Annotated in this window: 83 protein-coding genes and 2 tRNA genes; 72 read left to right on the top strand and 13 right to left on the bottom strand. The window is 62.3% G+C overall.

The window, feature by feature from the left end:
- The first annotated feature begins 143 nt into the window (after positions 1-143).
- Together FS777_RS11120 and mgtE are read left to right on the top strand one after the other, a co-directional pair.
- Positions 144-220: transfer RNA gene (locus FS777_RS11120), tRNA-Arg, on the top strand.
- A gap of 395 nt (positions 221-615) precedes the next feature.
- Positions 616-2,058 (top strand): magnesium transporter, encoded by a 1,443-nt coding sequence (gene mgtE / locus FS777_RS11115; protein WP_058605568.1) that lies wholly within the window; start codon positions 616-618, stop codon positions 2,056-2,058.
- Between the two features lie 130 nt (positions 2,059-2,188).
- Here the strand turns inward: mgtE and FS777_RS11110 are convergent, their stop codons facing one another.
- Positions 2,189-2,515, bottom strand: coding sequence for an Arc family DNA-binding protein (locus FS777_RS11110; protein ID WP_027915923.1), 327 nt, complete (start codon positions 2,513-2,515; stop codon positions 2,189-2,191).
- A 343-nt stretch (positions 2,516-2,858) separates the two neighbouring features.
- Here FS777_RS11110 and phnN point away from each other — a divergent pair, with 343 nt between their 5' ends.
- The 3 genes from phnN (at position 2,859) to FS777_RS11090 (ending at position 4,840) form a co-directional block, all read left to right on the top strand.
- Positions 2,859-3,452, top strand: a complete 594-nt coding sequence (phnN, locus tag FS777_RS11100; protein ID WP_145255456.1) for a phosphonate metabolism protein/1,5-bisphosphokinase (PRPP-forming) PhnN — start codon at positions 2,859-2,861, stop codon at positions 3,450-3,452.
- A 110-nt stretch (positions 3,453-3,562) separates the two neighbouring features.
- Positions 3,563-3,639: transfer RNA gene (locus FS777_RS11095), tRNA-Arg, on the top strand.
- A 202-nt stretch (positions 3,640-3,841) separates the two neighbouring features.
- Entirely contained in the window at positions 3,842-4,840 is a 999-nt protein-coding gene (locus tag FS777_RS11090) for a diguanylate cyclase (RefSeq protein ID WP_058637621.1), read from the top strand.
- 26 nt (positions 4,841-4,866) lie between these two features.
- Here FS777_RS11090 and lpdA read toward each other — a convergent pair whose 3' ends face one another.
- The 4 genes from lpdA to FS777_RS11070 are packed head-to-tail and all read right to left on the bottom strand — an operon-like array spanning position 4,867 to position 9,813.
- Positions 4,867-6,246: a dihydrolipoyl dehydrogenase gene (lpdA, locus tag FS777_RS11085; RefSeq protein ID WP_078478899.1), complete on the bottom strand. Its 1,380-nt coding sequence runs from the start codon at positions 6,244-6,246 to the stop codon at positions 4,867-4,869.
- Positions 6,247-6,248: 2 nt separating this feature from the next.
- Positions 6,249-7,520: a dihydrolipoamide acetyltransferase family protein gene (locus FS777_RS11080; protein ID WP_145255453.1), complete on the bottom strand. Its 1,272-nt coding sequence runs from the start codon at positions 7,518-7,520 to the stop codon at positions 6,249-6,251.
- The gene (locus tag FS777_RS11075) at positions 7,521-8,579 is read right to left on the bottom strand and encodes an alpha-ketoacid dehydrogenase subunit beta (protein WP_058637624.1); all 1,059 of its coding nucleotides are present in this window, start codon (positions 8,577-8,579) and stop codon (positions 7,521-7,523) included.
- 1 nt (position 8,580) lies between these two features.
- Positions 8,581-9,813, bottom strand: a complete 1,233-nt coding sequence (locus tag FS777_RS11070; RefSeq protein WP_058605562.1) for a 3-methyl-2-oxobutanoate dehydrogenase (2-methylpropanoyl-transferring) subunit alpha — start codon at positions 9,811-9,813, stop codon at positions 8,581-8,583.
- Positions 9,814-10,011: 198 nt separating this feature from the next.
- Between FS777_RS11070 and bkdR the strand changes: the two genes are divergently transcribed.
- Both bkdR and FS777_RS11060 read left to right on the top strand, forming a co-directional pair.
- Positions 10,012-10,497, top strand: a complete 486-nt coding sequence (bkdR, locus tag FS777_RS11065) for a Bkd operon transcriptional regulator BkdR (RefSeq protein WP_023533792.1) — start codon at positions 10,012-10,014, stop codon at positions 10,495-10,497.
- Positions 10,498-10,662: 165 nt separating this feature from the next.
- Positions 10,663-12,000: an MFS transporter gene (locus FS777_RS11060; RefSeq protein WP_058637626.1), complete on the top strand. Its 1,338-nt coding sequence runs from the start codon at positions 10,663-10,665 to the stop codon at positions 11,998-12,000.
- A 737-nt stretch (positions 12,001-12,737) separates the two neighbouring features.
- Here FS777_RS11060 and FS777_RS11050 read toward each other — a convergent pair.
- The 4 genes from FS777_RS11050 to flgA form a co-directional block, all read right to left on the bottom strand.
- The gene (locus FS777_RS11050; RefSeq protein ID WP_078478897.1) at positions 12,738-13,481 is read right to left on the bottom strand and encodes a flagellar brake protein; all 744 of its coding nucleotides are present in this window, start codon (positions 13,479-13,481) and stop codon (positions 12,738-12,740) included.
- A gap of 79 nt (positions 13,482-13,560) precedes the next feature.
- The gene (locus FS777_RS11045) at positions 13,561-14,028 is read right to left on the bottom strand and encodes a flagella synthesis protein FlgN (protein WP_145255450.1); all 468 of its coding nucleotides are present in this window, start codon (positions 14,026-14,028) and stop codon (positions 13,561-13,563) included.
- Positions 14,029-14,077: 49 nt separating this feature from the next.
- Positions 14,078-14,392: a flagellar biosynthesis anti-sigma factor FlgM gene (gene flgM / locus FS777_RS11040; protein WP_100852008.1), complete on the bottom strand. Its 315-nt coding sequence runs from the start codon at positions 14,390-14,392 to the stop codon at positions 14,078-14,080.
- A 165-nt stretch (positions 14,393-14,557) separates the two neighbouring features.
- Positions 14,558-15,307 (bottom strand): flagellar basal body P-ring formation chaperone FlgA, encoded by a 750-nt coding sequence (gene flgA, locus FS777_RS11035; protein WP_078478895.1) that lies wholly within the window; start codon positions 15,305-15,307, stop codon positions 14,558-14,560.
- Positions 15,308-15,383: 76 nt separating this feature from the next.
- Here flgA and FS777_RS11030 point away from each other — a divergent pair, with 76 nt between their 5' ends.
- A complete protein-coding gene (locus FS777_RS11030; RefSeq protein WP_058606139.1) occupies positions 15,384-16,313 on the top strand; it encodes a chemotaxis protein CheV in 930 nt (309 codons plus the stop codon).
- Positions 16,314-16,363: 50 nt separating this feature from the next.
- Positions 16,364-17,191, top strand: coding sequence for a protein-glutamate O-methyltransferase CheR (gene cheR, locus FS777_RS11025; RefSeq protein WP_023533991.1), 828 nt, complete (start codon positions 16,364-16,366; stop codon positions 17,189-17,191).
- A 48-nt stretch (positions 17,192-17,239) separates the two neighbouring features.
- Here cheR and FS777_RS11020 read toward each other — a convergent pair whose 3' ends face one another.
- Complete coding sequence (locus tag FS777_RS11020; RefSeq protein WP_145255447.1) at positions 17,240-17,488, bottom strand: hypothetical protein; 249 nt, start codon at positions 17,486-17,488, stop codon at positions 17,240-17,242.
- On the opposite strand from FS777_RS11020, the gene flgB reads away from it, so the two are divergent.
- The 53 genes from flgB to FS777_RS10755 all read left to right on the top strand — a co-directional run bounded on the left by flgB (position 17,469) and on the right by FS777_RS10755 (position 69,485).
- Entirely contained in the window at positions 17,469-17,879 is a 411-nt protein-coding gene (gene flgB, locus FS777_RS11015) for a flagellar basal body rod protein FlgB (RefSeq protein ID WP_058606138.1), read from the top strand. The genes FS777_RS11020 and flgB overlap by 20 nt on opposite strands.
- Positions 17,880-17,881: 2 nt before the next feature.
- Positions 17,882-18,325: a flagellar basal body rod protein FlgC gene (flgC, locus tag FS777_RS11010; RefSeq protein WP_023533977.1), complete on the top strand. Its 444-nt coding sequence runs from the start codon at positions 17,882-17,884 to the stop codon at positions 18,323-18,325.
- Between the two features lie 12 nt (positions 18,326-18,337).
- Positions 18,338-19,039 carry a flagellar hook assembly protein FlgD gene (gene flgD, locus FS777_RS11005; RefSeq protein ID WP_058639144.1) on the top strand — a complete coding sequence of 234 codons (702 nt, stop codon included), beginning with the start codon at positions 18,338-18,340 and terminating at the stop codon, positions 19,037-19,039.
- A gap of 30 nt (positions 19,040-19,069) precedes the next feature.
- Positions 19,070-20,392 carry a flagellar hook protein FlgE gene (gene flgE, locus FS777_RS11000; RefSeq protein WP_058639143.1) on the top strand — a complete coding sequence of 441 codons (1,323 nt, stop codon included), beginning with the start codon at positions 19,070-19,072 and terminating at the stop codon, positions 20,390-20,392.
- A gap of 43 nt (positions 20,393-20,435) precedes the next feature.
- Positions 20,436-20,633: a hypothetical protein gene (locus FS777_RS10995; RefSeq protein ID WP_145255444.1), complete on the top strand. Its 198-nt coding sequence runs from the start codon at positions 20,436-20,438 to the stop codon at positions 20,631-20,633.
- Between the two features lie 149 nt (positions 20,634-20,782).
- Positions 20,783-21,523 (top strand): flagellar basal body rod protein FlgF, encoded by a 741-nt coding sequence (locus FS777_RS10990; RefSeq protein WP_023533964.1) that lies wholly within the window; start codon positions 20,783-20,785, stop codon positions 21,521-21,523.
- 47 nt (positions 21,524-21,570) lie between these two features.
- Positions 21,571-22,356 carry a flagellar basal-body rod protein FlgG gene (gene flgG / locus FS777_RS10985; RefSeq protein WP_023533986.1) on the top strand — a complete coding sequence of 262 codons (786 nt, stop codon included), beginning with the start codon at positions 21,571-21,573 and terminating at the stop codon, positions 22,354-22,356.
- Between the two features lie 37 nt (positions 22,357-22,393).
- Entirely contained in the window at positions 22,394-23,089 is a 696-nt protein-coding gene (gene flgH / locus FS777_RS10980) for a flagellar basal body L-ring protein FlgH (protein ID WP_058639141.1), read from the top strand.
- Between the two features lie 11 nt (positions 23,090-23,100).
- Positions 23,101-24,210, top strand: a complete 1,110-nt coding sequence (locus FS777_RS10975; protein ID WP_058639150.1) for a flagellar basal body P-ring protein FlgI — start codon at positions 23,101-23,103, stop codon at positions 24,208-24,210.
- Between the two features lie 11 nt (positions 24,211-24,221).
- A complete protein-coding gene (gene flgJ, locus FS777_RS10970) occupies positions 24,222-25,382 on the top strand; it encodes a flagellar assembly peptidoglycan hydrolase FlgJ (protein ID WP_058639140.1) in 1,161 nt (386 codons plus the stop codon).
- Between the two features lie 12 nt (positions 25,383-25,394).
- The gene (gene flgK / locus FS777_RS10965; protein ID WP_145255441.1) at positions 25,395-27,437 is read left to right on the top strand and encodes a flagellar hook-associated protein FlgK; all 2,043 of its coding nucleotides are present in this window, start codon (positions 25,395-25,397) and stop codon (positions 27,435-27,437) included.
- Between the two features lie 11 nt (positions 27,438-27,448).
- The gene (locus FS777_RS10960) at positions 27,449-29,014 is read left to right on the top strand and encodes a flagellar hook-associated protein 3 (protein WP_145255438.1); all 1,566 of its coding nucleotides are present in this window, start codon (positions 27,449-27,451) and stop codon (positions 29,012-29,014) included.
- A gap of 424 nt (positions 29,015-29,438) precedes the next feature.
- The gene (locus tag FS777_RS10955; protein ID WP_058606129.1) at positions 29,439-30,368 is read left to right on the top strand and encodes a ketoacyl-ACP synthase III; all 930 of its coding nucleotides are present in this window, start codon (positions 29,439-29,441) and stop codon (positions 30,366-30,368) included.
- A gap of 519 nt (positions 30,369-30,887) precedes the next feature.
- On the top strand, positions 30,888-32,597 hold the full coding sequence (locus FS777_RS10950; protein ID WP_145255435.1) for a flagellin: 1,710 nt from the start codon (positions 30,888-30,890) through the stop codon (positions 32,595-32,597).
- 77 nt (positions 32,598-32,674) lie between these two features.
- A complete protein-coding gene (locus tag FS777_RS10945) occupies positions 32,675-33,025 on the top strand; it encodes a flagellar protein FlaG (protein ID WP_058606127.1) in 351 nt (116 codons plus the stop codon).
- Between the two features lie 78 nt (positions 33,026-33,103).
- A complete protein-coding gene (gene fliD, locus FS777_RS10940) occupies positions 33,104-34,459 on the top strand; it encodes a flagellar filament capping protein FliD (protein WP_145255431.1) in 1,356 nt (451 codons plus the stop codon).
- 79 nt (positions 34,460-34,538) lie between these two features.
- The gene (gene fliS, locus FS777_RS10935) at positions 34,539-34,931 is read left to right on the top strand and encodes a flagellar export chaperone FliS (RefSeq protein ID WP_144964635.1); all 393 of its coding nucleotides are present in this window, start codon (positions 34,539-34,541) and stop codon (positions 34,929-34,931) included.
- A 24-nt stretch (positions 34,932-34,955) separates the two neighbouring features.
- Entirely contained in the window at positions 34,956-35,249 is a 294-nt protein-coding gene (locus FS777_RS10930) for a flagellar protein FliT (RefSeq protein ID WP_145255428.1), read from the top strand.
- A gap of 179 nt (positions 35,250-35,428) precedes the next feature.
- Complete coding sequence (fleQ, locus tag FS777_RS10925; protein ID WP_100851999.1) at positions 35,429-36,904, top strand: transcriptional regulator FleQ; 1,476 nt, start codon at positions 35,429-35,431, stop codon at positions 36,902-36,904.
- 141 nt (positions 36,905-37,045) lie between these two features.
- Positions 37,046-38,263: a PAS domain-containing sensor histidine kinase gene (locus FS777_RS10920; protein WP_145255425.1), complete on the top strand. Its 1,218-nt coding sequence runs from the start codon at positions 37,046-37,048 to the stop codon at positions 38,261-38,263.
- Entirely contained in the window at positions 38,263-39,621 is a 1,359-nt protein-coding gene (locus FS777_RS10915) for a sigma-54 dependent transcriptional regulator (RefSeq protein ID WP_058639130.1), read from the top strand. The genes FS777_RS10920 and FS777_RS10915 overlap by 1 nt, the downstream gene beginning before the upstream one ends.
- A 227-nt stretch (positions 39,622-39,848) precedes the next feature.
- Positions 39,849-40,181 (top strand): flagellar hook-basal body complex protein FliE, encoded by a 333-nt coding sequence (gene fliE / locus FS777_RS10910; RefSeq protein WP_023533916.1) that lies wholly within the window; start codon positions 39,849-39,851, stop codon positions 40,179-40,181.
- Positions 40,182-40,196: 15 nt separating this feature from the next.
- On the top strand, positions 40,197-41,975 hold the full coding sequence (fliF, locus tag FS777_RS10905) for a flagellar basal-body MS-ring/collar protein FliF (protein ID WP_100851995.1): 1,779 nt from the start codon (positions 40,197-40,199) through the stop codon (positions 41,973-41,975).
- Entirely contained in the window at positions 41,968-42,987 is a 1,020-nt protein-coding gene (fliG, locus tag FS777_RS10900; RefSeq protein ID WP_023533955.1) for a flagellar motor switch protein FliG, read from the top strand. Before fliF ends, fliG begins: the two co-directional genes overlap by 8 nt.
- Before the next feature lie 116 nt (positions 42,988-43,103).
- Positions 43,104-43,880, top strand: coding sequence for a flagellar assembly protein FliH (gene fliH / locus FS777_RS10895; protein WP_078478885.1), 777 nt, complete (start codon positions 43,104-43,106; stop codon positions 43,878-43,880).
- Entirely contained in the window at positions 43,870-45,225 is a 1,356-nt protein-coding gene (fliI, locus tag FS777_RS10890; RefSeq protein WP_058606068.1) for a flagellar protein export ATPase FliI, read from the top strand. The genes fliH and fliI overlap by 11 nt, the downstream gene beginning before the upstream one ends.
- Before the next feature lie 6 nt (positions 45,226-45,231).
- Complete coding sequence (gene fliJ / locus FS777_RS10885; protein WP_058639126.1) at positions 45,232-45,684, top strand: flagellar export protein FliJ; 453 nt, start codon at positions 45,232-45,234, stop codon at positions 45,682-45,684.
- A gap of 196 nt (positions 45,685-45,880) precedes the next feature.
- The gene (locus FS777_RS10880) at positions 45,881-46,186 is read left to right on the top strand and encodes an STAS domain-containing protein (RefSeq protein WP_058606070.1); all 306 of its coding nucleotides are present in this window, start codon (positions 45,881-45,883) and stop codon (positions 46,184-46,186) included.
- Positions 46,187-46,194: 8 nt separating this feature from the next.
- Positions 46,195-47,886: a fused response regulator/phosphatase gene (locus tag FS777_RS10875; protein ID WP_145255421.1), complete on the top strand. Its 1,692-nt coding sequence runs from the start codon at positions 46,195-46,197 to the stop codon at positions 47,884-47,886.
- A gap of 48 nt (positions 47,887-47,934) precedes the next feature.
- On the top strand, positions 47,935-48,282 hold the full coding sequence (locus FS777_RS10870; RefSeq protein WP_058639124.1) for an Hpt domain-containing protein: 348 nt from the start codon (positions 47,935-47,937) through the stop codon (positions 48,280-48,282).
- A gap of 89 nt (positions 48,283-48,371) precedes the next feature.
- A complete protein-coding gene (locus FS777_RS10865; protein ID WP_145255417.1) occupies positions 48,372-49,613 on the top strand; it encodes a flagellar hook-length control protein FliK in 1,242 nt (413 codons plus the stop codon).
- 159 nt (positions 49,614-49,772) lie between these two features.
- On the top strand, positions 49,773-50,270 hold the full coding sequence (gene fliL, locus FS777_RS10860) for a flagellar basal body-associated protein FliL (RefSeq protein WP_058606074.1): 498 nt from the start codon (positions 49,773-49,775) through the stop codon (positions 50,268-50,270).
- A 9-nt stretch (positions 50,271-50,279) separates the two neighbouring features.
- Entirely contained in the window at positions 50,280-51,248 is a 969-nt protein-coding gene (gene fliM, locus FS777_RS10855) for a flagellar motor switch protein FliM (RefSeq protein ID WP_058639122.1), read from the top strand.
- A gap of 42 nt (positions 51,249-51,290) precedes the next feature.
- A complete protein-coding gene (gene fliN, locus FS777_RS10850) occupies positions 51,291-51,755 on the top strand; it encodes a flagellar motor switch protein FliN (protein ID WP_023533974.1) in 465 nt (154 codons plus the stop codon).
- Positions 51,755-52,204 (top strand): flagellar biosynthetic protein FliO, encoded by a 450-nt coding sequence (gene fliO / locus FS777_RS10845; protein WP_058639121.1) that lies wholly within the window; start codon positions 51,755-51,757, stop codon positions 52,202-52,204. Before fliN ends, fliO begins: the two co-directional genes overlap by 1 nt.
- Positions 52,201-52,956 carry a flagellar type III secretion system pore protein FliP gene (fliP, locus tag FS777_RS10840; RefSeq protein ID WP_023533994.1) on the top strand — a complete coding sequence of 252 codons (756 nt, stop codon included), beginning with the start codon at positions 52,201-52,203 and terminating at the stop codon, positions 52,954-52,956. The genes fliO and fliP overlap by 4 nt, the downstream gene beginning before the upstream one ends.
- A 21-nt stretch (positions 52,957-52,977) precedes the next feature.
- Positions 52,978-53,247 (top strand): flagellar biosynthesis protein FliQ, encoded by a 270-nt coding sequence (gene fliQ, locus FS777_RS10835; protein ID WP_023533926.1) that lies wholly within the window; start codon positions 52,978-52,980, stop codon positions 53,245-53,247.
- Between the two features lie 7 nt (positions 53,248-53,254).
- Positions 53,255-54,031, top strand: coding sequence for a flagellar biosynthetic protein FliR (gene fliR, locus FS777_RS10830; RefSeq protein ID WP_058606076.1), 777 nt, complete (start codon positions 53,255-53,257; stop codon positions 54,029-54,031).
- Positions 54,032-55,174: a flagellar biosynthesis protein FlhB gene (gene flhB, locus FS777_RS10825; RefSeq protein WP_145255414.1), complete on the top strand. Its 1,143-nt coding sequence runs from the start codon at positions 54,032-54,034 to the stop codon at positions 55,172-55,174. It abuts the gene before it with no gap.
- Between the two features lie 155 nt (positions 55,175-55,329).
- Complete coding sequence (gene flhA, locus FS777_RS10820) at positions 55,330-57,459, top strand: flagellar biosynthesis protein FlhA (RefSeq protein WP_058606080.1); 2,130 nt, start codon at positions 55,330-55,332, stop codon at positions 57,457-57,459.
- An 11-nt stretch (positions 57,460-57,470) separates the two neighbouring features.
- Complete coding sequence (gene flhF, locus FS777_RS10815; protein ID WP_058606081.1) at positions 57,471-58,781, top strand: flagellar biosynthesis protein FlhF; 1,311 nt, start codon at positions 57,471-57,473, stop codon at positions 58,779-58,781.
- Positions 58,782-58,874: 93 nt separating this feature from the next.
- Positions 58,875-59,708 carry a flagellar synthesis regulator FleN gene (fleN, locus tag FS777_RS10810; RefSeq protein ID WP_023533996.1) on the top strand — a complete coding sequence of 278 codons (834 nt, stop codon included), beginning with the start codon at positions 58,875-58,877 and terminating at the stop codon, positions 59,706-59,708.
- A complete protein-coding gene (gene fliA, locus FS777_RS10805; protein ID WP_023533945.1) occupies positions 59,705-60,445 on the top strand; it encodes an RNA polymerase sigma factor FliA in 741 nt (246 codons plus the stop codon). Before fleN ends, fliA begins: the two co-directional genes overlap by 4 nt.
- A 105-nt stretch (positions 60,446-60,550) precedes the next feature.
- Entirely contained in the window at positions 60,551-60,925 is a 375-nt protein-coding gene (locus tag FS777_RS10800; protein WP_167339335.1) for a chemotaxis response regulator CheY, read from the top strand.
- Positions 60,926-60,945: 20 nt separating this feature from the next.
- Positions 60,946-61,734: a protein phosphatase CheZ gene (locus tag FS777_RS10795; protein WP_023533920.1), complete on the top strand. Its 789-nt coding sequence runs from the start codon at positions 60,946-60,948 to the stop codon at positions 61,732-61,734.
- A gap of 12 nt (positions 61,735-61,746) precedes the next feature.
- Positions 61,747-63,981 (top strand): chemotaxis protein CheA, encoded by a 2,235-nt coding sequence (locus FS777_RS10790; protein ID WP_058639118.1) that lies wholly within the window; start codon positions 61,747-61,749, stop codon positions 63,979-63,981.
- Between the two features lie 47 nt (positions 63,982-64,028).
- Positions 64,029-65,147: a chemotaxis response regulator protein-glutamate methylesterase gene (locus tag FS777_RS10785; protein WP_058639117.1), complete on the top strand. Its 1,119-nt coding sequence runs from the start codon at positions 64,029-64,031 to the stop codon at positions 65,145-65,147.
- A complete protein-coding gene (locus FS777_RS10780) occupies positions 65,147-65,887 on the top strand; it encodes a flagellar motor protein (RefSeq protein WP_027915963.1) in 741 nt (246 codons plus the stop codon). The genes FS777_RS10785 and FS777_RS10780 overlap by 1 nt, the downstream gene beginning before the upstream one ends.
- 2 nt (positions 65,888-65,889) lie before the next feature.
- The gene (gene motD, locus FS777_RS10775) at positions 65,890-66,747 is read left to right on the top strand and encodes a flagellar motor protein MotD (RefSeq protein WP_145255411.1); all 858 of its coding nucleotides are present in this window, start codon (positions 65,890-65,892) and stop codon (positions 66,745-66,747) included.
- Between the two features lie 136 nt (positions 66,748-66,883).
- Positions 66,884-67,672: a ParA family protein gene (locus FS777_RS10770; protein WP_058639115.1), complete on the top strand. Its 789-nt coding sequence runs from the start codon at positions 66,884-66,886 to the stop codon at positions 67,670-67,672.
- A complete protein-coding gene (locus tag FS777_RS10765) occupies positions 67,672-68,604 on the top strand; it encodes a CheW domain-containing protein (RefSeq protein WP_145255408.1) in 933 nt (310 codons plus the stop codon). The genes FS777_RS10770 and FS777_RS10765 overlap by 1 nt, the downstream gene beginning before the upstream one ends.
- A 4-nt stretch (positions 68,605-68,608) precedes the next feature.
- On the top strand, positions 68,609-69,088 hold the full coding sequence (locus FS777_RS10760; RefSeq protein WP_003254393.1) for a chemotaxis protein CheW: 480 nt from the start codon (positions 68,609-68,611) through the stop codon (positions 69,086-69,088).
- A gap of 1 nt (position 69,089) precedes the next feature.
- On the top strand, positions 69,090-69,485 hold the full coding sequence (locus tag FS777_RS10755; protein ID WP_058639114.1) for a DUF2802 domain-containing protein: 396 nt from the start codon (positions 69,090-69,092) through the stop codon (positions 69,483-69,485).
- Between the two features lie 32 nt (positions 69,486-69,517).
- Here the strand turns inward: FS777_RS10755 and FS777_RS10750 are convergent, their stop codons facing one another.
- The 3 genes from FS777_RS10750 to FS777_RS10740 all read right to left on the bottom strand — a co-directional run bounded on the left by FS777_RS10750 (position 69,518) and on the right by FS777_RS10740 (position 74,179).
- Positions 69,518-72,226 (bottom strand): dermonecrotic toxin domain-containing protein, encoded by a 2,709-nt coding sequence (locus FS777_RS10750; protein ID WP_145255405.1) that lies wholly within the window; start codon positions 72,224-72,226, stop codon positions 69,518-69,520.
- 73 nt (positions 72,227-72,299) lie between these two features.
- Positions 72,300-72,632, bottom strand: a complete 333-nt coding sequence (locus FS777_RS10745; protein WP_078478879.1) for an EscU/YscU/HrcU family type III secretion system export apparatus switch protein — start codon at positions 72,630-72,632, stop codon at positions 72,300-72,302.
- Positions 72,629-74,179, bottom strand: a complete 1,551-nt coding sequence (locus FS777_RS10740) for a flagellar hook-length control protein FliK (protein ID WP_145255402.1) — start codon at positions 74,177-74,179, stop codon at positions 72,629-72,631. The genes FS777_RS10745 and FS777_RS10740 overlap by 4 nt, the downstream gene beginning before the upstream one ends.
- Before the next feature lie 161 nt (positions 74,180-74,340).
- Here FS777_RS10740 and ccmA point away from each other — a divergent pair, with 161 nt between their 5' ends.
- From ccmA to FS777_RS10690, 10 genes are read left to right on the top strand one after another with little or no spacing between them, the layout of a single operon-like run.
- On the top strand, positions 74,341-74,973 hold the full coding sequence (gene ccmA / locus FS777_RS10735; RefSeq protein ID WP_058639111.1) for a cytochrome c biogenesis heme-transporting ATPase CcmA: 633 nt from the start codon (positions 74,341-74,343) through the stop codon (positions 74,971-74,973).
- On the top strand, positions 74,970-75,638 hold the full coding sequence (gene ccmB, locus FS777_RS10730; protein ID WP_058639110.1) for a heme exporter protein CcmB: 669 nt from the start codon (positions 74,970-74,972) through the stop codon (positions 75,636-75,638). Before ccmA ends, ccmB begins: the two co-directional genes overlap by 4 nt.
- Positions 75,639-75,683: 45 nt before the next feature.
- Complete coding sequence (locus tag FS777_RS10725) at positions 75,684-76,451, top strand: heme ABC transporter permease (RefSeq protein WP_058639109.1); 768 nt, start codon at positions 75,684-75,686, stop codon at positions 76,449-76,451.
- The gene (ccmD, locus tag FS777_RS10720) at positions 76,448-76,624 is read left to right on the top strand and encodes a heme exporter protein CcmD (protein ID WP_023533952.1); all 177 of its coding nucleotides are present in this window, start codon (positions 76,448-76,450) and stop codon (positions 76,622-76,624) included. The genes FS777_RS10725 and ccmD overlap by 4 nt, the downstream gene beginning before the upstream one ends.
- Positions 76,621-77,076, top strand: a complete 456-nt coding sequence (gene ccmE, locus FS777_RS10715; protein ID WP_058606094.1) for a cytochrome c maturation protein CcmE — start codon at positions 76,621-76,623, stop codon at positions 77,074-77,076. The genes ccmD and ccmE overlap by 4 nt, the downstream gene beginning before the upstream one ends.
- An 11-nt stretch (positions 77,077-77,087) precedes the next feature.
- Positions 77,088-79,061 (top strand): heme lyase CcmF/NrfE family subunit, encoded by a 1,974-nt coding sequence (locus tag FS777_RS10710; protein WP_178091263.1) that lies wholly within the window; start codon positions 77,088-77,090, stop codon positions 79,059-79,061.
- Positions 79,058-79,594, top strand: coding sequence for a DsbE family thiol:disulfide interchange protein (locus FS777_RS10705; protein ID WP_023533963.1), 537 nt, complete (start codon positions 79,058-79,060; stop codon positions 79,592-79,594). Before FS777_RS10710 ends, FS777_RS10705 begins: the two co-directional genes overlap by 4 nt.
- A complete protein-coding gene (locus tag FS777_RS10700; protein ID WP_058606096.1) occupies positions 79,591-80,067 on the top strand; it encodes a cytochrome c-type biogenesis protein in 477 nt (158 codons plus the stop codon). The genes FS777_RS10705 and FS777_RS10700 overlap by 4 nt, the downstream gene beginning before the upstream one ends.
- Positions 80,060-81,250, top strand: coding sequence for a c-type cytochrome biogenesis protein CcmI (gene ccmI / locus FS777_RS10695; RefSeq protein ID WP_145255399.1), 1,191 nt, complete (start codon positions 80,060-80,062; stop codon positions 81,248-81,250). The genes FS777_RS10700 and ccmI overlap by 8 nt, the downstream gene beginning before the upstream one ends.
- A gap of 11 nt (positions 81,251-81,261) precedes the next feature.
- Complete coding sequence (locus FS777_RS10690) at positions 81,262-81,684, top strand: hypothetical protein (RefSeq protein WP_078478874.1); 423 nt, start codon at positions 81,262-81,264, stop codon at positions 81,682-81,684.
- Positions 81,685-82,007: the final 323 nt, after the last annotated feature.

Below are 82,007 nucleotides of genomic sequence, written 5' to 3'. Positions count from 1 at the left end.
CTCATAGCTCAGCTGGATAGAGTACTCGGCTACGAACCGAGCGGTCGCAGGTTCGAATCCTGCTGAGTCCGCCACTTTCGAAGTGGTTTTGTTATCAAGGCTGCTTCAAAAACCAGTGGTAATCTGGTCTAAAACTACCAAACGGACTCATAGCTCAGCTGGATAGAGTACTCGGCTACGAACCGAGCGGTCGCAGGTTCGAATCCTGCTGAGTCCGCCATACCCAAACAGAAAGCCCGCTCAATGAGCGGGCTTTTTGTTTTTCCAGCTTTGCGCATTCAATCGCTTACACAGCCACGCCCTAACGCGCAGGCTTTGGTGCTCTGTACCTGCATGCCAGGTGCTTGGCAGGGTGCTCGCACAACCTCGCCCAATGCCATTGCACCGATGGTTTCATGCGTTGTCAGAGCAATGACGCGCAAACGATTGTTATAGCCAAAAATTTAAGCGATCTGTCAGCTTGAGCAGTGTATGATTGCGCCCGTCAGCCCCGCCGGGGCTTGTGGATCACCACCATGGACTTACCCAGTAGTTACTCCCCAAACCGTTTCGTACAGATAGATCTAATCGATTGATTCCCCCGGCGTGCTCCGCGGCTGGGAGTGGAGTTCGCCTATGACGGAAGTAGAAGTAAAGAAAGCGCAAGAAAGCCTCCAGGATCGTCTGTCCCAGGTCGTCGACCTGCTTCAGCGCCAGCGCCTGGTTGAAGATGTCACGCACCGCCAGGAAGGTGCACACAACGACTTGGTAGAAAACCTCGTCCACCGGCAGAATCTTGTCGAGTTGCAACGCAAGCTCGATGATCTGCACCCCGCCGATATCGCCTATATCCTCGAAGCCTTGCCCCTCGAAGACCGCTTGACGGTCTGGCAGCTGGTGCGCTCGGATCGTGACGGCGACATTCTGCTTGAAGTGTCAGACGCCGTGCGCCAGTCCCTGATCGCCGATATGGACGATCACGAGCTGCTTGCCGCTGCCAAGGAAATGGACGCCGACGAACTGGCCGACCTGGCGCCTGAATTGCCACGGGACGTGGTCCATGAGCTCATGGAAACCCTCGATGCCCAGCAACGCGAGCGCGTACGCTCCGCGCTGAGCTATGACGAGGAACAAGTCGGCGCACTGATGGACTTCGAGATGGTGACCATCCGTGAAGACGTCAGCCTGGAAGTGGTATTGCGTTACCTGCGCCGCCTCAAGGAATTGCCCAACCACACCGACAAGCTGTTCGTGGTCGATCACGATGGCATTCTCAAGGGTGTGTTGCCGATCAAGCGCCTGCTGGTCAACGACCCGGACAAGCAAGTGGCCGACGTCATGGCCACCGATCCCGTGTCCTTCCATCCCGACGAAGACGCCTACGACGCGGCTCAGGCCTTCGAGCGGTACGACCTGGTATCGGCACCAGTCGTGGACAAGAGCGATCGGCTCATCGGGCGTCTGACCATCGACGAAATGGTCGACCTGATTCGCGAAGAGAGTGAGACCGAAGTGCTGAACATGGCGGGTCTGCGCGAAGAAGAAGACATCTTTGCGTCAGTTTGGCGGTCGCTGCGCAACCGTTGGGCGTGGCTGGCCGTGAACTTGATTACCGCTTTCGTCGCATCCCGGGTCATCGGCTTGTTCGAAGGGTCCATCGAGAAGCTGGTTGCTTTGGCTGCGCTGATGCCGATCGTGGCGGGCATCGGTGGCAACTCCGGCAACCAGACCATCACCATGATCGTGCGCGCCATGGCCCTTGACCAGGTATCGCCAGGCAATACCTCGCGCCTGATGCGCAAGGAGCTGGCGGTGTCCTTGATCAACGGGTTGATCTGGGGTGGCGTCATCGGCGCGGTGGCCTTCTGGCTTTATGGCAGCTGGTCGCTGGGCCTGGTGATGACGGCCGCGATGACCTTGAACCTGCTGCTCGCGGCCCTGATGGGCGTGCTGATACCGATGACCCTGACCCGCCTGGGGCGCGACCCGGCAATGGGGTCGAGCGTGATGATCACCGCAGTTACCGACAGCGGCGGCTTCTTCATCTTCCTGGGGCTCGCCACCGTGTTCTTGCTCTAACGGCTCGGGGCATTACGCCGTGCGTGACGTCCGGTTGTCTGGATGATAAAGGCAACGAAGATGCCGCCATTTCAAAACCAAAAAAGCCAGCATCAGCTGGCTTTTTTGTGGATGGCAGCAAAGGTTTGCGTCAGGAAGCGTCAGCAGCCATTTCCACGTCATGGGCAATCAGGGCAACCAGCGCATTCTGCTGACGATGGGACAGCTGGCGGAAGCGCTGCAGCAGCTCGCGTTCGTGCAATGACAGTTCAGGGCTGTCCAGGCGCATGCTCAATTCCTCACCCAGGGCACCTTCCTGGATAAGGCTCTGTTCCAGGCGTGCAATGATCTCCGAGTTCATGCTGCGGTGGTGGTTGCGTGCTACCTCGGCGATGCGCTCACGCATCCCGTCTGGCAGGCGAACGACGAACTTGTCAGCAGTGCGGCTCGAATAAATAGCCTGTTTCATTGGGCGCATATAAATTGACCAGATTTTGGTTCAGGGGAAGCGGTTCTCAAATTGGCCGCGCGGGGTGGAAATACGACCGCCTTATCGCCAAAATGTTCAACCGGTTGTGCAGATGGACGCTCATCTTGCCTCAATGCTGTCGTTTCCTTGGCGTCAATTCTGTGACAAATAGTGATCTGCATAAAGGCTTTATGCCAGTACCAATTGTCTGAAATGAGCACTGGTTAAAATTTTCACACGTCCAGTCATGGCCTCACGTCAGACGTATCCCCGCTAATCCTGCAAAAAACCTGAAACCTGCGCCGAAAGTAGCGTCAAACGCACAGGTTCTTAATCAGAGAGCATAGTGGCAATGCACCATGATGCAAGCTGCGCTTCGCCGCTAAAAGGCAGGCTGATTCTGTTGATCGGACCCTCTGGCGCGGGCAAAGATTCATTGATCGACGCGGCCCGCCCGCAGCTGGCAGCCGCGCATGTCGAAATAGCCCGTCGGGTCATCACGCGCTCGCCTGAAGCCACGGGGGAGGCAGCGGTAGGTGTCAGTGTCGAGCAGTTCGAACGTATGAAGCTGCAAGGCGCATTCGCCATGCATTGGCAGGCCAATGGGTTGCAATACGGTATCCCCCGGCAGGTAGATGAGTGGCTGGAGCAGGGCAGGTCGGTGCTGGTAAACGGCTCGCGCGGCCACCTGGCGCAGGCTCGTACTCGCTACCCTGGTTTGCTGGCCATCCGTGTGGACGTCAGTCTCGATATCCTGCGTCAGCGCCTGCAGGCCCGTGGGCGGGAGACCCAAAACGAGATTGACCAGCGTCTGGCTCGGCATGTCAGTCTGAGCGATACGGCCGACGATGGCGTAAGAACGGTGGACAACTCGACTACGCTGTCTTCGGCAGTCGAGGCCTTGCTGGCAGTGTTGCGAGAAGAGTGTGTTATCCAGGCGTACTAGGGCTTCGGAAAAGGTTTACGCTCAAATGGCACTGCAACACATGACAAACGGCCGCACGCTGGTTAACATGCACGCCGTCCCGCTGAGCAGCGCCTGCTGCCAGTTGCAGTGTCTCAGTAGCTCAATTGGATAGAGCATCCCCCTCCTAAGGGGAAGGTTGCAGGTTCAATTCCTGCCTGGGACGCCATTTCTCCCCAGTGCCTCCAGCACTCCCTTCTCCTTCGCTCATCGCCCGTTACAAATCTACGCCTTAAGACGTATTTCAGCCCTACGTCCGTACTTCTATGCTTAGTCCCGTTAACGGTTCACCTCACAAGGCGAGCGCCGTCTTTCTTCACCTCAGCAGCCCTTGGACTTGGGGCGTAGTTGCTGGTTATTCAGGAGATTGCATGAACCAGCACGTCATCCCCGTGCCCACGGGTTTTACCCAAGAGCAGCTTCAGACGCTGTTCGACCTGATCAGCGACGGTATCTGGGATTGGGATGCCAACACGGGTTATGTCTATCGCAACCCCGGCTGGTACCTAATGCTCGGCTATACGCCTCACTCCCAGGAAAACTCGGTACTGACCTGGGAGAGGTTGATCCACCCCGACGATTTCCAGCGTGTCATGGCCCACTTCGATGCCTATATCCACCAGCGCAACGAGCGTTACCTGGTCGAGTACCGGTGCCGCTGTGCCGACGGCACTTACCTGTGGGTCGAGGACAGTGGGTACGTGATCGCACGCAACCCCGATGGCTCGGTGGCACGCATGCTGGGTGCCCATCGCAACATCGACAGCGGCAAGCGGCAACTGGCGCAGCTTGAGCGGCGTAACCAATCGCTGGAATGCCTGGTCGCCGAGCGCACGCGCGAATTGTCCTGGGTAAACGAGCAGCTCCAGCGCCAGCTGGACGAGAACCGCGAGCTTGCCGAGCGGGATTCCCTGACGCGTATCGCCAACCGCTATCGGCTGGAGAGTGTGCTGAGGCAGGAGTGCGAGCGGGCCAAGCGCTTTCGGCAGCCACTGTCGGTCATCGCTATGGACATGGATGATTTCAAGCCGATCAACGACCAATACGGGCATGCGCAGGGCGACGCCGCTTTGATTCGTGTGGCCGAGGCATTGCGATTGCGCCAGCGCACAAGTGACTTGCTGGCCCGTTGGGGAGGTGATGAATTTGTCCTGGTCCTGCCCCAGACGAGCCTGGAGCAAGCCTGCGCCTGCGCCGAACAACTGCGCCAGGTAGTGGCGCAGTTGGAGCCGATTGGCGAGTGTCGATTGACCTTGAGCTACGGCGTAGTGCAGTGGCGCGAAGGCGATGACACCCACAGCCTGCTGGCGCGCGCCGACCAGGCGCTTTACCGGGCCAAGGGCGCAGGCAAGAACGCCGTCGCCCAGTGACCAACGACCCCAGGCCGCGCCAGGGGTCAAATGTGCAGTGCGTGGCCCAGCGCGCGCAGGGCGGCCTCCTGCACCGCCTCGCCCAGGGTCGGATGGGCATGAATCGTGCCCGCCACATCTTCCAGCCGCGCGCCCATTTCCAGCGATTGGGCGAATGCGGTGGACAGTTCAGAGACGGCCACGCCCACCGCTTGCCAACCCAGCACGAGGTGGTTGTCGCGGCGTGCCACCACCCGCACAAACCCCGTCCTGGACTCCAGGCTCATGGCCCGCCCGTTGGCGGCAAAGGGAAATTGCGCCACGATGCAGTCCAGCCCTTGCGCCACCGCCTGATCAGGGGTCAGGCCAGCGACGACCACTTCCGGGTCGGTGAAGCACACCGCGGCGATGGCGGCCGGTTCGAAGCGACGTGTCTTGCCAGCGATGCGTTCGGCGACCATCTCGCCCTGGGCCATCGCCCGGTGCGCCAGCATGGGCTCGCCCGCCACGTCACCAATGGCCCACACGTTGCGCATGCTGGTCTGGCACTGCGCGTCGATGGCAATCGCCGCCCCATTCATGCGCAGGTCCAGGCATTCGAGGTTCAAGCCTTGGGTGCGCGGGCGCCTGCCAGCCGCTACCAGCACCCTATCGGCGTCAAGGCGCAGTGGCGAGCCTTCGCTGTTCCGGGCCATCAGGGTGCCTTGTTCATAGCCTTCCACCTTGTGATCAAGGTAAACGGCGATGCCCAGCTTTTTCAGCGACTCGACCACGGGGGCGGTGAGCTCGGCGTCGTAGGTGGGCAACACCCGCTCGCGGGCCTCCACCACACTCACCTGCGCACCTAGCTTGCGGTACGCAGTGCCCAGTTCCAAACCGATGTACCCGCCACCAACCACCACCAGATGGCGCGGCACCGTAGCGGGCGTCAGCGCCTCGGTCGATGAAATGACGGCGCCGCCCAGCGGCAGCATGGGCAGCTCGACGCTGCTTGAACCCGTAGCCAGCAACAGGTGCTCGCAGCGGATGCGCTGACCGTCGACTTCCACGTGCTTGCCGTCGAGCAGCTTCGCCCAGCCCTGGATGACCTTGACACCGTGCTTTTTCAGCAGAGCGGCCACACCAGTGGTCAGTCGGTCGACGATACCGTCTTTCCACGCGACGCTCTGACGGATGTCCAGCTCGGGGGAGGCTACGCGGATGCCCAGTGGGGAGCCCTCGGCAAAACGGGTGGCCTGATGGAACTGCTCGGCCACATGAATCAGCGCCTTTGACGGAATGCAGCCGATGTTCAGGCACGTTCCGCCCAGCGCCTGCCCTTCGACCAGCACTGTGGGGATGCCCAGTTGGCCAGCGCGGATGGCGGCCACGTAGCCGCCGGGGCCGCCGCCGATGATCAGCAGCGTAGTTTCGATGATCGGTTGCATGCTCACTCCACAAACAGGCAGGCGGGTTGTTCCAGCAGGCTTCGCACGGCCTGGATGAACAGTGCGGCGTCCATGCCATCGACTACCCGGTGATCGAACGAGCTGGACAGGTTCATCATCTTGCGCACCATAATCTGACCGTCGACGACCACAGGCCGCTCGACCATGCGGTTGACCCCCACGATGGCCACTTCTGGGGTGTTGACCACCGGCGTGCTGACGATGCCGCCCAGTGCGCCGAGGCTTGTCAGGGTGATGGTTGAGCCCGACAGCTCCTCGCGGCTGGCCTTGTTGGTGCGAGCGGCATTGGCCACCCGTGCGATTTCCGCTGCATTGGCCCACAGGTTGCCCGCCTCGGCATGGCGCAGCACTGGCACCATCAGGCCGTTGTCCCCTTGGGTGGCGATGCCAACGTGCACCGCGCCGTGGCGGGTGATGACCTGTGCTTCGTCGTCGTACGTGGCGTTGATCTGCGGAAAGTCACGCAGTGCCACGACCAACGCACGGACCAGAAACGGCAATAGGGTGAGCTTGCCGCGGTCCTGGCCATGCTTGCTGTTGAGCTGCTGGCGCAGCGCTTCGAGGGCAGTGACGTCGATTTCTTCGACATAGCTGAAATGGGCCACGCGACGTTTGGCGTCCTGCATGCGCTGGGCGATCTTGCGCCGCAGGCCGATTACCGGGACTTGCTCGCTGTCGGTGCGCTTGGCATAGCCGCTGGGGGGCTGCTCACCGGCGCGTTGAGGCTGGCTGAGGAAGGCATCGAGGTCTTCATGCAGGATGCGCCCGGCAGGGCCGCTCCCGTGCACGTAACGCAATTCAATGCCAGCATCCAGCGCGCGCTTGCGCACGGCGGGCGAGGCGAGGGGTTTATCGCTGGCCTGGCGTGGAGCCAGCGGTGCGGCCGGGCGGCTGGCCGCGGGCGTCAAGGTGGCCGGCACGGGTTGTTCCTGTGCTGCCTGCTTGGGTGCTTGGCTGGCAGGCGGAGTTTCAGCCGCCTTGGCTTGCGGGGCATCCAGATGGTTGCCGTTGCCTTCGACCTCGATGCGGATCAGCTCGCTGCCGACCGACATCACTTCCCCAGGCTGGCCGCCCAGGGCCATGACCTTGCCGCTGACCGGGGAGGGGATCTCCACCGTCGCCTTGTCGGTCATGACATCGGCCACGACCTGGTCTTCGGCGATCAGGTCACCTACCTTGACGAACCACTCGACCAATTCGACCTGCGCGATGCCTTCGCCAATGTCCGGCATCTTGATGACATGCGTGCCCATTCAGACCTCCATGACCTTTTTCAATGCCCCACCCACCCGCGATGGCCCTGGGAAATACGCCCACTCCTGTGCATGGGGGTAGGGCGTGTCCCAACCCGTGACGCGCTCGATGGGCGCTTCCAGATGGTGGAAGCAATGCTCCTGCACCAGCGCGACCAGTTCGGCGCCGAACCCGCAGGTTCGAGTGGCCTCATGCACCACCACGCAGCGCCCGGTCTTCTTCACCGACGCGACGATGGTTTCCAGGTCAAGCGGCCACAGGCTGCGCAGGTCGATCACCTCGGCATCGACGCCCGTCTCTTCGGCCGCGACCTGGGCGACATAAACCGTTGTGCCATAGGTGAGGACCGTGACGTCGTTGCCGGGCCGGGTCACCACTGCCTTGTCCAGCGGTACGGTGTAATAACCGTCGGGCACGGCGCTTTGCGGATGCTTGGACCATGGCGTCACGGGGCGGTCGTGGTGGCCATCGAAGGGGCCGTTGTACAGGCGTTTGGGCTCAAGGAAGATGACCGGGTCATCGCATTCGATCGAGGCAATGAGCAGGCCCTTGGCGTCATAGGGGTTGGACGGCATGACCGTGCGCAGCCCGCACACCTGGGTGAACATTGCTTCCGGGCTCTGGCTATGGGTCTGGCCTCCATAAATGCCCCCGCCGCAGGGCATGCGCAGGGTCAGCGGCGAGATGAATTCGCCAGCGGAGCGGTAACGCAGCCGCGCCATTTCCGACACGATCTGGTCCGAGGCTGGGTAGAAATAGTCGGCGAACTGGATCTCCACCACCGGCCGCAAGCCGTAGGCACCCATGCCCACGGCCGTGCCGACGATGCCGCTTTCGGAAATCGGGGCATCGAACACCCGTGATTTGCCGTACTTGTTCTGCAGGCCTTCGGTGCAGCGGAAGACGCCGCCAAAGTATCCGACGTCCTGACCATACACGACCACGTTGTCGTCGCGCTCGAGCATGATGTCCATGGCCGAGCGCAGGGCCTGGATCATGGTCATGGTGGTGGTGGCCATGGCGGTTTCCGGGTTGATGCTGCTGTTGTGATCGTTCATTTCAGACCCCCAGTTCCTGACGTTGGCGACGCAGGTGGTCCGGCATTTCCTTGTACACGTCCTCGAACATCGAAGCGGCACTGGGAATGTGTCCGTTGGCGAGGGTGCCGTACTGCTCGGCTTCCTTCTGCGCGGCGACCACGGCAGCCTCGAATTCGGCCGTGGTGGCCTGGTGTTCTTCTTCGGACCAATGGCCAATCTTGATCAAGTGCTGCTTCAGGCGAGCGATCGGGTCGCCCAGCGGGAAGTGGCTCCAGTCGTCCGCAGGGCGGTACTTGGACGGATCATCGGACGTGGAATGCGGGCCAGCACGGTAGGTGACCCACTCGATCAGGCTGGGGCCAAGGCCGCGGCGTGCGCGTTCGGCTGCCCAGCGCGAGGCCGCGTAGACGGCCACGAAATCGTTGCCGTCCACGCGCAACGAGGCGATGCCACAGCCCACGCCGCGGCCGGCGAAGGTGGTGGACTCGCCGCCGGCGATTGCCTGGAACGTGGAAATCGCCCACTGGTTGTTGACCACGTTGAGGATGACCGGGGCGCGGTAGACGTGGGCGAAGGTGAGGGCGGTATGGAAGTCCGATTCAGCGGTGGCACCATCGCCGATCCAGGCCGAGGCGATCTTGGTATCGCCCTTGATGGCCGAGGCCATGGCCCAGCCCACCGCTTGCACGAACTGGGTCGCCAGGTTGCCGCTGATGGTGAAAAAACCCGCCTCGCGTACCGAATACATGATCGGCAACTGGCGACCTTTGAGCGGGTCGCGCTCGTTGGAGAGCAGTTGGCAGATCATGTCCACCAGCGAAACGTCACGGGCGATCAGGATGCTTTGCTGGCGGTAGGTCGGGAAGCACATGTCGGTGCGGTTCAGCGCCAGGGCCTGGGCGCTGCCGATGGCTTCCTCGCCCAGGCTCTGCATGTAGAACGACATCTTCTTCTGGCGCTGGGCGACGACCATGCGGCTGTCGAAGATGCGGGTCTTGAGCATGGCACGCATGCCTTGGCGCAGTATCTGCGGGTCTATGTCCTCGGCCCAGGGGCCCTGGGCATTGCCCTGTTCATCCAGTACGCGCACCAGGCTGCCGGACAAGTCGGCGGTGTCGGCGGCTTCTACGTCGATGGGTGGTTTACGGACCTGGCCTGCGTCGTTCAAGCGCAGGTAGGAAAAATCGGTCTGGCAGCCTGGCCGGCCGGTAGGCTCGGGCACATGCAGGCGCAGGGGGGCGTACTCGTTCATGCTGTTTACGCTCGCTCGGGTATTTGTTTTTGTGAGCTTTGAAGCGGTCGCCGCTGACTGCCGGCTTGTGACCAGCAGGTCAGCGTTAGCTACATGTTAGTTGCCCTGGCGCAGAATATTTCTCTCTAGTTGATTGCCTTTGCTAAGCAGGCCAGATAAACATTCCCCATAAACACAATAAACCGGTGATTTTGTCTCATGCGCAAACTCGATCGTACTGACATCGGCATTCTCAACAGCCTTCAGGAAAACGCCCGCATCACCAATGCCGAGCTGGCACGTTCGGTCAACCTGTCGCCTACGCCCTGTTTCAACCGAGTGCGGGCCATGGAAGAGCTGGGCGTCATTCGCCAGCAGGTCACGCTGTTGTCGCCCGAGGTGCTGGGCCTGGATGTGAACGTATTCATCCATGTGAGCCTGGAAAAACAGATCGAGCAGGCACTGCACCGCTTCGAGGAAGAGATCGCCGAGCGGCCCGAGGTCATGGAGTGCTACCTGATGACCGGTGACCCGGACTACCTGCTGCGCGTGCTACTGCCCAGTATCCAGGCGCTGGAGCGGTTTCTGGATTACCTGACCCGCCTGCCGGGCGTTGCCAACATTCGCTCCAGTTTCGCGCTCAAGCAGGTGCGCTACAAAACGGCGTTGCCATTGCCGGCAAACGGGATGACCTTGCGCGAATGACTGCTGTCCAAGCTCGTCGACGCCCTGTGGCCTGGCCTGATCCATTTTTTACCTGGCCATGGGCAAGGGACCATTCGATTTTGCAGCACGGGGCCTGCAACGCTTGGCGTTAGCCTTTATTCTGCACCTACAACTGCCAGCTCAACCCGGGAGCCGAAGGGATTTATGCGCACTATCTGGAAGCCGTTTCAGTCGTTGTATTTCGCTGCACTGATGATGCTGATCGGCTCGGGCCTGCTCAGTACCTACCTGGCGCTGCGCCTGGCTGCCGACAACGTCGATAGCCTGTGGGTCGGTGCCTTGATGGCGGCCAACTACTTCGGCCTGGCCGTGGGCGGCAAGGTCGGCCACCGGCTCATCGGCCGAGTAGGGCACATACGTGCCTATGCCACCTGCGCCGGTATTGTCGGCGCCGCCGTGCTCGGGCACGGCCTGACCAACTGGCTGCCGGCCTGGGTCGGGCTGCGGATGATCGTAGGCCTGGGCATGATGTGCCAGTACATGGTCATCGAAAGCTGGCTCAACGAGCAGGCGGACGTGAAGTACCGCGGCGCCGTATTCAGCGGGTACATGATCGCGTCCTACCTGGGCCTGGTGTTGGGTCAGCTGATACTGGTGGTGCACCCTGAGCTGGGGCTTGAGCTGCTGATGCTGGTCGCGATGTGCTTCGCCCTGTGCCTGGTGCCGGTGGCCATGACCCGCCGCATCCACCCCGCGCCACTGCGTCCGGCACCCATGGAGCCCAAGTTCTTCATCAAGCGCGTGCCGCAGTCGCTCAGTACGGTGCTGGGTTCCGGGCTGATCGTCGGCTCGTTCTACGGCCTTGCTCCGCTGTATGCCGCCAGCCAGGGTCTTAGCACCGAGCAGATCGGTCTGTTCATGGGCTGCTGCATTTTTGCAGGGCTGGTGGTTCAGTGGCCGCTGGGCTGGTTGTCGGACCGTTACGACCGTGCGGTGTTGATTCGCAGTGTCGCAGGGGGGCTGGCCGTGGCCGCCGCGCCGTTGGCGATCCTGCCCGACGTGCCGCTGGAGTTGCTGTTCGCCATGGGCTTTGTGGTATCGCTGTTGCAGTTCAGCCTGTACCCGCTGGCCGTGGCTTTTTCCAACGACCACGTGGAGAGCGAGCGCCGCGTTTCGCTGACTGCCATGCTGTTGGTGACTTACGGCGTGGGGGCGTGCATCGGGCCCCTGGCGGCTGGCGTGCTGATGAAAGTGCTGGGCGTGCAGATGTTGTACGCCTTCTTCGTGTTCTTTGCCCTGGTACTGGTCTGGCGCATCCGTCCAAAAGCTGTCACCGGCTTGCACCAGGTCCAGGATGCCCCCCTGGGCCACGTCGCCATGCCCGCCGCCGGCTCGCCCCTGTCGGCAGCGCTGGACCCGCGTGTGGATGAGCAGACCGTGCAGGATGTGATGCAGACGCCGGTGGCGGCCGAGGACACGGAGGAGGCCGAGAAAGACGGCGAACCGCCGCTGGAGGAGGTGCAGGGGAATAAGCCGGCTTGAATGTGGCCGTCACGCGCGTTGGAGCACGTGGAGCGTGACGTGTGCCAGGCGACGCATCCCGACCTAGTAATTCCTGTATTTCAGCGTATCGCCTAGGGCCGCTGCGCGGCCCATCGCGGCACGAGGCCGCTCCTACCCGGAAATCGGCTAGCCTTCAGAGGCGGCGCTAGGCCGTTTAGTTCTGCAAAGGCCAGGCCTCCGCTATCTCAGCCAATACAGGACCAAGGTAGATACCGTCTGGATCCTCACCTCGTAAGTGCGATTTGAGGATCAAGACGAGGGTATGTGTGATTTTGGAAGTTTGGGCAGCAACTTGAGCACCAAGTCAGAGACATGGGCTGTGTTGGTCTTGCTTCTAAGCGCACGGTAGCCCAGGCGCCGCAGATCGCGACTTCAGGAGGCCGAGCGCAGGGCTTGCGAAGGGAGGTGACAGGCATGGATGCCTGTCAAGCGCTGGGCCCCAGGATGGGGCCTGCAGCGCGGTCCTCCCGGGAGCAAGCCCGGAACGAGGGAACCCCGGAGCGTAGCGCAGGGGCCGGATGATAGGAGCAGGCGGTTTTTGCTCACTTTTTGACAAGACAAAAAGTGAGCCGCCGTAAGGGCGGAAAGGTGAATGTACGCCACCCTCGCCAATGAATACCTACACAGGTCCAAACGCCCAAACAATTCCTTCAAAACTACGTGATAGCACCCAAGCTGCTGAAAGGCCGCAACAGCCCTCCCGCCCATTGTAAAAATCAATAATCGTCCTTATCAAACCGCCGCGCTTCACGCTGCAGCTGATACACAAAACTCTCCACCTTGCGCTGGGCAGGCCCACTGAGGTTATGAAAGCGAACCCCAGCAAACGTGGTATTGATCCGCTCTTCATAATGCAGATGGCGCAACTCGACCATGGTATCTACCAACCCAAGCGGTGCGCCGGCCTTGAAGCGTTCATACACCTGACCCAACTGCAGGCGATCCTCGACATTCCCATCAAAGCGCAGCTTGCACCCGGTAGCCGAAATATCCAGCAATTTGCCACGCAAGGCACCGTTGCCCTTGAGGTGCGTGCCATCGAGCATAATGTCCACCAGCTGCGACAGCTTAAGCGCGGCACGAAATGCGTTGCGGCGCTGGTGATAGGTCATCTCCAACGGCAGCCCGCCACGGTAGCAGCGATGACCGTCCACTTCGCTGATGCGCAGGCCGTGGGTGCATTCCCAGGCAATGCGCACACCGTCGTGGAAGCCTTCCACCCGGAAATGCTCGCCGTTTTCGATGAATTTCTCACCGTCACGGGGGATGAGCTCGTCAAGCGCCAGCACATTGTTTTCCCGATCCACGTCCACCACGTAACTCTGGAAGCGATGGCCTCGGTCATGGAAGGTGATGATCAGGGGGTCGTGGCTTTCCTGGAGCTGCCGTAAATTGGCCGCAATTTCCAAGGGTGTGCTCAGCACCTTGGGCGGTTGCGGGGCATCGGATTCATTGAACACGGCTTGACGTTCTCCAGGCAAAAGCGACACAGGTAATTGACAGCATTTTGCCAGTATGTGCCGTGCCTTGATAGGGAAATCACACTTGGCTGAGGGCGCGCGGCTTGGTCAGGGGCGAGGTGCTGCCACGGCTGTTGTAGAGCGACGGCGAGTCGCCGCCCATGAGGATGCGGACCTGATTGTTGGTGACCTGTTGCTGGACCTGAATGATACGGCCATTGGTCGAGTTGACCTGCTGGCAGGCGTCCATCAGCTGCGCCAGGGTATCGAGTCGCTCCAGCATCACATCACCGTGGGGCGATTGCGCCGCCACTGCCTGTACGCCGGCGCGGTCTGCGCTCAGGCCCAGGTCGGTCAGCAACTGGCCACGGCGCTGGCCGTGTTGTTCGAGCAGGATGATCAGCGACTGTTTGCGCGCCAGGATCTGCTCGAGCAGCTGCATGTCGCGACCGTGCAGCGCGACAGCCTCGTTCTGCAGCAGCTCGAGCAGCTCCTGCATCGGGGCGATGTCTTGTTCGATCAATTGCAGCAGGGTGGTGTCGTGCATGGCTAACTCCCGGTTTTCAAGCGTCCATTGAAGTCAGCGCACCCGACGGTCAACGCTGTGCTTCGAAATCGAGCAGCTTGCTGGCGACCCGGCCGGCATCAACTTGGTAGCTGCCATCGGCAATGGCCTGTTTGAGCTGGGCTACCTTGGCGCTGTTGACGACGGGTTCATCGCGCAGCTTGTCGCTGATCTTTTGCAACTGCTGGGCCTCTGGGCTTAGGTGCACGGCTTCTCCGCTTGCACCCGTGCCCTTTACTGTTTCCTGGCTGGCAGCCGGCTTTTCAGTGCTGCCAGGGGCATTGCTGCCGCGTACACCGCCGGTGACGGCCGGGGAATTATTCAAACGACTGAAGTCGATGACCATGATCAGAAAACCTCTGGGTTTATGGACGCTTGCCTTGTTTTCGGCCAACTCACGATAAACTTTAGGCACAAATGCGTGACTGTCTTGAGCGACAGCCTGTTACCCGTTTTCTGACACAGTCTAAAAAAAGCGGTTCCCCGGCGCCAGCGGCTTCCGCCCGCTGGCCTACATGCTCACCTCGACCTGGCCCGGGCCCGTCACCATGGCCTTGACCACGCGTTTGGAATTGAGATTGCGCACCCGAATCTGCTCGCTGATGCCGCCTTTGCTCAGCGCCTCGCCAGGCATGCGCACGCTCAACGTGCCACTGCGGGCAACGATCACCACATGATCGCCCTTGCGCACCACCTCCGCCTGCTCCAGGTGTTGAGGCGTCAGCACCTGATCCATCACCGTCGGGCGCAGCATCTTCATCCCGACCGCCTGGCCCACATCGGTCAGAAACCCTTGGCCCAGCGTGCCGACGTCCCGTTCGCGCAGGGCCACATCGCCTTCGCTCACCACGTTGTCCCGTCGCAGCGGGCGGGTGACCACGACCACCTCGCGGAACAAGCGAACGGTGGCGGGCACGAACACGGTCCAGGGCGCCGCGCCGTCGCAACGTACACGCACCGTCACCCGCCCCAGCGGCACGCTCGGGCTTTCCAGCGAAGCGTCGAGCGCCTGGCTGCACAAGGGCATGCGCAACCTTGGGTCCAACGGGTTCACCTGGATCTCGTAGCGGCCAGCCGTTTGGGTCGTGGCGAGATAATCTTCGACGGTGAACTCAAGAAACCCTTGGGTGACACCGATAAGCTGTTCAGGCATGGTGAACGCGTCCGCCCAGGTGCGAACCGGTACCAGCAGGCACAATGCGGCCAGCAAGCCAGCCAGCAGGCGCGTCAATCGTCGGGAAACTGTCGTTTTCATGTACATGGCGCTCAAAAAAGCAAAGCCCGTGCCGACTTCTTGAGTAAGTGGCAACGAATGGCTGACAGGTAAGGAGTTCGGCATGGCGGGGGTTATGGATTCGGTCAACCAGCGCACACAGCTGGTAGGGCAGAATCGCCTGGAACTGCTGCTGTTCCGCCTCAACGGCGAACAGCTTTATGGCATCAACGTTTTCAAGGTCAGGGAAGTGCTGCAATGCCCTGCGCTGACCATACTGCCCAAGGCGCATCCGGTGGTGCGCGGCGTCGCCAACATCCGCGGGGCGACGATTCCGATCCTTGACCTGTCGATGGCCACCGGCCTGCGCCCGTTGCAGGAAGACACGCGCAGCAGTTTCGTGATCATTACCGAGTACAACACCAAGACCCAGGGCTTTCTGGTGCACTCGGTCGAGCGCATCGTCAACATGAACTGGGAGGAAATCCACCCGCCACCCAAGGGGACCGGCCGCGATCATTACCTGACGGCAGTCACGCGGGTGGACAACCGTATGGTCGAGATCATCGACGTGGAGAAGGTGCTGGCCGAGGTCGCGCCGTCTTCGGAGGCGGTGTCGGCGGGGGTGGTGGACGCCGAGGTGCAGGACAAGGCCGTGATGCTGCGGGTGTTGACCGTCGACGATTCGTCGGTGGCACGCAAGCAGGTCAGCCGTTGCCTGCAGACGGTTGGGGTCGAGGTGGTGGCCCTCAATGACGGCCGCCAGGCCTTGAACTACCTGCGCCAATTGGTGGACGAAGGCAAGAAGCCTGAAGAAGAGTTTCTGATGATGATTTCCGACATTGAAATGCCGGAAATGGATGGCTATACCCTGACGGCGGAAATTCGCAGCGACCCGCGCATGCAAAAGCTGCACATCTGCCTGCATACTTCACTGTCCGGGGTGTTCAACCAGGCGATGGTCAAGAAAGTGGGCGCCGATGATTTCCTGGCCAAGTTCCGGCCGGATGATCTGGCCCAGCGCGTGGTTGACCGAATCAAGGCAGCACATTGAAAGGCGCCGGGGTTCGCCCCGGCCACAGTGATTGAAAAGAGGCGGCAGCAGTGTCTACGGGTAATTTGGATTTCGAACAGTTCCGGGTCTTTCTGGAAAAAGCCTGTGGCATCTTGCTGGGCGAAAATAAGCAGTATCTGGTGTCCAGCCGCCTCAACAAATTGATGGAGCAGCAGGGCATCAAGAGCCTGGGCGAGCTGGTGCAACGCATCCAGGCCCAGCCGCGGGGCGGCCTGCGCGAGCAGGTGGTCGATGCCATGACCACCAACGAAACCCTGTGGTTTCGCGATACCTACCCGTTCGAGGTGCTCAAGAACAAGGTCATCCCCGAGTTTATCCGCAACAACCCCGGCCAGCGCCTGCGCATGTGGTCGGCGGCGTGCTCTTCGGGCCAGGAGCCGTACTCCATCTCCATGGCCATCGACGAGTTCGAACGCAGCAACCTTGGCCAGCTGAAAATGGGCGCGCAGATCGTCGCGACCGACCTGTCGGGCACCATGCTCAACAACTGCAAGACTGGCGAGTACGACAGCCTGGCGATTGCCCGCGGCTTGTCGGCCGAGCGCCTGCAGCGCTACTTCGACCCCAAGGGGCCGGGGCGCTGGGCGATCAAGCCGGCGATTCGCAACCGGGTGGAGTTTCGCTCGTTCAACTTGCTCGACAGCTATGCAAGCCTGGGCAAGTTCGACATCGTGTTCTGCCGCAACGTGTTGATCTACTTCTCGGCCCAGGTGAAGAAAGACATCCTGCTGCGCATTCACAGCACCCTCAAGCCAGGCGGGTACCTGTTCCTGGGCGCATCCGAAGCCCTCAACGGCCTGCCGGACCATTACCAGATGGTGCAGTGCAGCCCGGGCATCATCTATCAGGCCAAATAGGCCCATGCCGTATGTGCCGCTGACCGGGCGATGCCTTGTCAGCGGCTTTCAATGAGTCGGCCCTGTCGCTGACGTCAATTTTTTGTTTTGCCGCTCATGTGCTCTTGTTTTTGCCGCTTGTGGCCATTGGGCCGCGTGCGGTTTGCCGCTTTTCTGGCATAGCGCCCCTTTGAACAGGGCTGCAAGGCCTTGAATACGGGCTTTGCCGATGTTGGCACAAGCCTTGCTAAAACCTTCGGCAACGACATTCTGGTCAACCGCTGAAGGTTTCCCCGACATGAGCATCAGCTTCGACAAGGCGCTTGGTATCCATGAAAAGGCCCTGGGCTTTCGTGCGCAACGCGCCGAAGTGCTGGCCAACAACATTGCCAATGCCGACACCCCCAACTACAAGGCCCGTGACCTGGACTTCGCCTCGGTGCTGGCCGCTGAAAGCGACAAGCAGCACAACGGCGGCCGCTTCGGCCTGGAGCGCACCAACAGCCGGCACATCGAGGCCGACGGCGTGGCGCTGAGCGACGAAGCCCTCAAGTACCGCACGCCGATGCAGCCTTCGATCGACCAGAACACCGTGGACGCGCAAATCGAGCAGTCGAATTACACCGAAAACGCGATTGGCTTCCAGGCCAGCTTCACGTTGCTCAACAGTAAATTCAAAGGGCTGGTATCAGCCCTGCGGGGAGAATGACCATGTCCCTTTCCAGCGTCTTCAACATTGCCGGTTCCGGCATGAGCGCGCAGAACACGCGCCTGAACACCGTCGCCTCCAACATTGCCAACGCCGAGACGGTCTCGTCGAGCATCGACCAGACCTACCGCGCTCGCCATCCCGTGTTCGCCACCACGTTCCAGAACACCCAGGCCGGCACCAGCCAGTCGCTGTTCGAGGACCAGGGCGAGGCAGGGCAGGGCGTGCAAGTAACCGGCATCGTCGAGGACCAGAGCAACCTCGAGGCCCGCTACGAGCCTAGCCACCCGGCGGCGAACAAGGACGGCTACGTGTATTACCCCAACGTTAACGTGGTCGAGGAGATGGCTGACATGATCTCGGCCAGCCGCGCGTTCCAGACCAATGCCGAGTTGATGAACACGGCCAAGAGCATGATGCAGAAGGTGCTGACCCTGGGTCAGTGATAGGACGCCGACATGACCACCACCAATGCCACAGGCGAAGTCGGCAGTAGCTACCTGAACTCGCTGCAGCGAAAAGAAAGCAAGAACGACGAAAAGACCGGCGCCGCCGGCAGTGCCCTGGGCAAAGATGCCTTCCTGCAGCTGCTGGTCACCCAGATGAAGAACCAGAACCCCCTGGACCCGCAGCAGAACGGCGAGTTCGTGGCGCAGTTGGCCCAGTTCAGCAGCTTGGAAGGTATCCAGACCCTGAACAGCTCGGTCGGCTACATCGCCAGTGCGTTCCAGTCGTCCCAGGCCTTGCAGGCGTCGTCGCTGGTCGGACGCAACGTGATCGTGCAGACCGACAAGGCCGTGGTCGACACCAGCAAGGACATGAAGGGCTCGGTGAACCTCACCGGCTCGAGCACCGCCACCTCGGTGGGCGTGTACGACAAGGACGGCAAGCTGGTGCGCACCCTCGACCTGGGCAGCCAGGCTGGCGGCAAGGTGGACTTCACCTGGGATGGCAAGGATGACGCCGGTGAGACCCTGCCGGCCGGCACCTACAGCTTCAAGGCCACCGCCTCGATCAATGGCACGGCCACGGCCATGACCACCAACCTGCCGGCCACCGTCACCAGCGTGACCATGGGCACCAACGGCGGCGAAATGTCGCTGAACCTGGCAGGGCTGGGCAGCGTTCCACTTTCCACCATTCAAAGCATCGGCATCTAGGGCCTAGCGCACATTTTCAGGAGTTAGCGTATGTCTTACAACATTGGCTTAAGCGGCCTCAATGCAGCCAACAAGGCCCTGAACGTGACCGGCAACAACATTGCCAACGTCGCCACCACTGGCTTCAAGTCCTCGCGCGCCGAGTTCGCCGACCAGTACTCAAGCTCCATTCGCGGCACCAGCGCCGGCCGTACCTCCATTGGTACCGGCGTAAGAACCGCCGCCATTTCCCAGCAGTTCAGCTCGGGCAACATCAACGGCACCGGCCAGGCGCTGGACATGGCCATTGACGGCAACGGCTTCTTCGCGCTCAACGACAACGGCTCGAAGATCTATACCCGGGCCGGGGCGTTCTACAGTGACAAGCAGGGCTTCGTCGTCAACGCCGGCGGCGCCAACCTGCAAGGTTATGGCGTCGACGAAAATGGCCAGGTGGTGCAGGGCGTATTGACCAACCTTCAGATCGACACGGCCAACCTCACCCCCAAGGCCACGTCCAAGATCGAGCAGACGGTCAACCTCAAGTCCAGCGATGGCGCGCCTACGGTCACCCCGTTCGACCCAGCCGACGTCAAGAGCTACAACTTCACGTTCTCAAGCGACGTGTACGATAGCCAGGGCAATGCGCACCAGTTGAACCAGTACTTCATCAAGGATGACACGTCCAATTCCTGGAAGATGTACAGCACCATCGACGGTCGCAACCCACAGGACCCGACCTCCACGCAGCCGCTGATCAATGACCTGCCATTCAAGTCCGACGGCACGCTCAACGCCGATGCCCTCACGCCTGGGCCGGTGACCGGTGGCCTGTCGATCAATGCGAACAAGACTTTCAACCTGGACAACTGGATCCCCGCGCAGAAGAACGCTGCCGGCCAGTGGTCAGCCAACGGCGCCAATGCCAACCCCGGCGGCGTCAGCCTCGACATGCTGGGCATGACCCAGTACAACGCCGCCTCGGCCGTGACCGCCAAGGATCAGGACGGGTTCGCTACGGGTGAGCTGTCTAGCCTGTCGGTAGACAAGGGCGGCTTCCTTTTCGCCAACTTCACCAATGGCAAGAACAAAGTCATCGGCCAGGTCGCCATCGCCAGCTTCGCCAACATGCAGGGCCTGACGCCGATCGGCGGCACCAACTGGCAGGAGTCCTTTTCGTCGGGTGTCCCGGTGATCGGCGCGCCAGACACCGGCACCCTGGGCCAGATTGCAGGTTCCTCGCTGGAAGATTCCAACGTCGACCTGACCGGCGAGCTGGTGAACCTGATCAAGGCGCAGAGCAACTACCAGGCCAACGCCAAGACGATTTCCACCGAAAGCACCATCATGCAAACCATCATCCAGATGAGCTGATGGCGTGCCGAGGCGTGACACTCAGGGTTTACGAGCAGTGTCGATGAAGCATGCCTGGTTGTTGTCCTTCCTGCTGGTGATAGGGGGCGGCAGTGCCAAATGGGCAGAGGCCGCCCCAAGGCCTTTCTTCCTTTGGCAAAGCCTGGTCACCGGGCGATACATCTGCGTCCAGGGCAACCCGGGTTCAGGCTGGACCCGGTTTGCCGGTCCCTACAAAAACGGCGCCTGCCGCGATCACTGATTCAGGCGCCCTGACCCGATGCCAACAAACTGACACCGACGGTAAAGCCGTCGCGCTGAAGTGCCCGATTCTCCAGGGTGCAAAACTGGTTCGATTATTGCTTAACCCTGCCTGATGACAGCGCGGTACTGGCGCGCGGAGGAGATGCTGTGGACAAATTGCTTTACGTGGCCATGACCGGCGCCAGCCAGAACGCGCTGGCCCAGAAGGCCCACGCCAACAATCTGGCGAACGTTTCCACCAACGGCTTCCAGCGCGACCTGGAGCAGGCCCGCTCAATGCCGGTCTTTGGCGACAGCTTCCCGGCGCGGGCCTTTGCCCTGACCGAGCGCCCGGCCACCGACTTCAGCGAAGGGCCGATGATCGAAACCGGTCGCGACCTGGACGTGGCGGTGAGCGGCCATGGCTTTATCGCCGTGCAGGCCCCCGACGGCAGCGAAGCCTATGTGCGCACCGGCAGCCTGAACATCGACGCCCTTGGCGTGTTGCGCGCTGGCAACGGCATGCCGGTGATCGGCAACGGCGGCCCGATTGCCATCCCGCCTGAGCAGAAGGTGGAAGTGGGTGCCGACGGCACCATCAGCATCCGCTCCATGGGCGAAGACCCGCGGGTGATGGCCGAAGTCGACCGCATCAAGCTGGTCAACCCGGACACCAAGGGCCTGAACAAGGGCGCAGACGGCCTGATTCACACCGCCAGCGGCCAGCCGGCCGATGCCGACGTCAATGTTCGCGTGGTCTCGGGCTTTCTTGAAGGCAGCAACGTCAACGCGGTGGAAGAGATGACCTCGGTGCTGGCGTTGTCCCGCCAGTTCGAGCTGCACGTGAAAATGATGAGCGCGGCCAAGGAAGGCGATGAAGCCATGGCGCGGGTTTTGCAAATCGGCTAATGACATTTGAACGGGTGCCGTAAAACAGGCGCGCGAGGAGAACTTACATGCTTCCAGCTCTATGGGTCGCCAAAACCGGCCTGTCCGCCCAGGACACCAACCTGACGGTGATTTCCAACAACTTGGCCAACGTGTCGACCACCGGCTTCAAACGTGATCGCGCCGAGTTCCAGGACCTGCTGTACCAGATCCGTCGCCAGCCAGGTGCCCAGTCCACCCAGGACAGCCAGCTGCCCTCCGGCTTGCAGGTAGGTACTGGCGTGCGCATTGTCGGCACCCAGAAAAGCTTCGTGGCTGGCAGCCTGCAGACCACCGAGAACCCGCTGGACATGGCGGTCAATGGTCGTGGTTTCTTCCAGATCCTGCAGCCAGATGGCACGGTCTCGTACACCCGTGACGGCACCTTCCACCTCAATTCCGATGGCCAGATCGTCACCGCCAACGGCTATGCCCTGGAGCCTGCCATCGTCGTGCCCAACGACGCGCAGACCTTCACCGTCGGCCAGGACGGTACCGTATCGATCACCACCGCCGGCAACCCGGCCGCCCAGGTGATCGGCAACATCCAGACCGCCGACTTCATCAACCCGGCGGGCCTGCAGGCCATTGGTGGCAACCTGTTCCTGGAAACGGCCGCCAGCGGCGCCCCCCAGGTCGGCACCCCAGGCCTGAACGGCTTCGGTACCACCTTGCAGCAAACCCTGGAGAACTCCAACGTCAGCACCGTGGAAGAGCTGGTGAACATGATCACCACCCAGCGCGCCTACGAGATGAACTCCAAGGTCATTTCTGCCGCCAACTCGATGCTGCAGACCGTTACCCAGCAGCTGTGATCCCAGCAACTTCCGTAGCACCCGTGAGGTATGCATCATGAATCGTCTGTTGTCCGTTTTCGCCCTGGGCGGTGCGGTGTTGCTTGCAGGCTGCGTCGCCCCCGCGGCCAAGCCCAACGACCCGTACTATGCGCCGGTGCTCCCGCGCACCCCTTTGCCGGCAGCGGCCAACAACGGTTCGATCTACCAGGCCGGTTTCGAGCAGAACCTGTATAGCGACCGCAAGGCATTCCGCGTGGGTGACATCATCACCATCACCCTGAACGAGCGCACCTCGGCCAGCAAGAACGCAGGTTCCCAGATCCAGAAGAACAGCAAGGCCAGCCTTGGTCTGTCGTCGCTGTTCGGGGCCAGGCCGAACACCAACAACCCGTTCGGCGGCGGCGACCTGTCGCTCGATGCCGGCTACAGCGGTGATCGCACCACCAAGGGCGACAGCAAGGCCACCCAGGGCAACACCTTGACCGGCTCGGTGACCGTCACCGTGGCCGAAGTGCTGCCCAATGGCATCATCGCCGTGCGCGGCGAGAAGTGGCTGACCCTGAACACCGGTGAAGAGCTGGTGCGCATCGCCGGGCTCATCCGCGCCGACGACATCGCCACCGACAACACCGTGCCGTCCACGCGGGTGGCCGATGCGCGCATCACCTATTCCGGCACCGGCTCGTTTGCCGATGCCAGCCAGCCCGGGTGGCTGGACCGCTTCTTCATGAGCCCGCTTTGGCCCTTCTGAGTACCCTGACCATGCTCAATCTGAGGCAACTGCTCACCGCCACCTTGCTGCTGACCTGCGCCTGCGCCGCGCAAGCCGAGCGACTGAAGGACATCGCCAGCATCTCGGGCGTACGTTCCAACCAGTTGATCGGCTACGGCCTGGTGGTCGGCCTGAACGGTACCGGCGACCAGACCACGCAAACGCCTTTCACCCTGCAGACGTTCAACAACATGCTGTCGCAGTTCGGCATCAAGGTGCCGCCTGGATCGGGCAACGTGCAGTTGAAGAACGTTGCCGCAGTATCGGTGCATGCCGACTTGCCGGCCTTCGCCAAGCCAGGGCAGGTGGTGGACATCACCGTGTCGTCGATCGGTAACTCCAAGAGCCTGCGTGGGGGCAGCTTGTTGATGACCCCGCTCAAGGGGATCGACGGCAACGTCTACGCCATCGCCCAGGGCAACCTGGTGGTGGGCGGCTTCGATGCCGAAGGGCGCGACGGCTCGCGGATCACCGTCAACGTGCCGTCTGCCGGCCGTATCCCGGGCGGCGCCAGCGTCGAGCGGGCAGTGCCAAGCGGTTTCAACCAGGGCAACACCCTGACCCTGAACCTCAACCGCCCCGACTTCACCACCGCCAAGCACATCGTCGACAAGGTCAACGACCTGCTCGGCCCTGGCGTGGCCCAGGCCGTGGATGGCGGTTCGGTGCGCGTGAGCGCGCCGATGGACCCCAGCCAGCGAGTGGACTACCTGTCGATCCTGGAAAACCTGGAAATCGATCCGGGCCAGGCAGTGGCCAAGGTGATCATCAACTCGCGTACCGGCACTATCGTCATCGGCCAGAACGTCAAGGTATCGCCGGCGGCGGTAACCCACGGCAGCCTAACGGTGACCATCACCGAAGACCCCATCGTCAGCCAGCCGGGTCCGCTCTCCAATGGCCAGACCGCCGTGGTCCCGCGCTCGCGGGTCAGCGCCGAGCAGGAAGCCAAGCCGATGTTCAAGTTCGGCCCGGGTACCACGCTGGATGAAATCGTCCGGGCGGTGAACCAGGTGGGCGCCGCGCCCGGTGACCTGATGGCCATTCTCGAAGCCCTGAAACAGGCCGGCGCCTTGCAGGCCGACCTGATCGTGATCTGAGGACGGCGTCGATGAACAGCAAGAGCCTGGTTTCCGGCAGTGTCGACAGCGGTGCCTTCACCGACCTCAACCGCCTCAATGCCCTCAAGCACGGTGATCGCGACAGCGAAGCCAACGTGCGCAAGGTGGCCCAGGAGTTCGAGTCGATGTTCATCAGCGAGATGCTCAAGGCTTCGCGCAAGGCCAGCGATGTCCTGGCCGACGACAACCCGATGAACACCGAGACGGTCAAGCAGTACCGGGACATGTACGACCAGCAGTTGTCGGTGAGCATGTCCCGCGAGGGTGGCGGTATCGGCCTGCAGGATGTGCTGGTACGCCAGCTGACCAAAAGCCGCAGCGCCGCCGCCAATACCAGCCCGTTCCCGCGTGGCCAGGCAGGCCCGGTGTTGTGGGGTAGCAAGGTCGCAGACCCGGTCCACGCCACCCAAGCGGCCAGCACCCGCAACGACGTCGCCGCGCTCAATGCGCGGCGCCTGGCGTTGCCCAGCCGCCTTACCGACCGCCTGCTGGCCGGCATCGTGCCTACTGCGGCCACGGCGCCTGTCGGCGCAGCCCCCGCAGCCCCCGTGCGCGACGGCCAGCAGCCGGCCAAGGCCTTTGCCGTGCCCGAGAACGGGCTGCGCATTATCGGCCGTGCCATTGCCCAGCCGCCGCTGGCACCGAAAAAGGCCTTCACCGACAGCGATTCGTTCATCGCCACCATGCTGCCAATGGCCGAGCAGGCCGCCAAGCGCATCGGTATCGACCCGCGCTACCTGGTCGCCCAGGCTGCGCTGGAAACCGGTTGGGGCAAGTCGGTCATGCGCAACAGCGACGGCAGCAGCAGCCACAACCTGTTCGGTATCAAGGCCACCGGCAACTGGCAGGGCGAGCAGGCCAGGGCCATCACCAGCGAATTTCGCGACGGCCAGTTCGTCAAGGAAACCGCCCAGTTCCGCAGCTACGACTCCTACCAGGACAGCTTCCACGACCTGGTGAGCCTGCTGCAGAACAATTCGCGCTATCAAGAAGCGGTCAAGTCGGCCGATAACCCGGAGCAGTTTGCACGCGAGTTGCAAAAGGCCGGTTACGCGACCGACCCGGGCTATGCGAAGAAAATCATCAGCATCGCCCAGCAAATGCAGAAGACACCGCAATACGCCATGGCTGGCAGCACCACGAACCTTTGAAAGGACTAAATCATGTCGAGCCTGATTTCGATCGGCCTGAGTGGCTTGAGTGCCAGCCAGGCGCACCTGTCGGTCACCAGTAACAACATCGCCAACGCCGCCACCAGCGGCTATTCGCGCCAGCAGGCCATGCAAGTGGCCGGTGCCTCGCAGTACATGGGCGCAGGCTTTCTGGGCAGTGGGACCACGCTGGCAGACGTGCGCCGTATCTACAGTGCCTACCTCGACAATCAGTTGCAGACGGCGACGTCCCTGCAAGCCGATTCCACGGCATTCCAGGACCAGATCACTGGCATCGACAAGTTGCTCGCTGACCGGGACACCGGCATCAGCTCGGTGCTCACGGCCTTCTTTTCGGCCCTGCAGACGGCGGCAGCCAAACCGGGCGATGTGGCTTCGCGGCAATTGCTGCTGACCCAGGCGCAGACCTTGAGCAACCGTTTCAACGCCGTCAGCACTCAACTGACCCAGCAGAACGATGTGATCAACTCCCAGCTCGATACCTTGGCGGGGCAGGTCAACAAGCTCACCACCAGCATCGCCGAGTACAACAAGCAGATCGTGGCCGCCAGCGGCACCGGCAGCACGCCCAACAACCTGCTCGATGCCCGCAGCGAAGCCGTGCGCCAGTTGAACGAACTGGTGGGCGTGACCGTTCAGGAGCGTGAAGGCAACTACGACGTGATCCTGGGCAGCGGCCAGTCGCTGGTGACCGGCAACAGGGCCAACCTGTTGTCGGTTCAGCCGGGGGTGGCCGACAAAAGCCAGGCGACCTTGCGCATCAACTACGAGTCGTTCAGCTCGGACGTGACCTCGGTGGCCACCGGCGGCACCATCGGTGGCCTGTTGCGCTACCGCCAGGATGTGCTGACGCCTTCGATGAACGAGTTGGGCCGCGTGGCGCTGGTCGTCGCCGACAGCATCAACAGCCAGCTGGGCCAGGGCCTGGACGCCAACGGGCAGTTCGGCAGCTCGCTGTTCTCCAGCATCAACAGCGCCAGTGCCATTGCCCAACGCAGCCTGGCCTCGTCGAACAACAGCGCAGGCTCGGGCAACCTCGATGTCACCATTGCCAACAGCGGCGCCCTGAGCACCTACGACTACGAAGTGAAGTTCACCAGCGGCAATCAGTACAGTGTGCGCCGCTCCGACGGCACCGACATGGGCTCGTTCGACCTCAACGCCGACCCTGCGCCGGTCATCGATGGCTTCAGCCTGTCCCTCAAGGGTGGTGCGCTGGCCGCTGGCGACAGCTTCAAGGTGATTCCTACCCGCTCGGCCGCCACCGGTATTACCACAGTGCTCACCGATGCCAACAAGCTGGCGTTCGCCGGCCCTGTGAGCGCTACCGTTGGCAGCGGCAACAGCGGCACCGGCACCATCACACAACCCAACCTCGGACAAGCGCTGGATATCTATGGCGGTGCCGACACGGCCCTGACGCAGCAGGCGATCAAGGACGCCATGCCGGTGCGCGTGGTGTTCGACGCAGCCAGCGGTGGGTCCCAGGGCTACAAGCTGTTCGATGCCAAGGGCGCGCAGATCGGCACCGGGACCGTGGTGCCAGGCCAGGACAATAAGCTCTCGCTGTCGATACCGATGCGTGATGCATCGGGCAACCCGATTCTCGACCCCAGCGGCAATCCGCGCACCTTTGCGCTGGAAACCACCATTGGTGGTAGCCCGGCAACCAATGACAGCTTTACCTTGTCGTTCAATGTCGATGGCAAGGCGGATAACCGCAATGCCAATGCCCTGTTGAGCCTGCAGACCAAATCGACCGTGGGGACCAATTCCGGTGGCGGCACCAGTTTCACTTCCGCCTATGCCGCCTTGGTAGAGCGGGTGGGCGCCAAGGCCAGTCAAGCGTCTATCGATACCACTGCAACGGCCGCGGTGCTCAAGTCGGCAAGTGAAAGCCGCAGCGCCGTCTCTGGGGTGAACCTGGACGACGAAGCCGCCAACCTGGTCAAGTTTCAGCATTACTACACCGCGTCGTCCCAGATCATCAAGGCGGCGCAAGAAGCGTTCTCGACCTTGATCAACGCGCTATAAGGAGGCTGATCGTGCGAATTTCAACCGCCCAGTTTTACGAAACCAGCTCCAACACCTACTCCAAGAATTATTCGGATTTGGCCAAGATCACGGCCCAGGTGACCTCCAAGTCGCGCATTCAGACCGCAGGCGACGACCCGGTGGGCGCTGCGCGCTTGCTGTTGTTGCAACAGCAAAGCGCGTTGCTCGATCAGTACAGCGGCAACATGACCACCGTCAAGAACACCCTGCTGCAGCAAGAGAGCGTGCTGTCTACCATCAACGATGCGCTGCAGCGAGCAAGCGAGCTGTCGATTCAGGCGGGTAACGGTGGTCTGAGCGACGCTGACCGCACCTCCATCGCCAGCGAAATCAAGGAAATCGAGGCCAACGTGTTCGGCCTGCTCAATTCCCGTGACGCCAACGGGGACTACATGTTTGGAGGGTCCAAGAATTCGACCCCGCCCTATGTTCGCAATGCCGACGGCTCCTACAGCTATCAGGGCGATCAGACCCAGATGAGCCTGCAGGTATCCGATACCTTGCATTTGGCCATCAACGACAGTGGCTTCAGCGTTTTCGACCAGGCCACCAACAACAGCCGCACGCAGTCGACCTTGCAGGCGCCGACGCCCAACGATGGCAAGGTGCTGCTTTCGGGTGGGTTGCTGACATCGGCCAATACCTACAGCGACAAGTTCGCTGCGGGCCAGCCTTATACGGTTACCTTCACCAGCGCCACTGAATACAGCATCAAGGACGCCGCCGGTAACGACATCACCAACGAAACTGCCGGCAAGGGCAAGTTCGATGTCAATACCGAAGGCGGAAAGATGATCTCGCTGCGGGGTGTGGATTTCGAGGTCAACCTGAACCTTGCAGAGGGTGACGATCCTGATGCCGTGGTGGCAGGGCATGTCTTCACCCTCGAAGCCAAGCCAGACACCCTGACCGCTACTCGCAGTGCAGGTAACCCCTCGACCTCTCAGGTCGTGGGCTCAAGCGTTACCGACCCCGATGCCTATCGCAGTACCTTCCCCAGCAACGGCGCAGTGCTCAGGTTCACCAGCGACACCGATTATCAGCTCTTTGCGCAGCCGTACGATGCCCAGAGCAAACCGATTGCCTCGGGCACCGTGGGGGCGGGTAATGCCGTGACGGTAGCGGGTGTGACCTATCAGTTCGACGGGGCGCCGGCCCAGGGCGATCAGTTCTCCATCAATGCCAACACCCACCGCACGCAGAACCCGCTGGACACCCTGGGGCAATTGCGAAGCGTGTTGGAGAAACCCCTTGATACGCCTGAAGCGCAGGCTGCTTTGAAGGCCGCAACGGACTCGGCGATTTCCAACCTGGCCAGTGCGCGTGATCGCATCGACATTACCCGAGGCTCGATCGGTGCCCGGGCCAATTCGCTTGAGATACAGGCTCAGGAAAACGAAAGCCTAGGTCTTGCCAACAAGAGCACGCAAAGCGCAATTGGCGACACCGACATGGCGACCGCCACGATCCAACTGACCCTGCAACAGGCGATGCTCGAAGCCTCTCAGCTGGCATTTGCGCGAATATCGCAGTTGAGCTTGTTCGATAAGCTCTAAGTGAATCAGCGGGCGCGGAGCCAGGCTTCGCGCTCTGCTTCGTTGCAACCGACCATGGCTGTGATTGAGTGGCCATGCTGGGTTGGCGCGCTCAAATGATGGCGCTGGCAGCGACGGGCGCCTCAAAAGCGAGCTTGTTTGAAACCTGCGGCCGTGTCCCTCAATGACGGGACATCCCCATGCACGGCGCGTGATGAATTCAACGTGCCACGCCCCCAATACCTGCCTTTCGTTGCATTTCAATGTGACCAATGAGTCAAAACGGTCATCTTCCCTGTATTCTATGCAGCAGCTGTTGCAGCATTTTGTTACCGGTGCGCAGGCAGGCTCTGCTTTATCCCCTCCCCAGGCGGTGACGCTCCGGTTTTTGGCGCCCTCAATCGATCGAGTGGTGGTCTTTGGCTGTTTTCATTGGGAAGCCAGAATGATTGGCATCAAAAGTATCGCGAGTTACGTGCCCACCGCTGGCCTGGACAACTACGTCCAGGGTGCGAAGTTCGGCAAGGACGAAGAGTTCATGTTCGGCAAGATCGGTGCGTCCTTCCTGCCACGCAAGGCCCCGGAGCAGGAAACCTCCGACCTGTGCGTGGAGGCCGCCCGGGCACTGTTCGCCAACAACCCCGACCTCGATCCGCAGTCGATCGACGCGTTGATCGTGGTGACCCAGAATGGCGATGAAGAAGGCCTGCCGCACACGGCCGCCATCGTCCAGAGCAAGCTTGGATTGTCCACCCGTGTGGCAGCGTTCGATATTTCCCTGGGCTGCTCGGGGTATGTGTATGGGCTGTATGCGATCAAGGGCTTCATGGAGGCGGCGGGCCTGAAGAACGGGCTGCTGATCACCGCCGACCCGTATTCGAAGATCGTCGACCCGGAAGACCGCAATACCACCATGCTGTTCGGCGACGCGGCCACGGCCACCTGGATGGCCGATGGCGCGGTCTGGAAGCTGGGCGAAGCACGCTTTGGCACTGACGGTTCGGGTGCCGAGCACCTGAAGGTGTCCGATGGTACGTTCTTCATGAATGGCCGGCAGGTGTTCAATTTTGCTCTGGTCAAGGTGCCGGCGCATTTGCACGAGCTGCTTGATGCCAGCGGCCTGCAGTCTTCGGACATCGATGCGTTCTGCATCCACCAGGGCAGTGCGGCGATCGTCGATGCGGTGGCTCGGCGGTTCGAGGAGCATCATCCGGAGAAATTCGTGAAAGACATGCTCGAGACGGGCAATACCGTGTCGTCCAGCGTGCCGTTGCTGCTGCAAAAGCACATGCTCGACGGTAGCTGGAAGCGGGTGGCTGTGAGCGGGTTCGGGGTGGGGTTGTCCTGGGCTTCGGCGATTCTTTATCGGGATTGATGGATTTAGACCAAATTCCAGGATCGCCCTGCGGACCAACGCGGCCGGTGCCAACATAAGCGGCGAAGCTGGAATCTTTGGGGCTGCTGCGCAGCCCATCGCGGCGCAAGGCCGCTCCCACACGACTTGTGTGACGCCTGAGTTGAGGCTATCAGAGCCTGGTGGGAGCGGCCTTGCGCCGCGATGGGCCGCGCAGCGGCCCCAACAATTCCTGACGCGAAGCTGCACGCCTGAAACCTCCGCCCCATTCCCGTTCGGCCTCTCGTTCGCCACGTCATTCATCAACGCCCTCCAAGACAGCCCCATCCCCCCATCACCCACCTGATGTGCTTTTTGACGCCAAAATTCCGCGCTTAACCCCTTGATTTTCCAGGGCTGGCCGCATGCCAGCATTTTTTTTTGCAAAAACCCCTCAAGCAACCGGGCCATCCGACGATAACCATTACGAAGGTTCTCTAGGCCATACCCGGCTGTCGCCAGGGCCGGAAGCCGCAGTATCCATACCACGAGGAATTCGTCATGGCTTTGACCGTCAACACCAACATCACCTCCTTGGGCGTTCAGAAGAACCTGAACCGCGCTTCCGAAGCGCTGGGTACTTCGATGTCCCGCCTGTCCTCTGGCCTGAAAATCAACAGCGCCAAAGACGACGCCGCTGGCCTGCAGATCGCCAACCGTCTGACCAGCCAGATCAAAGGTCTGAGCGTGGCAATGAAGAACGCCAACGACGGTATTTCGATCGCCCAGACCGCTGAAGGCGCCATGCAGGAATCGACCAGCATTCTGCAGCGTATGCGCGAACTGTCCCTGCAGTCTGCCAACGGCTCGAACAGCGATGACGACCGTACTTCCCTGCAGCAGGAATTCACCGCACTGACCGGCGAACTGACCCGTATCGCCAACACTACCACCTTCGGTGGTCGTAACATCCTGGACGGCTCGTTCCAGAACGTCGGCTTCCAGATCGGCTCCAGCGCCAACGAAACCATTTCGTTCGGCATGACCGATATCAGCGCAACTGGCCTGAAAGGCTCGTTCAGCGAAGCCAAGACCGATGGCGCGGCTACCGATTTGTCGGCCGTCGTTACCGGTGCGGTAGCGCCAGCAGGTGCAACTACTTATTCCGCAGCGGCTGTTACCTTCACTCCGCCAGCTACCGGTGAGACTGTTGAGCTCACTATTAATGGCGCGGCTACGCCGATCTCGATTACCGAGACCGATGACACCGATTCGGTAATTGCCAAAATCAACGCAGCCAACAGCGGCGCGAATGCTACTGGTGTTAGCGCTACGAAAGATGCCAGCGGCGACATCGTAATGTCGTCCTCGGCAACCTTCACCGCCACTGCATCGAACGCTACCACCCCTGCAAACCTGTCTGGCTTCGCAGCTACTGCAACCGTGACGCCAACCACTGGCTTCACCAGCGACATCTCCTTCAACATCAACGGTACCACCATCGGCGCTACCGCTGGCCAGGACATGGATGATGTGCTCACCGCCATCAACGCCGAAACTGCCAACACCGGTGTTGCAGCCACCCTCAAGGACGGCCGTCTGACCCTGACCTCCACCGACGGCAAAGCCATCAACCTCACCAACGGTACAGGCGCTGCCGGTCAAGGTGCTCTGGCCAAGATTGGTCTGTCGGCAGGCACTACCGAAGCCAAACTGGTCGCTGACACCTCGATCTCGCTGAATGGCACCGAAGTCAAGTTCAAGAAAGGCGACACCCTGGACTCGATCATCACGTCCATCAACACCGCCAGCACCGGCGTGACTGCCAGCAAAAACGCTGACAACACCCTGAACCTGTTCTCGGCCAAGAACATCACCATCGCCGACGGCAGCCAAGGCACCGGCCTGGCCGCGCTGGGCCTGACCGCAGGTAGCACCACTGCCATCACCCAGGAAGCGACCGTTTCGAGCCTGAGCATCACCACTGCTGCCGATTCGCAAAAGTCGATCCAGGCCCTGGACGCTGCCATTGCCCAGATCGACAGCCAGCGCGCTCAGCTCGGTGCCGTGCAAAACCGCTTCGACAGCACCGTTGCCAACCTGAACAGCATCTCGGAAAACTCCACCGCTGCCCGCAGCCGTGTACAGGACGCCGACTTCGCTTCGGAAACCGCCGAACTGACCAAGCAGCAGACCTTGCAGCAGGCATCCACCGCGATCCTGTCCCAGGCCAACCAGCTGCCGTCCTCGGTACTGAAACTGCTGGGCTAATCGCCAAAGCAGGCTAAGTTTGACGAAGGGTACGTTCGCGTACCCTTTCGTCTTTTCGTCACTTGAGGGTGTAAGTCGTGGATATAAGCATGAAGCTGGGCCTGTCCCATCCCGCCGCCATCACGCCGGACGCGCCACCCAGCGCGCGGCCAACCAGCGAGCCGGTCAAGGCCGAGCCCGCCGACAAGGTTTCCAAGCCCGTAGCCCGGCCTGACCTGGAAAGCGCCGTCAGTGCCATCCAGGATTTCGTCAAGGCTTCGGAGCGACAACTGGATTTTTCGATCGACGACTCCACCGGCCAGGTGGTGGTCAAGGTCATCGCCCGCCAAAGCGGTGAAGTCATCCGCCAGCTGCCTTCTGAAGCTGCGCTAAAGCTTGCGGAAAACCTAAAAGATGCCAACAGCCTGTTGTTCAGCACCCAGGTTTGAGTTGGCACGGCATTTGTTTACCAGCGCACGGATGCTTTTTCGTCGGAATACCGGCGGTTACGATAAAGGAGATGTGATATGGCAAGCTCGACCATCAATGGGCTTGGCTCTGGCCTGGACATCAGCGGCATTGTGAAGGCCCTGGCGAGTGCCGAGAAGGCGCCCAAGCAGACCCAGATCAACAACCAGACCACCACCGCCACCACCTCGCTTTCGGCCATCGGCTCCGTCAAGAGCGCGCTCGAGACGTTCCGTGCCGCAGTCGCCAAGCTCAACACCGCTTCGAGTTTCTCTGGCCTGGCTTCTTCGTCCTCGGACGAGGCCATCGCCAAGATCAAGCTGGGCGACGGCGCTTCCTCGGGCAACTATGCGCTCGAAGTCACCCAGCTGGCGACCGCGTCGAAAATTTCCACCCAGATTTATGAAAAGACCTCGACGATCGTCAACGACTCGGGTGAATCCCAGACCCTGACCATCAACCAGGGCAGTGCGACCCACAGCGTGAACATTGCCGCGGGCGCCACACTCCAGCAGGCACGTGACACGATCAATGACCAGCTGCAGTCCAAGGGCATCACGGCCAACATCGTCACCGATGCCAGTGGGTCGCGGCTCATCTTCTCGTCGACCAAGATGGGCGAGGGCACCGAGTTGACGCTGGGGGGCGACGCCAGCATGGCGCAGGGTGTGTCTACCATTGCCAAGCCGCAGAACGCCAAGTACACCCTCGATGGGCTGGCGCTGGAGTCTGCGTCCAACACCGTGACCGGCGCGATCAGTGGTGTGGATATCACCCTGGTCAAGGAAGGCAAGTCCAACCTGGCAGTCACCAGCAACAGCGACACGCTCAAGACGTCGGTCAAGTCTTTCGTCACGGCGTACAACGCGCTAATGACCACCATCAATACCCAAACCAAGGTCACCACCGGGGCCGATGGCGCCGCTACAGGTTCGGCCGCATTGACCGGCGATGCCACCATGCGCTCGCTGGTCAATTCCGTGCGCAATGAAATCAGCCACAGCGTGGGTGCAACGGGCCTGCGAACGTTGTCGCAGCTCGGCATCAACACGGTGCAGAAAACCGGCCTGCTGGAGTTCAACGACACCAAGTGGGACGCGGCGGTCAAAACCTATGGTGCCGACATCAACAACCTGTTCACCGGCAAGGATGGGCTGTTGACGCGCATGACCAACGTCACCGAGGAGTACACCAAGGCCGGTGGCATCCTCGCCTCGCGCCAGACCAGCCTTACCAATCAGCTCAAGGAGCTCGAGGAATCGCAGCAGGCGTTGGATCGGCGCATCGAGTCACTCACCGACACCTTGACCAAGAAGTACAACGCGATGGACACCATGGTTGCGCAGCTCAAGGCGACCAGCGACAGCGTCATGACCACGCTCAACGCGTTGAATAAAGCCAAGAGCGACAGCTGACAGCGCTAAAGAAACCCCGCGGGGCGCCGATAAACAGGTTATACGGCCCCCGTCCAGCCTTGTTCACTGAGGATCCACCATGCACCCGATGAGAGCCCTTCGCCAATACCAGAAGGTCAATTCCCACGCCCAGATCTCCGAAGCCACGCCCCATCGCCTGGTGCAGTTGCTCATGGAGGGCGCGCTGGATCGCATGGCTCAAGCCAAGGGTGCCATCTCTCGCGGTGACGTGGCACAAAAAGGTGTCATGTTGGGCAAGGCTGTCGACATCATCGGCGGCCTGCGCGAAGGGCTGGACAAAGACAAAGCCGTCGACCCGGATGAACTTGATCGCCTGGACAGTTTGTATGAGTACATGGCACGTCGGCTGACCCAGGCCAACATACACAGTGATCCCGAGGTGATCGATGAAGTTGCACGACTCATGATCACCGTCAAGAGCGGCTGGGATGCTATCGCGACTGCCGAGTAACAACCTCTCTGCAAGGAGTCCCCTATGAGCGCATTGCATCAGATTGCCAATACCTGCCAAGCCTTGAACGAAGCGCTGGAAGCTCGCGACTGGGTAACCATCGGTCAATTGGACTTGGGTTGCCGGGCGCTCGTCGACGAGGCGCTGGTAGCCGATCAGGAAGATGCGACCGCGCTCAAGGCCAATCTAGAGGCCCTCATGGCCGTTTATCGTCAGCTAATCGACGTTGCAAGTGATGAGCGTCAATCTCTGGTCGCGGAAATGTCGAATATCAACCAAGCCAAACAGGCGACAAAGGTATACCATCTGTTCAGCTGAGATTGCATGAGGCCGTATGCAGCCCGCAGTTCTTCGGCGCCATATATTTGACTGCTCGGAAGTTTTTGACTTTACTAGTGCCTGTTCTCGTATTCCAGACGTCGAAACACTGACCATTCAGTCGGAATGATGTCGAGCACGCCCTCGGGCGCCGATATGACTAGGGAAGTTGCTATTGCATGTGGCGTGAAACCAAGATTCTCCTGATCGATGACGACAGCACCCGCCGCCGCGATCTGGCGGTGGTGCTCAACTTCCTGGGCGAAGAAAACCTGTCCTGCGCCAGCCATGAGTGGCAGCAGGTGGTCGAGCCCCTGTCTTCAAGTCGCGAGGTGCTGTGCGTGCTCGTGGGCGCTGTCAACACGCCCGGCACACTGCTCGGGCTCCTTAAGACAGTGCTTTCATGGGATGAGTTCCTTCCTGTTCTGTTTTTAGGTGATATTTCTTCAAGCGAGCTGCCTGAAGAGCTGCGCCGCCGCGTGCTGTCGAACCTGGAAATGCCGCCCAGCTACAGCCAACTGCTCGATTCGCTGCACCGCGCACAGGTTTACCGCGAGATGTACGACCAGGCGCGTGAGCGCGGTCGTCAGCGCGAGCCGAACCTGTTCCGCAGCCTGGTGGGCACCAGTCGCGCTATTCAGCACGTACGCCAGATGATGCAGCAGGTAGCCGACACCGATGCCAGTGTGTTGATCCTGGGTGAGTCGGGCACGGGCAAGGAGGTGGTGGCGCGCAACCTGCACTACCACTCCAAGCGCCGCGAAGCCCCGTTCGTGCCGGTCAACTGTGGCGCGATCCCGGCCGAGTTGCTGGAAAGCGAACTGTTTGGCCATGAAAAAGGCGCGTTCACCGGCGCCATCACCAGCCGCGCTGGCCGCTTCGAGCTGGCCAATGGCGGCACGCTGTTCCTCGATGAAATCGGCGACATGCCGCTGCCCATGCAGGTCAAATTGTTGCGCGTGCTGCAAGAGCGTACGTTCGAGCGCGTGGGCAGCAACAAGACCCAGAGCATCGATGTGCGCATCATTGCCGCGACCCACAAGAACCTCGAGCACATGATCGAGGCCGGCACTTTCCGCGAAGACCTGTATTACCGGCTTAACGTCTTCCCCATCGAGATGGCGCCACTGCGCGAGCGCGTCGAAGACATCCCGCTGCTGATGAACGAGCTGATCTCGCGCATGGAGCACGAAAAGCGCGGCTCCATTCGCTTCAACTCGGCGTCGATCATGTCCCTGTGCCGCCATGGCTGGCCGGGCAATGTGCGCGAGCTGGCCAACCTGGTCGAGCGCATGGCCATCATGCACCCCTACGGCGTGATCGGTGTATCGGAGCTGCCGAAGAAATTCCGCTACATCGATGACGAAGACGAGCAGATGGTCGATACCCTGCGCAACGACCTGGAAGAGCGCATCGCCATCAACGGGCACGCGCCCAACTTCAGCAACCCAGCCATGTTGCCGCCTGAAGGCCTGGACCTGAAGGATTACCTGGGCAGCCTGGAACAGGGCCTGATCCAGCAAGCCCTGGACGACGCCAACGGCATCGTTGCCCGCGCTGCCGAGCGCTTGCGAATTCGCCGCACCACGCTGGTCGAGAAAATGCGCAAGTATGGGATGAGCCGGCAGGGTGGTGAAGACCAGGCAGAGGAGTGATCGTCGTCGGTAGGCGGTAGATTCTCTGGCTGGAGTGCGAAGCCTCCGGCAAATGTTGTAAGCCCTTATCTCCGGCACGGGTATTGCTACGCACTGGCCACCACACCGTTTTTATGACGGTCAGCCACGCGAGAGAGCACGATGCCCCAGGCCGCCCATGTATCCCGAGCCCTTTCCCCTCAGGCGCATTCGCTGGTCGAGCAGGAAAGCCGCCAGGGTGTCGAGCAGGCGTTCGCTTTGTTCGACCAAGTCTCCAGCCAGCTCAGCCAGTCCTACAGCCTGCTCGAAGCCCGGGTCAGTGAGCTCAAGGGTGAGCTGGCGGTGGTCAGCGCCCAGCGCATCGAGGAGCTGAACGAGAAAGAGCGTCTGGCCAACCGCTTGCAGCATTTGCTCGATTTGCTGCCCGGCGGGGTGATTGTCATCGACGGGCAGGGTAGCGTTCGCGAAGCCAACCCAGCCGCCTGTGAGCTGCTGGGCGAGCCATTGATCGGGCAACTGTGGCGTGAAGTCATTGCCCGCAGTTTTGCCCCGCGCCTGGACGACGGCCATGAAGTGTCCCTGCGCGACGGCCGTCGCCTCTCCATCGCCACCCGCTCGCTCGATGCCGAGCCGGGGCAGCTGGTGCTGCTCAACGACTTGACGGAAACCCGTCGCCTTCAAGACCAACTGGCACGCCACGAGCGATTGTCCTCACTCGGGCGCATGGTCGCCTCGCTGGCGCATCAGATCCGCACGCCGCTCTCTGCCGCCATGCTCTACGCCAGCCACCTGGCCGACCCTGAACAGGCGTTGACCACCCAGACCCGGCAGCGCTTCGCTGGCAGCCTCAAGGAGCGACTGCACGAGCTGGAACAACAGGTCCGCGACATGCTGGTGTTCGCCCGTGGCGAGTTGCCCCTCACGGACCGGATTTCTCCTAAAGCCTTGTTCCAGGCGTTGCAGCAGGCCGCGCAGACGCATGTTCAGGGGCACGCGGTGCGCTGGCAGTGTGACAGTCGCCTGGGTGAGCTGCTGTGCAACCGCGACACGCTGGTGGGTGCACTGCTGAACCTGATTGAAAACGCCACCCAGGCCAGCCAGGGCGCTGCGCGGCTCAAGGTGCACCTATGGCGGCGCCAGCAGACCTTGCACCTGTGCATCAGTGACGCTGGAACTGGCATTGCACCTGATCTGCTCGCCCGTATTGGCGAGCCATTCCTGACGACCAAGTCGACCGGCACGGGGCTCGGGCTGGCGGTGGTCAAGGCGGTGGTCAAGGCCCACCACGGCAGCGTGCAGATGCGCTCGAAGGTAGGGCGCGGCACCTGCGTACGAGTAGAGTTGCCCTTGATCGACGGGTCGTTGGCGGAGAGCCGGTGATGAGTGTGAACGTATTGCTGGTCGAGGATGACCGGGTGCTGCGCGAGGCGCTGGCCGATACCCTCGACCTGGGTGGTTTCGCTTTCAAGGCGGTGGACAGCGCCGAGCAGGCCTTGAAAGTGGTGCATGAAGAACCCTTCAACCTGGTCATCAGTGACGTGAACATGCCTGGCATGGACGGCCATCAATTGCTGGCCCAGTTGCGCCGCCAGCAGCCGCACTTGCCGGTATTGCTGATGACCGCTCACGCGGCCGTGGAACGGGCGGTGGAGGCCATTCGCCAAGGCGCGGTGGATTATCTGGTCAAGCCCTTCGAGCCCAAGGCGCTTCTCAAGCTTGTGCAGCGGCATGCCGCCGGGCGTGTGACGGACGAGGAGGGCCCGGTTGCGTGCGAGCCCTCCAGCCGGCAGTTGCTGGAGCTGGCCGCACGCGTGGCGCGCAGCAATTCGACGGTGCTGATTTCTGGTGAGTCGGGTACGGGCAAGGAAGTGCTGGCGCGCTACATCCACCAGCAGTCGCCCCGTGCCAGCCAGCCGTTCGTTGCGATCAACTGTGCCGCCATACCGGACAACATGCTCGAAGCCACGCTGTTCGGCCACGAGAAGGGGGCCTTCACCGGGGCGATCGCTGCCCAGCCTGGCAAGTTCGAGCAGGCCAACGGTGGCACCTTGCTGCTGGACGAGATCTCTGAAATGCCATTGGCCTTGCAGGCCAAGTTGCTGCGGGTGCTGCAGGAGCGTGAGGTCGAGCGGGTAGGGGGGCGCAAGCCCATCGCGCTGGATATCCGCGTGGTGGCCACCACCAACCGGGACTTGGCGGGCGAGGTGGCTGCCGGTCGTTTTCGCGAGGACCTGTTCTACCGGCTGTCCGTGTTTCCGCTGGCCTGGCGACCCCTGCGCGAGCGGCCGGGCGACATCGTTCAATTGGCCGAGCGCTTGCTGGCACGTCACGTTGCCAAGATGCAGCATGCGCCGGTGCGCCTGTCCGCCGACGCGCAGGCCTGCCTGCAAGCCTGGACCTGGCCTGGCAACGTACGTGAGCTGGACAACGCATTGCAGCGCGCTCTGATTCTGCAGCAAGGCGGCGTGATCGAGGCGGCGGATTTTTGTCTTGATGGCGCCATTCCCTTGTCAGGTGGCACTGTGCCATTATCTGGGCAGCGTGAACAGTCCGTCGAGCAGGGCGACGACAAGCGACGTCACGAGTACCAGCAGATCATCGACACCTTGCGGGCCGAGCGGGGCCGGCGCAAGGAAGCGGCCGAGCGTCTGGGCATCAGCCCGCGCACGCTGCGCTATAAGCTTGCCCAGATGCGCGACGCCGGTTTCGACGTCGAAGCCAGCCTGTTTGGCGAGTGAGACGGTCCCGTTTTAGCCTGCGGACGTCCTCTCGAGCCTGTGCAATGCAGCCCGCTTTTAGCCAGTGCTCGCCAGGCGGGACTGATCTTCACGGTGCCTCGTAGCCTGATATCCGCGGTTTTTCCCCGATGCATCCACCCTTTGTCAAGGCTGGCACCTTTGTTGCTTTACGAAGGCTATCCGCCGCATGACTGTCAAAAATATGCGGCCGCCGGAGAGAGAAGCCCATGACCCAAGGTGTTGAATTCAATCGTCTGATGCTGGACATGCGCGCCATGCAGGCCGATGCCATGTCGCTGCCGAAAGTATCAGCCGCCCCTGAGCTGGCCCCAGGGCAAAGTACCTTTGCCGACATGCTGGGCCAGGCCATCGGCAAGGTGAATGACACCCAGCAGGCCTCTTCGCAGCTGGCGAACGCCTTCGAAATCGGCAAGACCGGGGTCGATCTCACCGACGTGATGATTGCTTCGCAGAAAGCCAGCGTTTCGATGCAGGCCTTGACCCAGGTACGCAACAAGCTCGTTCAGGCGTACCAGGACATCATGCAAATGCCGGTTTGAGGGCAGACGTAGACCATGGCTGAAGCAGTCGTCGACAACGCGCCCGCCAAGGGCGGCGCGCCAGCGCCCAAGGCCCCTCTGGTGCGCCTGGCGTTCCTGGAAAACATTGCGCAGATGCCCATGCTGCGTCAGATCGGCCTGATGGTCGGCCTGGCGGCCAGCGTGGCGATCGGCTTTGCCGTGGTGCTGTGGTCGCAGCAGCCGGACTACCGTCCGCTGTACCCGAGCCTGTCGGGCATGGACACCAAGCAGGTCATGGACACCCTGGCGGCGGCCGACATTGCCTACAACGTGGAACCCAATTCCGGGGCCCTGCTGGTCAAGGCTGACGATATCTCCCGCGCGCGCCTGAAGCTGGCGGCAGCGGGCGTGGCGCCTACCGACGGCAACGTCGGTTTCGAGCTGCTCGACAAGGAGCAGGGCCTGGGCACCAGCCAGTTCATGGAGGCCACGCGCTACCGCCGCAGCCTGGAAGGTGAACTGGCGCGCACCGTGTCGAGCCTGAACAACGTCAAGGGGGCGCGCGTGCACCTGGCCATTCCCAAGAGCTCGGTGTTCGTGCGCGACGAGCGTCGGCCCAGCGCATCGGTATTGGTCGAGCTCTATCCAGGTCGTGCGCTTGAGCCCGGTCAGGTAATGGCCATCGTCAACCTGGTGGCCACCAGTGTGCCGGAACTGGACAAGTCCCAGGTCACCGTGGTCGACCAGAAAGGCAACCTGCTGTCCGAACAGATCCAGGATTCTGCCCTGACCCAGGCCGGCAAGCAGTTCGACTACAGTCGCCGGATGGAAAGCATGCTGACCCAGCGCGTGCACAACATCCTGCAACCGGTGCTGGGCAACGACCGTTACAAGGCCGAAGTGTCCGCCGACCTGGACTTCAGTGCGGTCGAGTCCACCTCCGAGCAGTTCAACCCGGACCAACCGGCGCTGCGCAGTGAGCAGTCGGTCGACGAGCAGCGCGCCAGCAGCCAGGGCCCGCAAGGTGTGCCGGGCGCGCTGAGCAACCAGCCGCCGGGTGCTGCTTCGGCGCCACAGACCACGGGTGGCACCGCGGGTGCAGCAGGCGCCATTCAGCCTGGCCAGCCCTTGGTCGATGCCAATGGCCAGCAGATCATGGACCCAGCCACTGGCCAGCCGATGCTCGCGCCGTATCCGTCGGATAAACGCCAGCAGAGCACCAAGAACTTCGAGCTTGACCGCTCCATCAGCCACACGCGCCAGCAGCAGGGGCGCATGACACGCCTGTCCGTGGCGGTCGTGGTGGACGATCAGGTCAAGGTGGACGCCGCCACCGGGGAGACCACCCATGTGCCGTGGGCTGCCGAAGACCTCACGCGCTTCACCCGGCTGGTCCAGGACGCCGTTGGCTTCGATGCCAGCCGGGGCGACAGCGTGACCGTGATCAACGTGCCGTTTGCGCCAGACCGTGGCGAAGAGATTGCCGATATCGCGTTCTACCAGCAGCCCTGGTTCTGGGATATCGTCAAGCAAGTGCTGGGTGTGCTGTTCATCCTGGTGCTGGTGTTCGGTGTATTGCGTCCTGTGCTCAACAACCTGACAGGGGGTGGCAAGCAGCCTGCCCTGGAAAACGACATGGAGCTGGGCGGCATGATCGGTCTGGATGGCGAACTGGCCAACGACCGCGTCAGCCTGGGTGGCCCGACAAGCATTCTGCTGCCTAGCCCGACCGAGGGTTACGAGGCACAGCTCAACGCAATCAAAGGCCTTGTGGCCGAAGACCCGGGCCGTGTGGCCCAGGTCGTGAAAGACTGGATCAACGCCGATGAGTGATAACCGAGCCGTTACCGCCAAGCTGAGCCGCGTCGACAAGGCAGCCATCCTGCTGCTCTCGCTGGGTGAAACCGATGCCGCGCAGGTACTGCGCCACATGGGGCCCAAGGAAGTGCAGCGCGTGGGCGTGGCCATGGCGCAGATGGGCAACGTGCACCGTGACCAGGTCGAACAGGTGATGAGCGAGTTCGTCGAGGTGGTTGGCGATCAGACCAGCCTGGGCGTGGGCTCCGATGCGTACATTCGCAAGATGCTCAACCAGGCACTGGGCGAGGACAAAGCCAACGGCCTGGTCGACCGCATCCTGCTCGGTGGCAACACCAGTGGCCTGGACAGCCTCAAGTGGATGGAACCACGCGCCGTGGCCGACGTGATCCGCTACGAGCACCCGCAGATCCAGGCCATTGTCGTGGCTTACCTGGACCCTGACCAGGCCGGTGAGGTGCTGAGCAACTTCGACCACAAGGTTCGGCTGGACATCGTATTGCGCGTCTCATCGCTCAATACCGTGCAACCTGCTGCCCTCAAGGAGCTGAACCAGATTCTGGAGAAGCAGTTCTCCGGCAATTCCAACGCCGCGCGCACCACCCTGGGTGGCATCAAGCGTGCCGCTGACATCATGAACTTCCTCGACAGCTCGGTGGAAGGCGCCCTGATGGATTCGATCCGTGAAATCGACAGCGACCTGTCCGAGCAGATCGAAGATCTGATGTTCGTCTTCAACAACCTGGCCGATGTGGATGACCGGGGTATCCAGGCGTTGCTGCGCGAAGTGTCCTCCGACGTGCTGGTGGTGTCGCTCAAGGGCGCGGACGAGCGGGTCAAGGACAAGGTTTTCAAGAACATGTCCAAGCGGGCCTCGGAACTGCTGCGCGACGACCTCGAGGCCAAGGGCCCGGTCCGTGTCAGCGATGTCGAGACGGCCCAGAAGGAAATCCTCACCATCGCCCGTCGCATGGCCGAAGCCGGCGAAATCGTGCTCGGTGGCAAAGGTGCCGAGGAAATGATCTAAGCGGCGAGCCGCCAATGGGTCCGCGCAAGGCGATTGCGTCGCGCACGCAATCTGCCTTAGCGTGCAGTCTTCGACAGGCGGCATGGCGCCTGGCACCCTGACAGACAGGTTTTTGAATGTCGACCAAAGAACACCACCCCAGTGACCTGATCCGGGCCCGCGACCTTGAGGGCGTGGATGTCTGGACATTGCCCAGCTTCGACCCCCAGCCCGCGCCCGAGCCTGAGCCCGAACCGGTCGAGGTGGAGGAAGAAGTCGAGGAAGTGCCACTGGAGGAAGTCCATCCGCTGACCCTCGAAGAGCTGGAAGCCATTCGCCAGGAAGCCTATAACGAAGGCTTCGCCACAGGTGAGCGTGATGGTTTTCACAGCACCCAGCTCAAAGTGCGCCAAGAGGCCGACGAGGCCCTGAAGGCCAAGCTGGCCAGCCTGGAAAAGCTGATGACCCATTTGATGGAGCCTATCGCCGAGCAGGACACCCAGATCGAGAGAACCCTGGTGCACCTGGTGTCGCACATGGCGCGCCAGGTGATCGGCCGGGAACTCACGAGCGATTCCAGCCAGATCACCCAGGTGCTGCGCGAAGCCCTCAAGCGCCTGCCCATGGGTGCCGACAACATCCGTATCCACTTGAACCCGCAGGATTTCGAACTGGCCAAGGCCTTGCGCGAGCGCCACGAAGAACAATGGCGCCTGCTCGAAGACAGCACCCTGCTTCCCGGTGGCTGCCGTATCGAGACCGCCCATAGCCGTATCGATGCGACCATGGAAACCCGCATCGAGAAGACCGTCGCGCAGTTGTTCGACCAGATGCATGATCATGCGCTGCACCCGGCAGCGCCGGATGTGAGTGTTGACCTGGACGCGCCGGTGGAGAACCCCGATGCGCCTTGACCGTACCAGCTTCGCCAAGCGCCTGGGCAGCTATGCCGAGGCCATTGAGGTGCCGGCGCAACCGGTGGTCGAGGGGCGACTGCTGCGCATGGTGGGCCTGACCCTGGAAGCCGAGGGGCTCAGGGCGGCTGTGGGTAGCCGCTGCCTGGTGGTCAACGACGACAGCTACCACCCGGTACAGGTCGAGGCGGAGGTGATGGGGTTCTCCGGGTCGAAGGTGTTCCTCATGCCGGTTGGCAGCATTGTCGGCATCGCCCCCGGTGCCCGCGTGGTGCCGCTCGACGACGGTGGTCGGCTGCCCATGGGCATGAGCATGCTGGGGCGGGTGCTGGACGGCGCGGGCCGCGCACTGGACGGCAAGGGCGGCATGAAGGCCGAGGACTGGGTGCCGATGGACGGGCCGGTGATCAACCCGCTCAACCGCGACCCGATCAGCAAGCCGCTGGACGTGGGCATTCGCAGTATCAACGGCCTGCTCACCGTCGGGCGCGGCCAGCGCCTGGGCCTGTTCGCCGGTACCGGTGTGGGCAAGTCGGTGCTGCTAGGCATGATGACCCGCTTCACCGAAGCCGAAATCATCGTGGTCGGCCTGATTGGCGAACGTGGCCGCGAAGTGAAGGAATTCATCGAGCACATTCTCGGCGAGGAGGGGCTCAAGCGTTCTGTGGTGGTGGCTTCACCCGCGGACGATGCGCCCCTGATGCGCTTGCGGGCGGCCATGTACTGCACCCGTATTGCCGAGTACTTTCGCGACAAGGGCAAGAACGTGCTGCTGTTGATGGATTCGCTGACCCGCTTTGCCCAGGCGCAGCGGGAAATTGCCCTGGCCATCGGTGAGCCGCCCGCCACGCGCGGCTATCCGCCTTCGGTGTTCGCCAAGCTGCCCAAGCTGGTGGAGCGAGCTGGCAATGGTGAGCCGGGTGGCGGCTCGATCACGGCGTTTTATACGGTACTGTCCGAGGGGGACGATCAGCAGGACCCGATCGCCGACTCGGCGCGGGGGGTGCTGGACGGCCACTTCGTGCTGTCGCGACGGCTGGCCGAGGAGGGCCATTACCCGGCAATCGACATCGAAGCGTCCATCAGCCGGGTGATGCCCCAGGTGGTCGATGCCGACCACCTTCGCCAGGCGCAGAAATTCAAGCAGCTCTGGTCTCGGCTGTCCCAGAGCCGCGACCTGATCAGCGTGGGTGCCTACGTGGCGGGCGGGGACCCCGAGACCGACCTTGCCATCGCGCTGCAGGCCAGGCTGGTGGAATTTCTGCGTCAAGGGCTGCGTGAAAACGTGAGCATGGCGCAAAGCCGCGACCAACTGGGGGCGATCTTCACGCCCCCGGCGGGCTGATAGGCCATGGCACTGCCCGGACGTGCGGCGCGCCTGGCTCCCGTGGTGGACATGGCCGAGGAAGCCGAGCGCAAGGCGGCCCAGCGTCTGGGGCACTTCCAGCAGCAGGTGGCCACGGCCCAGGCCAAGCTGACGGAGCTGGAGCGCTTTCGCGAGGATTATCAACAGCAGTGGCTCAACCGGGGTGGCCAGGGTGTCGACGGGAACTGGCTGGTCAACTACCAGCGCTTTCTCGGCCAGCTGGAAACGGCCATGACCCAACAGCGCCAGAGCCTCACCTGGCACCAGAACAACCTCGCCAACGCCCGCGACACCTGGCAGCAGGCGTATGCGCGGGTAGAGGGCCTGCGCAAGCTGGTGCAACGCTATATGGACGAGGCTCGGCGCGCCGAGGACAAGCGCGAGCAGCGCCTGCTCGACGAATTGTCCCAGCGGCTGCCGCGGCAGGGGCCGCTGTAGCGGGGAAGTCTTGGGGCCGCTGTGCGGCCCCAGCGATCTATGCTGAGCGCCTAAGATCCGCGGGGGCTAAGCACCCAACACGGCCCTGCGCCATGCCTGTCAATCTACACCACTTCCCTCACCCGCTTGCCCCCTCGCGCCATGACTGCTACACCTTCATGGAGCCGCATCCGCCATCATCGAAGGAATCGCTAGCATGGCAGTGGAAACCGATGTCTCGCAGGACGGTAAAAAGCTGACGATCAAGATCAAGGGACGTTTCGATTTCGGCAAGCACCAGGCCTTTCGCGAGGCCTACGAACGCCAGCCAAGCCGCCCTGACGCGGTCATCGTCGACTTGCAGGAGGTGACCTACCTCGACAGCTCGGCATTGGGCATGCTCCTGCTGTTGCGCGATCATGTCGGCGGGGACGCGGCGGATGTGCGGGTCGTCCATGCCAATTGCGATGTACGCAAGATCCTCGCCATCTCCAATTTCGACAAGCTCTTCGACATCAGTTGAGCGCGCCGATGGCTGATGAGCTTGGGTTGACCGTGCTGGTGGCTGAAGATGGCGCGGCCGATCGCCTGCTGTTGGCACAGATCGTCAGGCGCCAAGGGCATCAAGTGTTCACGGTGGAAAATGGCCAGCAAGCCGTGGACGTGTTCAAGGCACAACGCCCACAGCTGGTGCTGCTCGATGCGCTGATGCCGGTCATGGACGGCTTCGAGGCGGCGCGGCAGATCAAGGCCTTGGCTGGCGAAGCCCTGGTGCCCATCATTTTTCTCACGGCACTCAACGAAGAGCAGGCCCTGGTGCGGTGCCTGGAAGCCGGTGGTGATGATTTTCTGCCCAAGCCCTACAGCGCAGTCATTCTGGCAGCCAAGATTCGGGCCATGGACCGGCTGAGGCGGCTTCAGGCCACAGTGCTGGACCAGCGCGACCAGATAGCACGGCACCACCACCACTTGCTCAATGAACAGCGGGTGGCCAAAGCCGTGTTCGACAAGGTTGCCCATTCCGGCTGTCTGGATGCACCGAACATCCGCTTTTTACAATCGCCGTACGCGCTGTTCAACGGCGACCTGATGCTGGCCGCGCTCACGCCGTCCGGGGACATGCGCGTGCTGCTGGGGGATTTCACCGGGCACGGGCTGCCGGCTGCCGTGGGAGCCATGCCATTGGCTGAAGTGTTCTACGGCATGACGGCCAAGGGTTATGGCATGGCGCAAGTTTTGCGAGAGATGAATGCCAAGCTCAAGCGCATCCTGCCTGGCGACATGTTCTGCTGCGCACTGCTGGTCAACCTGAGCATGCAGCGCGGCGCAGTGGAGGTGTGGAATGGTGGCATGCCCGATGGCTTCGTGCTGGCTGCTGAGGGCCAGGTGTTGTCTGCGTTGAGTTCCCGGCACTTGCCGCTGGGGGTTCTGAGTGCCGAGCAATTCGACGACCAGACCGAAGTCTGGCCGCTGGCGCCGGGCGAGCGCCTGCTGTTGATGTCCGATGGGGTGCTGGAAACCGCCGACGATCAGGAGCGTTTGTTCGGGGAGCAACGCCTGCGGGCAGTACTGGCAGACAATCGCGATCCCGCGCTGTTGTTCGACGAGCTGCTCGACGCGCTGCAACGCTTCGGTGGGCCGGCGCGTGACGATGTCAGCTTGTGTGAGATACGCATGCTGGGTGCGCAGTTGCCGCAGCCCATGCCGGTGTTGCCTCCGGACCTGGGCCGCTGTAGCGCCATGGACTGGTCGCTCAGTTTCGATGTGAGGGGCGAAAGTCTGCGCCGTTTCAACCCGGTGCCCTACCTGGTGCAGTTGTTGCAGGAAATACACGACCTGCGTACATCGGCCGGCACCCTCTACAGTGTGCTGAGCGAACTGTATTCCAATGCGCTTGAACATGGCGTGCTGGGGCTGGACGCTCGGCTCAAATGCGACGCGCCAGGCTTTGCCGATTACTATCAGGAGCGAGCCAGGCGCTTGCAGGTGATCGAGGAAGGTTACGTGCGCATCGATCTTGCAGTTGAACCGCTTGCCGCTGGTGGGCGTCTGAAAGTGGAGGTCAGGGACAGCGGCGATGGGTTCGACGTGCAGCAGGTGCTTGCGCAGCCGTTGCCAGAGCGAGGCCTCAGTGGCCGAGGACTGGCATTGGTCAGGCGCCTGTCTACGGTGGCGCGCTGGACAGAGGGCGGGCGCTGTGCGCACGTTGATTTCATCTGGTGAGTCCGCGTCGGGCTCTGCCATAATCTGACTTGATCAAGGAGCGAACAAGTGGCTGACATGCATATCGACCACAAGGTACTCAGTGACCTGCGTGAAATCATGGAAGACGGCTATCTGCAGCTAGTGCAGACCTTCCTGGACGATTCTGAAAGGCGCCTTGGCCAACTTCACGCTGCCCGCAGCGCAGTTGAACTCGGCGCCGCCGCCCACAGTTTCAAAGGTAGCAGCAGCAACATGGGTGCCGTTGCGTTGGCAACCCTTTGCCAGGAACTCGAGGACAAGGCCCGCCATCCTCCGCTGCTGGGGATCGAAGACCTCATCAGCCGTATTGATGTGGAGTTTGCCGAAGTGCAGCGCTTCTACCGGGCCGAACATCGTCGTATATCGGCCGGTTAGCCCATGCGCTTACCGCCTCTGTATTAGTTGGCGCGAGTTTTGCTGAGTAATACCCGTGATCATTTTGTTTATGGCGCGGAGACTGCTCAATGCCTGTTGCATCCAACCCTTTGCTGCAAGCCAACATCAAGGCCGACGCATCCCGCTCTGCTAGCGCCACAGCCGGCAAACCCCAGCAGACACTGGGCGAGCAGGGCGATGGCTTCGGTCAGGTAATGGCCAAGCAGGGGCGTGACAAGGTTGCCGGTGCTGCAGACAAGCCTGCTGCGAGCAAGGCCGCTGACAAGGCTGAGGGGACCTCAAGCGGCAAAAGCAAGCCCGTTGACAAGCGCGCCGTTGCCGATGACGGCAATGGCTCGCCAACCGAGCAAGCTAGCCAGGCCGATACCGGCATGCGCGATGCCAGCCTGGTTGCCGGGCAGGTCACTGACGCGCAGCCTGGCGCCCAGTTGATCCAGGCCCAGGCCGAGGCAGTAGCGCCTGTCTTGCAGGCTGCCAATGACCAGCCGCCTTCCGAAAAAGCGCCTGACTTCGACCCTGCTGCCGATGCCCTGGCGAACCTGCCTACCCTGCGCCTGGCGCTGGAGCACAGTGCCCAGGCCAAGGGGGCCACCTCGGCCCATGCCGTAGACCCTGGCCAGCAGCAGGCTCAAGCTGCATCCGTCAATACCTTGGCGCAGGCGGGTCAGGGGGCCGAGGAAGCCTCCACCGACACCGGTGAAAAGGCCTTCGGCGCATTGCTCGAAGAAGGGTTGAAAGACACCAAGGGCGCGAGCAGCGATACCCGTATCGATGACTTCGCCAGCCGCCTGGCCAACCTCACCCAGGCCGCAACGGCCAAGACGGCCAACGCGGTGCCGGTGAACCCCAACCCGTTGCAGCAGCCGTTGTCGATGAACCAGAACGCGTGGACCGAGGGGCTGGTGAACCGGGTCATGTACCTGTCCAGCCAGAACCTCAAGTCGGCCGATATACAGCTCGAGCCTGCCGAGCTGGGGCGCTTGAACATCCGCGTCAACGTCGCCGCCGACCAGGCCACCCAGGTGACCTTCATCAGCGGCCACGTCGGTGTGCGCGATACGCTGGACAGCCAGGTGCACCGGCTGCGCGAACTCTTTGCCCAGCAGGGCCTGGCCCAGCCGGATGTCAATGTGGCCGACCAGTCGCGTGGTCAGCAGCAACACGGGCAGGCGGCGCAGGGGCAGGGGGGTAGTAGCCTGTCCGGCGTTGCTGCGCGGGCGGGTGAGGGTTCGGTCGACGCTGCCGAGCGGGAACGGCCTGCGGAGCAGCAGGTGGTGATCGGGGACAGCGCTGTGGATTATTACGCCTGAGGCGCATGTAGGGGCAGGGGCTACTAAACGGCCCCTCTGTTTTGTTCGTACGGCACTGCTGTAAGTCCCGGCATGCCTTGACGCACGCGTATTTGGCATAACACTTGCTCACCCCAAGCCATCTTCCCAGTTACTCCCGATGGACGACGGAATATTGGCATGGCGAATACCGAAGCAGTCAAAGACCCTGCCCCAAAAGGCAAACTCAAACTGATCCTCCTGGCCGTGGGTGGCCTGCTGGTGGCCGTGGGCATTTCCGTGGGCGCCACGTGGTTCATCATGCACAAGAGCGAGCCCGCCCCTGCTGAACAGGAAGGCGCCAGCACCACCAAGCCAGCGGCCATCTACGAAGCGCTTACGCCCGCGTTCGTGGTGAACTTCAACCAGAATGGTCGCCAGCGCTACATGCAGGTCAGCATCACCTTGCAGGGGCGCAATCAGGCTGACCTCGATGCCCTTAAAGTGCACATGCCGGTCATACGTAACAACCTGGTGATGATGTTCTCCGGGGTCGGCTTCGAGACCCTGGCCAGCAGCTCGGTCGGCCAGGAAATGCTGCGCCAGAAAGCGACCGTCGTGGTGCAGGAAGTTGCCCAGAAAGAAGTCGGCAAGCCTGTGATTGACCAGTTGCTGTTCACCAATTTCGTATTGCAGTAGGAGCACGCAATGGCCGTACAGGACCTGCTGTCCCAGGATGAGATCGATGCCCTGCTGCATGGCGTCGACGATGGCCTGGTGCAGACTGAAAGTGTATCCGAGCCCGGCAGTATCAAAAGCTATGACCTGACCAGTCAGGACCGTATTGTCCGGGGCCGCATGCCGACCTTGGAGATGATCAACGAGCGATTTGCCCGTTACACCCGCATCAGCATGTTCAACTTGCTGCGCCGCTCGGCCGATGTGGCCGTGGGCGGCGTGCAGGTGATGAAGTTCGGTGAGTACGTGCATTCGCTGTACGTGCCCACCAGCCTCAACCTGGTCAAGATCAAGCCGCTGCGCGGCACCTCGCTGTTCATCCTCGACGCCAAGCTGGTGTTCAAGCTGGTGGACAACTTTTTCGGCGGGGACGGCCGGCACGCCAAGATCGAAGGCCGCGAGTTCACCCCGACCGAGTTGCGCGTAGTGCGCATGGTGCTGGATCAGTGCTTCATCGACCTGAAGGAAGCCTGGCAGGCGATTATGGAGGTGAACTTCGAGTACATGAACTCCGAGGTCAACCCGGCCATGGCCAACATCGTCGGCCCCAGCGAGGCGGTGGTGGTGTCCACGTTCCATATCGAGCTCGACGGCGGCGGGGGCGACCTGCACGTGACCATGCCGTACTCGATGATCGAGCCGGTACGTGAAATGCTCGACGCCGGCTTCCAGTCCGACCTGGACGACCAGGACGAACGCTGGGTCAAGGCGCTGCGTGAGGACGTGCTTGATGTTGCCGTGCCGGTAACGGCCACGGTAGCCAGGCGTCAGCTCAAACTGCGGGATATCCTGCACATGCAGCCCGGGGACGTCATCCCGGTCGAGCTGCCCGAGCACCTTGTGCTGCGCGCCAACGGCGTGCCGGCATTCAAGGCGCGCCTGGGCTCGCACAAGGGCAACCTGGCGCTGCAGATCATCGACCCGGTCGAACGCCGCTGATGGCGGCCGCTCCCAACGAATTGAATGCCTGTCGAGGAAATCATGGCTAACGAAAACGAGATCACCTCTCCAGAGGACCAGGCGCTCGCCGATGAGTGGGCTGCTGCGCTGGAAGAAACCGGTGCGGCCGGCCAGGCCGACATCGATGCGCTGCTGGGCGATACCAGCCAGAATCAGGGGCCCGGTCGCTTGCCGATGGAAGAGTTCGCCAGCTCGCCCAAGCCCAATGCCAATGTCAGCCTCGAAGGCCCGAACCTGGATGTGATTCTCGACATCCCGGTGAGCATCTCGATGGAAGTGGGCAGCACCGAAATCAACATCCGCAACCTGCTGCAGCTCAACCAGGGTTCGGTGATCGAGCTGGACCGCCTGGCAGGCGAGCCCCTGGATGTGCTGGTCAATGGCACGCTGATCGCCCATGGCGAAGTGGTGGTGGTCAACGAGAAGTTCGGCATCCGCCTGACGGACGTGATCAGCCCCAGCGAACGCATCAAGAAGCTGCGTTGATGAAGGCCAGGGTGCGCGTCATCGCAGCGGCGGCCGCGGCACTGGCCAGCCAGGTATGCCTGGCCGCCGCCACGCCTGCCGCGACACCGGCCAACCCGCCAGGAAGCCTGGGCGGGCAACTGGCCCAGATGGTCTTCGGCCTGCTGCTGGTGGTCGGGCTGATCTTCCTGCTCGCCTGGCTGCTGCGCCGGATGCAAGGCTCGGCGGTCAAGGGCAGTCAGGTGATCGACATCATCGGCAGCCGCGCTATCGGGCCGCGTGATCGGCTGCTATTGGTGCAGGTGGGCAAGGAACAGATCCTCATTGGTCATACACCCGGCAGCATCGAAGCGTTGCACGTGCTGGCCGAGCCTGTGGATGTACCCCAGGGGGCTCGCCAGGCGACGCCTGAGTTCGCCCAGCGGCTAATGGAACTGATGGGCAAGGACCCTAAGGACAAGACCCGATGAGCGCAGCGCTGCGACTGTTGTTCACCCTGGCGCTGCTGTTGGCGGCGCCGTTGGCACTGGCTGCCGACCCGCTGTCGATTCCAGCCATCACCCTGTCCAACGGTACCGATGGGCAGCAGGAGTATTCGGTCAGCCTGCAGATCCTGTTGATCATGACGGCGCTGAGCTTCATTCCAGCGTTCGTCATCCTGATGACCAGCTTCACCCGGATCATCATCGTCTTTTCCATCCTGCGCCAGGCGCTGGGGCTGCAGCAGACGCCGTCGAACCAGATTCTGACCGGCATGGCGCTGTTCCTGACCCTGTTCATCATGGCGCCGGTGTTCGACCGCATCAACCAGACGGCCTTGCAGCCTTACCTGAACGAGCAGTTGACCGCCCAGCAGGCTATCGACCGTGCGCAGGGTCCGCTCAAGGACTTCATGCTGGCCCAGACTCGGCAGAGCGATCTGGACCTGTTCATGCGCCTGTCCAAGCGCACCGACATCGCCAGCCCCGACCAGGTGCCGCTGAGTATCCTGGTGCCGTCCTTCGTCACCTCGGAGCTCAAGACGGCCTTTCAGATCGGCTTCATGATCTTCATTCCGTTTCTGATCATCGACATGGTGGTGGCCAGCGTGCTCATGGCCATGGGCATGATGATGCTGTCGCCGCTGATCATCTCGTTGCCGTTCAAGATCATGCTGTTCGTGCTGGTCGATGGCTGGGCCTTGATCATGGGCACGCTGGCCAGCAGTTTCGGTGGTGTGTGACTTTGCCTGGGAGGGCCGTGCATGACGCCTGAAGTAGCCGTCGACCTGTTCCGCGACGCCCTGTGGCTGACCACGCTGATGGTCGCCGTGCTGGTGGTCCCCAGCCTGCTGGTGGGCCTGATCGTGGCCATGTTCCAGGCCGCCACCCAGATCAACGAGCAGACCCTGAGCTTTCTGCCGCGCCTGCTGGTGATGCTGATCACGCTGATCGTGGCCGGGCCGTGGCTGGTACAGAAGTTCATGGAGTACATCACTACCCTGTACACCAACATCCCCCAGCTCATCGGTTGATGCGCCGATGCTTGAGCTGACCGACACGCAAATCGGCACCTGGGTGGCCACCTTCATCCTGCCGCTGTTCAGGGTGACGGCGGTGCTGATGACCATGCCCATCTTCGGCACGCGCATGTTGCCGGCGCGGGTGCGCCTGTACGTTGCCGTGGCGATCACCGTGGTCATTGTGCCGGCGCTCCCGCCACTGCCGCCGTTCGATCCGTTGAGCCTCAAAGGGGCGCTGCTGTGTGCCGAGCAGATCATCGTCGGCACTATGTTCGGTCTGGCGTTGCAGTTGCTGTTCCAGGCCTTCGTGATCGCCGGGCAGATCGTGGCGGTACAGATGGGGATGGCATTCGCCTCGATGGTCGACCCTGGCAACGGGGTCAACGTCACGGTGATCAGTCAGTTCATGACCATGCTGGTGAGCGTGCTGTTTCTGCTGATGAACGGCCATCTGGTGGTGTTCGAAGTGTTGACCGAGAGCTTTACCACGCTCCCGGTGGGCAATGCCCTGGTGGTCACTCATTTTTGGGAGTTGGTGGGGCGCATGGCGTGGGTGTTCGGCGCCGGGCTGATATTGATCCTGCCGGTGATCGCAGCCTTGTTGGTCGTCAATATTGCCTTTGGCGTGATGACCCGTGCAGCGCCGCAGTTGAATATTTTTTCCATTGGTTTCCCGCTGACCTTGGTCATGGGCATGCTCATTTTCTGGATCGGCCTTGCCGATGTGTTGTCCCATTACCAGGCGTTGGCCAGCGAAACGCTGCTGTGGCTACGCGATTTGGCGAGGGCCGGTTGAATGGCGGAAAGCGAAAGCGGTCAGGACAAGACAGAGGAACCCACCGAGAAGCGCAAGCGCGATGCGCGGGAAAAAGGGGAGATCGCGCGCTCCAAGGAGCTGAACACTGTGTCGGTAACCCTGGCCGGTGCCGGTGGCGTCCTAGCCTTCGGCGGGTATCTGGCCGAGACCCTGCTGGAAATGATGCGCATGAACTTCAGCCTGACCCGCGAGATCATCGTCGATGAGCGGTCCATGGGGGCGTTCTTGCTCACCTCCGGTAAAATGGCCATCTGGGCCCTACAGCCGATTCTGATCCTTCTTTTCGTGATGTCTTTCGTTGCGCCGATCGTACTGGGCGGTTTCGTCTTCTCCGGCAGCTTGCTGCAACCTAAATTCAGCCGAATGAACCCGCTTTCTGGCATCAAGCGCATGTTCTCGATGCATGCCCTGACCGAGTTGCTCAAGGCGCTGGCCAAGTTCTTCGTGATCCTGGTGGTGGCCGTGGCGGTGCTCGCCAGCGACCGTCAAGCCCTGCTGTCAATCGCCAACGAACCGCTGGAGCAGGCGATCATCCACAGCTTGCAAGTGGTGGGGTGGAGCGCCCTGTGGATGTCGGCCGGGCTGTTGCTGATCGCCGCCGCCGACGCCCCGTTCCAGCTGTGGCAAACGCACAAGAAAATGAAGATGACCAAGCAGGAAGTGCGCGACGAGTACAAGGACAGCGAGGGCAAGCCCGAGGTCAAGCAGCGTATCCGGCAGTTGCAACGCGAGGTGTCGCAGCGGCGAATGATGGCGGCTGTGCCCCAGGCCGATGTGATCATCACCAACCCGACCCACTACGCCGTCGCCCTGCAGTACGATCCGGAGAACGGGAATTCGGCCCCCTTGCTGCTGGCCAAGGGCAGCGACTTCATGGCCTTGAAGATTCGCGAGATTGGCGCTGAGCACAACATCCAGATTCTTGAATCCGCCGCCCTGGCTCGGGCAATTTACTACTCCACCGAGGTGGAGCATGAAATTCCTGCCGGGCTGTACCTGGCGGTGGCCCAGGTGTTGGCGTACGTCTTTCAGATACGTCAGTACCACGCAGGGAAGGGCAAGCGGCCAGATCCGCTGAAGCCTGACTTGCCAATTCCACCCGATCTGCGCCGTGACAGCTGACATTGCGTAGCATGGTGAGTCCTTTTGCTGATACGCCTGCAAAAGGGGCGATACAAGCAATATAAATCCCCCACCAGACAAAGTTGGAAAGCTTCTTGCAATGGCAGCGCCAGTCGCCTGACAGGCGTCAAAGTTTTGCAAGAAGAGGACTCGCGGTGGATCGCACTCAGTTAATCAGCAACGCTCGCCATAACCTGGCCGGTCTCGGACGGGGCAACCTCGGCGTGCCGCTGTTGCTGCTGGTGATGCTGGCAATGATGATGTTGCCAATACCACCGTTCCTGCTCGACGTTTTCTTCACCTTCAACATCGCCTTGTCCATCGTGGTGCTGCTGGTCAGCGTGTACGCCTTGCGCCCGTTGGACTTTGCCGCATTCCCCACCATCCTGCTGGTGGCGACCTTGCTGCGACTGGCGCTGAACGTGGCGTCCACCCGCGTGGTCATGCTGCATGGCCAGGAAGGCCACGGCGCCGCGGGCATGGTGATCCAGGCCTTCGGCGATGTGGTCATCGGTGGCAACTACGTGGTCGGTGCGGTGGTCTTCGCCATCCTCATGATCATTAACTTCGTGGTGGTGACCAAGGGTGCGGGGCGTATCTCCGAGGTCAGCGCACGCTTCACCCTCGATGCAATGCCGGGCAAGCAGATGGCCATCGACGCCGACCTGAACGCCGGCCTGATCGACCAGGCGCAAGCCAAGGCGCGCCGCAGCGAAGTCGCCCAGGAGGCTGAGTTCTACGGTTCGATGGACGGTGCCAGCAAGTTCGTGCGCGGTGACGCCATCGCTGGCCTGCTGATCCTGTTCATCAACCTGATCGGTGGCATGCTGATCGGTATGTTGCAGCATGGCATGAGCTTCGGCGACGCCGGCAAGGTGTATGCCCTGTTGACCATTGGTGACGGTCTGGTGGCGCAGCTGCCCTCGCTGCTGCTCTCCACCGCCGCAGCCATCATGGTCACCCGTGCCTCGGGCTCGGAGGACATGGGCAAGCTGATCAACCGTCAGATGTTCGACTCGCCCCGGGCCCTGGCCGTGTCCGGCGCCATCATGATCGTCATGGGGCTGGTGCCGGGCATGCCGCACCTGGCGTTCCTGAGCCTGGGCCTGATGGCGGGCGGCGGCGCCTACCTGGTATGGAAGAAACAGCAAAAGACCAAGGTACAGGCCCAGCAGGAAGCGCAGCGCCAGCAAGAGCTGCTGCCGTCCCCGCAGCGGGCGGCCGAAACCAAGGAGCTGGGCTGGGACGATGTCACCCCGATCGACATGATCGGCCTGGAGGTCGGTTATCGCTTGATCCCATTGGTCGATCGCAACCAGGGCGGGCAGCTACTGGCGCGGATCAAGGGCGTGCGCAAGAAGCTGTCCCAGGACTTGGGCTTTCTCATGCCCACCGTGCACATCCGCGACAATCTTGACCTGCAGCCCAGTGCCTATCGCCTGACGTTGATGGGGGTAATCCTGGCTGAAGCAGAGATCTACCCGGACCGCGAGCTCGCCATCAACCCTGGGCAGGTGTTCGGCAGCCTCAACGGCATCGCGGCCCGCGACCCGGCCTTTGGCCTGGAGGCGGTGTGGATCGACGTCGGTCAGCGCTCGCAGGCTCAGTCGCTGGGCTATACCGTCGTTGACGCCAGTACGGTAGTGGCCACTCACCTCAACCAGATCCTGCAGAAGCATTGCCACGAGCTGATCGGTCACGAAGAAGTGCAGCAACTGTTGCAAGTCTTGTCCAAGGCGTCGCCCAAGCTGGCAGAAGAGTTGGTGCCGGGTGTCATTTCGCTGTCAGGCCTTCTCAAAGTCCTACAGGCTTTGTTGTCAGAACAGGTGCCAGTGCGCGATATTCGTAGCATTGCCGAATCCATCGCCAACAACGCGGCAAAGAGTCAAGATACCGCCGCTCTGGTCGCGGCGGTGCGCGTCGGATTGTGTCGCGCCATCGTGCAAAGCATTGTTGGCGTTGAGTCCGAGCTGCCTGTGATTACCTTGGAGCCCAGGTTGGAACAGATCTTGCTAAATAGTCTGCAGAGGGCCGGGCAAGGTCAGGAAGACGGAGTGCTTCTTGAACCAAGCATGGCCGAAAAGCTGCAGCGTTCACTGATCGAAGCCGCACAGCGCCAGGAGATGCAAGGCCAGCCGGCCATCCTCCTGGTGGCCGGCCCGATCCGCGCCATGCTGTCGCGTTTCGGTCGGCTGGCCGTACCGAATTTGCATGTGCTGGCGTATCAGGAAATACCGGACAACAAGCAAGTCACCATCGTTGCCACCGTGGGCCCTAATGGCTGAGGTAGTGGATAATGCAAGTTAAGCGATTCTTCGCCGCTGATATGCGTCAGGCCATGAAGCTGGTCCGCGATGAGCTGGGCGCTGATGCGGCCATCATCGGCAATCGCCGTATCGCAGGCGGCGTTGAACTGACCGCCGCGCTGGACTACAAGCTGTCCGCCCTGGCGCCTCGGGTACCGAACGTCGAACTCGAAGAAGAGCTGCGCAAGACCCACACGCGCATCGCCACGGCCAAGGCCGAGCTCGAACAGCGCCCGGACAGCAGTGACAGCAATCGCCAACTGTTCGCCGGTCAGTCGCTCACGGCGGCCGAGCCTTTGGTCGAGCCGCACGTTGACGCCCCGCAGCCGGCCACCACCGCAAGCAGCCAGGCCTCGGTGGACCCGCGCCTGTTCGATGCCATGCGCTCTGAGCTGTCCGGCTTGCGCGAGCTGCTGGAAGTGCAACTGGGGTCGCTGGCCTGGACCCAGTTGCAAGGTAGCAAGCCGCAGCAGGCCACGTTGTGGCGCCGGCTGCAGCGCATTGGCCTGTCTGGCCCCATCGCCCGTGAATTGCTCGAGCTGACCAAGGACATCGAGGAGCCTCGCCACGCCTGGCGTATGCTGCTGGCGCACCTGGCGCGCATGATCCGTACGCCCGACGTGGAACCGATCGAGGACGGCGGTGTGATTGCCGTCGTCGGCCCGGCCGGCATGGGCAAGACCACCACCCTGGCCAAGCTCGCGGCGCGCTATGTGCTCAAGTACGGCGCCCACAACCTGGCGCTGGTGAGCATGGACAGTTTCCGTATCGGGGCGCAGGAGCAGCTCAAGACCCTGGGCCGAATCCTGAATGTGCCGGTGACCTATGTCGACCCCGGCCAGTCGTTGGCGGCGGCGCTCGAGCCTCTGCTGCGCAAGCGCGTGGTGCTGATCGATACGGCGGGCCTGCAAGCCAGCGACCCGGCGTTACGCATGCAGCTCGATACCCTGGCCGGTCGCGGCATCGCGGCGAAGAATTACCTGGTCCTGGCCACCACCAGCCAGAAGCAGGTGCTGACCGCGGCCTACCACAGCTACAAGCGCTGCGGGCTGGCCGGCTGCATCCTGACCAAACTCGACGAGTCGGCAAGCCTGGGCGATGTCCTGAGCCTTGCCATCAGTTTCCGACTGCCCGTGGCCTACCTTACCGATGGGCCGCGTATCCCGGACGATCTGCACCTGCCCCGTGGGCACCAGCTGGTCACCCGCGCGGTCAATGTGCAGCAGCAGGACGAGCCCAGCGAGGAGGCCATGGCCGACATGTTCGCTGATCTCTACCACAACCCACGGCGAGCGGGTTGAAAATGAAATGTGTGCAAGGTAGCTATGCCGAGGGATACGCAGCATTGCCCTTCGTGTGGCCTGAGTCCCAGCGAGACAAGGTAAAGAACAGACATGGGTAGCATGCATCCCGTACAGGTAATCGCCGTGACCGGTGGCAAAGGTGGCGTCGGCAAGACAAATGTTTCAGTGAACCTGTCTCTTGCGCTGGCCGAGCTGGGCCGCAGGGTCATGCTGCTCGACGCCGACCTTGGGCTGGCCAATGTTGATGTGTTGCTGGGCCTTGCGCCCAAGCGCACGCTGGCAGATGTCATCGAAGGGCGTTGCGAACTGCGCGATGTGATGCTGCAGGGCCCAGGCGGTGTGCGCATCGTCCCGGCCGCTTCGGGTACCCAGAGCATGGTGCACCTGGCGCCTGCCCAGCATGCGGGCTTGATCCAGGCGTTCAGCGAAGTCGGCGACAACCTTGACGTGCTGGTGATCGATACCGCTGCCGGCATCGGTGATTCGGTGGTCAGCTTCGTGCGCGCGGCCCAGGAAGTGCTGCTGGTGGTCTGCGATGAGCCGACCTCGATCACCGACGCCTATGCGCTGATCAAGCTGCTTAACCGTGATTACGGCATGAACCGCTTCCGGGTGCTGGCCAATATGGCCCAGAGCCCTCAGGAGGGGCGTAACTTGTTCGCCAAGCTGACCAAGGTCACCGACCGCTTCCTGGATGTGGCGCTTCAGTACGTGGGCGCCGTGCCTTACGACGAGTGCGTGCGCAAGGCGGTCCAGAAGCAACGCGCCGTGTACGAAGCGTTCCCGCGCTCCAAATGCGCCCTGGCCTTCAAGGCCATCGCGCAGAAGGTCGACAGCTGGCCGCTGCCCGCCAACCCCCGTGGCCATCTGGAGTTCTTCGTCGAACGCCTGGTGCAGCCGACCAGTGCAGGTTCGATGTCATGAGCGCCAGCGGCTTCAAGATGTACAGCCGCGCCTCGAAAGACGCGCAGTATGAGCTGATCGAGCGTTATGCGCCGCTGGTCAAGCGCATTGCCTACCACCTGTTGGCGCGACTGCCGGCCAACGTGCAGGTCGAGGACCTGATCCAGGCGGGCATGATCGGTCTGCTCGAGGTTGCCAACAAGTATGACGCCAGCAAGGGCGCCAGTTTCGAGACCTATGCCGGCATCCGCATTCGCGGGGCCATGCTCGACGAGGTGCGCAAAGGCGATTGGGCACCGCGTTCGGTGCACCGCAATACCCGCATGGTCAGCGATGCCATGCGTGCGGTCGAAGCCAAAACTGGCCGCGACGCTAAAGATCATGAAGTTGCTGCCGAACTCAAGTTGAGCCTCGATGATTATTACGGGATTCTCAACGACACACTGGGCAGCCGCCTGTTCAGCTTCGACGACCTGTTGCAGGACGGCGAGCACGAAGGCTTGCATGAGGATGGCGTCAGCGGCCAGGCCGAACCTGCCCGTGGGTTGGAGGAAGAGCGGTTCCAGGTCGCGTTGACCGAGGCCATCGCCAACCTGCCGGAGCGCGAGCGCCTGGTGCTGGCGCTGTACTACGACGAGGAACTGAACCTCAAGGAGATCGGTGAGGTCTTGGGGGTCAGCGAGTCGCGGGTCAGCCAGTTGCACAGCCAATGCGCCGCGCGCCTGCGCAGCCGCCTGGGGGAATGGCGGGCCCGTTGAGCCCGCCGTCGTCGTTGCCGTTTTCCACGTTGTACCGAATCGATTGAGTGCGCGCTCGGGGCCGAGCGCGTTTGAGACTGCTTGGAGGTCTAATTGGACAAGAACATGAAAATCCTCATCGTCGACGACTTTTCGACGATGCGGCGCATCATCAAGAACCTGCTGCGTGACCTGGGCTTCGCCAACACCGACGAAGCCGATGACGGCACGACGGCGCTGCCGATGCTCGAAAGTGGCCATTACGACTTCCTGGTAACCGACTGGAACATGCCAGGCATGTCCGGTATCGACCTGCTGCGCAAAGTCCGCGCCAGCGACAAGCTCAAGACCTTGCCGGTGTTGATGGTGACCGCTGAAGCCAAGCGCGACCAGATCATCGAGGCCGCCCAGGCAGGCGTGAATGGCTATGTGGTCAAGCCGTTCACCGCCCAGGTGCTCAAAGAAAAGATCGAGAAGATCTTCGAACGCGTCAACGGCTGAGTCACGTCAGGGGGCGCGCCATGAGTTCATCACACACGTCATTGGGCGAGTTCGAATCGACCCTCAAGAAGCATGCCCAGGAGTTGGTCGAAAGCCTGGAGCGCGGACGGTTCGGCGAGGCGGTGCAACTCATTCACGAGTTGAACCAGACCCGCGATCGGGGGCTGTACCAGGAAGTGGGCAAGCTGACCCGCGAACTGCACAGCGCCATCGTCAGTTTTCAGATCGACCCGACCATACCCCAGGCCGAGGAGGTGTCGCAGATTACCGACGCCACCGAACGCCTGTCCTATGTGGTCAAGCTCACCGAAGGGGCGGCAAACCGCACCATGGACCTGGTCGAGGAAAGCACGCCTGTGCTCAACGACCTGGCCAGCGAGGCCAAAGCGCTGAGTGCCGATTGGCAGCGCTTCATGCGCCGCGAAGTGAACGCCACGGAGTTTCGTGACCTGGCCAAGCGCGTCGACGGTTTCCTGGCACACAGCGCTGAGGGTAACCGCAAGGTGGCCGGCCATCTCAACGACATCCTGCTGGCCCAGGATTACCAGGACCTGACCGGGCAGGTGATCAAGCGCGTCACGGCGTTGGTGACCGAGGTGGAAAGCAACCTGCTGAAATTGGTGATGATGGCCAGCCAGGTCGACCGCTTTGCGGGCATCCAGCATGACCAGGATCAATTGCGCGCAGAAAAAGATCGAGAAAAACATCCGACTCGGGGTGAAGGTCCGCAGATTCATGCCGATAAGCGTGAAGACGTCGTGTCCGGTCAGGACGATGTCGATGATCTGCTATCCAGCCTGGGTTTTTAAGGAGCACCTTTGATGAGCTTCGGCGCCGATGAAGAAATCCTTCAGGATTTCCTGGTAGAAGCCGGTGAAATACTTGAGCAATTGTCCGAGCAGCTGGTCGAGCTTGAAAGCCGCCCTGACGATGCCGACTTGCTCAATGCGATTTTTCGCGGTTTCCACACTGTAAAAGGGGGCGCCGGCTTCCTCCAGCTCAATGAGCTGGTGGAGTGCTGCCATATCGCCGAGAACGTGTTCGACGTGCTGCGCAAAGGTGAGCGCCGGGTCGATGCAGAGCTGATGGATGTGGTGCTCGAAGCACTGGATGCCGTCAACGGCATGTTTGCCCAAGTGCGTGAGCGCAGCGAAGTGACCCCGGCCACGCCAGAACTGCTGGCAGCCCTGGCGCGTCTGGCAGAGCCTGGCAGCGCCGACGCGGCCCCGGCCCCGGCGGCGCCCGTGCCGGTTGAGCCCGCGCCTGTGCAGCAGGCACCGCAAGCGACCGAGGCGGACATCACTGACAGCGAATTCGAGCAGCTGCTCGATTCGCTCGACGCGGTGAAGGCCCAGGCCGCAGCGGCCGAGCAGATGCCTGCCGAGCCCGTCAGCGGCCAGGGTGACGACATCACCGATGCCGAATTCGAGTCGCTGCTCGACCAGTTGCATGGCAAAGGCCAGTTCAGTGCCGAAGTGACCGCCCAGCCGGTGGCTGCCGCGGCCGAGCCGGTCAGTGACGAAATCACCGACGCCGAGTTCGAGTCGCTGCTGGACCAGTTGCATGGCAAAGGCACGTTCCAGGCTGATGCCTTGCCCGCAGCCAAGGCTGCGACGCCTGTCGAGCCAGCGCCTGCCACCACGGGCGACGACATCAGCGAACAGGAGTTCGAAGCGTTGCTGGACCAGCTGCATGGCAAGGGCAAGTTCAATGGCGACGTGGCTGGCGTCGAAGCACCTGCCAGTGTTCAGGCCGCAGCCACAGCCAAGGTCGAAGCGCCGGCAGTCAGCCGTCCTGCTGGCGCGGCGCCACCTGCTGCAGCGCCCAAGCCTGCTGCTGCCCCACGGGCGCCGGCGGCGAGCGCCGACAAGCACGCGGTCAGCGAAGCGGAAACGACCGTCAGGGTCGACACCGCGCGCCTGGACGAGATCATGAACATGGTCGGCGAACTGGTGCTGGTGCGTAACCGTCTGGTCCGCCTGGGCCTGAACAGCGGCGATGAAGCCATGTCCAAGGCCGTGTCGAACCTCGATGTGGTCACCGCCGACTTGCAGACGGCGGTGATGAAGACGCGCATGCAGCCGATCAAGAAAGTGTTCGGCCGCTTCCCGCGCCTGGTGCGTGACCTGGCGCGGCAGTTGAAGAAAGAGATCAACCTTGAACTGGTGGGCGAAGAAACCGACCTGGACAAGAACCTGGTCGAGGCGCTGGCCGACCCGCTGGTGCACTTGGTGCGCAATGCCGTGGACCATGGGGTGGAAATGCCCGATGAGCGCGAGGCCGCGGGCAAGGCGCGCACAGGGCGCGTCGTATTGTCTGCCGAGCAGGAGGGTGACCATATCCTGCTGTCGATTTCCGACGACGGCAAAGGTATGGACCCGAACGTGCTGCGTGTCAAGGCCGTGGAAAAGGGCCTGATGGACAAGGACGCCGCCGACCGTTTGAGCGAGTCGGACTGCTACAACCTGATCTTCGCCCCAGGCTTTTCCACCAAGACCGAGATTTCCGACGTCTCTGGGCGGGGCGTGGGCATGGACGTGGTCAAGACCAAGATTTCCCAGCTCAACGGCTCGATCAACATCTACTCGGCCAAGGGGCAGGGCTCGAAGATCGTCATCAAGGTCCCGCTGACCCTGGCGATCATGCCGACCTTGATGGTGATGCTGGGCAACCAGGCGTTCGCCTTCCCGCTGGTCAACGTCAACGAGATCTTCCACCTGGACTTGTCGCGCACCAACGTGGTCGATGGTCAGGAAGTGGTGATCGTACGGGACAAGGCGTTACCGCTGTTCTACCTCAAGCGCTGGCTGGTCCAGGGCCAGGTGCATGAAGAACAGCACGAAGGTCACGTGGTGATCCTGTCGGTCGGCACCCAGCGCATCGGCTTTGTCGTCGATCAACTGGTGGGCCAGGAAGAAGTGGTAATCAAGCCACTGGGCAAGATGTTGCAAGGCACCCCGGGCATGTCCGGGGCCACCATCACCGGCGACGGTCGCATTGCGCTGATTCTCGACGTCCCGAGCATGCTCAAGCGTTACGCCGCGCGGCGTATTTGATCTCGGTGGCGTCCCCCTGGCCGGGGGCGTCACCTAACGGAGTGTTTATGGCAGTCAAGGTCCTGGTGGTGGATGATTCCGGTTTCTTCCGCCGCCGCGTCTCGGAAATCCTCTCGGGGGACTCGACGATCCAGGTGGTGGGCACTGCAACCAACGGCAAGGAAGCGATCGACCAGGCGCTTGCGCTCAAGCCCGATGTGATCACCATGGACTACGAGATGCCCATGATGGATGGCATCACGGCGGTGCGGCACATCATGCAACGGTGCCCGACGCCTGTGCTGATGTTCTCGTCGCTCACCCATGAAGGTGCTCGGGTCACGCTCGATGCGCTCGATGCCGGGGCGGTAGACTACCTGCCGAAGAATTTCGAAGACATTTCGCGCAACCCCGAGAAGGTCAAGCAGATGCTGTGCGAGAAGGTGCATACCCTGTCGCGTAGCAACCGCCGCATGACCAGTTACGCCCGCCCGGCGCCCGCGCCCGCTGCGGCCTCCGCGCCGACGCCCACAACGGCCACGAGCGCTGCAGGGCCGGCCCCGGTGCGAAGCGCCGCCGCGCCCGTCAGGCCAGCCGCTGCGCATTCACCAGCGCCCAAGCGCAAGCCGTACAAGTTGGTGGCCATCGGCACCTCGACTGGGGGGCCGGTGGCCTTGCAGCGGGTGCTGACGCAGTTGCCAGGCAATTTCCCGGCGCCGATCGTGCTCGTTCAGCACATGCCGGCAGCCTTCACCAAAGCCTTTGCAGAACGCCTGGACAAGCTGTGCCGCATCAGCGTCAAGGAAGCCGAAGATGGCGACATCCTGCGTCCCGGGCTTGCGCTGTTGGCGCCCGGCGGCAAGCAGATGATGATCGATGGCCGTGGCACCGTGAAGATTCTGCCCGGTGACGAGCGGCTCAACTACAAGCCCTGCGTGGATATCACCTTCGGCTCGGCAGCCAAGTCCTATGGCGACAAGGTGCTGTCCGTGGTGCTGACCGGCATGGGCGCGGACGGCCGGGAAGGGGCGCGCTTGCTCAAGCAGGCGGGCAGCACGGTGTGGGCACAGGATGAAGCCAGCTGCGTGATCTATGGCATGCCCATGGCGATCGTCAAGGCCAACCTGGCCGATGCGGTGTACAGCCTGGACGATATTGGCCGGCACCTGGTGGAGGCGTGCGTCTGATGGACGTGCTCAGCCTGATCGGCCTGATCCTGGCTTTTGTCGCTATCGTGGGCGGCAATTTCCTCGAAGGCGGCCACGTGGGCGCCCTGATCAACGGGCCGGCAGCGCTGATTGTATTGGGCGGTACCCTGGCGGCCGCCTTGCTGCAATCGCCGCTCTCCTCGTTCAAGCGCGCCTTGCAGATCCTGCGCTGGATCCTGTTTCCACCGCGGGTCGATCTGCCGGGTGGGGTCGATCGGGTCGTGAACTGGAGCCTGACGGCGCGCAAGGAAGGCCTGCTCGGGCTGGAAGGGGTGGCCGATGGCGAGCCCGATCCCTACGCGCGCAAGGGCTTGCAGTTGCTGGTAGACGGTGCCGAGCCCGAAGCCATTCGCAGTATTCTCGAAGTGGATTTCCTGACCCAGGAGGGCCGTGACCTGCAGGCCGCCAAAGTCTTCGAGAGCATGGGCGGCTACGCGCCGACTATCGGGATCATCGGCGCGGTGATGGGCCTGATCCACGTCATGGGCAACCTGGCCGACCCGGCGCAGCTGGGCAACGGCATTGCCGTTGCGTTCGTGGCGACCATCTACGGCGTTGCCAGTGCCAACCTGATCCTGTTGCCCATTGCCAACAAGCTCAAGGCGCTGGTACTGCGCCAGTCGCGCTACCGGGAAATGCTCCTCGAAGGCCTCTTGTCCATTGCCGAAGGCGAGAACCCGCGCTCAATCGAGCTGAAGCTGCAAGGCTTCATGGAGTAGCCATGCGTCGTCGCCGTCATGCCGAGGAGCCGGAAAACCACGAGCGCTGGCTTGTGTCCTACGCGGACTTCATCACCTTGCTGTTCGCCTTTTTCGTGGTGATGTATTCGATTTCCTCGGTCAACGAGGGTAAGTACAAGGTGGTGTCCCAAGCCCTGCTGGGGGTGTTCAATGACCCTGAGCGCAGCATGAGGCCCATTCCCATCGGGGATGAGCGCCCGTTGACCGTGCGACCTGCGCAGCCCTTGGTCAAGGACAGCGAGCAGCCTGATGCTGGCGTGTCGACCGCCAGCAACGACCCGCTCAAGACCATCGCCGAGGAGGTGCGCGACGCTTTTGGCGACCTTATCAGGGGTGATCAGATGACGATCCGGGGTAACGAGCTGTGGATCGAGATCGAGCTCAATTCCTCGTTGCTGTTCGGCAGTGGCGATGCCATGCCCAGTGACAATGCGTTTGCCATCATCGACAAGGTGGCGGCCATACTCAAGCCGTTCGCCAACCCGGTGCACGTCGAAGGCTTCACTGATAACCAGCCTATCCGTACCGCGCAGTACCCGACCAACTGGGAGCTATCCTCGGCCCGCGCCGCCAGTATCGTCCGGCTGTTGGCCATGGGCGGCGTGGACCCCGGGCGCATGGCATCGGTGGGCTATGGCGAGTATCAGCCTGTGACGGGCAACGATACCCCCGAAGGGCGGGCCCGCAACCGGCGCGTGGTCCTGGTGATATCCCGCAACCTCGAGGTGCGCCGCAGCCTGACCAGCACCGGTGCTGCCAATGCCACGCCCGATGCTGCACTGCGCCGGGCTGGCACACAAAGTGCACCGGCAAGCTCAGCAGCGGTGGCAGGGCAGTGACTCGTCAATTCTCTGTCGCCCCATTGGCGGATGTCCACGCGCGGCGCTTGACCGACAGCCATCCAAGCCCTTCATTTTCCAGCAAGGCAGCGGGCACACCATGCTCCCTGCCTCACCCACGGATAGAGTTTGCCTGATGAGAGTCTGGGCAGTAGCCAATCAAAAAGGTGGCGTCGGCAAGACCACCACCACCATCGCCCTGGCTGGCCTGCTGGCCGACGCCGGCAAGCGCGTGATCGTCGTCGATCTTGATCCACATGGGTCGATGACCAGCTATTTCGGGCATAACCCCGATGCGCTGGAACATAGCTGCTACGACCTGTTCCTGCACAAGGGCAGCGTTCCGGATGGGCTGCCGGGGCAGTTGCTGTTGCCCACCAGTGACGAGCGCATATCATTGCTCCCCTCCAGCACCGCCCTTGCCGTACTGGAGCGGCAATCGCCCGGCCAGAACGGTTTGGGGCTGGTCATCGCCAAGAGTCTGGCGCAGCTGTGGCAGGACTTCGACTTCGCACTGATCGACAGTCCCCCTTTGCTGGGGGTGTTGATGGTCAATGCGCTGGCGGCCAGCCAGCAACTGGTCATCCCGGTGCAGACAGAGTTTTTGGCCGTCAAGGGCCTTGAACGCATGGTCGGCACCCTGGCCATGATCAACCGCTCCCGGCGCCAGGCGCTGCCGTACCAGATCGTGCCGACGTTGTTCGACCGGCGTACCCAGGCCTCCCTGGGAACGCTCAAGTTGCTGCGCGATGCCTACGGCGAACAGGTATGGCAGGGCTATATTCCCGTGGACACGCGGCTGCGCGATGCGAGCCGCCAGGGCGTCACGCCGTCGCAATTCGACAACAAGAGCCGCGGGCTGGTGGCCTACCGGGCGCTGCTCAAGCACTTGTTGACCTACACGCCCGCGGCGCAGGTGGCCTGATGACACAAACACGGCAAGTGAGCAGCAAGCCTCAGTTGGCGCTGCAGTCGTATCTCGACGGTCTGCTCCAGGAAGCCACCGAGCCCCTGGAGGCGCTGCCAGCGTCAGACACGGCAGATGACTTCGCCCAGGCGGTGCGCCAGGAGCAGGCCCGCGATGGGCGCGAGCCAGGCCAGGCCACCCAGGCAAAACCGGCACCTGCCGCAGCTGAACGGCCGTTCGCCGAGCCCAGGCTTGCGGTATTGCCTAGCGTGATACCGGTGCAGCCGCCGGTGGTGGCGGTAGTAGAACAGGCAGTGGTGGCAGAGGCCAGCATCCCGGTCCTGATCGATACGCCGACTGTAGCGCCGGCAATGCCTCTGGTGGACGTCCACCTGCCCGCACCGGACGTGCCCGTACCGCCGGCCACCGTCGATGGGCGTCCGGCCTGGGCTGCCGAGCCGTTCGAGTGCCTGCTATTCGATGTGGCCGGCCTGACCCTGGCCGTGCCGCTGGTGTGCCTGGGCTCGATCTATACCTTGGCCGATCGCGAGCTGACGCCGCTGTTCGGGCAGCCCGAGTGGTTCCTGGGCATCCTCACGTGCCAGGCTGGCAACCTCAAGGTGCTCGACACCGCGCGCTGGGTCATGCCCGACCGCTACCGCGACGATTTCCGGCAGGGCCTGCAATACGTCATTTCTGTCCAGGGCTATGAATGGGGGCTGGCTGTGCATCAGGTCAGCCGCTCGCTGCGCCTGGACCCGTCCGAGATCAAGTGGCGTAGCCAGCGGGGCCAGCGGCCGTGGCTGGCCGGCACGGTCATTGAACACATGTGTGCACTGCTGGACGTGGCGGAGCTGGCCGAGTTGATCGCCAGCGGTGCCGTCAAGCAGCTGCACGCCAAACCGCACATCACACCGAACACACCGCCAAAGGCGGATTTCAAGGGGTAGGGGAATGAAAAAGTCGTCCGCACAAGGTTCTGAAGATCCGATCCTGCAGTGGGTTACCTTCCGTTTGGACAACGAGTCCTACGGCATCAACGTGATGCAGGTGCAGGAAGTGCTGCGCTACACGGAAATCGCCCCGGTGCCGGGTGCGCCCAGCTATGTGCTGGGTATCATCAACCTGCGCGGCAACGTGGTGACCGTGATCGACACGCGCCAGCGCTTCGGGCTGATGCCAACCGAGGTCACCGACAACACCCGCATCGTCATCATCGAGGCAGACAAGCAAGTGGTCGGCATTCTGGTCGATAGCGTTGCCGAGGTGGTGTACCTGCGCCAGTCCGAGATTGAAACCGCGCCCAACGTGGGCAACGAAGAATCGGCCAAGTTTATCCAGGGTGTGTGCAACAAGAACGGCGAACTGCTGATTCTGGTCGAACTGGACAAGATGATGACCGAGGAAGAGTGGTCGGAACTGGAGAACATCTGACTTGATTTTCGAGGTCGGCGTCATTTTACTGGCCCTGCTGTGGGCCTTGAGCCTGTGGTTCTTCCTGAACTACACCAAGCGTCAGCGCGAGCTGGCTGCTCAGCAGGCCATTGGCGATGCCCTGCGCGACCAGCGTATCAAGGACCTCGGCAAGCGGCTCGATGATTACCAGAACGTCACCGTGCGCATGGGCGAGGCCATCCATGAGCTGCGCGGTGCAGTGGCCACGCTGCCCGACCGGTTGGAGCGGCTTGAGCAGCGTGACCCGAGCAGCGTCACCTTCACCCAGGCTGCACGGCTGGTCGGCATGGGTGCCAGCGTGTCGGAGCTTACCGAAACCTGCGGTCTAACCCAGGCCGAGGCTGAGCTGATGAGCAAACTGCACCGCAACAACTGAATATCAGGGCGACGCAAGTCGCCCTGTGCATCTCAGGGTTTGCTCCAGGAATGGTAGTTGCCTACGCGGGCAACACGGTTCAAGGCCAGGTCGTGTTCTACGGCTGATTTGATTTGCGCTTCTTTGCCTGCGAGCAAAAACAATGGCTTGCTCTGCGGTAAGCTCTGCAGATTGCAGAGCTGGCGCAAGCGTTGAAGCCTGGGGAGGTGTTGATCGATCACGTCGTTGAGCACTCCTGGGCCTGTGAGGTGGTTCAGGCGTCTGGCGTAGGCCTTGAAACCTGGCATGTCGGTCGTTGGCCGATGCTGATAGAAGTCCCCATTGGCCTGGTAGCGTGCATGCATGGCCTCGCTGATCGCTTGCAGGTTGGGGTTGCCTGGATGGCTGGCAATCATGTTGCTGTTGTAGTGGCAATGCATGCCGAGGGTGTCGTTGTTTGCCGGGTCCCCCAGAATGAAACCGTCCGGGGTCGTGGCCAGGTCCACAGCCTCTATGGCTGCACGCGCGGGATCCTCCGGCGCCTCGGGATGGGCAAGCAACGTATCGTCCACATCCATGTAGATCCCGCCCTGCGCGTGTAGCATCGGGTAGCGCAAAATGTCCGATGCCGAGGAGAAATTGGCCCCGGGGGCGTTTACGGCATCCCGGTATTGCTCGAAATGGGGGCTTTCACTGAAACGGGCATAGAAGGGCTGGTCCTCTAATGGCAGCACCTGCAGATTGGGTGCGCGCTGACCGAGTAACTGGCGGTTGGTCTCGAACGCCTCGGGGTCTGCCTTGGACAGGTACAAGCGGTAACTGAACGAGCTGTTGCTCAGGCGCTCGGCGTTGGCCGCCAGGTTATCCACCAGCTCAGGCGCTATAACTTTGTTGCCAACCCAAAGGCTGGAGATGGTTTTAGGAATCGGGTGCACTGTATCCTGCGCGACGGGGGGCATTTCAATCGGTAGCGGCAGATCGACACCAAGCCCCTTGAGGGTCGCCGAGCGCATCTGATCGGTCACTGGGCGTGTCGTGACATCGATTCGGATCAAACTGCGTCGCCCGGGCATGGCCTGGTAGTAGGGCGGGTTGAGATCATTCGAGGCCTGTTCGGTGATGAAAGCGTCATGCTCACTGTCGTAAAGCACCGTTATGTTGTAGCCGCCCACTTCGGTCTGCAGCTCCGCAGGCCCTTCCTCGCTGACCGGTATTCGTATGACTGAACGCGCCACAGGGCTGTCATCAGCCTGTACTGGCTCGATGGCGTTGTCGAAGAAAGCGCCTATCTCGGGTTCTGCAAAATGGGGTGGGTTGATCGGGCTCAGTGGGTAACCCAGCTGATCGTTCAAACGGACAGGCGTAAAGAATCGCACGCGCTTGAGGGAAAATAGCTCGGTGGCGCGCGTCGCCGCTTCGCTAGCCAGAGGCAGGGCGTTCAGCAGACCGAAGACCGTGTTGGAAACGCCTTCAGCCTGGTCTTCGAGCGTTTTGCCATCAATTGCCTGGTCCAGGCCAAGCCCGAATTGCGCCACGCCTGCCAGGGCGAGCATGGGCGCCAGTGCCGGCATAACGATAGCCAAGGGCGCCAGCAAATTGATTGAGGTAGCCAGATACCCGCGCCATTTCGCCTTGGTTACGGCCTGGTCACTGGTGATGATGAAGTCGGCATCGGCATAGCTGCGCTTGCGTTGGCGCTCGGTAAGCGCCGTGAATAGGTCGCCCTCGATCAACGGGCTGTATTTTTTTAGTTTGTAGTACACGTATTTCTTCGGCGGCCAGGGGCCGTCGGTAGTGAAACCCGGTCGGTTGGGTGATCGGTAATGGATCGCAGGATAGGCGCCCAACCCCTCAAGCGCAGTGTCCAAGCCGCTGAAGTCGAGCCCATCCGGCGTGTCGACCAGCCGAAAATAGCGGCGCAGGGCCTGACGCTTTTCCGGATCGCGGCACTGTTCACCGACCCAGTCCTTCATGGCGCCCAGGCTGCCGAACTCATGGAAGGGTGAGGCATTGCCTGGCAGGTAGAGCAGGACCTTGCGCCGCTTCTGGTCGGCAATGCCAATCAGGTCGGTAGCCGCGTAGCCATACACATTCAGCGCTCTGATCCTCAGGCTGTCAGCGCGCGGCGCCAGGCCTGCGGCTTCCCAGAGCATCTGTCGGCCTGCCTCGCTCAGCGAACCTTCCTGGACTTGCTTGTTACAGGCTGCCACGAAGCCGATCTGCAGCGCTTGTCGGTGGCTGTCGCTGGCCTCGTGCCAATACGCGTCGAGCATGGCGACGAAACGGGCATGGAAGTCCAGCTCCCAGACGAAGCGCTGCATGGCCTCGACGTCGATGGGTAAATGGGTGGTGATGTCATAGCGTCTAGGTTCGGTGCGGCGAAACAGCCCGTTGAACACAGAATAGGCGCCACCCTGCGCCCATGGCCCCAGGTCGGGCAAGCGCTCGACAATGCGTAGTGGGTGGGCAGGGAGATGGCCGGCCCAGCCGCCAGGGAAAAGCTGGCCGACCAGATCCTTGCTGTTTTCCCCTTGCCAGTTGGACAGTACCGCTTCGGTCAGGGACAGGCGCTGAACCACGACGGCTTGATCGCCCCTGTAGTGCAGGGTGACCACGTCGGTCTGATCCGGGTCCAGGTCATGGCCTTGGCGGCAGGCCCAATTGCGTATGTCGCTGGCGGCCTGGCGGTCGGGGCGGGGGATGTGTTGCAGGTGGCCGCGCACGTAGCGCAGGCCAACCGAATTGACACGTGTATCAGCCATGGTCATCGACTCATGCAGTAAAAGGAGCCGATACAGTGTCGGCCCCATCGTCGCATGGGGCCTTAGCCGATTACTACCCTTCGGGCAGGCGCAAGTGCCTGGGCGTAACGTCGCGTGGTTGGGCCGGAGCATCGTCGAAGCCCGCTGGCACTTTGCCGCGTAACTGCCAGGCGAACGCGATGATTTCGGCGATGGTCAGGTACAGCGCTTCGGGAATCTGCTCGCCCAGCTCAAGGCGTGCCAGCAGGCGCACCAGCTCCGGGTTTTCGTAGATGGGTACTTCATGTTCGCGCGCCAGGGCCAGGATGGCTTCGGCCAGTTCATCGTCGCCTTTGGCGCTGAGTGTGGGCGCCTGTTGTCCATCGTAGCTCAGTGCTACGGCCTGGCGGGGGGTAGGGGTACTCATGCGTTTTCGTCCACCCAGCGTTGTTCGACCCGTGTCCGGGGGCCCTGCGCAGGTGCGCCGGGGTAGCAGTGCAGCTCATCGACCTCCAGGCCACGCGCCAGCAGGCGTTCACGCAGTGCACCAAGCTGGCGCTCGATCAGGCGAGCGGTCGGTTCGCGCTCGGCCCACAGCTGGCCGTTGAGACGGCCTTGGGCCAATTGGGCCTGGACCTGCAGCGGGCCGAGCGGCGCCAGATCGAAAGCCAGTTCGATCCGCCACAACGGTTGCAACGCATCAGGGGCCTGATGCTCGCGGTCGGCCTGCTGTTGAGGGGTTTCTTCGCGCTGAAGCTTGACCTGCAGGGGCACGAATTCCTGCCCGTGGCGAATGGGCACTTCGGTCTGCCAAGTGGTCTGCAGGTTGCCGTTTTCCAGTGTGCCGCTTTGCTGCAGGCTGCTCATGGCGTGGCTCTGCAGGCGCGAAACGGCAGCTGCGGCCAAGCGCAGCAATTGCTCCAGATCACCTTCGTCCTCCAAGGCCTGCAACAGTCTTGAGGGCAGCGGGAATGCGCCCGGCTGGGGCTTGGGACTTACCCGTTCGAGCGTGCCCAGCGCGTTTCGAACCAGCGCCGGCACGGCCGCTGCCAGGCTGGCCGGTGGTGGGCCAAGGGCGGCGTTGGTGCTGATCTGGGTAATGAGTTGAAGCATGTTGGCCTTGAGATCGGCGCCCAGCCCCGCCGTGGCCCCGGTCATCAGTTTTGCCTCCAGAAAGGCGCCGCTGTTGAGCAGCGCCTGCGCAACGGCTTTTGCATCACCCAGTTGCTGGGCCGTCGGCAGCGCGCCAAGCAGGCGCTCGATCGTCGTGCGCAGCGGGCTGTCAGCCTCCGGGTCGCGCGCCAACTGTTGCAGGCCGGCCAACAGGCTCGGGAGCGAGGCCTGGCGATTTTGCTGGCTGCCCAGATGCTGGGCGATACCCAGTTGGTCCTGCCTGCCGGCCAAGGGGACGAACTGCAAGGACTGGTCACCCTGCACGCGCGCACTGAGCAGGCTGCCGATCGCCAACGGCCTGGGGCTGTCCACGGCCAGCACGGCACCGGCCTGGGCGGTATTCAGAAGGCTCACCAGCGCCCGGTAGCTGGCAGGCTGGCCAGGGGTTTCGGGCAGCACCTGATTGGTCAACACCTTGCCCTGCAACAGGCTACTGACCGGTACCCGGGCGGTGTCCAGGCGCGTCAGGGTCGAGACCTGGCTGGTACTTGCCTGCTGCAGCAAAATGGCCAGCCGGCCGGCTTCTGGCTGGCTCACGGTCACCTGACTGCCCTGGGGCAAAGGCTGGCTGGCGCTGGCTTGCAGTTGGGTCTGCAGGCCGTTGGCTTGCAGCAGACGCAAAACCAGCTGAAACTCCTGGCCGGTCTGGCGCATGGCAACCACTTCAGCCTGCGCGGTCTCGCCAGGGCCGAGCAACCCGGGCTGGGCCTGGGTAAGGCGCAGCAGTTCACCGGTCATCGCCGCCTTGATTGCCTGGGCGCCGTTCAGGGTTTGCAGGCCGAGACTATTGATTTCAGTCATGATTGTATACAACCTTAGGTACCCAGCCTCTTGGCAGCCTGGCTGTGCATGTAATAATGCCGCCCGCCCGTGATTGCCAGTATAACGGCAGCGCACCGGGTGACTTGAGTGGTAGGGGTCCGGGTAGCGTCATCCGAACCCTAGAACGATAAGGCAGAACTGTGACCCTTCATCTTCAAGCCGTGGGCCTGGCCTGCGAGCGCGACTGGCGCCTGCTGTTCGAGCACCTTGCCTTCGAACTGCGGCCAGGCGACATGCTACAGATCAGCGGCCCCAACGGCAGCGGCAAGACCAGCCTGTTGCGCCTGCTGGCTGGCCTGATGCAGCCGACCGCCGGTCAGATCCTGCTCGGTGGACGTCCGTTGGACGAACAGCGGCATGCGTTGGCCAGCATCCTGGTGTGGATTGGCCATGCCGCGGGCATCAAGGAACTGCTCACAGCCGAAGAGAACCTGACCTGGCTGTGCGCACTGCACCGTCCAGCCAGCCGCGAACAGATCTGGCAGGCCCTGGCTGCCGTCGGGCTGCGCGGTTTCGAGGACGTGCCTTGCCATACCTTGTCGGCCGGGCAGCAACGCCGCGTGGCCCTGGCGCGCCTGCATCTGGCAGCCGCACCGTTGTGGATTCTGGACGAGCCGTTCACTGCCCTGGACAAACAGGGCGTCGCGGACCTGGAGGCCCATCTGGCCGCCCATTGCGAGCACGGTGGCACCGTGGTGCTGACCACCCACCACACCCTGTCCCACACGCCTGCGGGCTACCGAGAACTCAACCTGGGGCAGTGGGCAGCATGAGCGTTTTTACGCTGTTGTTGCGACGCGAAGCGCGGTTGCTGTTTCGCCGGCCTGCGGAGCTTGCCAACCCGCTGGTGTTCTTCGCCATCGTGGTGGCCTTGTTCCCCTTGGCCGTCGGGGCGCAGACCCAGATGCTGCAGAACCTGTCCCCGGGGCTTATGTGGGTGGCTGCACTGCTGGCGGTGCTGTTGTCCCTGGACGGGCTGTTTCGCAGCGACTTCGAAGATGGCTCGCTGGAGCAGTGGGTGCTCTCGCCGCATCCGCTGGCACTGATGGTGTTGGCCAAAGTGCTGGCGCATTGGCTGTTCTCCGGGCTTGCGCTGGTGTTGCTGGCACCGTTGCTGGCGCTGATGCTCGGCCTGCCAGGGCACTGTCTGCCGGTGCTGCTGGGCTCGCTGCTGCTGGGCACGCCGGTGTTGAGCCTGTTGGGCGCGGTGGGCGCTGCGCTGACGGTCGGCCTCAAGCGCGGCGGTTTGTTGCTGGCATTGCTGATTCTGCCGTTGTATATCCCTGTATTGATCCTGGGCAGTGGTGCATTGCAGGCGGCGTTGCAGAATATGCCCGCCACCGGCCACCTGCTCTGGCTCGCCAGCCTGACGGCCCTGGCCGTGACCCTGGCACCCTTTGCGATCGCCGCCGGCCTGAAAATCAGCGTCGGCGAATAACGAGCCTGGGCTTTGAAGCCTGGCCAATACCCTGGATGCACCCTGATGAAAATGAGCTGGACGTGGTTTCACAAGCTGGGCTCTCCGAAATGGTTCTATGCCATTAGCGGGCGCATGTTGCCGTGGCTGTCCATCGCTGCCGGGCTCTTGTTGGTGGTCGGCGTGGTCTGGGGGCTGGTCTTCGCGCCCCAGGACTACCAGCAGGGCAACAGCTTTCGCATCATCTACATCCATGTCCCGGCCGCGATGTTGGCCCAGTCCTGTTACGTTCTGCTGGCGGTGGCCGGTGTGGTGGGACTTGTGTGGAAGATGAAGCTGGCCGATGTCGCCCTGCAATGCGCTGCCCCCATCGGCGCCTGGATGACCGCCGTGGCGCTGGTGACCGGAGCCATCTGGGGTAAGCCAACCTGGGGCAGCTGGTGGGTGTGGGATGCGCGCCTCACCTCGATGCTCATCCTGTTGTTCCTGTACTTCGGCATCATTGCGCTGGGCCAGGCAATCAGTAATCGTGACAGCTCGGCAAAAGCCTGCGCCGTGCTGGCCATCGTTGGCGTGGTGAACATTCCCATCATCAAGTATTCGGTCCAGTGGTGGAACACGCTGCATCAGGGCGCCACCTTTACCCTGACCGAAAAGCCTGCGATGCCCGCCGATATGTGGTTGCCGCTGTTGTGCACGGCGCTGGGCTTCTACTGCTTCTTTGGCGCGGTGCTCTTGATGCGCATGCGCCTTGAGGTACTCAAGCGCGAGGCACGCGCCAGTTGGGTGAAGGAAGAAATATCGAGCAGCCTGGCTGGGAGGGTCGTGCCATGAGTTTCGCCAGTTTCGGTGATTTCATCGCCATGGGTCACCACGGCCTTTATGTGTGGTCGGCCTACGGCATCTGCGCCGCGGTGCTGGCGCTTAACGTCGCCGTGCCGGTGTTGGCCCGGCGCCGCTACCTGCAAGAAGAGGCGCGCCGCTTGCGCCGGGAGAAAACGCAGTGAATCCGCAGCGCAAGAAACGCCTGTTGCTCATCGTCGGTCTGCTGGTCGGCGTCGGGGTTGCCGTGGGCTTTGCCCTCACTGCCTTGCAACAGAACATCAACCTGTTCTACACCCCCACCCAGATCGCCAATGGCGAGGCACCGCTGGACACGCGCATCCGCGCCGGCGGCATGGTCGAACAGGGCTCGGTGCAACGCTCCTCCGACTCGCTGGACGTGCGCTTCGTGGTCACCGATTTCAACAAGTCCGTACCCATCACTTACCGCGGCATCCTGCCGGACCTGTTCCGTGAAGGGCAGGGCATCGTGGCCTTGGGCAAGCTCAACGGCGACGGCGTGGTGGTGGCCGACGAAGTGCTGGCCAAGCATGACGAAAAGTACATGCCCCCTGAAGTCAGCAAGGCGCTGAAAGAAAGCGGCCAGGCGGCAACCCAGACGGGAGCGCGGCCATGAACGCAGCCTTGGTGATACCCGAACTCGGCCAACTGTCGATGATTCTGGCCATCTGCTTCGCGGCTGTGCAGGCCAGCCTGCCGCTGATTGGGGCGTGGCGTGGTGACAGCTTGTGGATGAGCCTGGCGCGGCCCGCAGCCTGGGGGCAGTTCGCCTTTCTGACGTTCGCGTTCGCGTGCCTGACCCATGCCTTCATGACCGACAACTTTTCGGTTGCCTACGTGGCCAGCAACTCGAACAGTGCACTCCCGTGGTACTACAAGTTCAGCGCGGTCTGGGGGGCGCATGAGGGCTCACTGCTGCTCTGGGCGCTGATTCTGGGGGGCTGGACCTTCGCCGTGTCGGTGTTCTCGCGGCAATTGCCCCAGGTGATGCTCGCCCGCGTGCTGGCGGTCATGGGCATGATCAGCGTGGGCTTTCTGAGCTTTTTGATCATCACCTCCAACCCGTTTCAGCGCCTGCTGCCACAGGTGCCTGTCGATGGCCGGGACCTCAACCCGCTGCTGCAGGACATTGGCCTGATCGTGCATCCGCCAATGCTGTACATGGGCTACGTCGGTTTTTCGGTCGCCTTCGCCTTCGCCATCGCCGCCCTGCTCGGCGGGCGTCTAGACGCCGCCTGGGCCCGGTGGTCGCGGCCCTGGACCCTGGTGGCCTGGGCGTTCTTGGGCGTGGGCATCACCCTGGGTTCCTGGTGGGCCTACTATGAACTGGGCTGGGGTGGCTGGTGGTTCTGGGACCCGGTGGAAAACGCATCGTTCATGCCCTGGCTGGTAGGCACGGCGCTGATCCATTCCCTGGCAGTGACGGAGAAGCGCGGGGTGTTCAAGAGCTGGACCGTCCTGTTGGCCATCGCTGCGTTCTCACTGAGCCTGCTGGGGACGTTCCTGGTGCGTTCCGGGGTGCTCACCTCCGTGCATGCCTTTGCCGCCGACCCGTCGCGCGGCATTTTCATCCTGTTCTTCCTGCTGTTCGTGGTCGGCGGCTCACTGACCCTGTTCGCCTTGCGTGCGCCAGTGGTCAAGAGCCAGGTGGGGTTTGCACTGTGGTCGCGCGAAACCCTGCTGCTGGCGAACAATCTGGTGTTGGTGGTCGCGGCATCGATGATTTTGCTGGGCACCTTGTACCCGCTGGTGCTCGATGCCCTGACCGGCGCCAAGCTCTCGGTAGGCCCGCCCTATTTCGATGCCCTGTTCCTGCCGCTTATGGCACTGCTGATGCTGGTGCTGGGAGTAGGGGTGGTGGTGCGGTGGAAAGATACGCCTGGCAAGTGGCTACTTGGCATGATGACGCCGGTCCTGGTCGGTAGCGCGGTGCTGGCCCCGGTGGCGGGCCTGATCGTCGACGATTTCGACTGGCAGGTGCTGGCCACGTTCGCCCTGGCCGCCTGGGTAGTGCTCGGGGGGCTGCGCGATGTGCTCGACAAGACGCGCCACAAGGGGCTGCTCAGGGGGCTGCTCGGTCTTGGGCGCAGCTATTGGGGCATGCAGGTCGCTCACCTGGGGCTTGCGGTGTGTGCCCTTGGGGTGGTGCTGTCGAGCAACAATAGCGCCGAGCGTGATTTGCGCATGGCCCCCGGCGAAAGCGTGGAGCTGGGCGGATATCATTTCCTGTTTCAGGGCGCCAGGCACTTCGAAGGGCCCAACTTCATTTCCGACAAGGGCACGGTGGTGGTCAGCCGCGAGGGTCGCCTTGTGGCCACCCTGCACCCGGAGAAGCGCCTGTACACCGTGCAGCAGTCGATGATGACCGAGGCCGGGATAGACGCAGGGTTTACCCGCGACCTGTACGTGGCCCTTGGGGAGCCCTTGGAAAACGGTGCCTGGGCGGTGCGTGTGCACATCAAGCCCTTTGTCCGCTGGATCTGGCTGGGCGGTCTGTTGACTGGCCTGGGCGGGTTGCTGGCGGCTCTCGACCGGCGCTACCGCGTCAAGGTCAAGTCCCGGGTGCGTGAGGCCCTGGGTGTGTCTGGAGCAGTTGCATGAAACGTTGGTTGATGGTCGTGCCCCTGGCGGTGTTCCTGCTGGTGGCGGTGTTCCTGTACAAAGGTTTGTTTCTCAAGCCCGATGAATTGCCCTCGGCCATGATCGGCAAACCGTTCCCGGTCTTTTCGCTGGCTTCCACCCAAGGCGACCGTACGCTTACACAGGCAGACCTGCAGGGCCGGCCTGCGCTGGTCAACGTCTGGGCCACCTGGTGCGCGTCGTGCAAGGTCGAGCATCCTTATCTCAACCAGCTGGCTTCCCAGGGTGTGGTCATCTATGGGGTGAACTACAAGGACGACAACGCCGCAGCGCAGAAGTGGTTGACCGAGTTCCACAACCCCTACCTGCTGGATATCAGTGACGAGCAGGGCAGCCTGGGGCTGGACCTGGGTGTCTACGGTGCGCCGGAGACGTTCCTGATCGATGGCGATGGCGTGATTCGCTACAAGCATGTGGGCGTGGTCGACGCGAGTGTCTGGCGCGAGCAGTTGGCGCCACGCTACCAGGCGCTGCTCGACGAGGCGACGCCATGAAGCGCTGGTTCGCAGCCCTGACCTTGAGCCTGTGCGTCGGTGGGGTGGCCAAGGCCGCCATCGATACCTATCAGTTTCGTGACCAGGCCGAGCGTGAGCGCTATCAGCAACTGACCAAGGAATTGCGCTGCCCCAAGTGTCAGAACCAGGATATCGCCGACTCCAATGCACCCATTGCGGCTGACCTGCGCCGGGAAATATTCCGCATGCTGGGTGAGGGCAAGAGCAACCAGCAGATCGTCGACTTCATGGTCGACCGTTACGGTGATTTCGTGCGCTATAAGCCTGCGCTGAGCGGTCGGACCTGGTTGCTCTGGTTTGGGCCGGGCATTCTGCTGGTCGGCGGGTTCGCCGTATTGGCGGTGATTGTACGGCGTCGTCGCCTGGCGGCCGTGCAAGGCACTGATGAATTGTCAGCCGAGGAGCGCGCACGGCTGGCCAACCTGCTGGAAAAAGAACGCACCCATGACTGAATTCTGGCTTAGCGCGGGCTTGTTGCTGCTCGCGGCCCTCAGCTTTCTGCTGATCCCGATCCTGCGTGGCCGTCGCCACCAGCAGGAGCAAGACCGCACGGCGCTCAACGTGGTGCTCTATCAGGAACGCATCGCCGCGCTGGCCGCGCAGCAAGCGTCGGGTGTGCTCGATGACCTGCAATTGAGTCAGGGCCGTGACGAAGCCGCCCGTGAACTGCTGGCCGACACCGAGGGCGCCGAACCCGCCAGGCAGCGTCAATTGGGCAGGGCCTTGCCGTTGCTGTCAGCGGTTCTGGTGCCGCTGCTGGCGTTGGGGCTGTACCTGCACTTCGGTGCGGCGGACAAAGTGGCCCTTACCCAGGAATTTGCCCAGGCACCTAAGTCGATGGAAGAAATGACGGCACGCCTGGAGCGAGTGGTTCAGGCACAACCTGATTCGGCCGAGGCGGTGTACTTCCTGGGCCGTGCCTACATGGCCGAACAACGCCCTGCCGAGGCGGCCCGCACGTTCGAGCGCGCAGTAGCCCTGGCCGGTCGCCAGCCCGAGTTGCTGGGCCAGTGGGCCCAGGCCCTGTATTTCGCGGCCGACAAGCGCTGGAGTGGGCAACTGCAGGCATTGACTGACGAGGCGCTGAAAGCCGATCCCAATGAGGTCACCAGCTTGGGGCTGCGTGGCATTGCGGCATTTGAAGGTGAGCGCTATCAGGAGGCTATCGAGTACTGGAAGCGGCTGTTGGCGCAGTTGCCGCAAGGGGATACGTCGCGCGCGGCATTGCAGGGCGGCATTGACCGTGCAGCTGAACGGTTGGGCACTCAGTCTGCTCAGGCGCCGGCACCTGCTGCGGTGCGTTTGAAGGTGCGGGTGGAATTGGCGCCGGCTTTGCGGGACAAGGTCAAGGCACAGGACACCGTCTTCATTTTCGCCCGCGCCAGCAGCGGCCCGCCCATGCCACTTGCCGCCAAGCGGGTGACGGTGGCGCAGTTGCCCATCGAGGTCGAGCTTTCAGATGCGGATGCGATGATGGCGCAGATGAAACTGTCCGATTTCGCCGAAGTCCAACTGGTTGCGCGCGTTTCCAAGGATGGGCAGCCGACCCGCGGCGAGTGGGTTGGCCAGAGCGCGCCTTTGCCCAACACGACCCAGGCCCAGCAGCGCCTGATCATCGACAGCCCTGATTCGTAAGAGAGTTCCCTATGCACGCGACGGTACGCCTTAGCCTGATCACCCTGGCACTGGGTTTGTCGGCCTGTACGGTGCATGGCCCTGCTTCGCAGCCTGAGCCCGAACCGCCGATCGAACGGCTCCCGCCCAAAGGGCCGGTGGTCAAGCCGCTGCCAGGTGGACAGCCTGCTGGACCTGGGAGCAAGCCTGCACCCCCAGCCAAACCAGTGCCGCGCACCTCGGCAAGCTTTGCCCCGCCGCCGGGCGGGGCGAGCCACTGGGACCCCAAGTTGGGCGTGTATGTGCTGGACAAAAAACCCAACACGTTCTACCGCCAGCGGACGTATTACCGGTTCGACAACGGCTGGAGCTGGTCGGTGAGCCCGGATGGGCCTTGGCAGCAGACCGATAGCAGTGGTGTGCCTGGAGGGCTGGGGCGGGCGTTTGGGCAGTAGATTTTTCGGCACCGCACCGGCCGCGATGGGCCGCACAACGGCGTTAATTGTGTAAGTGGTACAGCCAAAAAACCGGGGCCGCTGCGCGGCCCATCGCGGTACAAGACCGCTCCTACACGAAATGGGGTAGCCCTGTAATGTTGTGCAAGGCAGTGGCACCGCAAAGAGCAAGATGAATTCTTAGTACTTAAGACATTTCATGCTAAAGAGCCTCAGTGCCATCGAGACCGTCAATCTTGATCTTGATCTTGCTTCTAAGCGCGCGGTAGTTCAGGCGCCGCAGATCGCGACTTCAGGAGGCCGAGCGCAGGGCTTGCGGAGGG

Source organism: Pseudomonas sp. DE0157, from assembly GCF_007678615.1.
Taxonomy (GTDB): Bacteria; Pseudomonadota; Gammaproteobacteria; order Pseudomonadales; family Pseudomonadaceae; genus Aquipseudomonas; species Aquipseudomonas parafulva_B.
The sequence above is the reverse complement of the archived record's forward strand: the minus strand, read 5'-3'. Positions and strand labels throughout refer to the sequence as shown.

Bases quoted from the DNA above. Each gene is read 5' to 3' on its own strand.
- flgB (WP_058606138.1), top strand. From the start codon at position 17,469: ATGAGCATCAGCTTCGACAAGGCGCTTGGTATCCATGAAAAGGCCCTG.
- fliH (WP_078478885.1), top strand. From the start codon at position 43,104: ATGTCGACCAAAGAACACCACCCCAGTGACCTGATCCGGGCCCGCGAC.
- FS777_RS10690 (WP_078478874.1), top strand. From the start codon at position 81,262: ATGCACGCGACGGTACGCCTTAGCCTGATCACCCTGGCACTGGGTTTG.
- FS777_RS10780 (WP_027915963.1), top strand. From the start codon at position 65,147: ATGGACGTGCTCAGCCTGATCGGCCTGATCCTGGCTTTTGTCGCTATC.
- fliE (WP_023533916.1), top strand. From the start codon at position 39,849: ATGACCCAAGGTGTTGAATTCAATCGTCTGATGCTGGACATGCGCGCC.
- flgE (WP_058639143.1), top strand. From the start codon at position 19,070: ATGTCTTACAACATTGGCTTAAGCGGCCTCAATGCAGCCAACAAGGCC.
- FS777_RS11080 (WP_145255453.1), bottom strand. From the start codon at position 7,520: ATGGGCACGCATGTCATCAAGATGCCGGACATTGGCGAAGGCATCGCG.
- FS777_RS11110 (WP_027915923.1), bottom strand. From the start codon at position 2,515: ATGCGCCCAATGAAACAGGCTATTTATTCGAGCCGCACTGCTGACAAG.
- FS777_RS10795 (WP_023533920.1), top strand. From the start codon at position 60,946: ATGAGTTCATCACACACGTCATTGGGCGAGTTCGAATCGACCCTCAAG.
- FS777_RS10955 (WP_058606129.1), top strand. From the start codon at position 29,439: ATGATTGGCATCAAAAGTATCGCGAGTTACGTGCCCACCGCTGGCCTG.
- lpdA (WP_078478899.1), bottom strand. From the start codon at position 6,246: ATGCAACCGATCATCGAAACTACGCTGCTGATCATCGGCGGCGGCCCC.
- fliF (WP_100851995.1), top strand. From the start codon at position 40,197: ATGGCTGAAGCAGTCGTCGACAACGCGCCCGCCAAGGGCGGCGCGCCA.
- flgD (WP_058639144.1), top strand. From the start codon at position 18,338: ATGACCACCACCAATGCCACAGGCGAAGTCGGCAGTAGCTACCTGAAC.
- FS777_RS10920 (WP_145255425.1), top strand. From the start codon at position 37,046: ATGCCCCAGGCCGCCCATGTATCCCGAGCCCTTTCCCCTCAGGCGCAT.
- fliP (WP_023533994.1), top strand. From the start codon at position 52,201: ATGAGCGCAGCGCTGCGACTGTTGTTCACCCTGGCGCTGCTGTTGGCG.
- flgK (WP_145255441.1), top strand. From the start codon at position 25,395: ATGTCGAGCCTGATTTCGATCGGCCTGAGTGGCTTGAGTGCCAGCCAG.
- fliO (WP_058639121.1), top strand. From the start codon at position 51,755: ATGAAGGCCAGGGTGCGCGTCATCGCAGCGGCGGCCGCGGCACTGGCC.
- FS777_RS10770 (WP_058639115.1), top strand. From the start codon at position 66,884: ATGAGAGTCTGGGCAGTAGCCAATCAAAAAGGTGGCGTCGGCAAGACC.
- bkdR (WP_023533792.1), top strand. From the start codon at position 10,012: ATGCGCAAACTCGATCGTACTGACATCGGCATTCTCAACAGCCTTCAG.
- FS777_RS10785 (WP_058639117.1), top strand. From the start codon at position 64,029: ATGGCAGTCAAGGTCCTGGTGGTGGATGATTCCGGTTTCTTCCGCCGC.
- FS777_RS10705 (WP_023533963.1), top strand. From the start codon at position 79,058: ATGAAACGTTGGTTGATGGTCGTGCCCCTGGCGGTGTTCCTGCTGGTG.
- fliR (WP_058606076.1), top strand. From the start codon at position 53,255: ATGCTTGAGCTGACCGACACGCAAATCGGCACCTGGGTGGCCACCTTC.
- motD (WP_145255411.1), top strand. From the start codon at position 65,890: ATGCGTCGTCGCCGTCATGCCGAGGAGCCGGAAAACCACGAGCGCTGG.
- fliI (WP_058606068.1), top strand. From the start codon at position 43,870: ATGCGCCTTGACCGTACCAGCTTCGCCAAGCGCCTGGGCAGCTATGCC.
- FS777_RS10740 (WP_145255402.1), bottom strand. From the start codon at position 74,179: ATGACTGAAATCAATAGTCTCGGCCTGCAAACCCTGAACGGCGCCCAG.
- FS777_RS10760 (WP_003254393.1), top strand. From the start codon at position 68,609: ATGAAAAAGTCGTCCGCACAAGGTTCTGAAGATCCGATCCTGCAGTGG.
- FS777_RS11075 (WP_058637624.1), bottom strand. From the start codon at position 8,579: ATGAACGATCACAACAGCAGCATCAACCCGGAAACCGCCATGGCCACC.
- FS777_RS11060 (WP_058637626.1), top strand. From the start codon at position 10,663: ATGCGCACTATCTGGAAGCCGTTTCAGTCGTTGTATTTCGCTGCACTG.
- fliL (WP_058606074.1), top strand. From the start codon at position 49,773: ATGGCGAATACCGAAGCAGTCAAAGACCCTGCCCCAAAAGGCAAACTC.
- flhB (WP_145255414.1), top strand. From the start codon at position 54,032: ATGGCGGAAAGCGAAAGCGGTCAGGACAAGACAGAGGAACCCACCGAG.
- fliS (WP_144964635.1), top strand. From the start codon at position 34,539: ATGCACCCGATGAGAGCCCTTCGCCAATACCAGAAGGTCAATTCCCAC.
- ccmB (WP_058639110.1), top strand. From the start codon at position 74,970: ATGAGCGTTTTTACGCTGTTGTTGCGACGCGAAGCGCGGTTGCTGTTT.
- flhF (WP_058606081.1), top strand. From the start codon at position 57,471: ATGCAAGTTAAGCGATTCTTCGCCGCTGATATGCGTCAGGCCATGAAG.
- FS777_RS11045 (WP_145255450.1), bottom strand. From the start codon at position 14,028: ATGCACGACACCACCCTGCTGCAATTGATCGAACAAGACATCGCCCCG.
- flgM (WP_100852008.1), bottom strand. From the start codon at position 14,392: ATGGTCATCGACTTCAGTCGTTTGAATAATTCCCCGGCCGTCACCGGC.
- FS777_RS10875 (WP_145255421.1), top strand. From the start codon at position 46,195: ATGGCTGATGAGCTTGGGTTGACCGTGCTGGTGGCTGAAGATGGCGCG.
- flgG (WP_023533986.1), top strand. From the start codon at position 21,571: ATGCTTCCAGCTCTATGGGTCGCCAAAACCGGCCTGTCCGCCCAGGAC.
- fliG (WP_023533955.1), top strand. From the start codon at position 41,968: ATGAGTGATAACCGAGCCGTTACCGCCAAGCTGAGCCGCGTCGACAAG.
- FS777_RS10790 (WP_058639118.1), top strand. From the start codon at position 61,747: ATGAGCTTCGGCGCCGATGAAGAAATCCTTCAGGATTTCCTGGTAGAA.
- FS777_RS10745 (WP_078478879.1), bottom strand. From the start codon at position 72,632: ATGAGTACCCCTACCCCCCGCCAGGCCGTAGCACTGAGCTACGATGGA.
- flgH (WP_058639141.1), top strand. From the start codon at position 22,394: ATGAATCGTCTGTTGTCCGTTTTCGCCCTGGGCGGTGCGGTGTTGCTT.
- FS777_RS11030 (WP_058606139.1), top strand. From the start codon at position 15,384: ATGGCGGGGGTTATGGATTCGGTCAACCAGCGCACACAGCTGGTAGGG.
- fliJ (WP_058639126.1), top strand. From the start codon at position 45,232: ATGGCACTGCCCGGACGTGCGGCGCGCCTGGCTCCCGTGGTGGACATG.
- FS777_RS10915 (WP_058639130.1), top strand. From the start codon at position 38,263: ATGAGTGTGAACGTATTGCTGGTCGAGGATGACCGGGTGCTGCGCGAG.
- fliD (WP_145255431.1), top strand. From the start codon at position 33,104: ATGGCAAGCTCGACCATCAATGGGCTTGGCTCTGGCCTGGACATCAGC.
- flgJ (WP_058639140.1), top strand. From the start codon at position 24,222: ATGAACAGCAAGAGCCTGGTTTCCGGCAGTGTCGACAGCGGTGCCTTC.
- flgC (WP_023533977.1), top strand. From the start codon at position 17,882: ATGTCCCTTTCCAGCGTCTTCAACATTGCCGGTTCCGGCATGAGCGCG.
- fliQ (WP_023533926.1), top strand. From the start codon at position 52,978: ATGACGCCTGAAGTAGCCGTCGACCTGTTCCGCGACGCCCTGTGGCTG.
- fliM (WP_058639122.1), top strand. From the start codon at position 50,280: ATGGCCGTACAGGACCTGCTGTCCCAGGATGAGATCGATGCCCTGCTG.
- FS777_RS10800 (WP_167339335.1), top strand. From the start codon at position 60,551: ATGAAAATCCTCATCGTCGACGACTTTTCGACGATGCGGCGCATCATC.
- FS777_RS10750 (WP_145255405.1), bottom strand. From the start codon at position 72,226: ATGGCTGATACACGTGTCAATTCGGTTGGCCTGCGCTACGTGCGCGGC.
- ccmI (WP_145255399.1), top strand. From the start codon at position 80,060: ATGACTGAATTCTGGCTTAGCGCGGGCTTGTTGCTGCTCGCGGCCCTC.
- FS777_RS10700 (WP_058606096.1), top strand. From the start codon at position 79,591: ATGAAGCGCTGGTTCGCAGCCCTGACCTTGAGCCTGTGCGTCGGTGGG.
- FS777_RS10995 (WP_145255444.1), top strand. From the start codon at position 20,436: ATGAAGCATGCCTGGTTGTTGTCCTTCCTGCTGGTGATAGGGGGCGGC.
- mgtE (WP_058605568.1), top strand. From the start codon at position 616: ATGACGGAAGTAGAAGTAAAGAAAGCGCAAGAAAGCCTCCAGGATCGT.
- fleQ (WP_100851999.1), top strand. From the start codon at position 35,429: ATGTGGCGTGAAACCAAGATTCTCCTGATCGATGACGACAGCACCCGC.
- FS777_RS11090 (WP_058637621.1), top strand. From the start codon at position 3,842: ATGAACCAGCACGTCATCCCCGTGCCCACGGGTTTTACCCAAGAGCAG.
- FS777_RS10865 (WP_145255417.1), top strand. From the start codon at position 48,372: ATGCCTGTTGCATCCAACCCTTTGCTGCAAGCCAACATCAAGGCCGAC.
- fleN (WP_023533996.1), top strand. From the start codon at position 58,875: ATGGGTAGCATGCATCCCGTACAGGTAATCGCCGTGACCGGTGGCAAA.
- FS777_RS10765 (WP_145255408.1), top strand. From the start codon at position 67,672: ATGACACAAACACGGCAAGTGAGCAGCAAGCCTCAGTTGGCGCTGCAG.
- FS777_RS10725 (WP_058639109.1), top strand. From the start codon at position 75,684: ATGAAAATGAGCTGGACGTGGTTTCACAAGCTGGGCTCTCCGAAATGG.
- FS777_RS10950 (WP_145255435.1), top strand. From the start codon at position 30,888: ATGGCTTTGACCGTCAACACCAACATCACCTCCTTGGGCGTTCAGAAG.
- phnN (WP_145255456.1), top strand. From the start codon at position 2,859: ATGCACCATGATGCAAGCTGCGCTTCGCCGCTAAAAGGCAGGCTGATT.
- ccmD (WP_023533952.1), top strand. From the start codon at position 76,448: ATGAGTTTCGCCAGTTTCGGTGATTTCATCGCCATGGGTCACCACGGC.
- fliN (WP_023533974.1), top strand. From the start codon at position 51,291: ATGGCTAACGAAAACGAGATCACCTCTCCAGAGGACCAGGCGCTCGCC.
- FS777_RS10975 (WP_058639150.1), top strand. From the start codon at position 23,101: ATGCTCAATCTGAGGCAACTGCTCACCGCCACCTTGCTGCTGACCTGC.
- flgA (WP_078478895.1), bottom strand. From the start codon at position 15,307: ATGTACATGAAAACGACAGTTTCCCGACGATTGACGCGCCTGCTGGCT.
- FS777_RS10880 (WP_058606070.1), top strand. From the start codon at position 45,881: ATGGCAGTGGAAACCGATGTCTCGCAGGACGGTAAAAAGCTGACGATC.
- fliA (WP_023533945.1), top strand. From the start codon at position 59,705: ATGAGCGCCAGCGGCTTCAAGATGTACAGCCGCGCCTCGAAAGACGCG.
- FS777_RS10930 (WP_145255428.1), top strand. From the start codon at position 34,956: ATGAGCGCATTGCATCAGATTGCCAATACCTGCCAAGCCTTGAACGAA.
- FS777_RS11070 (WP_058605562.1), bottom strand. From the start codon at position 9,813: ATGAACGAGTACGCCCCCCTGCGCCTGCATGTGCCCGAGCCTACCGGC.